Here is a 113,835-nt window from a genome sequence, read left to right as displayed (position 1 = left end):
TCGCGGGGCGCACGGGCCTCGCGGTCGGCGCTGCTCCCCCGACGACGCGAGCGCCGGCGGGATCCGCCCTGCTCCTCACGCTCGTCGGTGTCGTACCGGTCATCGCGGTCGAACCGGTCCTCGCGCTCGGAGCGCTCGGAGCGCTCGTAGCGGTCGTCTCGGTCGTCCTCGTCGCGCTCGTACCGCGCGGCACGGCGCGGCAGCTCCGGCAGGACGGGGGCGTGGAAGATCAGGCTGAGCGTGCTCGTCGCCTTCGGGACGAACGGCTCGGCTGGGGCGGCGGGTTCGCTCGCCTCGGCCGTCGGCTCGGTCTCGGTCGGACGGGAGGCACCACTCGGCTCCGCCACGTCGGCTGCGGACTCGGTCGGCTCGGCCGTGACCATCGGCAGGTCGCCGGTCAGCGTGCTCACGTCGTCCGGCTCGGCGCTCTGCGCGGAGACGGCCTCGACCGCGACGGACACGGCTTCTGCCGGCGCCCCGTCCGCCGGTGCCCCGTCAGTCAGTGCGAGGGGCTCGTCGACGGGGGTTGCCTGCACGGCGCCACCCTGGCCCTGCTGGCCGGACGACCGGGCGCGGCGTCCGCCGAACAGGCGGGTCCGACGCTTCGGGGCGTTCTCGTCGTTGGTCGTGTTGTCGTTGTTCTGCTCCACCATGGACTGGCGCACTCCTCGGCCCCACTCGCACCCTTGTCAGGCGGCGGGAATTCTTTGGTTGTGGCGGTGGCGTCGACGCCCCGCGCTCGCTGTCTTCGTGATCGGTCTGCGTCAACTTCTCGTTGCGTCCGCTGCCGTTCCGGTCCGGGCACCCGGCCCGGGTCGGCTCGGCGTCGGAGTGACGCTGTCCCGACCACGGTGCGCTCTCACCGCACCTGATCGTCCGGACACTGCCCCGTGGGGCACTGCCCGGAAAGCTCTCTTCGGTCTGCGGTTGCCCGCACGACCTCCGGCCAGTATCGCACGCCGCTCCCGGAAAGGACCGGAAGCCGCATGCGATGATGACGGCGTGAGCACGTCAGCGCCTGCCCCCCGTCGTCCGATCGCGATGGCCGTCTTCCTCTTGATCACCGGGTTCGTCGGCCTGTACGGGTCCTTCTCCCTGGTGCTCGACGAGTTCAAGAAGTACGCCGACCCCGACACGGTGCTCTCGTGCGACGTGAACCCGTTCATCAGCTGCTCGGACGTGATGGCGAGCTGGCAGGGCCACTTGTTCGGGTTCCCGAACCCACTGCTCGGCGTGATGGGCTTCGTGGCGCCGATCGCCGTCGCGGTGATGATGCTCGCGGGCTTCCGCAACGGTTCGCGGTGGTTCTGGATCGCGTTCAACGCCGGCGTGTTCCTGGCGTGGGTCTTCGTGACGTGGCTCTTCACCCAGACCGTCTGGTTCATCGGCGCGCTGTGCCCGTGGTGCATGCTCGTGTGGTCGATGACGATCCCGATGTTCTGGGTGTTCACGATCTGGAACGCCGCGCAGGGCCGCTTCGGTGCCCGCACCCAGCGAGTCGGCCGGGCACTGCTCCCGTTCTGCTGGGCGTTCCCGCTGGCGAACTACCTGTTCATCATCGTGACGATCATCATCAAGTTCCCGACCATCCTGACGGTCTTCTGATCCACTGCTGGGCGTCCCCGATGCGGCGCCCATGATGCATCGATGACGCGTCACCGAATTCCTGGGGGCTTCCGAGGCAGGACGCCCGATCGGCCTCCGGGCAGCACCTACGCTCGATCTCGATGAGCGAGAACGAGAGCAAGAAGGTCCGTCGCGACGCCGCCCGAGAGCGCGCTCGCGAAGCCCGGGTGCGGGAGCAGGCGCGACGTCGCCGCAACAAGACGCTCGGGATCAGCGGCATCATCGTCGGCAGCTTGGCGGTCGTCGCCGTGGTCGTCCTGGTGATCGCGAACTCGGTGCAACCCGCGGGGCCCGGGCCGCGGAACATGGCGAGCGACGGCATCCTGTTCACCGGCCAGAGCAGCGAGATCGTGCCCGTCGAGACCAAGGCGACACCCGACGGCGGGACCCCGACGGCGACGGAGCAGGACGACTCGGTGGCGAACATCACCGTGTACTCGGACTACATGTGCCCGTACTGCAACCAGTTCGAGACAGCGCAGATGGACCAGATCGAGCAGTGGGTGAAGGCCGGCTCCGCGACGCTCGAACTGCACCCGTTCAACCTGCTCGACCGGGTGTCGCTCGGGTCGAAGTACTCCACCCGCTCCGCCGCCGCGGCCGCCTGTGTGGCGAACTACGACCCGGACGCGTTCCTGGCGTACAACACGTCGCTCTACGAGAACCAGCCGTCCGAGAGCACCAAGGGCCTGACGAACGACGAGCTGGCGTCCCTGGCGAAGGACGCCGGCGCGACGAACAGCAAGGTCACCTCGTGCATCACCGGGCAGCACTTCGCCGGGTGGGTCGCCGACGCCACGAACCGAGTGATGAACGACCCGATCCCGAACTCGTCACTCGACAAGGTGACGAGCACCCCGACGATCATCGTGAACGGCAAGCAGTTCACCGGCTCCCTGACCGACACCGACGCCTTCGCGTCGTTCGTCGAGCAGAACGGCGGCGCCGCGTAGGCACGAGGCAGCGCGACGACGAAGGCCCCCGCTTCCGGATGGAAGCGGGGGCCTTCGCTCGTGCGGGTGGTGTTACTTCGCCGCGGCGTCGATCGCGGTGATGACCGTGCTGAGGTCGTCGAGGCGCTTGCCGTTCACGACCACGGTCGGCGTGCCGAAGCCCTGCGTTCCCTGCAGTGCCTCGTCCGCGGTGACGAGCTTGGTGGACTTCGTCACCCAGCCCTTGAACTGCTCGGTCGACAGGCACTCGGAGACGTTCGACCCGGTCGCGCCGCCCGCCTGCACGAGCTTCGCGATCTCGGCGTTCGTCAGGCCCGAGGTGCCCTCGGTGGGCTGGTTGTCGAAGAACTGCGTCTGGACGTCCAGGAACTTGTCCGGCGCGTAGTTCGCGACGCACATCGCGGCGTTCGCGGCCCGGCTGGCGTAGCGCGAGCTCTGGTAGCTGCGGTCGAGGATCGACACCGGCTGGATGGCCAGCGTCGCGTCGCCCGACTTCACCTTGTCCAGGATCTGGTCGGCGTAGGCGGCCTCGAACTGCTTGCAGACCGGGCAGGCCCAGTCGACGTACTCGGTGACCGCGACCGCACCGTCGGTGTTCGACGTCGGGACTGCCGACGGGGTGCCCTTCGCGGTGACGGCCTTCGTGGTCACCGGGGTGACCTCGCCGCCCTCGCCGGTGAACTGGATCGCGCCGGTGGCCATGTTCTTCGGCCCGGCAGCGGACACGGCGGGCGCGTTGTTCACGTTCACCACGACGAGCGTGATGATCGCGGCGATCGCGATGATGCCCAGGCCGATACCGCCCTGCAGGAACCACTTGTTGCGGCGCTTGCGACGCTTCTCGGCATCGGCGCGCTGGCGCGAGACCTCACGCGCGTGCTGGCGACGCTCGTTCTTGGTGGGTCGGTCGTTGTTCGTCACGAGTCGTTCCCCCGGCGTCTCAGGCGAACCAGAGCGCGAGCTCGCGCGCGGACGACTCGGTGCTGTCCGACCCGTGCACCAGGTTCTGCTGCACCTTGAGGCCCCAGTCGCGACCGAGGTCGCCACGGATGGTGCCGGGCGCGGCGCTGGTGGGGTCGGTGGTGCCGGCGAGCGACCGGAAGCCAGCGATCACGCCGTTGCCGGCGACGCGCACGGCGACGACCGGACCGGACTGCATGAACTCGACGAGCGGCTCGAAGAACGGCTTGCCCTGGTGCTCCTCGTAGTGCGCGTCCAACAGGTCGCGCGGCGCGGTGAGCATCTTCAGGTCGACGATCTCGTAGCCCTTCGACTCGATGCGGCGGAGGATCTCACCGGTGAGCTGGCGGGCGACGCCGTCGGGCTTGACGAGGACGAGGGTCTCTTCGAGGTCGGACACGCAGTACTCCTAGTGTGTTCGCGGGATCGGAGGGGTGGTCAGTCCTCGCCCGTGGCGGCCCGGCGCGCAGCGTTCTGGCGGTCGAGCTGACCGCCCTTGACGAAGCAGAAGACCCACAGCACCAGGAACACCACGGCGACCGCGAACATGAACGGTTCGATGAACCCGGTGGCGAGGATGGCCGCCTGCAGCAGCCACCCGAACCCTACACCGGCGGGGTTGCCGGTCAGGCGTGAGGCCAGCGCCAGCACGACCATCGCACCGATGCCACCGCCGAACGCCAGGGCCGGCGGCAGGGTCCCCTTGCCGAACACGACGAGCATCGGGAAGAAGAACATGATCGCCTCGAGCACGAGCGCGATCGACAGCAGGCTCTCCTGCGCCCCGCGGTCGCGTCGCGGCTTCCGGGTGCGCGGTGCGCGCCCCGGCCGGGAGGCCCGGGGTGCGTTCGTCACTTCGTCTCGCCTTCCCGGTGGACCAGGTCCATGACCGCACCCACCATCACGATGGAGCCCGCGACGAGCACGAGGGCGTCCTCGGCGTCCGCCTCGTCCGCCAGGTCGCGTGCCTGCTGCAGCGCGGCGGCGAGCGACGGTTCGACGACGACACGGTCCGCGCCGACCTCGTCCACGACGACCTTCGCGAAGGCGTCCGCGTCGAGGGCACGCTCCCCCGGGGGCTGCGTGACGACGAAGGTCTCGACGGTGCCCTTCAGCGCGCGGACGAACCCGCGGGCGTCCTTGTCGCCGAGGATCCCGACGACGCCGACGACGTGCTCGGACGGGAACGCCACGGGCAGGGCCTCGGCCAGGGCCTTGGCACCGTGCGGGTTGTGCGCCGCGTCGACCACGACGGTCGGGTCGGTGGCGATCGGCTGGAGGCGACCGGGGCTGGTGGCACCGGCGAGGCCCTCGGACAGGACGTCCTCGTCGAGCGCCTGGGTGCCCCGACCGAGGAACGACTCGACCGCGGCGATCGCCACGGCCGCGTTGTGCGCCTGGTGCCTACCGAACAGCGGCAGGAACAGGTCGTCGTAGCGGCCGGCGATCCCCTGCACGGTGATGAGCTGACCGCCCACCGCCGGCGTCACGTCCACGACGCTGAAACCGGTGCCCTCGACCGCGAGGGTCGACTCGGTGAGCTCGGCGGCACGCTCGAGTTCGACGAGTGCCTCGGGGACCTGCTCGCTCGACACCACGGCGGACGACGGCTTGATGATCCCGGACTTGGTCCGCGCGATCTCCGCCACGGTGCTGCCGAGCTGCTTCGCGTGGTCGATGGCGATCGGCGTGAACACCGCGACCTGGCTCTGCACGACGTTGGTGGAGTCCCACTCGCCGCCCATGCCGACCTCGATCACGGCGACGTCGACCGGCGCCTCGGCGAAGCACGCCAGGGCCAGGACGGTCAGTGCCTCGAAGAAGGTGAGCGGGAGCTCGCCCTTGGCGGTGAGCTCCTGGTCGGTCAGTTCGAGGACCGGGGCGATGTCGTCCCAGTTCTCGACGAGCCGGCTCGGCTCGATCGGCTGCCCGTCGATGACGATGCGTTCCCGGATCGACACCAGGTGCGGGCTCGTCATCAGGCCGGTGCGCAGACCGTGGGCACGGACGATGCTCTCGGTCGTGCGCGCGGTGGACGTCTTGCCGTTCGTGCCGGTGATGTGGATCACCGGGTACGCCAGGTGCGGGTCGCCGAGCAGCTCGACGGCGCGACGGGTCGCGGTCAGGCGGTGCTCGGGCGACTGCTCACCGATCCGGGCGTACAGGGCGGCCTCGACGCGCTTGACCTCGTCGTCGTCACCGCCGTACGGCACGGCCTCGACCGGAGCGTCTCCGGACGGCCCCACCGGGATCCGGATGCCGTCCTCGTCGTGCTGGTCGTGCTGGTCGTGCTCGTCGTACTGGTCGTCGTCGCTCATGCGCGTGACACCTCCACGGTCACCTTCGCGCCGTCACCGACATCGGTGGTGGCGCCTGCCCCGAGGGGCACGATCTCGACGCTCGTCGCCAGGGTCTCCCCCGCGATGAGCTGCTGGTGGGTGCGCACCGACGCGTCGGCGGCCTCGTCGACCCCGAGGGTCAGGACGATGCGGTCGCTGACGTCCAGGTCGGCGTCGCGCCGGGCCTGCTGGACGGCACGGACGACGTCGCGGGCGAGCCCCTCGGCCTCGAGCTCGGGCGTGGTCACGGTGTCGAGCACCACGAAGCCGCCCTCGTCGAGGAACGCCACGGCGACCGACGGGTCGGCGACGGTGAGGTCGAGCGTGTACTCGCCCTCGACCAGGTCGACACCGCCGACGGTCACGCCGGACTCGGTCGCGGTCCAGTCGCCCTTCTTCGCGGCCGGGATCACCTGCTGCACGGCCTTGCCGATGCGCGGGCCGGCGACGCGGGCGTTGACGGTCAGCTTCCGCTCGATGCCGTACTGCGCCAGGGATTCCTCGGCCTGCGCCTCGAGCACGACCCGCTTGACGTTCAGCTCGTCGCGCAGGATGTCGGCGAACGGTTCGACCGCCGCCGGGTCCGGCACCACGAGGGTGAGCGTGGCGAGCGGCAGCCGGACGCGCTTGCCGGTCGCCTTGCGGAGCGCGAGGCCCTTCGAGGCGACGTCGCGCACGCGGTCCATCGCCGCGACGAGGGCGTCGTCGGCGGGGAACTCGGCCGCGTCGGGGAAGTCCGTCAGGTGCACGCTCCGACCACCGGTCAGGCCCTTCCAGATCTCCTCGGTGACGAGCGGGGCGAGCGGGGCCGCGACGCGGGTCAGGGTCTCGAGCACCGTGTACAGGGTGTCGAAGGCCGCACGGGCGTCGTCCCCTGCCGCACCGTCGGCCCCGGTCCAGAACTTGTCGCGCGACCGGCGGACGTACCAGTTCGTCAGCACGTCGGCGAAGTCACGGACGGCCTGGGCCGCGAGCGGGGTGTCGAGCGCGTCGAGGTGCTGCTGCACGTCGGACACGAGCACCCGGGTCTTCGCGAGCAGGTACCGGTCGAGGACGTCGGTGCTGTCCGTTCGACGGGTGGCCTGGTACCCCGACTCCCCCGATGCGTTCGCGTACAGGGTGAAGAAGTAGTACGTCGACCACAGCGGGAGCATGAACTCGCGGACGCCCTGGCGGATGCCCTCCTCGGTGACGACGAGGTTGCCACCGCGGATCACCGACGAGGACATCAGGAACCAGCGCATGGCGTCGGCACCGTCGCGGTCGAACACCTCGGAGACGTCCGGGTAGTTCCGCAGCGACTTCGACATCTTCTGACCGTCCGAGCCGAGGACGATGCCGTGGCTGATGACGTTCTTGAAGGCCGGTCGGTCGAACAGCGCGGTGGACAGCACGTGCATGACGTAGAACCAGCCGCGGGTCTGCCCGATGTACTCGACGATGAAGTCGGCCGGGTTGTGCGACTCGAACCACTCCCGGTTCTCGAACGGGTAGTGCACCTGGGCGTACGGCATCGACCCGGAGTCGAACCAGACGTCGAACACGTCGGTGATCCGGCGCATCGTCGAGTTCCCCGTGGGGTCGTCGGGGTTCGGGCGGGTCAGGTCGTCGATGAACGGGCGGTGCAGGTCGACCTCGCCGTCGGCGTTCAGCGGCAGGCGGCCGAAGTCGCGCTCGATGTCCTCGAGCGAGCCGTACACGTCGGTGCGCGGGTACTCGGGGTCGTCGGACTGCCACACCGGGATCGGCGTGCCGAAGTAGCGGTTGCGCGACACCGACCAGTCGATGGCGTTGCCGACCCACTTGCCGAACTGGCCGTCCTTGACGTTCTCCGGCACCCAGTTGATGTCCTGGTTGAGCTCGCCCATGCGGTCGCGGAAGTCGGTGACCCGCACGAACCACGACGACACGGCCTTGTAGATGAGGGGCTTCCGGCACCGCCAGCAGTGCGGGTAGCTGTGCTCGTAGGACGCCTGGCGGAGCAGACGACCGGCGTCGCGGACGGACTTGGTCAGCGGCTTGTTCGCGTCGGACCAGAGCATGCCGGCGACCTCGCCGAACTGCGAGGTGAAGACACCGCCCTCGTCGAGGGAGAGCACCACGGGGATGCCGGCGGCAGCACAGACCACCTGGTCGTCGGCACCGTAGGCCGGGGCCTGGTGCACGATGCCGGTGCCCTCGCCGGTCTCGACGTAGTCGGCGACCAGGATGCGCCAGGCGTGCTCCATGCCCTCGGCTTCGGCGAGGAAGTCGAACAGGCGCTCGTACTCGACGCCGTCGAGCTCCGCACCCGTCAGGGTGCGGACGACCGCGGCAGCGGCGTCCTCGGCCGTCTCGTAGCCGAGGTCCTTCGCGTAGGCGGCCACGGTGTCCGAGGCCAACAGGTACGAGACGGAACCGGCGTCGGCGCCGTCAGCCGCGCCTCCCGGCCCCGCAGGGAGCACCACGTACGAGACCGCAGGCCCGACGGCCAACGCGGCGTTCGTGGGCAGGGTCCAGGGGGTCGTCGTCCAGGCGAGCGCACGCACGCCGGCCAGCCCGAGCGACTCGGCGCGCGCACCCTGCAGCGGGAACGACACCGTGACGGACTGGTCCTGGCGCATCTTGTAGACGTCGTCGTCCATGCGCAGCTCGTGGTTCGACAGCGGCGTCTGGTCGTTCCAGCAGTACGGCAGGACCCGGAAGCCCTCGTACGCCAGGCCCTTGTCCCAGAGCTGTTTCCACGCCCACAGCACGCTCTCCATGAACGTCGTGTCGAGCGTCTTGTAGTCGTCCTCGAAGTCGACCCAGCGCGCCTGGCGGGTGACGTACTGCTGCCACTCGTCGGTGTACTGCAGCACGGACTTCTTGGCGGCGGCGTTGAACACGTCGACGCCCATCTCGTCGATCTCGTGCTTCTCGGTGATGCCGAGCTGGCGCATCGCCTCGAGCTCGGCGGGCAGCCCGTGGGTGTCCCAGCCGAAGCGTCGGTGCACCTGCTTGCCGCGCATCGTCTGGTACCGCGGGAAGACGTCCTTCGCGTACCCGGTCAGCAGGTGACCGTAGTGCGGCAGGCCGTTCGCGAACGGCGGGCCGTCGTAGAAGGTCCACTCGTCGCAGCCCTGGCGCTGGTCGATGGACGCCTGGAACGTGTCGTCGCCCTTCCAGAAGGCGAGGATCCCCCGCTCGACGGCGGGGAAGGACGGCGAGGGGACGACGCCATCGGCATCGGCGTTCAACGGGTACGGCACCGGGGCTCCTTGTGGGTTCGCTCGATCTCCACGAGGACGGAGCACGCTCCGCGGTACCACCTCGCTTGCCATGCCGTGCTGTCCGCACGTCACGACCGCTCGTGTTCGGGTTCGGTGCGGCCCGGTCCGCCCGGTTCTACTGACGAGCCGCTCGCGCGGACCGCGTTCTTCCGGGAGCTCCCCGGTGATGGCCGGATCGACGCTCGTGTGACACGAGTTTAGCGGACGGGAGCATGCTGGAGGGATGCCCGACGACTCTGCCTCCGGCGAACGCCCGGAGTCCTCCCTCACCGTCATCATCGCCTTCGGCGCGAACCTGCTCGTCGCGATCGCGAAGACCATCGCGTCGCTCATCTCGGGTTCGGCCTCGATGGTGGCCGAGGCAGCGCACTCGTGGGCGGACACCGGCAACGAGATCTTCCTGCTGGTCGCCGAACGACGGGGCGCGCGGAAGCGCGACACCGCACACCCGCTCGGGTACGGACGCGAGACCTACATCTGGTCGATGTTCGCCGCGTTCGGGCTGTTCACCGCCGGTGCCATCGTGTCGATCTACCACGGCATCTCCGAGCTCGGCGAGACGGGTCCGGCCGAGGACGTCCTGCTCAACTACATCGTGCTCGCGCTGTCGTTCTGCCTCGAGGGCACGAGCTTCCTGCAGGCCTACCGCCAGGCGCACGGGGCGGCGACGAAGCGCAAGGTGCCGGTGCTGCGCCACGTGCTGCAGTCCTCGAACCCGACGCTGCGGGCCGTGTTCGCCGAGGACGCCGCTGCGCTCATCGGCCTCGTCGTCGCGTTCCTCGGGGTGTTCCTGCACCAGGTCACCGGCCTGGCGATCTTCGACGCGATCGGGTCCATCGCGATCGGCCTGCTGCTCGGGGTCGTGGCGATCATCCTCATCGACCGCAACCGCCGCTTCCTGCTCGGCGAGAGCACGTCGCCCGAGCTCGAGAACGCCGTGCTCGTCGAGCTGCTCGGCCGCTCGCAGATCGAACGTGTCACCTACCTGCACCTGGAGTTCGTCGGACCGTCGCGGGTGTACCTCGTCGCCGCCGTCGACCTGACGGGCAACGAGAACGAGGAGCACGTCGCGGTCCGGTTGCGCGACGTCGAGAAGTCGCTCGAGGACAGCCCGTACATCGAGGAAGCCGTGCTGACGCTGAGCTACCCGGGCGACGCCTCGCTGCGGCCGACGAGCGACGAGGTGCCCGAGGTGGTGCGCGACGGGACGGCCTCGGACGTGGCCGCCGGCGGCGCCGGGACGCTGCGCACCGACTGACGCGCGGGCGAGCGTCGTCGGCGTCAGCGGGCGTCGAGGCCGGCGACCACCGGGGTCAGCGCCGCCGCGACGTACTCGACGAGCGGTCGTCGGGCCACCCCGTCGGCGACCCACACCCCGAACGCCGCAGCAGCCGCCCCGAGCACCGCGCCCGAGACCGTCTGCGGCCAGAGCGACCCCGGCTGCTCCCCCGTGCGCCCGGCCACGAAGGCGGCGACGGCCCCGTGCTGCGCCATCACCCGGACGGCGACCCCGGCGACGAGCTCGGAGCCGATGCCCATCACCTCGGCCTGCGCGACCGCCCACGGCACCCGCTCGGGGTCGTGGGCCTGGGCCGCGGCGAGCAGGGCCTGCTCCACCGCACGCACCGCACTGGGTTCGATCGAGGCCGCCAGGTACCCGGGCAGCCCCGCGACCGCGGCGTCGAGCTCGAGCCACATCACGTCCGACTTCGCCGTGAAGTAGTTGAAGAACGTCGCGCGACTGACCCCCGCACGCACGGCGATCTGGTCGACCGTGGTGCGTGCGTACCCCTGCTCGAGGAACAGCTCGGCAGCGGCGTCCGCGAGGACCTCGGCGCTCGAGCGTCGGGGCCGGCCACCGCGGCGGATCGGTTCGTCCATGGGCCCCAGTAAACCGCTAGACTCGTCCAGCCATGATCTTGGACTCAGTACAGAAAACCGTCGCCGCCGTCGCGAGCGCCACCGCCGTCGTCCTCGTCCTCGCGGGGTGCAGCGGCGCCGGGACGAGCACCACGAGCAGCAAGCCGGTGAGCGGCGGGACCCTGACGTACGCCTCCGGCGATGCCGAGCCCACCTGCCTCGACCCGCACGTCGGCGGCAACTACCCGCAGGCGCTCCTGGCGACGCAGTACATCGAGGAGCTCGTCGGGCTCGAGGACGGCGAGCCGACGCCCGAGCTCGCGACGAAGTGGACCACGAGCGACGACGGCAAGACCCTCACCTTCACGCTGCGCGACGACGTCACCTTCACCGACGGCACCCCGTTCGACGCCGCCGCCGTCGTGGCGAACATCGAGCACGTGCAGGACCCGGCCACCGCGTCGAGCACCGGGTACCTCGCGCTGCAGTCCATCACGAAGGCGACGGCCACCGACGACCACACCGTGACGCTCTCGCTGAGCCGTCCGGACAGCGCGCTGCTCGAGTCCTTCTCGCAGCCGTGGGTCGGCATGGAGTCCCCGAAGGCACTCGAGCGCAAGCAGGCGACGAACTGCGAGGCGCCCGTCGGCACCGGCCCGTTCGAGGTCACCGGGTGGAAGCACGGCGACCGCGTCACCCTGACGAAGAACAGCGACCACTGGGGGAAGACGAAGCCACGCCTGTCCGGCATCACGTGGCGGTTCCTGCCCGACTCGACGTCGCGCTACGCGGCGCTGCAGTCCGGCCAGGTCGACGTCATCGACAACGCGCAGCCCGACCAGCTCAAGGCAGCGTCGGCGAAGGGCGCCATCCGCGACCTCGACGCCCCGCGCCCCGGTGCCTCGAACCGCCTCGAGCTGAACTCCGGCCACGGCGTGTTCCGTGACGAGGCCGTGCGGCAGGCGTTCATCGCGGGTGCCGAGATCGACCCCGGCCTGCAGTCGCTGTTCCTCGGCACCGCGAAGCGCTCGTACTCCGTGCTCTCGAGTGCCGAACCGCTGGCGTACTCGGAGAAGAGCCGGTTCGACTACTCGCCGACGAAGGCGAAGCAGCTGCTCGACGACGCCGGCTGGAAGGTCGGGTCGGACGGCATCCGCGTCAAGGACGGCCAGCAGCTGACCGTGACGTTCCCGGTGTCGACGAACCAGTCGGTGCCGGCCGAGCGCAGCCTGTTCCAGCAGATCCAGGCATCCGAGAAGGCCGTCGGGTTCAAGGTCGTGCTCGACGAGCTCGACCTCTCCAGCTGGTACGCGGCCCTCGCGGCGAACGAGTACGACGTGGTCAGCGCCCCGTACACGAAGGTCGGCCCCGACGTCCTGCGGATCCTGTACGACAGCGCGAGCATCGAGCCGGCACCGTCCGGGTACTTCGCGAACCTCGCGCAGCTCGACGACCCCGCGCTCGACACCCTGCTCGAGCAGGCGGCCCGCACCTCGGACGCCGACGAGCGCGCCGACCTGTACGAGCAGGCGCAGAAGACGATCCTGGCGAGCGACACCGTGCTGCCCCTCTACGACCAGCAGAACCACTTCCTGGTGCGCTCGGCCGTGCACGGCATCCAGACGACCTCGGTGTCCACGCCCTGGTTCGGCACGGCCTGGATCGACCGCTGACGCGGATGCCCTGGGTGTGGTGGGCCGTCCGACGGCTCGCGGGCGGGGTCGGCGTGCTCTGGGCCGTCGCGACGATCGTGTTCGTCGCGATCCGGCTCATCCCCGGCGACCCCGCACTCGCGATCCTCGGTGGTCCGGGCTCGCAGGCCTCCGCCGAGGCCGTCGCCCAGGTCCGGCACGAGTACGGCCTCGACCAGCCGGTGCTCGTGCAGTACGCGGTGTTCCTCGGACGCCTCGCCACCCTGCAGCTCGGTGACTCGTACGCCTTCCGCACCCCGGTCGCGACGTTGCTCGGCCAGCAGCTGCCCGTCACGCTCACCCTGGCGGTGGCCGGGCTCGTCGTCGCCTGGGTCCTGGCGATCGTCGCGGCCTGGTGGTCGACGCAGCGCGGTCGGTTCGCGGCCGGGCTGACGAGCGCGCTGAGTGTCACCGCGAGCGTGATGCCGCACTTCTGGCTCGGCAGCGTGCTCATCGTGGTGTTCGCGGGCGCCCTCGGTTGGGTGCCCGCGGTCAGCGACGGCACCGTGCGCGGCTGGGTGCTCCCGGTGCTGACGGTGGCCGTCCCGGTCGCCGGGTACCTGGCCGAGACCGTCCGCGACGGGGTCGTCGATGCGCAACGGTCCGCCTTCGCCCTCGCCGCCCGGGGCCGTGGTGAGACCCGCCTCGGGCTGTTCGCCCGGCACCTGCTCCGCCACGCGGCGCTGCCCGGGATCGCCCTGTCCGCCTGGGCGTTCGGGTCCCTCGTGTCCGGCGCCGTCGTCGTCGAGTCCGTGTTCGCGCTGCCCGGCATCGGTCGCGCCCTGGTGACCGCGGTGACGCAGCGGGACATGCCACTCGTCGCCGGCATCGCGCTGGTGTCCGCCGCCGCCTACGTCGTGGTGCTCGCGGTCGCGGACCTCGTCGAGCGTGTCGTCGACCCGCGCACCGGAGGCCGGCGCACCGGCGCCCCGCGCGCCGGAGGCCCGCGCGCCGGCGCCCCGCGCCCGCGCACCCCGCGAGCCGCGCGACGCCGTGGACCCGGCCCCGAGGCGGCGGCGCGGTGAGCGGCATCGCCGAGCCGAGCCTCCTGGCCGGTGAACCGGTCGACGGACGACCGGCAGCAGCACGTCGCCGGCGACGGGGCCTCGGCGTCCCCGGAGCCGTCGCGGGTGCCGTGGTCCTGCTCGCCGTCGTGGCGGCCGCCTGGCCGGCGCTGCTCGGCGGCGCGGACCCGCTCGCCGTGCACCCGTCCGGGGCGCTGCTCGCGCCGAGCGGCGCGCACCCCTTCGGCACCGACGAATCCGGACGCGACGTCCTGGCCCGGGTCGTCGCCGGCACGCGGGCCTCGCTCGTCGTCGGTGTCGCCGCGACCCTGATCGGCGGCGGGACCGGCGTCGTGCTCGGGGTCGTCGCCGGACTGGGCGCCGGCGCCGGGCGCATCGGCCGACTGCTCGACGCCGTGATCGGACGCGTCACCGAGGTCGCGTTCGCCCTGCCGCTGCTGCTCGTCGCCCTGGTGGTCATCGCCGTCACCGGCCCGGGCCCGGTGCCCGCCGTTCTCGCCGTCGGCTTCGCCACCGCCCCCGGCTACGCCCGCATCGTCCGTGGCCTGGTCCGCGCGGCCCGGTCGTCGCAGGTCGTCGAGACCGCCGTGCTGCTCGGCCGCTCCCCCGTCCGCATCGTGGTCCGGCACGTCCTGCCCACCGCACTCTGGCCCGTCGTCGCGGTCGCGACACTCGGCGTCGGCCAGGCGATCGTCTGGGCCTCGGCGCTGAGCTACCTCGGTGTCGGGACACCGCCCCCGGCTCCGGAGTGGGGCGCGATGCTCGCCGACGGCCGGACCTACCTGCAGACCGCACCGTGGATGAGCACCTTCCCGGGGCTCGCCATCGTGGTGCTCGCGACCGCCGTCACCGTGCTCGGTCGCGCGATCCGCCGAACAGGAGTCGTCCGATGACCACCGTCCTCGAGGTCCAGGCGCTGCACGTCGCCATCGCGGGCACGCCGATCGTGCACGACGTCGCCCTGCGGGTCGACGCCGGCGAGTGCGTCGCCCTGGTCGGCGCGTCCGGCTCCGGCAAGACCGTCACCGCCCGCGCCGCACTCGGCCTGTCCGCGCCCGGCTCCGCCGTCCGCGCCGACGCCTTCACCGTCGCCGGACTCGACGTCCGCGCGTTCTCCGATCGTCGGTGGCGCCAGGTGCGCGGGTCTCGGGTCGGCTACGTCGGCCAGGAGGCCCTGGGCGCGTTGGACCCGCTGCGTCCCGTCGGACGCGAGGTCGCCGACAGCCTCCGCCTGCACACCGAGATGGGTGCGGCCGAGCGCGTGGACGCCGTGCGCGATGCCCTGCGCGCGGTGGGCCTCGACCCGGACATCGCGACCGACGGCCGACTCGCCGGCACGCTGTCGGGCGGGATGCGGCAGCGAGCCCTCATCGCCGCGGCCACCATCGGGTCGCCGGCGCTCGTGGTCGCCGACGAGCCCACGACCGCACTGGACGCCGGGGTCGCGGTCACCGTGATGGAGCAGCTGCGGGCGGCACAGCAGCGCGGGGCGGGGCTGCTCGTCATCACGCACGACCTCGGGCTCGTCGCCGGGTGGGCCGACCGGGTGGCCGTCATGCACGAGGGCCGGATCGTCGAGCAGGGTCCGGTCGCCTCGGTGTTGCAGGATCCGCAGCACGCCGCGACGCAGGCCCTGGTGCGCGCGGCCACTGGCGCTCGGTGCGAGGTTGATCACTCCGTGCGAGCTTCCGACGACGCACGGAGTGATCAACCTCGCACGGGGCACGGCGGGAGGGCTGGCGGAAGGGCTGGCGTCCTCGTCGCCGCGGGGCTCGCGCGCGACTACGAGGGCGTCCGCGCCGTCGACGACGTGTCGTTCGGGCTCGACCGCGGGCGGGTGCTCGGGGTGATCGGCGCCTCGGGGTCGGGTAAGACCACCCTGGCGCGGATGCTCCTCGGGTTCGAGACGCCCGACGCCGGCACGGTCTCGCTCGACGGAGCCCCCTGGGTACCGCTCCCCGAACACGACCGACGACCCCGACGCCACCGGGTCGCGGCCGTCGTGCAGGACCCCGGCGCCACGTTCGACGAGCGGTGGTCGGTCGAGCGGGTCCTCGCCGACGCGTTCTCGCGGGGCGACGACCGCCGCGCCCGTGGTTCCCTCGCCGCCCGGGTGGACACAGCCCTGCGCCAGGTGGACCTCGACCCGGCGCTCCGGCCGCGGTCGCCGCTGACCCTGTCCGGTGGGCAACGGCAGCGACTCGCGATCGCCCGGGCGCTGGCCACCGACCCCGAGGTGATCATCCTCGACGAGCCGGTCACCGCCCTCGACGCCACCGTGCAGGACGCCGTTCTGACCCTGCTCGAGCGGCTCCGCGACGACACCGGCGTGGCGATGGTGTTCGTCTCGCACGACCTGCGGGCCGTGCGCCGGATGGCCGACGACGTGCTCGTCGTGCACCGGGGCGCGGTCGTCGAGCACGGCCCCGCCGCGACGGTGTTCGCGCGCCCGGCGCACCCCGTGACCGCGCACCTGCTGCAGGCCGCGGAGCGGCTGGCGGCGGGCCCCGCAGCCGACTTCACGGGCTGAGCGACAGTTCGCGCGGTGCCGCGTCCGCGAACTGTCGCTGCGCGCGTGACGTCCCCCACGGCCCTGAACGTGACCGGAGGCCCGGTGCGCGTCCGTGGCGGACGTGCACCGGGCCTCCAGGGCGGGTTGCCGCGGGGCGGCCCCGGGGTCAGGAGTCGGCGGACTCCTTCTTCGCAGCGTCACCCGAGATGATCGGGATCTCACTCGTCGCGAACTCCTTCGCCCAGTCGGACTGCGCGAACTCCGAGTTCGGGTCGTTGTAGTCGTCGATCACGCCGGCGACCTCGTCCTCGGAACCGACCGTCGGGCCGGAGCCCATGAGCGGGGTGGCGGCGGTCTCCTTGGTGAAGTACACCGCGACGAGCCCGATGACGGCGGCCAGCATCAGGTAGAAGGCCGGGATGTCCTCTGCCCAGCCGTAGCCGGCGTCCTTCGCGGCGTTGATGAGCGCCGAGGTCGCGAGCGGGGTCGTGCCACCGAACAGCGACACCGAGACGTTGAAGGCGATCGCGAGCGCGCCGTAGCGGATGATCGTCGGGAACAGCGCGGGCAGCGTCGACGGCATCGTCGAGGTGAACGTGACGAGCACGACACCGAGGATGAGCAGGCCGGAGAACACCCCGACGCCCGTGCCGGTCTGGACGAGCTTGAGGGCCGGCCAGGACAGCAGGATGAAGCCGATGCAGCCGGCGGCGAGCACCGGGCGACGACCGAACTTGTCGGACAGCCGGCCACCGAACGTGATGACGACCATCATGAGCAGCATCACGACGACTATCAGGATGAGGCCGAACGTGGCGTTCTGGCCGAGGTTCTGCTCGAGGTAGGTCGGCATGTACGACAGCAGCATGTAGTCGGTCACGTTGAAGACCAGGACCAGGCCGATGCAGATGATGAGCGCGCGCCAGTTCTCGGCGAAGAGCTTGAGGAACGGGGTCTTCTGCCCCTCGCGCTCGGCGGCCTGCTCCTGCTGCTTCTGGAAGGCCGGGGTCTCCTCGAGCTTGAGACGCAGGTACAGCCCGATCAGGCCGAGCGGGCCCGCGATGATGAACGGGATGCGCCAGCCCCAGCTGAGCAGGGCGTCCTCGGACAGGCCGAACTGCAGGCCGGTGACGATCGACGCGCCGAGCACGTAGCCGGCCAGGGTGCCGAACTCGAGCCACGAGCCCATGAACCCACGGCGCTTGTCGGGCGAGTACTCGGCGATGAAGGTCGCGGCGCCGCCGTACTCACCGCCGGTCGAGAAGCCCTGCACGAAGCGGGCCACGAGCAGCAGGACCGGGGCCCAGAAGCCGATCGAGTCGTACGACGGGATCAGGCCGATCATCAGCGTGCCGGCGGCCATCAGGATCATCGTCAGCGCGAGGACCTTCTGCCGGCCGATCCGGTCGCCGATCGGACCGAAGACGGCGCCACCGATCGGTCGGACGATGAACGCCGCGGCGAAGAAGCCGAAGGTCGCGACGATGTTCGCGGCCGGGTCGCCCTGCGGCAGGAAGACCTGCGAGATCGTGACGGTCAGGTACGCGAAGATGCCGAAGTCGAACCACTCCATCGCGTTGCCGAGAGCGGCGGCCGCCACGGCGCGCTTGAGCAGCGACTCCTCGACGACGGTGACGTCGTCCTTCGTCAGCTTGCGCCGAGCGCGCTTCGCAGCGCCCTTCGAGCGCAGCGGTCGGTCGCCGTGCGGCAGCGGCCGATCGCCGTGCGGGTGGGGTGCGTCGTTCGGTGCCAAGTCGTTCCTCCGGTGTGCGGTGCGTCCTTCGGGCGTCCGGCGGACGGCAACGGTGCAGTTCCTGCGAACCCGCGCTCGCCGGACAAACTCCGACAGACTACCAGGTCTCCGGCGTGTCCGACAGGTCGGTGTGGTAATCGCCGCTCCGACGCGTCACCGATCGGAGCGGAGGAACACCGGGGCTGCCCGGACCCGCACCGACGCCGCACCGCGGACCACGGTCAGCCGGCTCGTCGCCCCGGTCGCCGAGACCAGCGAGGAGCCGCCCGGCATGCCGACCGACGTCGTGCGGACTCCCGACGTCGACCAGACGACGCGGACCACGTCCCCGCCCGAGCCGTACCTGACGATCCAGACCCCGCCCGTGCCGGCCCGTTCGACCGCCACGAACCGGCGATCACCGACGGTGCGCACGAGGACCGCGTAGGCCGCGGCAGCCCGCCGCGCCGTGTACCCACCACTGGCTGAGCCGTACAGGCCGTACCCGGTCGGTGTCGACGCCGCGTCGTTCAGGGTGAACGGCACGACGAGCGTGGCACCGAGGTGCGCGGCGAGCGCTCCCCAGCGCACCAGCCAGGCGGACTGCACTGCGGGGGTGACGGTACCCGCCTGCCCCGGCGGACCGGCCTGCCAGCCGCCTTCGGTCCACCAGACCGGGACGGAGCGGTGTTGCGCCGTGAGGGCCGTCCGGAGCTCCCGCATCGCGGGCCCCAGAGTCGTCTCCGGCGGTCGTGTCCCGGTGTACGCGTGGACCGACACCGCGTCGACCGTCGCCGGACCACCTGCGGCGAGCCACTGCCGGAGCCACGGGTGCAGGCCGTCCGCCCCGAGCAGGCTCATGGCGGGACCCGCCACCACGGAGCCCGGCGCCGCGGCGTGGACGGCCGCGGACGCCGCCCGGGTCAGTGCGACGTAGCGTGCAGCACTGCGGGCCTCCGGCGCGACGGTGTTCGGCCACTCGTTCCAGATCTCGTACCCCGCCACGTCCGGGCCGAACGTCGCGGCGACGAACCCCGCGTACCGCGCGAACGCGGCGATGCCGGCGGCTGTGGTCGGACCACCACCGCCGTCGTGGTGGGGATTGCCGTAGTCGAGGACGATGAGCGGTCGGATCCCCGCCGCGCGGAGACGGTCGACGGACTTCCGGTACGACGCGGGCATGACGAGTTCGTCCCGGGCCTTCTCGACGCCCGTCCACCACAGGTCGACCCGAGCGGTCCCCACGCCGAGCCCCGCCGCGAGGGCCACCTTCGCGCCGTCCGCCGTGGTGTCGATGCCGGAACCGATCCCGAACCGAGCCGAACCGGTCGCGGCCGCAGCCGCGGCCGCGGCCGCAGCCGGCACCGGCGGGGACATCGGCAGGAGCAGCGCGGCCACACCGACGAAGGCGGTCGCGACTTTCTCGAAGGTATTCACGGATTGCACCCTACGAGCATTTCCGATCAATGCAAACAATTGCATTCGTGCGGCATTTGCGTATTTCCGCCGAAAGAATTCCCCATCCAGCATTCCCGCGGTCGACTCCGGGTCTCCGGCACCGGGTAACCTTGGGACACCACGCACCAGGCGTGGACACTCAGGCACCTCATCACGGACTCGGTGCCGCACACACGCACGGAAGGCGCAGCCATGACCAAGCCCATGCCCGAGAAGCCCAGCGTCGACGGACTCGAGCAGGTCTGGGGGCCGGTCTGGGAGCAGGACGGCACCTACCGCTTCGACCGTGACGCCGCCGGCCACCGCGACGCCGTCTACTCGATCGACACCCCGCCGCCGACCGCCTCCGGGTCGCTGCACATCGGGCACGTCTTCTCGTACACGCACACCGACCTCAAGGCGCGGTTCGAGCGCATGCGGGGCAAGCACGTCTTCTACCCGATGGGCTGGGACGACAACGGCCTGCCGACCGAGCGCCGCGTGCAGAACTACTACGGCGTCCGCTGCGACCCGACCCTCCCCTACGACCCCGACTTCACGCCGCCGTTCGAGGGCGGCGACGGCAAGTCGTCGAAGGCCGCCGACCAGCTGCCGATCTCGCGCCGCAACTTCATCGCGCTGTGCGACCAGCTGACCGTGCAGGACGAGCAGCAGTTCGAGGAGCTCTTCCGCACCCTCGGCCTGTCGGTGGACTGGACGCAGTCGTACCGCACCATCGACGACACCTCGCGGGCGAGCGCGCAGCGCGCCTTCCTCCGCAACCTCGCGCGCGGCGAGGCCTACCAGGCCGACGCCCCGACCCTGTGGGACGTCACGTTCCGCACCGCGGTCGCGCAGGCCGAGCTCGAGGACAAGGAGATGCCCGGCGCGTACCACGGCATCGCGTTCCACCGTGCGGACGGCGGCGACGACGTCGTGATCCAGACGACCCGTCCCGAGCTGCTGCCGGCGTGCGTCGCCCTCGTCGCGCACCCCGACGACGAGCGGTTCCAGGACCTGTTCGGCACCACGGTCCGCTCGCCCCAGTTCGACGTCGAGGTCCCGGTGCTCGCGCACCACCTGGCGCAGAAGGACAAGGGCGCCGGCATCGCGATGGTCTGCACCTTCGGCGACACCACCGACGTGGTCTGGTGGCGCGAGCTGCAGCTGCCGAACCGCGCGATCCTCGGCTTCGACGGCCGTGTCCGTTCCGACGAGCCCGCGTGGATCGAGTCGGCGACCGGCAAGGCGCTCTACGCCGAGATGGCCGGCAAGACCGTGTTCTCGGCGAAGAAGGTCGTCGTGGACGCCCTGACCGAGTCCGGCGAGCTCGTCGGCGACGTCAAGACGATCAACCACCCGGTGAAGTTCTTCGAGAAGGGCGACAAGCCCCTCGAGATCGTCTCGACCCGCCAGTGGTACATCGTCAACGGTGCCCGCGACGAAGCCCTGAAGACGACGCTCCGCGCCCGCGGCGAGGAGATCGCGTTCCACCCGGACTTCATGCGCGTCCGCTACGACAACTGGGTCGGTGGCCTGTCCGGCGACTGGCTCATCTCGCGCCAGCGGTTCTTCGGCGTGCCGATCCCGGTCTGGTACCCGCTCGACGCCGATGGCAACCCGGTGTTCGACCAGCCGATCGTCCCGACCGAGGCGCAGCTGCCCGTCGACCCGTCGTCCGACCCGGCACCCGGCTACTCCGAGGACCAGCGCGGCGTCGCTGGCGGGTTCCAGGGCGAACTCGACGTCATGGACACCTGGGCCACCTCGTCGCTCACCCCGCAGCTCGCGGGCAAGTGGGAGACCGACCCGGCGCTGTACGACCTGGTGTACCCGTACGACGTCCGCCCGCAGGCACAGGACATCATCCGCACGTGGCTCTTCACGACGGTGCTCCGCAGCCAGCTCGAAGCGGACACCGTGCCGTGGAAGCACGCGAGCATCTCCGGCTTCATCGTCGACCCCGACCGCAAGAAGATGTCGAAGTCGAAGGGCAACGTCGTCACGCCCCTGTCGATCCTCGAGCAGCACGGCGCCGACGCGGTCCGCTACTGGGCGGCCTCGTCCAAGCTCGGCACCGATGCGGCGTTCGACCCGCAGAACCCGAAGCAGATCAAGGTCGGACGTCGTCTGGCGATCAAGGTCCTGAACGCCGCCAAGTTCGTCTACGGCTTCCCGCTGCCCGAGGGTGCCACGAGCGTGACCGAGGCGCTCGACGTCGACATGCTCGCCGAGCTCGGTGCGGTCGTCGAGCAGGCCACCGCCGCGTTCGACGGCTTCGACCACGCCCGCGCGCTCGAGATCACGGAGCGGTTCTTCTGGACCTTCTGCGACGACTACCTCGAGCTCGTGAAGGAACGTGCCTACGGCACGGCGGCCGACGCGACGCACGAGACCCAGGCGAGCGCGGTCCTGGCGCTGCGCGGCGCGATCGACGTGCTGCTCCGACTGCTGGCACCGTTCCTCCCGTACGCGACGGAAGAGGTGTGGGCCTGGACCCACGAGACCAGCGTGCACCGGGCCTCATGGCCGACCGCTGCCGACCTGCCCACCGACGCGGCCCCAACCGGGCTGCTCGCGGCCGTCGGACAGGCGCTCATCGGGATCCGCGGCGCGAAGACGTCGGCGAAGGCGTCCCAGAAGACGCCCGTCACGCGTGCCGTCGTCGCGGCGCCGACCGAGACGCGGGCGCTCATCGAGCGCGCGGCGGTCGACCTGGCGGCCGTCGGCCGCATCGAGAACCTGTCGTTCGTCGACGGCGACGAACTCGCCGTCACCGAGATCGAGCTGGCGGAACAGCAGGCGTAACGTCGGTCGTCCGGCCGGGTCGCCTCGGCGATCCGGCCGGTCCACCACCGGACAGGAGGCACGGATGCAGTTGGGCACACGATGGAGCGTGGGTGGGGAGCCGCCTGCGCGACTGCCCGAGGCGATGGTCGTCGCCGTGCGCGGGGTCGAGGACGAACTGGCGGCCGAGTCGGTCGACACGGGGACCTGGGGCTGGACCCTGACGTTCCTCGAGGGCAAGCCGATCGTCGAGCTCGACGACGGCACCTCGATCCACCTCGACGATGCCGGGCACGCCCAGGTCACGAACCCCGACGACGCCGCGGAAGAGGACTAGCGCGGGGCGAGGTTGCTTGGTGAGCAGAAATGGTCGGGTCCCCGGTGGGAACCCGACCATTTCTGCTCACGATGCGAGCGGCTACTCGGCGAGCCAGGTGAGCAGGACCTCGTTCACCTCGGCGGTGTGCGTGGTGAGCAGGCCGTGCGGGGCACCCTCGATCTCGACGTACTTCGCGGCCGGCAGGGCCTTGGTGAAGCGGCGACCGGTGGCGTCGATCGGCAGGATGTTGTCCGCCGTGCCGTGCACGATGAGCGCCGGGACGGTGACCTTCGGGATGTCCTGACGGAAGTCGGTCGGCCAGGTCAGCGGTGCTGCGGCGGACGCGATCGCGCCCGAGCCGGCGGCGATGTTCCAGGCGTTGCGGACGGCCTCTTCCGAGATGCGCGAGCCGAGGTTCTCCGACAGGTTGAAGAAGTCCTGGTAGAAGTTCGTGAAGTACGCGTACCGGTCCTTCTTGACGTCGGCGGCGATGCCCTCGAAGAACGACATCGGGCCGGCGCCGTCGGGGTTGTCGTCGGTGATGGCCAGGAAGGGCTCGAGCGAGGCGAGGAACGCGACCTTGGCGATCCGGTCCTGTCCGTGGCGGCCGATGTAGCGGGCGATCTCACCGGTGCCCATCGAGAAGCCGACCAGGATCACCTCGCGCAGGTCGAGGGTCTCGAGGACGGTGTGCAGGTCGTCGGCGAAGGTGTCGTAGTCGTAGCCGGTGCTCGGCTGCGAGGACTGCCCGAAGCCGCGGCGGTCGTACGTGATCACGCGGTAGCCGGCCTCGAGCAGGGCCGGGGTCTGGCCCTCCCACGAGTTGCCGTCGAGGGGGAAGCCGTGGATCAGCACGATCGGCTGACCGGTTCCCTTGTCCTCGTAGTGGAGTTCGATGTCGACGCTGTTCTCGGTTCCGACGGTGATGGCACCCATGATCGTTTCCTTCCCTGAGCCTCACGGAGAACGTTCGTTCTCTGTCGATGTGCCTTACACTAGAGAACGATCGTTCCCGGCGCAACTCGGGAACGGTGAACACGCAGCGAACGGGGTACGTCATGGCAACCAGCACCATCAGCACGGTCGACGCCGACGTCCGCGCACACATCGTGGACGTCGCCGACCAGCTGTTCTACGCGCGCGGCATCCAGTCCGTCGGCATGGACGAGATCCGCACGGGCGCAGGCGTCTCGCTGAAGAAGCTCTACGCGGCGTTCCCCGGCAAGGAGCAGCTCATCGCGGCCGTCCTGTCCGGGCGGCACGACCTGTGGGAGCGCGGCGTGCACGGCGCGGTCGAGGCGGCCACGACCCCGCGCGACAAGCTGCTCGCCGTGTACGACTTCCTCGAGTCGTGGTTCGGCGACGACACGTTCCGCGGCTGCGGGTTCATCAACGCCTTCGGGGAGCTCGGTGCGACCTCGCCCGCGGTCGCCGAGATCGCCCGCGACCACAAGGACTCGTTCCAACGGTTCGTGCAGGAGCTCACCGCCGAGGTCGTCACCGATCCGGACCGTGCCGAGGAACTCGCCGCACAGCTCGCCCTGCTCGCCGAGGGCGCGCAGACCACTGCTGCCATCGCCGGCACCACGGAACCTGCAGCGCACGCCCGCCGTGCTGCGTCGACGCTGATCGACGCCGCGACGGGGCCGTCCCGCTGACCTGGCCGTTTCGGGCGTACCTGGTCGTTCCGGGCGTACCTGGTCGGTTCTTCCGACCAGGTACGCCCGATTCCGCTTTCCAGTCCGGTCGCGATGGGAAGGAACGCACCCACAGGGCGGACTGGGCCCACGCCGCCGGTTCCGGTGCGACGCGCCAGCGGCGCGACGGCCGTGCCGGTGGGGGGAGGCGCGGGGCCAGGCCGCCACGGGCCTCCCGTCCGCCCCGTCGCGGCGCGACGTCCGTAGGGTGGTTGCCATGGCAACCCCGTTCGACGTCCCGAGCACCCTCCCCTACGCCCTGCCGCCCTTCGGCGACGTGCGACTCGAGCACTACCGACCGGCCTTCGAGGCCGGCATGGCCGAGCAGCGCGCCGAGGTCGAGGCCATCGCCACCGATCCGCATGCGCCGACGGTCGAGAACACCCTCATCGCCCTCGAGCGTTCCGGGCAGCTGCTGACCCGGGTCAGCCACGTGTTCTTCACGCTGTCGTCGGCGGACTCGACGCCGGAGCTGCACGACCTCGAGGCCGAGGTCTCGCCGTTGCTCGCCGCCCACCGCGACGCGATCACGCTGGACTCCCGGCTCTACGCGAGCGTGCAGTCCGTGCTCGACGGCGCCGTAGCCGCCGGGCTCGAGGGCGAAGCGCTCCGCCTGGTCGAGCGCACCCACGCCGAGATGACCCTGGCGGGCGCCGGGCTCGACGACGCCGGCAAGGAGCGCCTGACCGCCATCAACCAGGAGCTGTCGACGCTCACGACCACCTTCGAGCGCAACCTGCTCGAGGACACCAACGACTCCGCCGTGCACGTGACCGACGAAGCCGAGCTCGAGGGACTCGACGACGGTGCGAAGTCCGCCGCTGCCGGGTCCGCAGCGGACCGCGGCCTCGAGGGCTGGCTCATCACCCTGCCGCTCTACACCGGCCACCCGTGGCTGCCGTCGCTCGCGAACCGCGACCTGCGCGAGCGCATCATGCGCGCCTCCCTCGCCCGCGGCCGCCGCGGCAACCAGTACGACAACCGCGAGGTCCTGCTGCGCATCGTGCGGCTCCGTGCCGAGCGCGCCGAACTGCTCGGGTTCCCGAACCACGCCGCGGTCGTCACTGCCGACGAGACGGCGAAGACCCCCGAGGCCGTCGACGGGCTACTGTCGTCGCTCGTCGGCGCTGCGGCGCGGAACGCCGACGACGAGCGGGCCGTCCGGTCCCGCACGGTCGGGTTCGACATCGAGTCGTGGGACTGGGCGTACGCCACCGAGATCCTGCGCGGGGAGCAGTTCGCCGCGGACAGCTCGGCGCTCCGACCGTACTTCGAGGCCGACCGCGTCCTGCACGACGGTGTCTTCCACGCCGCGGGTGCCCTCTACGGCCTCACGTTCACCGAGCGCCCGGACCTGCACGGCTACAACGACGAGGTCCGTGTCTTCGAGGTCACCGGCGACGACGACGAACCGGTCGGGCTCTACCTGCTCGACCTGTACACGCGCGACGGCAAGCGCGGCGGCGCGTGGATGAACCCCGTGGTCGAGCAGTCCGAGCTGCTCGGGACGCTGCCCGTCGTGGTGAACAACCTCAACGTCGCGAAGCCGGCCCCCGGGTCGCCGACGCTGCTCATCCAGGACGAGGTCGAGACGCTCTTCCACGAGTTCGGCCACGCGCTGCACGGCCTCATCGCCCGCACCACGTACCCCCGGTTCTCCGGCACGAACGTCGAGCGCGACTTCGTCGAGTTCCCGAGCCAGGTGAACGAGATGTGGGTGTCGTGGCCGTCGGTCCTGGCGAACTACGCGAAGCACCACGAGACCGGCGCAACGCTGCCGCCCGAGCTCGTCCTGGGCCTGAGCGAGTCCGAGGGCTTCAACGAGGGCTTCGGCACGACCGAATACCTGGCCGCGGCGCTCCTCGACCAGGCGTGGCACCGGCTCTCCGCAGCAGAGGCCGCCGCGGTGACGTCCGTCGAGGACTTCGAGCGATCGGCGTTGGAGGCCGCCGGCATCGCGGTCGAGGCCGTGCCCCCGCGGTACTCGTCGACGTACTTCGCGCACACGTTCTCGGGCGGGTACGACGCCGGGTACTACGGCTACATCTGGTCCGAGGTGCTCGACGCCGACACGGTCGAGTGGTTCCGCGACAACGGCGGGCTCTCCCGGGAGGCCGGCCGTCGGTTCGCATCACGGCTGCTGGGTGTCGGCGGCGCGAAGGACCCGCTCGAGGCGTACCGCGACTTCCGCGGGCGCGACGCCGAGGTCGGGCCGCTGCTGCGTCGCCGCGGGCTCGAGTAGGGCGCTGCGGGACCGGGCGCTTCCGGGCGTACCGCGTCGAATCGGGCGTACCTGGTCGGAACTTCCGACCAGGTACGCCCGATCTCACTTTCCATCGCAGCCGTCATGGGAAGAACCAGACGTCGACCCGCGGGCCGTGCCGACCGCCCCACCACGACGAAGCCCCGCACCGATCCGGTGCGGGGCTTCGTGGCGAGCGGAACGCTACGCCGACTTCTCGACGCGCTTCGCCCGCGGCCGGGGCACGATGGTCGGCGCCGCGTTCTCGAGCACGGACTCGCGGGTGATCACCACGCGGGCGACGTCGTCGTCGGACGGGACGTCGAACATCACTGGGCCGAGGACCTCTTCGAGGATGGCGCGGAGGCCACGGGCACCGGTCTGGCGCAGCACGGCCAGGTCGGCGATCGCCTCGAGCGCACCCTGGTCGAACTCGAGCTCGACGCCGTCGATCTGGAACATCCGCTGGTACTGCTTGATCAGCGCGTTCTTCGGCTCGGTCAGGATCTGCATGAGGGCTGCCTGGTCGAGCTGCGACACCGTGGTGACGACGGGCAGACGACCGATGAACTCGGGGATCAGGCCGAACTTGTGCAGGTCTTCCGGCAGGACCTCGGAGTAGAGGTCCTGGTGGTCGGTCGCACTGTGCAGCGGCGCCCCGAAGCCGATCCCCCGCTTGCCGACGCGCGAGGACACGATGTCCTCGAGCCCGGCGAACGCACCGGCCACGATGAACAGGACGTTCGTCGTGTCGATCTGGATGAACTCCTGGTGCGGGTGCTTGCGACCACCCTGCGGCGGGACCGACGCGACGGTGCCCTCGAGGATCTTGAGCAGTGCCTGCTGCACGCCTTCGCCCGAGACGTCACGCGTGATCGACGGGTTCTCGGCCTTGCGGGCGATCTTGTCGACCTCGTCGATGTAGATGATGCCAGTCTCGGCACGCTTGACGTCGTAGTCGGCGGCCTGGATCAGCTTGAGCAGGATGTTCTCGACGTCTTCACCGACGTAGCCGGCCTCGGTCAGGGCGGTGGCGTCGGCGACGGCGAACGGCACGTTGAGGCGCTTCGCCAGGGTCTGCGCCAGGTAGGTCTTGCCGCAGCCGGTCGGGCCGATGAGCAGGATGTTCGACTTCGCGATCTCGATGTCGTCGCGGTCTTCGGCAGCGGTGATCTGCCCCTGCGCACGGATGCGCTTGTAGTGGTTGTAGACGGCCACGGCGAGGGCGCGCTTCGCCGGGTCCTGCCCGATGACGTACTCCTGCAGGAAGTCGAAGATCTCGCGCGGCTTCGGCAGTTCGAAGTCACCGCTCGAGGTGTCCTCGCCGGCTTCTGCCAGACGCTCCTCGATGATCTCGTTGCACAGCTCGACGCACTCGTCGCAGATGTAGACACCCGGACCGGCGATCAACTGCTGGACCTGCTTCTGGCTCTTGCCGCAGAAGGAGCACTTGAGGAGGTCCCCGCTCTCTCCGATGCGTGCCATTGCCGTGCCTCCCTGGTTGGACGTGCCGGCCCGCGCACTCGCACCGGCCGCTGGTGCACCGCTGCTGGTGGGCACCTCGTCGTGGACACGAGCCTAACCGCAACCGGTGACACCGACCGTGCGGCGCCGCGGGATTTCGCGCGCGCGTTCGCCCAGGGCGTTCGGGCCTGCTACCGTGATCCAGTCTTCTCTACAAGTTGTAGAAACACCGTCCCGACCATCGAAGGATCCCCATGCAGAAGCGTCTCGCCGCCGGCGGCGCCGTCACCCTCGGCGCCGTGGCCGTCATCGTCCTCGGCACGGCCGGCGCAGCCAGCGCGCACGTGTCCGCGACGGCCACCTCGACCGCCGCGAACTCGTACACCACGGCGACCTTCTCGGTCCCGCACGGCTGCGACGGCTCCCCCACCACGAAGATCGAGTTCCAGGTGCCGGAGTCCGTCATCGAGGTCACCCCCACCGTGAACCCGAACTGGAAGATCACGAAGGCGACCGAGCCGTACACGAGCCCCTCCGCCGCGGCCGACGGTGAGCACGCCGAGGACGCCGCCGAACGTGTCACGAGCATCACCTACACCGCGAAGACCCCGCTCCCCGCCGACGAGCGCGACACCTTCGCCCTCTCCTTCTCGCTGCCGGACGGCAAGGCCGGTGACCTCGTCGAGTTCCCCGCGATCCAGACCTGCGAGAAGGGCTCGGTCGAGTGGAACCAGGAGCAGCAGGCCGGCGAGGCCGAGCCCGAGCACCCGGCCCCCTCGATCACGCTGACCGCGGCCGAGGCCACGGACGACGACGGTGACCCGGTCGCCACCACCCCGACCGCCGAGGCCGCATCCGGCTCGACGACCCCCGCGGACCCCGACCTGGTCGGCCGCTTCCTCGGCCTGGGCGGTCTGGTGCTCGGCGCCGTCGCCCTGGTCGTCGCCGTCGCCGGCACGCGTCGTCGGAGCTCCGCCAAGTGACGCAGCGCGGCTCGCGTCGGGCTCGGCTGCGGTCCTCTGCCTGGAGGCTCGTGGCCGGGTCCGCCGCGGCCGTCGCGATCGCGGGCGGTGCGGTCCTCGGGCTCGCGGGTCCCGCCAGCGCGCACAACTACCTGATCGCGTCCACCCCGGAGGTCGACGGCACGCTCACGAGCCTGCCGAAGGCGTTCGAGATCACCACGAACGACAAGCTGCTCGACATCGGCGACTCCGGTTCGGGCTTCGCCTTCCGGGTCGTGGGTCCGGACGGGAAGTACTACGAGGACGGCTGCGTCGACATCGACGGCCCCTCGATGACCACGCCCGCCGCACTCGGCGACTCGGGGAAGTACACCGTCGAGTGGCAGATCGTCTCCGCCGACGGCCACACCGTCTCCGACGAGTACGCCTTCACGTGGAAGGCCCCGTCCGGCTTCTCCGCGGCCTCGGGGTCCACCACGCCGCCGACCTGCGCCACCGCGGGAGACGACTCCACCGAGGCCGCCACCACCGGCACCGCCTCGGGTGACACCGACTCGGCCGCGACCGACGCGCTCTGGATCGGCGCCGGAGGCGTCGTCCTCGTCGCCGCGGTCGTCGCGGTCCTGCTACTCCTGCGGCGCCGCCCCGCGCCCGAGACGGACGACACCGAAGACTGACACCGCCGCACGACGAAGGCCCCACACCGATCGGTGCGGGGCCTTCGTCGTTCCTGCTGGTGCTACTTGACGAGCGCCGGCAGGTTCTTGCGGCTGGTGAGGACCTGGTCGATCAGGCCGTACTCCACGGCTTCCTGCGCGGACATGATCTTGTCGCGCTCGATGTCGTGGTTGATCTCCGCCGGCGTCTTGTTGGAGTGCTTCGACAACGTCTCCTCGAGCCAGGTGCGCATGCGGAGGATCTCCGCCGCCTGGATCTCGATGTCCGACGCCTGGCCGCCACCCTGCTGGACAGCGGGCTGGTGGATGAGCACGCGGGCGTTCGGCAGGGCCAGACGCTTGCCCGGCGTGCCACCGGCGAGGAGCACCGACGCGGCCGAGGCAGCCTGACCGAGGCAGACCGTCTGGATCTGCGGACGGATGTACTGCATCGTGTCGTAGATCGCCGTCATCGCGGTGAACGAGCCACCGGGCGAGTTGATGTACATGACGATGTCGCGGTCGGGGTCCATCGACTCGAGCACGAGCAGCTGGGCCATGACGTCGTCAGCTGACGCGTCGTCGACCTGGACACCGAGGAACACGATGCGGTCCTCGAAGAGCTTCGCGTACGGGTCCTGGCGCTTGTAGCCGTAGGCCGTGCGCTCCTCGAAGCTCGGCAGGATGTACCGATCGGAGGGAGCCGGGACGTTCTGCGCGCCACCGAGCATTGGGAGATGCATTCTCGTTTCCTTTTCTTCGGTGGGAGTCAGGACTGGGCGTCGGGGTCGGCAGCCGCGGTCGGCGTCGCGCCGTCACCGACGGTGCCACCACCGCCGACGACCTCGGCCGACGAGGCACGCAGGTGGTCGACGAAGCCGTACTCGAGGGCTTCCTGCGCGCTGAACCAGTTGTCGCGGTCGTTGTCCTTGAGGACCTGCTCGATCGACTTGCCGGTCTGCTCGGCCGTGAGCTCCGCCATGCGCTGCTTCATGTCGAGGATGACCTTGGCCTGCGTCTGGATGTCGGCAGCGGTGCCGCCGAACCCGCCGGACGGCTGGTGCAGCAGGACGCGGGCGTTCGGCGTGATGTAGCGCTTGCCCGGCGTGCCGGAGGACAGCAGGAACTGTCCCATCGACGCGGCCAGGCCGATGCCCACGGTGACGATGTCGTTCGGGACGAACTGCATCGTGTCGTAGATCGCCATGCCGGCGGTGATCGAGCCACCGGGCGAGTTGATGTAGAGGTAGATGTCCTTCTCAGGGTCCTCGGCGGCGAGCAGCAGCAGCTTGGCTGCGATCTCGTTCGAGTTGTCGTCGCGGACCTCGGAGCCGAGCCACACGATCCGGTCTCTCAGAAGGCGGTCAAAAACACTGGGGTTCAGTGTTGCTTCGGCCATGGAAAAGCTCCCGTTCAGTTGTCGCTTGTTGTCGAACTTATCGGTTGCAACGCACCACTTCGCGTGTGTTCGCCGACAGCAATGCGGTGGTGCGGAAAACACGAGACGGGAGGCACGGTGCCAGCTGGCACCGTGCCTCCCGTCTGTATCGCTGGTGGCGTCGAGTTCGTTACTCGGCGTCCTCAGCAGGGGCCTGCGCGACGCCCGCCGTGAAGGCGGACAGGTCGACTGCGTCGCCGTTGGTGTCCTTGACGGTCACCTTCGACAGGACGGTCGCGACCGCCTTCGAGCGGGCGACCTCGCCGACCATGCCCGGGATCTGGCCGTTCTGGTCGATGACCTTGATGAACTCGGCCGGCTCCATGCCGTACTGCGCAGCAGCCTGGATGAGGTACTGGGTCAGTTCCTCCTGGGAGACCTGGATCTCCTCCTTCTCGGCGATGGAGTCGAGGAGGATCTGCGAGCGGAAGGCCTTCTCGCTGGACTCGGAGACCTCCTTGCGGTGCTCGTCGTCCTCGAGGCGGTTCTCCTGCTCGAGGTGACGGTGCACCTCGTCCTCGATGAGCTGCTCCGAGATCGGGATGTTGACGTCCTCGATGAGCTTCTCGACGAGCTTGTCGCGAGCCGCGGCACCCTGACCGAAGGTCTTGGACTTCGCGATCTGCTCCTTCAGGTCCGCCTTGAGCTCGTCGATCGTGTCGAACTGGCTGGCGATCTGGGCGAACTCGTCGTCGGCCTCGGGGAGCTCGCGCTCCTTGACGGCGGTGACGGTGACGGCGATCTGGGCGGTCTCGCCCTCGCGGTCGCCACCGACGAGCTTCGACTCGAAGTTCGTCGACTCGCCGGCGGTCAGGGACTCGAGCGCCTCGTCGATGCCCTCGAGCAGGTCGCCGGAGCCGATCTCGTAGGAGACGCCGGTGGCCGAGTCGACCTCGTCGTCGCCGATGCTGGCGGTCAGGTCGATCTGCGCGAAGTCGCCGGTCTTCGCCGGACGGTCGACGGTCACGAGCGTGCCGAAGCGGGTGCGCAGGTTCTGCAGCTCCTCTTCGATCTCGTCGTCCGACACCTCGACGGCGTCGACGGTGAGCTCGTACGCGGAGTAGTCCGGCAGGTCGAACTCGGGACGGACGTCGACCTCGAAGGTGAGGACGAGGTCGCCCGCGAAGTCGGCGAGGTTCGGCAGCTCGGCGACGTCGGCCTCGGCACGGCCGAGGATGCGCAGCTCCTGCTCTTCGACCGCCTGGCGGTAGAAGTTGTCGATGGCGTCACCGACGGCGTGGTTCAGGACCTCGCCACGGCCGACGCGCTGGTCGACGATCGCCGGCGGGACCTTGCCCTTACGGAAGCCGGGGATGTTGATCTGCTCGGCGATGTGCTTGTACGCGTGGTCGATGCTCGGCTTGAGATCTTCCGGCGTCACGTTCACGGTGAGCTTGACGCGGGTGTCGCTCACCTTGTCGACGGTGCTGGTGGCCACGGGATGTTCTCCTGTTGGTTGACGTTCGTGTGGTCGATGGTTCTCGAGGACCTGGTCGGGGCGACAGGAGTTGAACCTGCGACCTCCCGCTCCCAAAGCGGGCGCTCTACCAAGCTGAGCTACGCCCCGTTTGACTGGGCCAGGGTGTCCGCGCGCGCCGAAGGGCGCATGCGACGCCGATGAGTCTAGCGGTCCCCCGGTGCGCGGTTCCCGGGAGGGACGTCACTCGTCCGCTGCGGCGCGTCGCAGGCCGTTGCGCCACCGCACGCCGACCACCACCTGGACCCCGAGCGCCGCGACAGCGAGCACGATGCCGACGACGATCCGCCACAGGTGCAGCAGGGCGTGCGCGGGCTGCGACTGCGGATCGCCGAACAGCTCCGGGCGCATCGAGAACACGATCGCGGCGAGGACCACCAGCGCGTACGAGACCACCCGCGACCGCTTGATCCGCCGCGCATCGGCGTCGGTCGGCGGGAGCATCACACGGGGTGGCATGTCGGTACTCGTTCGTCCGCTACGATGGTCGGGCTGCGACACGTGCGCAGCGCGGGGATGTAGCTCAATGGTAGAGCCCCAGTCTTCCAAACTGGCCACGCGGGTTCGATTCCCGTCATCCCCTCTCTCGTTCCTCCCTCTGTCTACGGTCGCCGCACGGTGCAGTGTTCTCCGGCCCGTGCACGGTTGCTTGCTCAGTGCGAGGTTGTTCCGGCGCACCGAGCGATCAACGTCGCACGGGGCGAACACGCGCGCACCGTGCGTCGTCAGGGACTGCCGAGTTCGAGCGTGATCTGCGGGGCGTCGCCGAGTTCCACCCGGGCACGCTTGCGCTCCGCCGCACGCAACGGCACGAGGTACCCGCCGTCCTTCGGGAACAACGAGGTGGTCCAGGTCACGGCGCCGATCGTCACCCGGGCAGGGATCACACCCCAGCCGTAGGTGAGCATCGGCGCGAGGTCGGCGATGACCTCGGCGGCGTCCGGCGGCACGACGGCGAAGAAGAACGGTGACGGGCCGCGCCACTCGATCACCTCACCGCGGAACTCGAGCTCCATGTCGCGATCGTACGGCCGCGTCGTCGAGCGCGCCGGACCGGGTTCCGATCTCGGTCCGTGACGGTTCCGGTTCACGATCACCGGGATCTGCGAACCGGAACCGTCAAGCGCGAGGAGGAACTGGTGCCTCCTCGGAGCCAGCGGGACGTGGACGACGGACGCGCCCCGTGTTTCCAGGCCGGAACCGGGGAGCACGGGGCGCGAGCTGCCGTCAGCGCGAACGCGTCAGCGGTACGTCGCGGCCTGACCGTAGAGCTTCTGCGTCAGGGCGGAGACGTAGGCGGACTTGTCACCTCCCGGCAGGTTGTACGTCATGAAGACGCCGTACCCGTCCGCCTTCGAGCGCTGCGCGAGCGACACCGCCGTCGACTGCGAGGTGTTCTGGATGTCGACCGCGGCAGCGGACAACCGGTCCTTGCCGAGCCCCGGGATCGACGGCGCCGAGTACGTGCCGTAGTAGGGGTTCCAGGCGTAGTCGAGCTTCGAGCCGACGGTGCTGCTCGACGACGACAGCGAGGACGAGGCCGGGCCGATGTCGTAGAACGAGATGAGCTTGCCGGGCATCTGGGCACGCAGCGCGGTGATGAGCCAGCCGATGGACTGCTGGTTCGGCTGCGGGGTGCCGTTCGCGCCGTAGTCGGAGTACTCGTCGTCGAGGTCGACGCCGTCGAGTCCGTACTTCGACACGGTGGCGGCGATCTGGGACGCGAAGTCCGACGCGGCCGCCTGGGTCGGGAAGTTGGCGATGCCCGCACCCTGGTGGTTGCCGAGGACCGACAGCGACACCTTGATGCCCTTCGCCTGCAGCGGCTTGATCTGCGTGGCGGCGTTGTCGAGGGTCGCCTGCACCTTGTCGTTGTTGACCAGGACCGCCTTGGAGCCGTTCCAGTTGATGTTCGCCGCGAAGATGATCGCGACGTCGAAGGCGTTCGCCCCACCGGACAGCGTGTAGCGGCCGACGTTGGCGAGCTGGTCGTTGTTGACCTCGACGTACGCGATGCTCGTCGGCCCGGACTTCGTAGCGGCGGCAGTGCCGGCGGCGGCTGCAGCGGTCGGTGCTGCCGTCGCGGCGGACGGCACGAGCGGTGCCGCCACCATCGCGGCGATGGCCGCCACGATCCCGAACTTCATGGACTTCTTCATGACACTCCCCTTCGAGTGGTGAACCGGCCGGCGGTCGCCGACCGGGGTCTCAGACGCGCGGGTACCGGAAGGTCCGCACCTCGTACGCGTCGACGGCGAACGACGACGCATCCGCGTCGGTCAACGGCTCTTCGAGCAGGGTGACCTCGACAGCCGGTCCGAACGGCCCGTCGACCGCGATTCCCCCGGTCCCCCGGCGCCCCACCGGCTCGTACACCCGAACGACCAGGTCGCCGGAGCGGTCGTCGGCGAGCTTGACGCTCGACAGCACGACCCCGCCGGACACCCGCACGAGCGGCGCGAACCCGTGCGCCCCGATGACGGTCCGCGCGCCGGCGTTCATCCGGATGCCTGCCGCCGTGGCCCCGAGCTGGTCGGTCCCGATGACGATGCCGTACCGGTGCGTCTGCACGCCCTGGTCGGTCTCGGGGTCTGGGAACCGCGGTGCCCGCAGCAGGGACAGCCGCACGGTGGTGGTGACGTGCCCGTCAACGGCGTCGCGGGTGGTGTCGAACCCGTGGATCGAGTCGTTCACGAGCGCGACGCCGAAGCCCGGCTCGGACACGAGCACGTAGCGGTGCATCGAGGTCTCGAACTTCGCGGCCTCCCACGAGGTGTTCGTGTGCGTCACCCGCTTCTGCGCCCCGAACTGCGTCTCGGCGACGGTGTGCTCAGCGCGGACGTCGAGCGGGAACGCGACCTTGAGGAACTTCTCGGTCTCGTGCCAGTCGGTCGTCTGGTCGAACTCGAGCGTGCGGGAGTCCGGTGCGAGGACGATCTCCTGCCGCACGGTCGAGTCGCCGAAGGACCGCGACACGACGACCCGGGCGACACCGGCGTCGTCGACCGAGGCCTCGAGCGACGAGACGTCCACCAGGTCCTCGACCCGGTTCCGGTAGTACCGGTCGACGTCCCACGCGTCCCACATGTTCGGGAAGTCCTGGTGCAGCTGCAGCAGGTTCGCGGCCTGCCCGGCGGCGATCGCCTCGCGCCCGCTGGCCAGGTCGACGGCGCTCGTGACGAGTCCCTGGTCGGTGACGGTCACGCGCACCAGCTCGTTCGCCAACACGTACCCGCCGTCCTGCCCCGTCAGCGTGACAGCGGCCGGTTCCGCCACGTCGGTCGCCAGGACGGCGCCCTGCGCGGGTGCGCCGGCCTGGAGGAACGGGGCCGGGTTCACGACGACGGCCGCGTCTCCGGCACCGGCGAGCGCCGAGAGCGCGTGGTCGATGATCGCGGTCAGCGCCGCGGCCGTCTCCGCGTACTTCACCTCGGCCTCGCGGTGCACCCAGGCGATCGAGGTGCCCGGCAGGATGTCGTGGAACTGCTGGAGCAGCACCTGCTGCCACAGGGCGTCGAGCTCGTCGTACGGGTAGGCGAAGTCGCTGTGTGCGGCGGCGGTCGCGGCCCAGAGCTCGGCCTCGATGAGGAGCTGTTCGCACCGGCGGTTGCCCTGCTTGGTGCCGTGCTGGCTGGTCAGGGTGGCGCGGTGCAGTTCGAGGTACAGCTCCCCCACCCACACCGGCGGGTCCGGCAGTTCGGCCTTCGCGCGGTCGAAGAACGTGTCCGGGTGCTCCCACCGGACCTTCGCGCTGCCCTCGAGGTCGGCGAGACGTGAAGCCGTGCCGGTCATCTCGCGGGTGGTACCACCACCGCCGTCGCCCCAGCCGACCGGGGCGATCGACCCGGTGGCGAGCCGGTTCTCACGGAACTGGCGGGAGGCCTTGGCGACCTCGCTGCCGGACAGGCGCGAGTTGTAGGTGTCCATCGACGGGAAGTGCGAGAACACCCGTGAGCCGTCGATGCCCTCCCACAGGAACGTGTGGTGCGGGAACTTGTTGACCTGGTTCCACGAGATCTTCTGCGTGAAGAACCACTCGAACCCCGCGCGGCGCATGAGCTGCGGCAGTGCCGGCGAGTACCCGAAGCTGTCCGGCAGCCAGACGCCCTTGGGCCGGATGCCGAACTCGCGCTCGAAGAACCGCTGCCCCTGCGAGAACTGGCGGACGATGCTCTCACCGGTCGGCATCACGGTGTCGGACTCGACCCACATGCCGCCGATCGGCAGGAACCGACCGGCCTCGACGGCGGCCTGCACCCGGGCGTAGACCTCGGGGCGGTGTTCCTTGATCCAGGCGTACTGCTGCGCGCTCGACATGCCGTACAGGAAGTCGTCGGTCTGGTCGATGAGCTCGGTCATCGTCGAGGTGGTGCGGGCGACCTTGCGGATCGTCTCGCGGACCGGCCAGAGCCACGCGGAGTCGATGTGGGCGTGCCCGACGGCCGAGATCGTGTGCGCGGAGGCCTCGGCGGGAGCGGCGAGCACCTCGGCGAGCGCCGCACGGGCGTCCCCGGCGGTCTCCGGGATGTGCTGCAGGTCGAGCGCGTCGAGGGCGTCGTCGAGGGCCTGCAGGATCCGCATCCGTCGTGGCCCCTCGGGCAGCTCGGCCTGCAGTTCGAGCAGGACGTCGATGTCGAGCGCGAGTTCGTGCACCTCGGACTCGAACACGGCGAGGTCCATCCGGCGCGAGGTGTAGAGCCGCTTCGACGACGAGGTCTGGACGTCGCCCTCGTGCGTGACGAGGAAGGGGTGGTAGTCGAGCAGGACCGGGTTCGACGCCGCCTCGACGAAGAGCTCGATCGTCTCGCCGCCCTCGGCCCGTTCCGTCAGCAGCACCCACTGGTTGCGCGGGTTGATCGACTTCACCGGCGTGCCGTCGGCCAGGTACACGAGGCCCTCGCACTGGAACCCCGGCATGTTCTTGTCGAAGCCGAGGTCGACGACGGCTTCCACCCGGCGTCCGGCCCACTCGCTCGGCACCGTCCCGGTCAGCCGGAACCAGGTCGTCCCCCAGGCCGCACCCCAGGGTGTGCCGACCTCGTACGGCGTGAACTCGAGCGCGAGTCCCTGCGCCGGCGGGATCGGCTCCCCCGGCAGCTCGTGCCAGGCGGTCTCGAGCGGCGTCGCGGTGGCGTGCACCGCCGGCGTGATGCGCTCGTCGAGGACCCGGCGGACCCGTCCGGTGGTGAGGGGGATGTCGTCGTGCATGGGGCCTTCCAGGGTCGGGCGCGGGTCAGTGCGTGGTCGAGGGTCAGCGCGTGGTCGCGGGGTGCGCGACGCGGATGGAGGTGGAGTCGAGCTCGGCGGGCACGTCGACGCACCGGTCGATGCCACGGGCGGCGAGCATCCCGGTGTCGCCGAGCCGGGACCGCAGGACGACCTGCGGGCCGCGACCGTCCGGTTCGGCCGACGCGACCGCGAGCCAGGCGGCGGCGAACCGTCCGCCGGGGGCGCAGTCGGCACGCATCCCGTGTCGGTCCGAGCCGTCGGGCAGCACGTCGTCGAGCACGAGCGCCGTGGCCGGCGGCGCAGCAGCGGTGTCGGTGGCGCCGGACCGTGCGACGGCCGCGAAGGCCTCTCCCGCGGGCTTGATCCGGCCGTCGTTGGTGAAGAGCCCGAGGTCGTACTCGAGCTCCGGGAAGTCGGCGAGCGACCTGGCGACGTCGTGCGAGCACCACCACGTGACACCGAGCACCTGCTGCGCCCCGAGCACGTGCCGGATGGTCTGCTCGGTGAACGAGGCGGCGTCCTCCGGGGCGACGACGTTGGTGGGCGCCCCGACTTCCTGCAGCCAGTTCGGCCGTGCGGGGTCGCGGTTCCACGCGGCGGCGAGCTGGAGCAGGTACTCCCCATGCCGCACCGATCCCGGTCCGAGTGCGCCGTGCAGGGCCGCCGAGCCGTTGAACACCCACGAGTGCGTGACGGTGGCGTCACCGTGGTCCGCCGCGTGCTCCGGTCCGAACGGCTGCGCGTCGTCGTACCAGGCCGCGTCGTACTGCGCGACGGTGACCAGCGGCCGTGGACGCGACCCACTGCCGGACGGAGCCGACGCGGACGAGTCGACCCGGGCCTCCAGGCCGGACGAACCTGCCGAACCTGCCGAACCGGACGGACCGGACGCGAGCCCGGACCGTGCCGCCGCGACCATCGCCGCCGCCCACGCGTGCCCCTGCTCCGCCGTGATGTCGTGCGGGGCGGGGTGCGGCGCGTGCGCGAACTGGTTCACCTCGTTGCCGATGGTGATGCCGAGCAGGTTCGGCTTGTCCGCGACCGCTGCGGCGAGCGCCCGGACGTACGCCGCGGTCGACGCGACGACGTCCGGGTCGGTGAACATGTTCCGACGGTGCCAGCTGTCCAGCCACGACGGCACGAAGTCGAAGCTCGACAGGTGCCCCTGCAGGGCGTCGACGTTGACGTCGAGTCCGAACGAGCCGGCGATGTCCACGACCGTCGCGACGTCCTGCAGTGCCGACGCCCGGATGAGGGTGCGGTTCGGATGCACCACCGGCCAGAGCGGGAAGATCCGCACGTGGTCGGCGCCGAGCGAGGCGATCGCCTCGAGGTCCCTGGCGGTGTCCGACGGTGAGAAGTCGAGCCACGAGTGGAACCAGCCGACCGAGGGCGTGTAGTTGACCCCGAAGCGCATCAGCCCTTCACACCGCCCTCTTCGACGCCCTTGAAGAAGAAGCGCTGCAGGACGGCGAAGATCACGGCGATCGGGATGAACGCGATCATGGTGCCGGCGGCGATCATGCGCTGGTCGGTCGCGAACGTGCCCTGCAGGTACTGCAACCCGACGGTCAGGGTGAGGTTCTCCGGCGACTGCAGCACGATGAGTGGCCACAGGAAGTCGTCCCACGCCCCGATGAACGAGAAGATCGCGATGACGGCGATCGTCCCCTGCACGGCGGGCAACGAGATGTACCGCAGCCGCTGCATCGCGTTCGCACCGTCCATCACCGCGGCCTGGTCGATCTCCTCGGGGATCTGCCGGAACGCGTTGAACATGAGCAGCACGTTGAGTGCGGCGATCATGCCGGGTAGGGCGACGCCGACCAGGTTGTCGGCGAGGCCGAGGTCCTTGACGGTGACGAACTGCGAGATGATCGTCGCCTCGCCGGGCAGGACGAGGGTGGCGAGGAACAGTCCGAGCACGAGCTTGCGGTGCCGCCACTGCAGCCGCGCGAGGGCGAAGCCGGCGAGCGTCGCGAAGACGATGTTGCCGAACACGTCGATCGCGGCGACGAGCAGCGAGTTGCCGATGTAGCGCCAGACCGGGATCGCGGCGGCCACCTTGAGGTAGTTCTCGATGGTCGGCTCGGTCGGGATGAACGACGGGTTCGCGGTGTAGATGTCCTCGCCGGCGCCCTTGAGCGAGGTGGACAGCTGCCACAGGAACGGGCCGATCGTGATGAAGAGCACCACGATGAGCAGGACGTAGCGCACGACCTTCTCGCGGGTGGACATGACACCCCAGACCGCGCGGCGGCGCTTGCGTCCGTCTCGTCCGTTCGGCCGGGAGGCCCGTCCCGCGTCCGTCGCGCCCGTCACGTCCGGCGTCGGGCTGGCTGCACCGCGCGCCCCGCCCAGGGCGGGTTCGGTGGTCGTCGTGTTCGTCACTTGTCCGCCTTGCTGTTCATCCGCGCGAGGGCGAGCATCGGGATCAGCGTCACGACGAAGAGCAGGAGGCTCAGGGCGGACGCGTAGCCGAGGTTGCCGGTGAAGCCGCGGGCGTACTGCTGGATGAGCATGACGAGCGAGTTGTCCTGCCCGCCGGGTCCACCGGTGCCGTTGGTGAGGATGTAGAGCTCGCTGAACACCCGGAGCGCGGAGACGCACACCAGGATCCCGACGAGCGTCATGGTGCCGCGGACCCCCGGCATGGTGACCGACCAGAACCGGCGCACCGACCCGGCGCCGTCGAGGGCGGCCGCTTCGTGCAGGTCCTTGCCGACGTTCCCGAGAGCCGCGAGGAAGATGATCATGTAGTAGCCGAGGCCCTTCCAGACCGTCAGGCTGATCGCGCTGAGGAGCAGCAGCCACCGGTCGGTCAGGAACGGGACGCTGCCCTGCACGACGCCGAGCGCCTGCGCCATCTCGTTGATGACGCCGCGGTCGTCGAGGATCCAGGTCCAGATGAGCCCGACGACCACGGCCGACGCGATGACCGGCGTGTAGAACGCCGTGCGGAAGAACGCGATCCCCGGCAGCTTCTGCTGGACGAGCACCGCGATGAGCAGCGGCAGCACGGTCAGCAGGGGCAGGCAGATCGCCATGTAGATGACGCTGTTGAGCAGCGCCTCCCACACCTGCGGATCGGCGAGCAGGGTCTCGAAGTTCTTGAGCCCGACCCACTGGCTCACGCCCCCCAGCGGGCTGGCGTTCGTGAACGACAGCCGGACGGTGTTGATCGACGGCCAGAGGCTGAACGCGACGAGCCAGACGAGGGCCGGCAGGACGAGCAGCCAGGGCGTGAACCAGCGGTTGGCGCGCATCAGCCGTTGGCCAGCAGGCTGTTCATCTTGGTCTGGGCCGTCTGCAGCGCCTTCTCCGGCGCGACCTGGCCCTTCATGGCGAGGGCGATCTGCTGGTCGAGGAAGTCCGTCATCGCGGAGTTCGCCTCGACCGGGTTGAGGACCTTCGCGGTCTTCAGGGCCTCGTTCGCCAGGACACGGGCCTCGCCGTTGACGGTGCCGTCGTCCTTCGAGAAGTACGGGTCGGACTGCGACGACGTGGTCGACGGGAAGATGTTGACCTTGTGCGCGAACGCCTCTTGGTTCTCCGCGTTCGTCATGAACTTCGCGAACGCCTCGGCGGTGGCGAGGTGCTTCGACTTGGCGGACACCGACAGGCCCTGCACGTAGAGCGGCGGGGTGTCGAGGGCCGGGCTGACGGTGACCTTGCCCTTGAGCGACGGGTTGTTCTTCTCGAAGTCGGCGAGCGAGGTGGCGCCGCCCGTGGTCCAGGCGACCTTCTGCTGCGTGAACAGGGTGGAGTTGCCGAGGTAGTCGCTGTTCAGCACGTTCGAGGGCATGTAGCCGTCCTGGTATGCGTCCTTGTAGCGCTCGATCAGGTCGGCGGCCTTCGACGAGTCGGCGAAGGTGAACTTCGTGCCGTCCGCGTTGAGGACCTTCACGCCGGCCAGGGTGAAGTCGCCGAGACCGGGCTTCCGGCTCATCAGGTAGTCGGTCGGGCAGTTCTCGTGCATGGTCTTCGCCTGCGTGAACAGCTCGTCGGTGGTCTTCGGCGGGTTCTTCGCGTCGAGGCCGCACTTCGCGAACATCGTCGCGTTCCAGTAGTCGACGTCGGTGTTGAGGTACCAGGGGTAGCCGAACGTTCCGTCGACGCCCTTGTACTTGTAGGAATCGAGCGCGCCGGCGACGTACGTGCTCGCGAGCTTCGTGTCGTCCTTCGCGACGTCCTGCAGGAACCCACGCTTCGCGAGCGGCAGGGCGATGTCCGGCGGCAGGTTGATGACGTCGGGCAGCGAGTTCGACGACGCCTGGCTGAGCACCTTGTCGGCGTAGCCGTCGCCTGGCTGGTCCTGCAGCTTGACCTTCGCGTCGGGGTGGGCCTTCTCGAAGTCGGCGATCACCCCGTTCAGGTAGCCCGTGTACGTCGGCGTGAGCGCCCACGTCTGCAGCGTGATCGACCCGCTGATCTCCCCGCTGCCGGTGTCGGCCGCGTTGCCGCCGCTCGAGCAGCCCGTCAGGACGAGTGCCGTGGCGGCAGCTCCTGCGAGCAGCGCTGCGGCGCGGCTCCTCGTCGCACGTGTGGTGGTCCTCATGGCGTCTGACTCCCTCGTCATCCTGCGTGGTCATCGTGCTGAACCGGTTCAGTTCCTGTCCCTGAACCCGCTTGTGGCAGTGACTATGAACGACTAAAACGCTATAGTCAAGCCCGTGGCCACGAACCGTCGAACGACGATCTCCGACATCGCCGCGCGTGCCGGCGTGTCCGTCAGCGCGGTCTCGTTCGCCCTCAACGACCGCCCCGGCGTGTCCGACGAGACCCGCGAACGCGTCCGCGCGATCGCCCGCGAACTCGACTGGCAACCGCACACCGCGGCACGCGCCCTGGGCGGCGCAAAGGCCGGCTCGATCGGCTTCGTGCTGAACCGGCCGGCCCGCACACTCGGCACCGAGTCGTTCTTCGGCGACCTGATCTCCGGCATCCAGCTCGGGCTCGCCGGCACCCACGTCGGGATGAACCTGCTCGTGGCGCGCGACGCGGCCGAGGAACTCGAGACCTACCGGGCGTGGTGGCGTGGGCACCGGGTCGACGGCGTCGTCCTCATCGACCCGCGGCGCGACGACGACCGGCTCACCCTGCTCGCCGAACTCGGCATGCCCGCGGTCGTCGTCGGCTCCCATCCCTCACCCGAGGGCTCCGCACCGAGCGTGTGGATCGACGACGGCGACGCGACCGACACGGTCCTGCGGTACCTGCACGCGCTCGGGCACCGGCGGATTGCGCACGTCGCCGGGCGCCCCGAGTTCGAGCACACCGCCATGCGGATCGGCCGGGTCCGGGCCTTCGCGGCGGCCGAGGGGCTCACGGACGCCGTGTCGATCCCGACCGACTACTCGGCCGAGGCCGGCGCGAGTGCGACCCGGACCCTGCTGTCCCGCAGCAGCCGACCGACGGCGATCGTGTACGACAACGACGTCCTGGCGGTCGCCGGGCTCGGGGTCGCGAGCGAGATGGGCGTCGCGGTGCCGACCGACGTCTCGATCGTGTCCTTCGACGACTCGGCGATGATCCAGCTCGTCCGGCCGTCCATCACCTCGCTGACCCGCGACACCGTGGAGCTCGGACAGCGCGCGGCGACGCTCCTGCGCGCGCAGATCGACGCCGATGCCCCGTTGCCGTCACGCCCCGGGCCACCACTGACCCTCAGCGTCCGGGAGTCGACGGCACGCGCGGGGTCCTGACCCGCCGTCGACACCATCCGACACGCCCAGCAGGTGTCCGGCCGAGGTCCACGGCGCGCGGCGGACTTGACTCCCGTTCGAACACACGTTCGAATACCGTCGTGGGACGGCGTCGCGAGAACCGGTGGCAGCCCCCGGAACACCCGGAGGTCGAACGTCCGCGCGCCTACTCGCTGTCCGAGGACGCCCGCGGGCCCGACGTCTGCCACGCCGTCACGCCCGTGCCGGTCTGGGCGTGGATCCAGTTCCCGACCTTCCACGTCCGGGTGAAGGCCTTCGCGAAGAGCTGGACCCGTGATGCCGTCATGGTCGAGTGGGCGCAGTTCGGACAGCAGGCGGACGCCTGGGTGTGGCGGTCGGCCGTGAAGCACCGCACCCTGCGTGCCGACCAGGCGGAACGCGCGATGCGGAGTCCGCAGAACGCAGCGCGTTGACTTCTACTCGCACCCCGAGGATGGTTTGTCGAACACCGGTTCGGCAAGTAACTCACTGATCGAGGCATTCGTTCGAGTGCCGCTCCGGGACGAGGAGGCACCATGAAGAACACAGCGGTGCCGTCCTGGGTCGCCCACGTGCTCACCCCGCCCGAGGTCATCAGCGCCTACGTCGAGGCCCGGGTCAACGATCCGGCCCTGCTGTCGGGTGAGCGCACGGAACCCACGTACGCCGACTTCCTCGGCGACGAGTAGACGGTCGTTCAGCGGCGTCGGCGGCGCGCGGACAGCGTGACGCCGACGCTGGCAGCGGTGACGCACACCAGCGCCACCGTCTCCAGCAGGGACAGCCCCTCGCTGAGCACCACGAGGCCGGCCAGCGCGGCGATCGCCGGGCCGAGACTCTGCAGCACGCCGAACACCCGCGTCGGCATCCGCCGCAACGCCAGCATCTCGAGGGCGTAGGGCAGCACGCTCGACAGCACGGCGACGGCGCCGAAGACGAGCAGGAGCACGGGTTCGCGGACCACGCCGTCGATCGCGGACGGGAGCCCGAACGGCAGCGACACGAGCATCGCGACCACCATCGACACCACCAGGCCGTCGACACCCGGGATCGCGGCGCCGACGTGCCGGTTCATCACGATGTAGCCCGCCCAGCACGCCGCCGCGAGCACGGCCCAGACCACGCCGCCGACCTCGGTCACGGCGCTCGGGCCGACCCCGAGCAGCACGACGCCGGCGAGCGCCAGGGCGGCCCAGAGCGCGTCCCGCCACCGCCGGGTGTGCACGAGGGACAGGGCGAGCGGGCCGAGGAACTCGATCGTCACCGCGACGCCGATCGGGATGCTCGCGAACGACAGGTAGATGAAGACGTTCATCCCGCCGAGCGCCAGCCCGAGGCCGACCGCGCCGAGCCACTGCGCGCGGGTCCAGTGCCCGATGCGAGGACGGACGACCAGCGCGAGCACCACCGCGCCGATGACGAGCCGGAGCGTCGCGGCCCCGACCGCGCCGACGTCGTCGAAGTGGGTCTTCGCGATCGCGGCCCCGAGCTGGACGGACACCATCGCGGTGAGGGCGAGCAGCGGAGCCGGGATCCGGTCGGTGCCGCGGGCCTGGTTCATCCGCGGGACCGGCTCATCCGAGGTAGGCGAGCACGGCGAGGACGCGGCGGTGGTCCTCGCCGGTGTCCTCGAGCGCGAGCTTGCCGAAGATGCTCGACACGTGCTTCTCGACGGCGCCGGTGCCGATGACGAGGGCGCGGGCGATGGCCGCGTTCGTGCGACCCTCGGCCATCAGGCCGAGCACGTCGCGTTCGCGCGGGGTGAGCGCGGCGAGCGGGTCGCGCCGCCGGCTCATCAGCTGCGTGACGACCTCGGGGTCGAGCACGGTGCCACCGGCCGCGATCCGACGAACGGCGTCGTCGATCTCCTCGAGCCGGGTGACGCGGTCCTTGAGCAGGTAGCCGATGCCCGTCGCACCGGCGGCGAGGACGTCTTCGGCGTAGGTGGCCTCGACGTACTGCGAGAGGAGCAGGACCCCGGTGCGCGGGGCGATCCGACGGGTCTCGACGGCTGCGCGGACGCCTTCGTCGGTGAAGGTCGGCGGCATCCGGACGTCCATGACGACGACGTCGGGAGCGCCGTCCGGCAGCGTCGCGAGGAACGCACGGGCGTCGGCGTACTGGCCGATGACGTCGATGCCGGCTTCGTCGAGCACGCGGGCCAGGCCCTCGCGCAGCAGGACGGCGTCGTCGACGACGACGGCCCGGATGCGTGCTGCATCCGGGCCGTCTGTCATGCCGACCAGCCTAGTGGGAGCGCGGGCGCTCCCGTGGGGTCACGACCGCGGGTTCGCCGTCGTGGGGACGCCGTTCAGGGCACCGAGCGGGATCCGAGCCGTGGCCTCGGTCGGGCCGCCCTCGGGGCTCGCGACGACCAGGTCGCCGTCGAGTGCGCGCATCCGGCCGATCAGGCCCTCGATGCCGTGGCCCTGCTGGGGTCGTGCTCCGCCGCGGCCGTCGTCGGTCACGCTGACGGTCAGGTACCAGAGCCCGGAGGCGTCGACCACGAGGCCGAGGTACACCCCGGCGGTCGTGGCACCGGCGTGCTTCATGGTGTTCGTCAGGAGCTCGCTCACCGTGAAGTACACGTTGCGCTGGATCTCCCTTGCGAGCTCGAGGCCCTCGGGCAGGCGGACGTCGAGGCCGACCGGGATCGGGGTGCGGGCGACGAGCGCTTCGAGGGCCGCCACGAGCCCGCGGTCGAGCAGGATCGGCGGGGCGAACCCGCGGGACAGCGCACGCAGTTCGTCGAGGGCGTCCTGCGCGTGCTCGGAGGCCTCGCCGATCAGCTGCTTCGCCTTCTGCGGGTCCTTCTCGAACGCGCGTTCCGCTGCCGACAGGTCCATCCGGAGCCGCACCAGGCGCTGCTGGGGGCCGTCGTGCAGGTCGCGCTCGATCTGGCGCAGGGCCTGACCCTCGGCGGTCACGGCACCGGCACGGGAGGCCTGGAGTCCGGCGACGCGCTGCTCGAGCTGCTCGGCACGGAACCCGCCGAGCAGACCGAAGTCCACCCAGTAGTGCGCGATGACCGAGCCACGGGCCCAGAGCGGGAACAGCACGACCGAGGCGGCCATCGACAGCAGTCCGAGGAACCCGAACCCGACGACGGAGGTCATGTCCCACCCGAAGTACTGCGCGCTCAGGCCGTTCGCGAACGCGACCACCGCGAGTCCGACGGGCCAGAGGAACCCGGCGAGCAGCAGGACGCCGGCGCCCACGGTGAAGAGCGCGACGAGCGGGTAGACGACCGCTGCGTGCAGCAGGTAGAGCCAGTAGTGCGGGTTGGCGACCGCGGAACCGGTGCGCGTCCACCAGTTCTGCTGCCAGCGGGGCGTCCAGTCCACCGGGCGGATCGGACGCCGGTCAGCCCATCCGATGCGGAGCTTCTCGAACTGTCCGAGCCACCGCGCCACGAACAGCGCGATGAAGAACATCAGCAGCACGAACGGGTTGAACAGGTCGCGGAAGCCGCCGCCGAAGATCGCCGCGGGGAACGCGAAGTAGAGCGTGCAGAGCAGCACCCCGGTCAGGGCCATGTAGCCGAAGTCGCGCGGCAGGCGCTTCCACGACTCGCGGTAGAACGCGCCGGCGGTCATGCCGGAGCCCGCGCTGCCGCCCCGGCCGCCACCCGGTGCCGATCCGTTCGGCGGGGTCGCTCCCCACGACGCCGGCGGCGTCTGCTGGTCGTGCTGTCGCGGGTACTGCGGCATCGGCTTGGTGGCTCCAGGTGGGACGGAGTCGCCCAGCGGGACGGTCTGGGCCTGGTCGGGCGAGGGCATGACGTCGTCCAGCGGGACGGTTCGCGCCTGGTCGAGGCGGTCGGTGTCGGTCATGACTCCAGCCTCGCGATCACGGGGCCGTTCCCCCATCCTGCCCCCTCCCCACCCCGGGTGGGGTTATCCCCCCCTCTCCACAGATCTCCCGAGGCCGATCGTCGCGGGACGGCCCGCAGGACATGCTCGTGGTGATGGGCGACGCACTCCGAGCACTGATCGACGCCGTCGGCCTCGAGGTCGGCCCCGGCGAGGAGATCCGATCCGACGACGACCGCTGGACGCTCGATCTCGATCCGGACGGTACGCACGCCTGGGTCGCGACCCGGCACCGGCCGGTCTGGCTCCACCGCGACGACACACTCGTGTTCGTCGAGGCTGGTGGAGCCGCACTGGTCGAGCAGCACCCGACGACGTCGATCGGCTCCGACCCCGAGCGGCACGGTCCGCCTCGAACTGCTCCTTCGTACGACTTCCCGCACGAGGCCCTGTTCGCCGACACCGGCGTCGTCGTCGGATCGGCGACGCTGGGGCCACTCGCTGCCGAGGTCCTCGCGCTCCCGTCGATCGCCACCACCCAGCCCGCGGGCTTCCCGTCGGCGGACGTCGTGCTGGCGCTGCGTCACGTCGGTCACCTCGACGGCGGCCGGTGGCACGGCGTGCAGCAGGATGCGCTCGCGCGACTCGTGGTCACGACCGTGCTCCACGACAACCCACCGCCCTCGCTGCGCGACAACAGCCTGGCGAGGGTCCTCGACCGGCTCTTCGACCCGGCGGGCGGGCACTCGACTGCGGACCTGCTCGACGGCGTCGGCATGTCTCCGCGCACCCTCGAGCGTCGGTGCACCGAGACCACGGGCTGCACGCCGGCCCAGCTCGGGCGGTGGTTCCGGAGCCTCGCTGTCCGGAGTGCACTCACCCGGGGTGACCGTCCCGCCGAGGTCGCTGCCCGCTTCGGCTTCAGCACCACCGCCTCCATGCGACGCGCGCTGCAGCGGGTCCGCGCACCGGAGACCGACCTCCCTCGGAGGTTCTGACGGTTCTGGTTCACGAATCCCGCGGTTCGCGAACCAGGACCGTCAGCCGCCCGGACAGAACATGCTTTCCCCGCCGCGCGGGCTGCGCGTAGTGTGCGGGTATGCAGAACATCACGGGGGTTCGGGTGGTCTCGGCCGCGGCGGTCGTCGCAGCGGTCGTGTTCGGGGCGCGCGGACTGGTCGGGACGATCTGGCTCGCGCCGTGGGACCTGCCGAACGGACTGCTCCTCGTCGCCACAGCGCTCGCCGGGCTGGCAGGCGTGGTCGTGCTCGTCGCGGCGGTGCGGGCGAAGGACCGACGGGCGCTCGCGTTCGCGGTGTCGGTCCTGGCGTTCGCGCTCCTGTGGCCCGCGCCGGGCTGGGCCACCGCGGTGCTCGTCGTCGTCGCGCAGGGTGCGCTCGTGGCGTTCGGCGTGCTGACCGTCCGGAACGAGGACGGCGTGCAGCGGGCCTTCGGCTGGGTCGTCACCGTGGCGGCGTCGCTGTGGTTCGTCACCGCGCTGCTGTCGAACGCGGTGCTCCTCACGGCGCTGCCGCAGGAGGCACTCGGCATCGCCTTCTCCGTCCCGGGGCTGCTGCAGACCGTGGTGTACCTGGCGGCGACGGTGCTCGTCGCCGTCCCGCTCCTGCGTCCGGTGGGTCGGGGCGTGAACGCGCTCTGGGCCTCGGCCGAGGTGCGCTGACTCCGCAACGACGCTGAGGTCGCAGGGCCGGCGAGCGCCCCTCAGCCGGCCCGTGCCGCCAGGCGCTCGGATCGGCGCACTGCCTGTTCGTCCGGGTCCGGCACCGGCGCGGCCTGGATGAGTCGACGCGTGTAGGGGTCCTGCGGCGACCGGAGGATGGCGTCGCGACTCCCCTGCTCGGCGACCTTCCCGCCGTGCAGCACGACGACCCGGTCGCACAGCGTGTCGACCACGGCCAGGTCGTGGGTGACGAACAGGCACGCGAAGCCGAGGCGTTCCTGCAGCTCACGGAAGACGTCGAGCACCCGGGCCTGCACCGAGACGTCGAGGGCGCTCGTCGGCTCGTCGGCGATGAGCAGTGCGGGTTCGAGCGCGACGGCGCGGGCGATCGCGACGCGCTGCCGTTGTCCGCCGGAGAGCTCGTGCGGGAAGCGCTCGCGGTACCCGCCGTCCAGACCGACGTCGGCGAGCAGCCGGTCCACCCGTTCGTCGATCTGGGCCGACGGCAGGCGCAGGATCTGCCGGAGCGGCTCGGCGACGGTCTGTCCGACCGTGTAGCGCGGGTTGAGCGACCGGAGCGGGTTCTGGAAGACCACGCCGACGTGTCGCCGAATCTCCCGGCGAGCTGCTCGCCGGGAGACTGCCACGTCGGTGCCCTCGACGACGACCGAACCGGACGTGATCGGTGCCAGCCCCACGGCGGCGCGGCCGATGGTGGTCTTGCCGCTGCCGGACTCGCCCACGAGTCCGACGATCTCACCGCGACCGACCGTGAACGACACGTCGTCGACCGCGCGGAACCGCCCGCGCAGTGCACCGCCGTACTCGACCACGAGGTGCCGGACGTCGAGGACGATCGATGGAGCCTCCGTGACGGGGTCGACCCGCGCCTCCCGGCCGACCTCGGTGCCCATGCGTGGGACCGCAGCGAGCAGATCGCGGGTGTAGTCGGCGGACGGTGCGGCGAAGACCGCGGCGACGGTGCCCGTCTCGACGACGCGACCGCGGCGCATGACGACCACGCGGTCGGCGATGTCGGCGACGACGCCCATGTCGTGGGTGATGAGGAGGATCGCGGTGCCGGTGCGTTCGCGCAGCGCACGCAGGACGTCGAGCACCTCGGCCTGCACCGTGACGTCGAGTGCGGTCGTCGGCTCGTCGGCGATGAGCAGGTCGGGGTCGGCGGCGAGCGCCATCGCGATCATCACCCGCTGCGCCTGACCGCCGGAGAGCTCGTGCGGGTACTGGCCCAGCCGGCGTTCGGGTTCCGGCACCTCGACGGCACGCAGGAGTTCGAGCGAGCGCGCACGGACGGCGGCGCGGTCGTGCGAGGCGTCGGCGCGGCGGACGGCCTCGGCCAGCTGGAACCCGACCGTGAACACGGGGTTGAGCGCGGCCGACGGGTCCTGGAAGATCATCGACACGCTGCGGCCGCGGACCCCGCGCAGGGTGCGTTCGTCGGTGCCGAGCACCTCGAGGTCGCCGAGCCGGATGCTGCCAGAGGAGCGCGCGCCGTCCGGCGCGATCCCCATCGCCGTCATCGCGGTCATGCTCTTGCCGGATCCGGACTCCCCGACGACGGCGACGACCTCGCCGCGGCCGACGGCGAACGAGGCGTCGTCGACCGCGCGGACCTCGGCGCCGTCGACGTCGAAGGTCACGGACAGGTGGTCGACGGTCAGGACGTCGGTCATGGGGTCTCCGAGCGGTCGGTGCGGTCGCGGGCGGCCTTGAACGCCTCCCAGTCCTCGAGCATCTTGTGGTGGTGGCCCTGCAACCACTGCATGTAGTCGCGGCCGTTGAGCAGGCGCTCGCGGACCTCGGCGTCGACGTCGCCCGCCCCGGTGCGGCCGGCGTGCTCGACCACCGCCAGGCCGTGTCCGATGATGTCGCGCTGCCGGTCGAGGTACTTCCGTTCCCCGGCGAGCCAGGAGCCCCAGACGTCGGCCTCGGCGCGGAAGTAGTGGCTGCGCTCGCCGGCGACGATCTGCCGCTTCACGAACCCGGAGTCGACGAGCCGGCGCGTCGCCATCGAGACCGAACCCGAGCTGGCGCCGAGCGCGCGTTGGAGATCGGCGGACGACGAGTGCGGCGCGCGGGTCATCATGAGGTAGCCGAGCACGCGGGCGTCGGTGAGCGCCATGCCCGCACCGTCGTTGAGCATGAGGGCGAACTCCTCGACGAACGCCTGACGCTCGGGTTCGAGCACGACGTCGTCGTGCCCGACACCGACGCCCCGACCGTCGACGTCGCTCACGGTGCCAGCCCTGCCGCGACCTCGGGCGACTCGGTCGGGATCGTCCACGGTTCCTCGGTCATGCCACCGCCGGCGCGGATCGACCGGACGGCGCCGTCGGCGTCGCGCGTGAAGGTGATGTCCTCGTCGACCGAGCCGAAGCGGTTGCCGTGCGTCATCCGGAGCGTGTCCGCGTCGACGACCTCGAGCCGGGTCGGGGTGTCGAGCGGTTCGGGTCCGGACGGGTCGACCTCGACGAGCCGGTCGCCGATGCGGGCGATGTCGCTGACGCCCCACGGGTTGGCGAAGCGTCCGGTGTACGCATCGGTGTCGACGTCGTCGGGCACGGGCGTGCCCGGCGCGGATGTGTCCGCCGCGGCGTCGAGCATCTGCACGACGGCGGTGGCGATGAGGGTGGCGGGCCCGGCGGCGGCGCTCGTCATGACGGACACGACGAGTCCGGATGCCGGGTCGAACAGCGACTGCGTGATGTGCCCGGGGAACCCGCCCGAGTGGCCGCGGACGTCGCGGCCTCCGATGCGGTCGACGATGAACCCGGCGCCGTAGCCGCGGGCGGCCGGGTCGTCGGTGGCGCTCCAGGCCTTGCGCTGCGCGAGTCGCTTCGAGTGGTCGTCGAGCAGGCTGCCGGCCCCGATGACGTGCTGCGAGAAGTACTTGACCAGGTCGGAGGCGGTGCCGTGGAACCCGGTGGCGGCGGCCATGGCGTGGGTGTCCACGTGGTCGATGCGCTGCCGCTGCCGCGCGGTGTGGAACCCGGTGTACCCGACCACGAAGTCGTCGGCGCGCGTGGGGTCCCAGTCGGGGCCGGTGTTCCGCAGGCCCAGGGGTTCGGTGATCGACTCGCGGACGAAGTCGTTGTAGGACTGCCCGGAGACCGCGGCGATGACGAGCCCGAGCAGCGAGTAGCCGAGGTTCGAGTAGTTGAACGACGATCCGGTGGGGACCTTCTGCCCGCGGTCGAGCACGAGTGCCAGCAGCTCCTGCTCGTCGGGGAACGGGCGCAGGAGCGACCAGTAGTCGCCGTCGTGGCCGTCGCGGATGACCCCGGCGCCCATCTCCATGAGCTCACGGATCGTGGCGTCGGCGAGCGGGGAGCCGCCGTCGACCAGCGCCGGGATGTACGTGCCGACGGTGTCGTCGAGCCGGAGCGACCCGCGCTCGGCGAGCTGGAGCAGTGCCGTCGCGGTGAAGGTCTTCGAGTGCGAGGCGATGCGGAACAGGTCGGTGGTGGTCAGGCGGCGCCCGGCCTCGACGTCGGCGTAGCCCCAGGCCTCGTCGAACAGCACCTCGCCGCCGAACCCGATGGCGACCTGCACGCCCGGCACCCGCAGCTGCCAGACCTTGTACGACACCCACTCGTGGATGTAGGGCAGGGTCTTCCGGTACGCGGAGAGGGTGTCGGTCACGGTGGTCCTTTCGAAGGGCGGTGGTTCGAGTCTGGCGCGTCGGTCGCGACGGTGCCCACCGCGACGCGGCGTGCACCGTGCAGGTCAGCGCCGACGCGGGTCGAGCGCGGCGCGCAGCGTGTCGCCGAGCGCGATGACGGAGAGCACCGTGACGGCGAGGAACGCCGCGGGTGCGATGAGCATGTGCGGGGCGCGGAGGAACTGCGACGTCGCGGCGGAGAGCTGCAGCCCCCACGAGATCGCCGGGCTCTCGAGCCCGATGCCGAGGTAGGTCAGCGACGACTCGGACACGATGACGCCGCCGACGGTGATGGTCGCGAGCACGAGCAGCGGCGAGATCGACGACGGCAGCACGTACCGGGTGGTGATCCGCCAGGTCGACAGCCCCATCGTGCGGGCGGCGAGCACGAACTCGGCGTTCCGCACGCTGCGGACGCTCGACCGCACGAGCCGGGCCATCGTCGGCCACCCGAACAGCGCGAGCACGAGCGACACCGTCAGCACGGACCGCTCCCCCACGCTGTTGAGCACCACGACGGCGCCGAGCAGGAACGGGAAGCCGAGGAACACGTCGGTCAGGCGGGCGAGCACGGCATCGACCCAGCCGCCGACCATGCCGGCGATCGTTCCGACGACGACGGCGACCATGCCGGCGAGCACGGTGGTGAGCACCGCGACGGCGATCGAGGACCGCGTGCCGTACACGACGTTGGCGTACACGTCGCAGCCCTGCAGGTCGAAGCCGAACGGGTGCCCGCTGGTCGGCGAGGCGCCGCTCTGCCCGAGGTCGCACACCCGGGGGTCGCCGTGGCCGAACAGTCCGGCGAACAGCTGCGGGAACGACGCGATGAGCAGCACGACGACCAGGACCGACGCGGGCACCCAGAAGCCCGGGGTGCGGGCCGCGGCCAGCAGGGGTCGTCGTCGGCCGCCGAGGACGGGCTCGACGGTGGCGCTGAGCGCTGAGGTGGTCATGCGGCTGCTCCGGTCCGGACGCGGGGGTCGAGGGCGGCGTGCAGCAGGTCGACGAGCACACTCGTGACGAGGAACACCAGGATGAGCGCGGTCGAGATGCCGACGACGACGGCGCCCTCGTGCGACCGGATGCCCTGGAACAGCAGGTTCCCGACGCCGGGCAGGTTGAAGATGCCCTCGATGATCACGGTGCCGCCCATCAGGTACCCGAGGTCGGTCGCCAGGTAGGTGGCGGTGGGGATGAGCGAGTTCCGCATCACGTGCACGCCGACGATCCGACCGGGTGCGAGCCCCTTGGCCCGTGCGGTCCGGACGTAGTCGGCGTCGAGGGTCTCGATCATCGAGGTGCGGGTGAGCCGGGACACCGCGGCGAGCCCGAACAGCGCGATGACGAACGCCGGCAGGATGTACGCCGTCGGCCAGCCTGCGGTGACGCCGGCGACCGGGAACCAGTGCAGCCGCACGGAGAACACCAGCTGCAGGGCGACGCCGAGGACGAACACGGGGATCGCACCGACGACGATGGTGCCGACCAGCACCGTCTTGTCGAGGGCGGTCCCGCGCTTCAGGGCGGAGAGCACCCCGAGCCCGATGCCCAGGACGATCTCGAGGGCCCACGCGGTGAGCGCCAGGGTGATCGTGACGGGCCACCGCGAGGCCATCTGCTCGCCGACGGACTGCCCGTTGAAGTCGGTGCCGAAGTCGCCGCGGAACAGCCCGCCGAGGTACTGCACGTACTGCAGCCAGAGCGGCTGGTCCAGGTGGTACTCAGCCCGGAGCGTGCGGACGACCGCGTCGCTGAGCGGCCGGTCGCCGCCGAGCGCCCGGATCGGGTCACCGGGCAGCGCGAACGTCATCGCGTAGATGAGGAACGTCACCCCGAGGAACACGATGGCCAGGCCGCCGAGCCGGCGACCGACGGCGAGCGTCGGACGCATCACGCGCCTCCCGACACGGCCGCCGACACCGGACGGGAGGCACGGGTCGGGTCCGCCACGTGCGCCGCGCAGGCGAGGATCGCCCCGTACTGCACCCCCACCAGTTTCCGCACCGGGATCGGGTCCGCCTCGGTGGCGGCGTCCGCCTGCCAGTGCGCGTAGCGCTCCGCCAGGCGGTCGCGCAGGCGCCGGAGCGGCGCGGACGCCGTACCGGCGGTGGTCTCCGCCTCGAACGCGCGCAGCAGCATGCCGCCGTAGCGCAGCCGGAAGCAGCGGACCAGGTCCTCGCAGCCGAAGCGCTCCGCGACGGTGGCCCGCCGGTCGGCCGGCTCGCGGTCGGCCCGGCGGCGGTCGGTGTCCGCCGTGCCGACGAGCATCGGCACGAAGGCCCGCGACGCCTCGAGGAACGGCGACTCGATCGACAGCATCGGCGACGCCTCGTCGAGCAGCTGCTGGAGTTCCTCGCCCGAGGCACCGAGCTCGGCGGAGCAGCGCCGCAGCAGGTCGGCGTACGACTCGTCGGTCGGGGTCTGGTCGTCGGCGTCCGGGTGGCTCCAGTACGGCAGTTCGGCCACCATGCACAGTGCTCCGTGCCGCATCGCCCACGCCGCGCTCGACGCACCGTGGATGTGCTCGCCCGGGTCGACCCCGAGTCCTTCGAGGTAGTCGTACGCGGTCTCGATCCCGTCCATCGCGAACACCGCGGGGGCGAGTTCGCGCAGGAACGGTGACTCGGGCTCCCCGGTGTCGAGCGGCAGCCCGAGCGCGGCGGGGACCGCGTGCAGGGTGTCGACGACGTCGGGCAGGTCCTCGGACAGGTAGTAGTAGACCCCGCCCATCTCGCCGTTGTGCAGCGACACCAGCAGGTCCGGCTCGGTGTCGTCGATGAGCCGCATGAACGCGAGCGTCTCGGGCAGCACCTGGTCGAAGTACACCGACTTGTGGCTGTTCGGGAACGTCCACTCCACTTGGCTGTCCGGTGCCGGGCGGTAGAAGTGCCGCGAGTAGAACACCCGGTCGTGCGGGTCGTGGAACCACGCCTCGTTGAGCCGCATGCCGTCCGGGTCGATCGTCGGGACGATGTGCCAGGTGACGTCGAGCGCATGGGCGTCGTCGTCGGTGAGCACCGTCTGGGCGAGGTGCAGGGCCGTCCACGAACCGATCGGTTCGTTCGGGTGCACGCCGCCGACCACGACGGCGGCGTGCGCCCCGGTGCCGATCCGGTAGGAGTGCAGTGGTTCGCCGAGCCGGCTGGTGCCGATCCGGGTGACCGTGACCTGGTCCGGGTGGGACGCTGCGAGCGCGTCGAACCGGGCGTGCAGGTCGTCGACGAGCGGGAAGCCGTCGTGGTCGGGGACCTCGGCCGCCAGGCGGAGGATGGTGCGCTGGTCCATGTGGTGGTGCCCTACTTCACGGCGATCTGCGCGACGACCGGGCTGCCGGCGACCGCGGGGAGCTTCGTGACCTTGTCGCTCGTGACGTACGAGTACTTGTCGAAGAAGGTCGGGACGACGGGGAAGTCCTCGAGCACGGCCTCCTGCGTCTTCGTGTAGTACTCGTTCGCCTCGTCCTGCGAGCCGGCGGAGTCGGCCTTCGCCAGCAGCGCGTCGACGGTGTCGGACTGGTAGTACCCGGTGCAGGGCGAGCAACCGCCCGCCAGGGTGAACAGGGCGCGGAGGGTGTTCTGCTGGCTGATGTACAGCGCACCCCAGTGACCGAAGTGCGGGCCGGCGACCTTCTTGTCCGTCAGCTCGGAGTAGTACGAGGCCCAGTCGGTGGTGGCCTTCGCGACGGTGTCGACGCCCAGGTTCTGCCGGATCTGGTTGGCGTACGCCTCGTAGAGCGAGTCGAGGCCGCTGCCGCCGGGGTAGACGAGCGTGATCGTGCCGTCGAAGCCGCCGGACTTCGCCAGGAGCTGCTTCGCCGCCGCGGGGTCGAACTCGCACGCGTCGCCGCAGATGCCCTCTTCGGTGCCGGACATCGACGGGGGCGTGAGTGCGGTGGCGGGTTCGTACAGGCCGCCGTAGATGGCGGTGTTCACCTCGTCGCGGTCGATCGACATCGAGATCGCGCGACGGACGTCGGGGTCGGAGTACCGGTCGTCCCAGAGCGGGAAGCCGAGGTAGTCGATGCCCGGGGCGTCGAAGGAGTGCAGGCGGTCACCGAAGTCGGCCTTCGCGCTCGTCATCTTGTCGGTCGGCAGGAACAGCACGTCGGCGTTGCCCGCGAGGACGTCGGTGTAGGCGGTGTTCATGTCGGAGTAGCTCCGGAACGTGACGTCCTTCGTGACCGGCTTCGTGCCCTCGTAGTCCTTCCACGCGGTGACGGTGAACTCCTTGTCCGCCTTCCACGCCGACTGCATCTCGTAGGGGCCGTTCCCGATCGGCTTCTCGTCGTACGCCTTCAGGTCCTCGTAGGCGGCCGACGGCATCGGGTAGAACGCCGTCTGGGCCTGGCTGAGCTGCAGCGGGAACTGACTGTCGGCGTGGGTGAGCGTGACCGTGAAGGTGTCCTTGCCGGTGACCTTCAGCCCCGACATCTCCTTCGTCTTCGGGGTGCCCTTCGCCTGGTTGAGGTCCGTGTACCCGACGATCGCGGCGAGCTGCCCGCTGTTCTCCCACGCGTTGGGGCCGTAGGCGACGTGGTTCCAGGCCTTCACGTAGCTCTCCGGGGTGACGGCCTCGCCGTTCTGGAACGTCCAGCCGTCCCGGAGGGTGATGGTCCACGTGGTGGCGTCGTCGCTCTCGACGCTCTTCGCGGCGACGTCGTGGAGCTCGCCCTTCGCGTCGGTCTGCGTCAGCGGCGCGAACAGGCTCTGCACCTGGTCGAACGCGACGGTCTGTCGTCCGGGCGTCAGGTGGTCGGGCTCGCCGGTGGCGTACACCAGGCTCGATCCGCCGGCGGAGTCGGCCGTGCCGCTCGCCGAACAGCCGGTCACCACGAGCGCCAGTGTGGCTGCCGTGGCCAGGGCGGCGATGGTCCTGCGTCGCATGGGGGTCTCCTCGGGTCGTCGTTGATGAGTGAAGCTAGGCCCGTTCGAGCACCCGGCACAATGCTTCTTTCAATGAACTCTGAAACTTTTACCGTTCTGAAACACTCGCGAAACGACAGGTGTCGCGCTCGACCGGGGCCGTGTGCCACGCTCGGACCATGCGGCACACACCCCACTTCCTGATGACGGACGTCGACGAGGTCAAGCGCCTCGTCGCCGGCAACCCGTGGGCCACGATCGTGTCGCACACCGACGCCGGGATCGTCGCGTCGCACTACCCGTTCCTGCTCGAGACACCCGGGCCGGACGACGACCCCGACCAGGTCGTCCTCGTCTCGCACGTCGGCCGCCCCGACGAACTCGCGCACGAACTCGGCCGCCACGAGGTCCTGGTCGTGGTGCAGGGTCCGCACGGCTACGTCTCCCCCGCCTGGTACCCGCCGGAGCAGTTCGTGCCGACCTGGAACCACGTCACCGCCCACCTGTGGGGCACGCCGGAGCTGCTGTCCGACGACGAGAACTTCCGGGTGCTCGGCGAGCTCGTCGACCACTTCGAGCGCGTCATGCCCGAGCCGGTGTCCCTCGAGATCGACGAGGAGACCGCACGCCGGATGGCGAAGGGCACCGTCGGCATCCGGATCCGCATCACCCGGTTCGACGCCCGCGCGAAGCTCTCCCAGAACAAGGCACCCGAGGTCGTCGACCGCATCATCGCCGGTCTGCGCGGCGACGGCCCCTACGCGTCGCCGGCGCTCGCCGACGAGATGGAGCGAGCGCACGCTGCGCGCGCTGACGACCGGGAGGCTCGGTGATGGAGATCCTGGTCCGCACGGTCCGCAGGGTGGGCACCTCCGGGGCCCCTGCCGACGTCCGCATCGCCGCCGGCCTGGTCACCGAGATCGCGCCGGCCGGCACGCTCGACCCCGCCGGCCCCGACACCGAGGTCGTCGAGGCCGCCGGAGCCTGGCTCGGCCCCGGCCTCCGCGACCACCACACGCACTTCGACCAGTGGGCCCTGGTGCGCCGCCGCGTCGACGTCTCCGGCTGCGACTCCGCGGAGTCGACCGCCGACCTCCTCGCCGCGGTCGCGCGGACCGGGGTGCCGGACCGCGTGCTGATCGGACACGGCTACCGCGACGGGTTGTGGCCGACCCCCGCACGACGCGAGCTGCTCGACCAGGCCGCACCGGGCCTCCCGACCGTCGTCATCAGCGGTGACCTGCACGCGGTCTGGTGCAACGCCCTCGCGCTCGCGCACTTCTCCGCACTCGTCGGCCGGCCGCTCGAGGCGGGTGACGACGGGATCCTGCGCGAGCAGGACGCCTTCGACGTGACCGGTGCGCTCTCGCAGGTGCCGGACGACCTGCTCGACGGGTACGTCGCCGACGCCGCGGAGGCCGCTGGCGCCCGCGGCGTGACGGGCATCGTCGACCTCGAGATGCGCTTCGGCCTCGACCGCTGGGCGCGCCGGATCCACGCCGGCACCGAGGCGCTCCGGGTGTCGGCCGGCGTCTACCCGGCCGAACTCGACGCCGTGATCGACCGCGGGCTCCGCACCGGCGACGTCGTCGACCGGACCCGGGGCCTCCTCACGATGGGGCCGTTCAAGGTCGTCACCGACGGCTCGCTCGGCACCCGGACCGCAGCCATGACCGACGGCTCCGGCGTGCTGGCGTGGGAGTTCGACGACCTCGTCGCGATCACCCGCCGAGCCGTCGACGCCGGACTCGTCCCCGCGATCCACGCCATCGGCGACCGGGCGAACACCCTCGCGCTCGACGTCTTCGAAGCCGTCGGCGCCCGCGGCACCATCGAGCACGCGCAACTGCTCGTCGACACCGACGTCGACCGGTTCGCCAGGCTCGGGGTGGCCGCCTCGGTGCAGCCCGAGCACGCCATGGACGACCGCGACATCGCCGACCGGCACTGGGCGGGCCGCACCGACCGTGCCTTCGCGTTCGCGTCGCTCGCCCGAGCCGGTGCCCGGCTGCTGCTCGGGTCGGACGCCCCGGTGGCGCCGCTCGACCCGTGGATCTCGATGGCCGCGGCCGTGGGACGCGACCGGGACGGCCGCGACCCGTGGCACCCCGCCGAACGACTCTCGGCGCTCGCCGCGTGGCAGGGGTCCACGGACGGTCGGGTCAGCGTCGCGGTCGGCGACGTCGCGGACCTGGTGCTCGTCGAGTCGGACCCGCTGGCGGCGTCGTCGTCCTCGTTGCGGTCGATGCGGGTGCTCGCGACCGCGATCGCCGGACGGTTCACGTACCGGGAGGTGTGAGCGGGCGGGTGTACCCGTGCCCCGTGGCGTCGTCGCCGCAGCCTTGTGAAGCCCAGGTACGATCTAAAACAGCGTCGGATCGAGGAGGAGAGATGGTAACCGCACCGCACCTCGCAGTCCTCTCGCGGATGTTCTCGCCCTCCGTCTTTCGGAGTCTCGGCACGACAGGACGCTCTCCGCTCCTCGCAAGGCTGCTGGCTGACGCTGACGCTGAGTTCAGCGCCCCATCTTCGCCTCTGACAGTGGAGGATGCGCTCCGGAGGGCGTTCAATGTCCTCATGTCAACCGGTAACCGAGATGACTACGTTTACCGAAGCGCCGTGATTCAAAAACTCTTCATCGCGCGACACTCCTTCCGCACAGCTACACCCATGCTCGAGGCTCGCACCGGCTCTTCCCGAGCCGACGTTGTGATCCTCAACGGAACGTCTACCGCGTACGAGATCAAGTCCGAACGCGACTCAATGGCCCGCATCCACAATCAGCTTCTCGACTACCGCCAGGTTTGGGCGACAGTGAACGTGGTCACCAGCGGTCGGCAGGCGCGCGAAGTTCGGAGAATCGTTCCCGGTGATGTCGGAGTCATCGTCCTGACCGACCGATTCACCCTGCACGTGGAGAAGGAGGCGACTACATCGCCAGAACGAACGTCGCCTCTGCTCTTGCTCGACGTCCTCCGGGTCCACGAGGCCCACGCCGTGTTGGAACGGATGGGGGTCGAAGAGCCGAGCCTTCCTAATACGCTCGTGAGAGCCTATCTGCGGTCAGAGTTCTCGAGACTTGACCCATCAGCCGCACACGACACAGCAGTGAAGGTACTCAAGACATCGCGATCGCTTGCTAAATCCGAGGCCGCGGTCCAGCGGCTTCCGCTATACCTGCGAGCGGGCGGCATCAGTCAGCACTTCAACAATGCCTCATATGCTAGATTGCAGGGAGCGCTCGCGACGCCGTTGCCGCAAGCCCTCACCTGGAGCTGACGAGTGGTCTACTACCCCTACTTCCGTGGCAAACAGTTCGAGCTGATCGCCCTCAGAGAGTCGGCTGAAATCATCGCTCGGAACAGCTTCGTTCCCATTATCGAGCCTGTGCGTGAATCGCTCGCCAGCCTCGGACGGACGCTCGAAGCACTTGCCCAGCACAGCGCCAAGGCAATCATTGTCACCAACCCGCGATACGGCGACCTCAGGGGCAACGCGCAATCAATTCTCGACATGTTGGACGAAACCTATCCACAGGACGAGAACATAACTGCGGGAGTACTCCTGACGAGCGACACCACCGTCGCCTCTGCAATCCAGGAACTGAACGCCGACTCGCGACGCAATCCGTCTCTCATACATGCTGGATTCTCAATGCCAGGAGAGCTTACCGCCGGCTTCCAGGAATTGACGGTACCAGCGAACGTGTTCATCGAGAGCGAAGCGAACACGCTTTACAGGCGCCACTTTACCGGAAGCACACGCGTCCTTATTCGAGACGGATTCAGACGAGTAAAGAACTCTGCATACCCCGAAATCGAGAACTTCTCGGATCTCCACGCTACCTATCCCGACCTCGGCATGGACGGCTACGGCGATTTCCTGACCGTCGGTGACTTCTATGCCGAAGGCGGGGGCCCCGCCTATGCCGTCGCGATTCACCTGACGTTCATCGACCCCGTGCTCGACGACACAATGCGCATCTACCACTTCATCTCGGATTCGAACGACACCCCGACCGACCCGGCTGGTAAGTTCGCGCAAGCGCTGCAGAAGCTCATTGATCGTTTAGATTCAGGCAACTCGGGTCTCCTTCGGACATCGGCAATCGAGGAGTTCCGAGAACTCCACGACCGCCAGCACTTCCCGGGCCTAGGGCACGTCAAGAAATTGTCGATGAAACACCACTTGGAGACGTTGGCAGACTACCACCAGTCAGCGCATGTCTGACCGGTACTGCTGCCCAGAGTGTTTTGGCGACAGAGGCCTGCGGGACAACGTGTTCCCGCGTCTCAGCATCAGCATCGGCACTTGCGACTTCTGTGGCTCGAAAAACGTCTGCCTTGTTGAACCGATTGCACTCAGGGAGTCGTTCGAACTGCTCCTTTCACCCTACCGAGTCGACCCGAACGGGACTCCACTCGTCCGGCAGCTCGTCGAAGACTGGCGCCTGTTCTCCCACCAGACAATGGACGACGCGCACGCAAAGGAGCTCCTCGCCGAAATCTTTGACGACGGCGACTTAGTCCGGAAGAACTATGCACCAGTAGAGCAAGTCCCTTCCGCCAGCCTCGGACAGTGGGAGAAACTCCGAGCGGAGATGATGCACCACAATCGTTGGTTCCCGGCCGAGCCTGTCGATCTACCCCGCCTTCGCGGGCTACTCGACCAGATCATCACCGCCTCCTTGTCGATCGGATCCGACTGGTATCGCGCACGGCTTATGACCAATGCCGCACCTTTTGCGCTCGCTGATATGGGGGCACCGCCGGCCCATCTAGCCGGGCACGGGCGCGCGAACCCGGCCGGAATTCCATACCTGTACCTAGCTTCCAACGCAAAGACTGCCATCTCCGAAATTCGCCCTCACACCGGCGAGCGTGCCACCATCGCGCGATTCCAGCTACCCGACCTGAAGCTCGTTGACGTCCGTGATCCACGCGGCCTGGTCTCGCCGTTCGATCTTGACGATTCGGAGGTGATCAAACTCCGTCACGATCTACCGCTTCTTGAGCGGTTGGGCGAGGAACTGACGCGTCCTGTGGTTCCGAGCGGTGCGCCTTACGAGTACATTCCCAGTCAGTACCTGTGTGAGTTCATGAAGAAGAGCGGTTTCGACGGGGTTGCATATAGAAGCTCCGTCGGCGAAGGCGTGAACGTTGCGATCTTCGACCCGGCGGTAGCTACTGGGATGGACACGACTGAAACGACAGTCAATGCGGTCGTAGTCGAGATCAGCGAGCCGACACCAACGGCGGCGTAAGAGCCAGCGCTACTTCTGGTCCTTCGGGCACCAGTAGAGCTTCCGGCCGGCCATGTCGGCCATCCGGATCTCGGTGCCGCACACCCGGCAGGGCTCACCCTGGCGGTGGTAGACCCAGTGGCGGTCCTTGCGCGAGCGCAGGGCCTTCTCGTGGTCGGCCTCGGACAGGTCGTCCATCGTCATCATCAGGCCGTCGCGGACGCCGTCGTGCAGCAGCTTCGACCAGTCCGCCCACAGCGCCTTCGCCTGCTTGACGGTGATCTTCTTGCCGACCTTGTACGGGTCGATGCGCTGTCGGAACAGCAGTTCGGCGCGGTAGATGTTGCCGATGCCGCTCACCACGGACTGGTCCATGAGCAGCTGGCCGATGGCGACGTTGCGCTTCCGGACGTTGTCCACGAAGGTCTTCTCGGCCTCGGGACCGTCGTCGTTCATCGGGTCGGGGCCGAGCTTGTCGAGGGCACGCTGCACCTCGGCCGGGGTCTCCACCACGCAGGCCGTCGGGCCGCGCAGGTCGGCGACGGTGTCCTCGGTCAGGATGCGGACGCGCACCTGGCCGACGGGGTCCGGCGGGAAGGACTCGATCGGGTCCTCGACCTTCTCCTGCTCGGCCATCCGGTACCGCGCCAGGCGGGGAGCACCGATGGAGGTGAGCGATTCCTCGCCGTCGTCGTCGGCGGACAGCGCCGTGGCGGTCGACAGGTCGCCGGCGAAGTCCCACGCGCCGTAGAGCCCGAGGTGGACGCGCAGGAACAGATCACCCTCGAACTCGAGGAACATCTGCTTCGCCACCGCACGGGCGGCGATCATGCGCTTGCCGTCGATCTGGGCGGCCCCGGCGGCGAACCGCCCCTGCGGACTGGACACCTCGCAGCGCTTGCCGACGAAGTGCCGGGTGAACTGGTTGGCGATTCGGTGGACGGAGTGACCCTCGGGCATGGGACCTGTCTACTCGGCCGAGCCGTCGATCTGCTTGCCGGCGATGTGCCCCGTCTGCTCGTACTCGGCCAGCTGCGCGATGCGGCGCGCGTGACGCTCCTCACCCGAGAACGGCTCGGCGATGAACAGGTCGACGAAGCGGATCGCTTCGTCCTCGGTGTGCTGGCGGGCGCCGATGGAGATGACGTTGGCGTCGTTGTGCTGGCGTGCGAGCAGTGCGGTGGACTCGTTCCAGACGAGTGCTGCACGGACCCCTTCGACCTTGTTCGCGGCGATCTGCTCGCCGTTGCCGGAGCCGCCGAACACGACGCCGAGCGCCTGGACGCCGGCACGCTGGTCCTGCACCACGGCGTGCGCGGCGTTGATGCAGAACGAGGGGTAGTCGTCGAGCGCGTCGTACTCGGTCGGTCCGTGGTCCACGACCTCGTGCCCGGCTTCGGTCAGGTGCGTTGCGAGGGTCTGGTTGAACTCGAGGCCGGCGTGGTCCGTTCCGAGGTGGATGCGCATGGAACCGATCCTATTCCTGCGGCTACTGCCCCCGGACCACCACGACGACGTACCGCGTGGGCCCCTCGCCCGGGTTCCGGTAGACCACGTCGGCGGGGTCACCGAGCTCGATCCGGTCCCCCGCGGCGAGCCGCGTCGGCTCGCCGCCGACGACGAGCTCGAGCACGCCGTCGACCACCCAGATGCAGTGCCGCAGGAACGCGTAGGCGGACGCCGGGTAGGCCACTTCGCGGCCGGCCGGGAGGCGCACCTCGGTGACGTCCGCGGGGAACGCCGCACTCGAGACCGGGCGGCGGCGGTACCCGGTGTCGGGATCGGTCCAGGACTCCGCGGTCGCGCCGCGTTGGATGCCACGTGCGTCGTCGGGGTCGGTCGCCCTGGGCACCTCGTGCTCGAGGGCCTCGTCGAGGAGCTGCGAGATCGTCAGGCCGAAGGCGCCGGAGAGCCGGCCGAGGATCGTCGCGGTGGGGCTCGACACCCCGCGCTCGACGCGGTTGATCATCGCGCGGGAGACACCGGACTCCTCGGCGAGCTCGGTGAGGCTCCACTTGCGTTCGGTACGCAGGCGTTGGAGACGCTCGCCGAGGGCCCGTTCCGCGAGACCCGGCTCGTCGTCTACGATGTGAGACATGACGACAGCATATGCGACGAACGGGACGGATCCGGTCGTGGTGCGCGATTGCGGACCCCGTGACCTCGACGTCGTGCACGCCCTGCACGTCGACGCCGTGCTGCACTCCACCGCCATCTGGCAGGAGGAGCCGCACCCCCGCGCGTACTTCGACGGCTGGCTGGCCGAACGGCAGGGCGACGGGTACCCGGTGCTCGTCGCCGAGGTCGACGGCACCGTGGCCGGGTACGCCACGTACTCGCAGTGGCGGCCGCACCACGGGTACCGGCTGACCGTCGAGCACAGTGTCTACGTGGTCGAGTCGTTCCGCGGTCGGGGCATCGCCTCGACCCTGATGCGGTCGCTCGTCGAGCGGGCGGCCGCCGAGGGCCGGCACGTCATGATGGCCGGGATCTGCAGCACGAACACCGGGTCGATCGCCCTGCACGAGAAGCTCGGGTTCGCCACGATCGCGGTGGTGCCCGAGGTCGGACGCAAGTTCGACCGGTGGCTGGACCTGACGCTCATGCGCCTGCCCCTCGCTTGACGCGAGCCGAGGGGCGGGGGCGAGCCGCGCCTCCCGTCCGCTTGCCGACCGACGGAACCTGGTTCCGGACACGGAACCAGGCGATTCCGCGGTGCTGTGCCCGGAACCTGGTTCCGGAGCGTCAGGCGGTGGTGTCGAAGATCGGGCCGACGGTACGCGAGCGCTTGAGCTCGAAGAAGCCGGGGTACTTCGCCACGGCGACGACGCCGTCCCACAGGTCGAGCGCTTCCTGGCCCTTGGGTGCCGGGGAGATGACCGGGCCGAAGAACGCGGTGCCGGCGACGGCGATGACGGGCGTGCCGACGTCCTGTCCGACGCGGTCGATGCCGTCCTGGTGGCTGACGCGCACGGCGGCGTCGACCTCGTCCGTCCAGGCGTACTCGAGCAGGTCGGCATCGAGGCCGAGTTCCGCGAGCACGGCGGGGACCACCTGGTCGGGGTCCTGCTCCTGGCGGTGGTGGATGTGCTCACCGAGGACGTCGTAGAGCGGCTTCACGATGTCCTGGCCGAGCCGGAGCCGCGCCGCCGTGACGATGCGCGGGTAGAGCTGCCCCTTGTGGACCCGCTCGCGGTACTCGTCGGGGATGTCCTGGTCCTCGTTCAGGACGAACAGGCTCATCACCTTCCACGTGACGTCGAGGTCGCGGTGCTCGGCGACCTCGCCCACCCAGCGGCTCGTCATCCAGGCCCAGGGGCAGTTCGGGTCGAACCAGAACTCCACGGTGGTGCGTTCGGTCGTGTGTTCCGTCGTGTGTTCCGTCGTCTTGTCCACAGTCGTCTCGCTCACGCTCCGAGCGTACGCGGCGTCGCTAGGCTGGGGATGACCGTCCCGCCGGTGCACGACGCCGTGCCGGGACTCCCCCTCGCGGACCACGATCGTCCGCGTCCTCAGCGAAGATGGAGCGTTGCGTGCCCGGAGAGAACCTCACCAGAACCGAAGCCCAGGAACGTGCCGGCATCGTCAGCGTGCAGACGTACGACGTCGAGCTCGACCTGACCCGCGGCGCCGAGACGTTCGGCAGCACCACCCGCGTGCGCTTCACCGCGACCGCCGGTGCGTCCACGTTCATCGACGCGATCACGAAGACCGTGCACTCCGTCACCCTGAACGACACCGCGCTCGACGTCGCCGCGGTGAACGACGGCGTCCGCATCCAGCTCGACGACCTGCAGGAGCAGAACGAGCTCGTGGTCGTCAGTGACGCGCTGTACACGAACACCGGCGAGGGCCTGCACCGCTTCGTCGACCCCGTGGACGACGAGGTGTACCTGTACTCCCAGTTCGAGGTCCCCGACTCGCGCCGCATGTTCGCGGTGTTCGAGCAGCCCGACCTCAAGGCACAGTTCTCCTTCACCGTGACGGCGCCGTCACGGTGGCAGGTCGTGTCGAACTCCCCGACGCCCGAGCCCCACGTCGACGGTGAGAACGCGACCTGGGCCTTCCCGCCCACCGCGACCATCTCGAGCTACATCACCGCGCTCATCGCCGGCCCGTACGAGGTCGTCCGCGACGAACTGACGAGCAGCGACGGCCGGACCGTCCCGCTCGGCGTCTTCGCGCGCAAGTCGCTGGCCGAGTACCTCGACCCCGAGTACGTGTTCGAGACCACGAAGAAGGGCTTCGCCTACTACGAGGAGAAGTTCGACGTCCCGTACCCGTTCGAGAAGTACGACCAGCTCTTCGTGCCGGAGTTCAACGCCGGTGCGATGGAGAACGCGGGCGCGGTCACGTTCACCGAGACCTACGTCTTCCGCTCGAAGGTGACCGACGCCATCAAGGAGCGCCGGGTCGTCACGATCCTGCACGAGCTCGCGCACATGTGGTTCGGCGACCTCGTCACCATGAAGTGGTGGAACGACCTGTGGCTGAACGAGTCGTTCGCCGAGTGGGCCTCCACGATCGCCACCGCCGAGGCCACCGAGTGGACCGAGGCCTGGACCACGTTCCAGGCGATGGAGAAGTCCTGGGCCTACCGCCAGGACCAGCTCCCCTCGACCCACCCGATCGTCGCGACGATCAACGACCTCGAGGACGTCCAGGTCAACTTCGACGGCATCACGTACGCCAAGGGCGGCTCCGTCCTGAAGCAGCTCGTGGCGTGGGTCGGCATCGACGCGTTCTTCGCCGGCGTCTCGGCCTACTTCAAGAAGCACCACCACTCGAACACCGAGCTGCGTGACCTGCTCGTCGAGCTCGAGGCCACCAGCGGCCGTGACCTGTCCGAGTGGTCGAAGCTCTGGCTCGAGACCGCGGGCGTCAACACGCTCCGCCCGGAGATCGAGGTCGACGCGTCCGGCGCGATCACCGCGTTCGCCGTCCTGCAGGAAGCGCCGGCCGACTACCCGACGCTCCGCCCGCACCGCCTGGCCATCGGCGTCTACTCCTTCGGGACGGACGACTCCGCGCCGTTCGGTGCCGACACCGCGTCGTCCGGCGGCAAGCTCGAGCGCGTGCACCGCGTCGAGATCGACGTCGACGGCGCACGCACCGAGGTCCCCGAGCTCGTCGGCGTGCAGCGCGGCGACCTCGTGCTCCTCAACGACGACGACCTGGCCTACGCCAAGATCCGTCTCGACGAGCAGTCCCGCACGACGGCGATCGAGCACCTCGCGGCCATCGCGAACCCGCTCGCGCGCTCCATCGTGTGGGGTGCGATGTGGGATGCCACGCGCGACGCCGAATCGCCCGCCAGCGACTACGTCCGGCTCGCGCTCGGCAACATCGCGACCGAATCCGAGTCGACGACCATCCGCACGACCCTGTCGCAGCTCCTCCTGACGACGCGCAACTACGTGGCGCCGTCGAAGGTCGACGCCACGGTCCGCACGGTGGGCGAGACGCTCTGGCAGCTCGCGGCCTCGGCCGAGGCCGGGTCGGACGCCCAGTTCCAGTTCGTGAAGTTCTTCGCGCAGATCGCGTCGACACCCGAGCACGTCGCCACCCTGCAGGGGCTGCGCGACGGTTCGGTCACACTGAACGGGCTCGAGATCGACACCGACCTGCGCTGGGAGCTGCTCGAGGGCCTCGTGCTCGCCGGTGCCGCCTCCGATGCCGAGGTCGACGCGGAACTCGCGGCCGACAAGACCGCGTCGGGTGAGCAGGCCGCGGCCCGCGCCCGTGCGACGATCCCGACCGCCGAGGGCAAGCTGGCCGCCTTCGCGTCGCTCGTCGACTCCTCCGAGCTGCCGAACGCGATCGTGCGCCAGACCACGGTCGGGTTCCAGCACGTGAACAGCCCCGTCGTGCTCGAAGGCCTCGTACCGAAGTACTTCGAGGTGCTCACCCGCATCTGGGCCGAGCGCAGCTACCACATGGCCGACACCATCGTCTCGGGCCTCTACCCGGCGCCGCTCGCGTCGGCCGAGCTCCGCGACGCCGCCCACGCGTGGCTCGAGGCGCACCCGGAGACCCCGGCGCTGCGGCGCATCGTGTCCGAGAGCGTCGCGGGCACGGAGCGTGCGCTCCGGGTGCAGGCTGCCGACGCCTGAGCTCGAGTGACTGATCGGCGGGGTCTTGGCGTTCCTCATGGAACGCCGAGGCCCCGCCCTCTAGCATCGACCGGATCATGAGCCTCGCTGCAACCACCGATGAGACCACGAAGGCCGTCTCCAACGCCTTCACCGACTTCGTCACCACCTGGCACGACGCGATCGTCATCGTGATCACGATCCTCGTCGCGATCATCCTCCGGCTGATCCTGCGCCGAGTGATTCGTCAGGTCGTCGACCGCGTCGTCTCCGGCGTCAAGAAGCGACAGGGAGCGACCGACACGCAGGCGCTCATCGCGTCGCCGGTGCAGACCGCACGCGTCGTGCAGCGCACCCGCACACTCGGGAGCGTCCTGCAGAACCTGGCCACGGTCATCGTCGTGGTGATCGCCCTGGTCGTGATCATCCCGCTCCTGGTGCCGAACGCCGCCGTCGGCATCGTCGGTGGCGCGTCGCTCGTCGCCGCGGGCCTCGCCGTCGGCGCACAGTCGATCGTGAAGGACCTGCTGTCCGGCATCTTCATGATCCTCGAGGACCAGGCTGGCGTCGGCGACGTCGTCGACACCGGGCAGGCCACGGGCGTCGTCGAGAACGTCGGGCTCCGAGTCATGCAGGTGCGCGACGTCAACGGGATCCTGTGGTTCGTGCCGAACGGGCAGATCCTGCGCGTCGGCAACCTGTCCCAGGGCTGGTCGCGCGTCCTCGTCGACATCACCGTCCCCTACGACACCGACATCGACGCCGTGCAGGACGCCCTGCTCGCGGCCGCCGTCACCATGTCGCAGGAGCCCCGCTGGCGCCAGCGCATCGTCGAGAAGCCTGAGATCTGGGGGCTGCAGTCGGTCTCCCCCGACGGCATGGTGTTCCGCCTCGTCGTGAAGACCCGCGCCTCCGAACTCGACGTCGTCGGCCGCGAACTCCGCGCCCGCCTGAAGCACGCCGTCGACGAGATCGGAGTCACCCTGCCGGCGATGGCGATGATCATGCCCGAGGGCTGGGAGAACGCGACCTCGATCAACGGGCTGCGGTCGGTGCAGACGCGTCCCACCCCGGCGCCGACCAAGCCGCGCCGCTCCAAGCGCAACGTGCTCGGGCAACCCATCCGGACCGACGACCACCACGACGGCGGGAAGGACCCCCAGTGACCGATCCCACACCCCCGAGCAGCGGCCCCGGCGGGGGTGGGCTCGGCATGCCCGGCATGCCCGGCGTGCCGGGTGTTCCGGCGCAGCCGATCACGCTGCGGGTCGGCGAGCACGGGGCCTCGGCCACCGGCTCGCTCTTCGACCGCATCGGTGGCGCCCCGACCTTCGACCGGCTCGTGCGCCGCTTCTACGAGGGCGTGCAGCAGGACGACGTCATCTGGCCGATGTACCCGGCCGACGACCTCGAGGGCGCGATCTGGCGCCTGTCGGCTTTCCTGCAGCAGTACTGGGGCGGGCCGGGCACCTACAGTGAGGAACGCGGACACCCCCGGCTCCGGATGCGGCACAACCCGTTCCGCATCACGTCCGAGGCCCGCGAGCGCTGGCTGCACCACATGCGCGAGGCCGTCGAGTCCCTGCAGCTCGCACCCCTCGACGAGGCCGAGCTCTGGGCGTACCTCGACCGTGCCGCGCACGCCATGACGAACACCTTCGACTGACGCCCGCTCTTCAGCCGCCCAGGTTCCGACTGCCGTTCAGGTTCCGAAATCTGCACATCTCGGCGCCGCCTCGTCCCGTTCGTGGAACCTCGGCGAACGGTGCGCGGCCTGTTGTGGAACCTCGACGGCGCTGACGCCGTCGTCGATGGCCGTTCGTCGTCCTCAGCGCGCGTACGAGCCGGCGGCGAGGTCCTGGACCAAGGACGGGTGCGTCGGGTTCCAGCCGAAGGCGGAGCGGGCGTGGGCTCCGGACGCCTCCTGGTGCAGGAGCAGCGCGTCGGCGAAGGCCCCACCGAGTCGCTCGCGCGAAGCATCGACGCTCTCGGCCACGACCCGTGCGCCGTGCGCCCCCACTTCGGCGAGTTCGCGCACCGTCGGGTTGTCCCCGGTCGCGGCGACGATGTACCCGTCCTGCTCGGCACGCTCCAGCGCGAGGACGTAGAGCTCGCCGAGGTCGTCGACGTGCACCGTGGTCCAGCGCTGCGAGCCGTCACCGACCAGCGTGACCGGCTGGGTGCCGTCGCTGACGAACATCGCCGGGATGCCGGCACCTCGCCCGTACACGATGCCCGGCGCGACGATCGTGGTCCGCACATCACTCGCCCGCACGGCAGCCTCGTTCGCCGTGCGCCACGACGTCAACTCGGGCGGATCGATCGGCGACTGCTCGGAGATGTCCGTCGAGTTGCCGAAGGTGAAGATGCCACCGGTGTGCACGAACGGCTTCGGTGTGCCGGCGGACGCGCGAAGGACCGTCGCGGTGAAGTCCGGGTCGACGTCGGGCGCGGACGCCGTGTGGACGACGCCGTCGGTCTCGTGCACCAGTCGTTCGACGACCTCGGTGTCGGTGACGTCCCCGACGAGGGCGTGCCCACCGGCGTCACGCACGTGCTGCGCCTTCTCGTCGGAGCGGACGATGGCGGTCACCTCGTGCCCGTGGGCGACGAGGGCCCGGAGGACAGAGGAACCGATGTACCCGGACGCACCGGTGAGCAAGACGTGCATGCGGCCAGCCAACCACCTGGCCAGGACGTGACGTTCGCTACAGGTTCAGGGTCCAGGCGCGGCGTTTGACGAGCACGTGCCCGCGCGACGTCGTCAGACGGCTCCACGGACCGGTCTCGAACAGGCGGACCGGGTCGTGCCCGAGGAAGCCGAGGCTCTCCCCCGCGAAACCTGCACCAGCGGGCAGGTGCTCGATGCCCGGCACCGGACGGCCCCAGACCTCGGATCGGACCTTGCGGATGATCGCCTCGCCCGCGTTGGTCGGGACGGCGTCGGCGACCTCGGCGATGCCGTCACGGGTGGCGCGGCGCAGCAGCTCCGGCGAGACGTCGGGAAGCGGCACCCATCCGCCACGGGGCGGGGAGATAGCCGCCCACGTCACGGTGTGGACCTCGTGCGGGAGCTCGACCTCGATCGGGGTGGCCCGCGTCGGGTCGGCGCCGTCGGCGTGCTCGGCGTCCTGTGCCTCGGCGAGGAGCCGGAGCCGCTCGAGCAGGGACTGCAGCGGCACCACGGCGTCGATCGTCGCGGGCTCGGTGAGCGAGAACGTGCGGAGACCGAGCACCGTCGGCAGCTCGTCGAGGAGTCCGAGGGGGTACAGGATCGCCGTGTAGACCGCGAGGACACCGGAGTCGGCGATGAACCGGACCGAACCGTCCTCGATCCGAGCGGCACGTCCGAGGTACGTGCGGAGGTCCCCGAGGGAGGCGGCGTCGGGAAGCGTGAACGAGGTGCCCATGTCGAACCGATCCTACCGGCGCACCCTGTGTTCGTAGACTGCACCACGTGAACGGCGAACCCGACTTCCTGCGGACCCTCCGACTCGAGGACACCGGTGCGAGCACGGGTGAGACGATCCTCACCGGCGCGAACCACTGGTCTCCCGGCGGACGGGTGTTCGGCGGCCAGGTGCTCGCCCAGTGCATCGTCGCTGCGCAGGCCACCATCGAGGGGCGTGACATCCACTCGATGCACGGGTACTTCCTGCGCCCCGGCGACATCGACGTGCCGATCACCTTCGGCGTCGAACGCATCCACGACGGCCGGTCCTTCGCGACGCGGCGCGTGCAGGCCTACCAGCGCGGTGTGCCGATCTTCTCGATGATCGCGTCGTTCCAGGTGCCGGACACCGGGGTCGAGCACCAGGACCCGTACCCGGTGGACACGCCGTCACCGGAGTCGTTGCCGTCCGCCGCGTCGATCCTGTCCACCATCGACCACCCGGTCGCCAAGGCCTGGGCCGAGCGCTCGATCGACCTGCGGCACGTCGAGGGACCGGTTTTCGTCGACGTGCAGGGCGAGCACGTGCCGCACCAGGCGGTCTGGTTCCGTGTGCAGGGCGACCTGCCGGACGACCCGGCGCTGCACCGTGCGGTCCTCGGGTACGCCAGCGACCTGTCGATCCTCGAACCGATCATGCGGCGGCACGGCGTCGCCTGGGGCACGCCCGGCGTGAAGAGCGCCAGCCTCGACCACGCGATGTGGTGGCACCGCGACGGTCGGGCCGACGAGTGGATCCTGTACACGCAGGAGTCCCCCAGCGCGCAGGGCGGCCGGGGACTCGCGTTCGGCCGGATGTTCTCCCGCGACGGACGCCTGCTGGCGACCGTGGCGCAGGAGGGCATGATGCGGGTCCCTACGGGCGGCTGAACTCCACCGGGGCCTCGAGGTACTGCTCGCACGCCGCACGCTCGGCCGCGGTCAGCCGCCGAGGTCGGTTCGTGGCGGCGTCCACCATGACGAGCGCGGTCGTCGCCCGGGTGTAGAGCTCGGCCGGCTGCTGCCCGACCGGCGACCAGACCTCGTACGACACGTCGACGCTCGCCCCACCGAGCCGCCCGATCCACATCTGAATGTCGAGCGGCTGGCGCAGGTACGGGATCGACGCGAGGTACTCGAGGCGCTGTCCGGCGATCACCGTCATCGTGCCGGAGCCCGGCCGACCGTCGATGATCGGCTCGGGCAGGCTGCCGTCCGCCGACAGCTCACCCTCGTCCGGACCCCAGAACCCCACGATGCGCGCCTCTTCGAGCAGGCGCAGCATCGCGGCGTTGTTGACGTGGCCGTAGGCGTCGATGTCGCTCCACCGCATGCGGATGGGAGCGTGCAGTCTCGCCACGCGGGTCAGTCGCGGGTGAGCTTGCGGTACGTCGCGCGCCCGGGCTTCGCGGCATCGGCACCGAGGCGCTCGATCTTGTTCTCCTCGTACGCCTCGAAGTTGCCCTCGAACCAGTACCAGTTCGGCGTGCCGTCCTCGTTGAGGCCTTCCCACGCCAGGATGTGGGTCGCGATGCGGTCGAGGAACCACCGGTCGTGGGTGATGACCACGGCGCAACCGGGGTACTCGAGCAGGGCGTTCTCGAGGCTGCCGAGGGTCTCGACGTCCAGGTCGTTCGTCGGCTCGTCGAGCAGCAGCAAGTTGCCGCCCTGCTTGAGCGTCAGCGCGAGGTTCAGGCGGTTGCGCTCGCCACCGGACAGGATGCCGGCACGCTTCTGCTGGTCCGGGCCCTTGAACCCGAACTGCGAGACGTAGGCGCGGGACGGGATCTCGGTCTTGCCGACCTGGATGTAGTCGAGCCCGTCGGACACGACCTCCCACAGGTTCTTGTTCGGGTCGATGCCGCCACGGCTCTGGTCGACGTACGAGATGTCGACGGTGTCGCCGATCTTCAGCGTGCCGCCGTCGAGGGGTTCGAGCCCGACGATCGTCTTGAACAGCGTCGTCTTGCCGACACCGTTCGGGCCGATGACGCCGACGATGCCGTTGCGGGGCAGCGTGAACGACAGGTCACCGATGATGACGCGCTCACCGAACTGCTTGTGCAGCTTCTCGGCGTCGATGACCTGCGAGCCCAGACGCGGGCCGACGGGGATCACGATCTCCTCGAAGTCGAGCTTGCGGGTGCGCTCGGCCTCGGTGACCATCTCTTCGTACCGGGCGAGACGGGCCTTCGACTTCGCCTGACGACCCTTGGTGTTGCTGCGGACCCAGTCGAGCTCGGAGGACAGGCGCTTCGCGAGCTTCGCGTCCTTCTTGCCCTGCACCTCGAGGCGCGCACGCTTCTTCTCGAGGTACGTCGAGTAGTTGCCCTCGTACGGGTAGAGGCGACCACGGTCGACCTCGGCGATCCACTGGGCGACGTGGTCCAGGAAGTACCGGTCGTGGGTCACGGCGAGGACGGCGCCGTGGTACTGCTGCAGGTGCTGCTCGAGCCACTGCACGCTCTCGGCGTCCAGGTGGTTGGTGGGCTCGTCGAGCAGGAGCAGGTCGGGCTTCTGGAGCAGGAGCTTGCAGAGTGCGACACGACGCTTCTCACCGCCGGACAGGTGCGTGACGAGCTCGTCCCCCGGGGGGCACTGGAGCGCGGCCATGGCCTGTTCGAGCTGCGAGTCGAGGTCCCACGCGTCGGCGGCGTCGATCTCTTCCTGCAGCGTGCCCATCTCGGCGAGGAGCGCGTCGAAGTCGGCGTCGGGCTCGGCCATCAGTGCGGAGATCTCGTTGAAGCGGGCGAGCTTCGCGTGGATCTCGCCGACGCCTTCCTGGACGTTCTCGAGGACGGTCTTCGTCTCGTCGAGCTCCGGCTCCTGCATGAGGATGCCGACGGTGAAGCCCGGCGTGAGCTTCGCCTCACCGTTCGACGGCTGGTCGAGACCGGCCATGATCTTCAGGATCGTCGACTTGCCCGCACCGTTCGGTCCCACGACGCCGATCTTGGCGCCGGGGAGGAACGACATCGTGACGTCGTCGAGGATCAGCTTGTCGCCGACCGCCTTGCGGGCGCGGACCATCTGGTAGATGTACTCAGCCATATCGGCCCCAAGTGTAGTGACCCCGTCGGTGCGTCGCGCGCCCGGAACGGGATCGCCGCTTCGCGCACCCGGCGGGACGGGGGTCTGTCGGGATCCCTGGCGACGACGTAGCTTGTCCTCGCCAACCACCTCGGGGACCGTCGCTCACCACGACGCGGACCGATCCAGGATCACGGACGGGATGACAACCATGACCAGGCACGCCACACGACTGCGCCGACTCGCGCTCCCCTTCGTCGGAGCGATCGCGCTCACCGTCACCCTCGTCGCACCGGCCGCGCCGGCATCGGCTGCCGGTGCCGTCCCGAAAGGCGACCCGTACCTGCTCTACACGGCGAGCATCAGCGCCAACGGGTCCGGCACGGGCTACTCGTCGTACATCAACGTCCACGACGCCCACAACAACGCCTACTCCTTCGGCATCCAGTCGGACAAGGGGTCCCCCGAGAGCAAGGGCAAGCCGCGCTACATCTGGGAGCGCGTGCAGAACGGCAAGTTCACCTACGGCTACCTCGGTCCGGCGACGAACAAGCTCACGCCGATCGGGATGCGCTGGTACAAGAACGACGTCGCGACGATGATCGTGAACCACAAGACGATCGGCACCCTCAAGCTCAACCTGGACGGCCGGCTGTTCTTCAACGCCGAGGCGAACGCCCGACTGAACGGCGACGTCGTGCACTCGACCGTGCAGAACACGCGCATCACCGTCGGCGACCGGAAGGGCCAGACCGGCCTGAACGGCACGTGGAACACGAGCTTCTCGTTCCGCGGGCTGAAGGCGACGCAGACGAACAAGCCGAGGATCCAGGGCGCGACCTTCAAGATCGACGGCCGGGTCGCCGGACTGCCGCGCGGTGGGAACTGGGACACCGAGCAGGTGTCCGGCATCGCGATGATCGCGCAGAAGTGGTGACCGTCCGGCGCGTCTGACCCGGTTCACGCGGCGGCCCGGTTCACGCCGCAGCCCGGTTCACGCCGCGACCCGGTCGAGGGGCGCGTCGTGGTCCGGCGCGTCGGGGTCGAACGCGGCGCCGTCCTGTTCGAGCATGCGCTCTGACGGCCCGACCGGGTCCGCGTCGTCGAGCCGGTGGTCGCTCCCGGCCTCGTCCTCGTCCTCGTCTTCGTGGTCGGGCACGCCCCCGTGGTCGGACTCGTGCTCGTGCGCCTGACCGTCGAGCGCAGGAGCGGCGCCCAGCCCGCCGCCGTGCACCTCGCCGGTCCGGGGATCGACGCCCCGCACCCCGCCGTGCCCCGACGCCGTGTCGTTCACCTGCCGCGGCACCCGGACCCAGTTGCTGATGCCCCACGCCAGGTCGTGCCCGATGCCGTCGGCGTCGATCTCAACCGAGGTACCACCCCGGCCGTCGCGCTCCCAGGTGCGGATCCGGACGCGGCCGGAGACGACGATGCGGTCGCCCTTCTTCAGGGACTTGAACACGTTCGACGCGAGGGAGCGGAACGCGGTGACGGTGTACCAGTTGGTCGCACCGTTGACCCAGGCCGCGCTGGCCCGGTCCCATCGACGTGACGGTGAGGCGAGCCGCAGGCTCGTGATGGCGATGCCGGTCTCGGTGACGAGGTGACGGGGTTCCGTGGCGACGATTCCGCAGACGGTGATGATGTCGTTCATGCGTCGATCGTCATCGAGCCCGGGGCTGCGGGAGCAGCCCCGGGCTCGATCTGTGGCGTGTGGACCCGATCAGGCGACCTGTGGAGGACGAGTCCCCCGGGCCTCCTGTCCGGCCCTGGACCGCTAGTGCGCTCGGAACTCGGGCCGCGCCGCGAGCGGGCCGAGCGCAGCGTGGACCGCGCCCTTCGCCGACTCGAGCGACGGGTAGAGCCCGCCGGCGCGCCCTCGTCCGTAGAGCTCGACCTGGAAGCCGTCCGCGGCACGGTGGATGCTGCCCACCGCACCCGCCGGACCGATCGCGACCCAGGTCCCGGTGTTGTTCGTCATCGTTCGACCACCTCCTCGTGGCCCCGACGCCCGAGGATCAGGACGCCAGGATGTACTGACTGTAGGCCTTGCGGACCTTGTTCACCTTCGGCAGCGCCACTGCGAGGCAGTAGCCCTGACCGGGGTTCTTCGCGAAGAAGTCCTGGTGGTACTCCTCCGCCGCGTAGAACGTCGTGAGCGGCTCGATCGTGGTGACGATCCCGCCGTCCCAGATGTCGGATGCGCGCTGGATCGCCTGCTCGAAGAGCGCGCGCTGCGCGTCGTCCGCCGGGAACATCGCCGAGCGGTACTGCGTGCCGACGTCAGCGCCCTGCCGGTTCAGCTGCCGCGGGTCGTGCAGCGTGAAGAAGACGTCGAGGATGACCTCGGCCGGGATCACCGTCTCGTCGAAGGTGACCGCGACGGCCTCGGCGTGACCGGTCGAGCCCGTGCACACCAACTCGTACGACGGGTTCTCCACCCGACCGCCGATGTAGCCGGACTCCACGTCCTGCACACCCTGGAGCGTGCGGTACACGGCATCGAGACACCAGAAACACCCACCTGCGAGCACGAATGTGGTCATGGCCACAACCTACCTCCCCGACATCCGTGCGGGGTTGGACAGGGGACACCCCCTCCACAGCACGCACCGCTCGTCCCGCCGTCCACGATGCGTCGACAGAGCCCCGGCGTGTCGGTGGTGGCCCGTAGCGTCGAGACCACACCGACCAGGAGGCCACGATGCAGACCACGACCGAACCCGCACTGCGGATCCGCACCGTCCCGCTCTCCCGGTCGCGCGGCGACTACCGCATCCTCGACGTCCGCGATGACCTGAGCCGCGTGACCCGCGCCAACGGCGAGATCGTCGGCTACGTCGACCGCATCGACGTCGCCGGTGACACCGCCTACCGCGCCCGTCGCTACGTCGCCACCGAGCGTCGGTTCGTCGAGCTGCCGAACGTGTGGTCCGCCGACGACGCCGTGGACTGCCTCCGTTGGTCATGATGTTCCAGATTGGAATCATCTCGGGTCGGATGCGCGGAACGCCGTTCGTCCTCCCCGGGGCCTGACCGTTTCGTGAGTATGGTGCGCGCATGGACTGGTGGAACGACCTGACCGACTGGACTTCGTCCGACGACGGGTGGCGGGTGATCTCGGGTGCCGTGATCCCCTTCGTCGCCATCGTCGTCGCCGGCGTGATCGCGGCGCTCATCGGACGGGGTGCGACCAAACGGGTCGTCGCCCTGCAGGAGCGCGAGTCGAAGAACGCCGCCGTCGCGGCGATCATCTCCGCGGCGCGCAAGGCCGCTGCTTGGGGTTCGCTCGGGCACGACGAACGCGGCTACGCGGACCACCTGGCAGAGGATGCCGACATCCGGCTCCGGCTGCTCCCCGTGCAGGGTGCGCCCCTCGCCGCCAACTGGGCACAGCACGAGATCGCCGACATCAAGAAGAACTCGTCGACCTTCAGCTTCCAGGCCGACCAGTCGCTCGCGGAGTTCCGCGACCGCCTGCTCGAGTGGCAGGCCCGTCCGGGCCGCGCACGCAAGCTCTTCAAGGCCGACCTCGAGCGCTGGAAGTTCGAGTCCCCCGACCCGGATGCCGACCTGATCAAGCGCCAGCAGGACTGGAACGCCGACCAGAACAGCACCGCCCGCCCGCAGACCCCGGCAGCGCCCGCTCAGGCCGCTCCCGTCGAGCGCCCGACGCCGACGACGACGTCCCTGCGTCCGGCACAGCGTCCAGGAGGCACGCCCGCCTCCGCGCCGTCGGCCCCGGCCAACGCCGGGTCGGCCCCCGCCGGTGGCGCCCCCGCTGCCGCAGCCGGGTCGGCGTCCGCTCCCGCTGCAGGACCCGGGTTCTCGGTGAACCGCGGTGGGTCGGACGCCAACGCCACCCGCTCCTACGGTGAGAACACCACCCGCGTCTACGGTGACGACGCCGCACCGCCCGTGCGCCCGGCACTCGGAACCCCCGCGTCACCCGCACGCTCGACCCCGAGCCGCGGCACCGACGACACCGAGGTGGTGGACGACGACGCCGTCACCAAGGCCTTCGGCGACACCGACCGGGTGACCTCCGAGCGGGTGACCCCGGCCCGCGGCACCGACCGTCCCGCGTCGTCCACCGTCGCGACGCCGGCGCCCACCTCGGCCGACGCCCACGTCAACCGGACGCCCGCCAACGACGTCCCGACGACCCCGGGCGCACCGACGACCCCGGGCGCACCGACGACCCCGGCGTCCGCTCCTGCTCCGAGGGTCGAGACCCCGGGCACGACGAACACGACGTCGATCCCGACCCGCATCACCCAGGCGCCGGCAGAGCCCACGGACGCGGACGAGACGTCCGAGGCGACGCACACGCAGCCGATCAGCGCCTCCGAACTCCGCCGCCGCGCCGCGGACGACGACGAGTAGCGGGCGCGGACACGCAGCACGCAGCACGCAGCACGCAGCGTCCGACACTCCCACGAACGAGCAACGGGCCGCCATCCGATCGGATGGCGGCCCGTTCGCGTCGTGCCCCCGGCAGGAATCGAACCCGCGGCACGGTGGGTAGAAACCACCTGCTCTATCCACTGAGCTACGGAGGCGAGCGACGTCGATTCTAACCGGGACCCGCCGCTCGAGCGGTTCCGGAACGGTTCGGCCGTCGTCTGCCCACAGTTCGCCTCCGGGACACCCGCGCTTCGTACCGTCCGGGAGATGCACTCCTCTGCCACCGTCCTCGCCGTCGTCCCCGCACGCGCCGGCTCGAAGGGCATCCCGGGCAAGAACCTCCGGACGGTCGGAGGTCGGTCGCTCGTCCGTCGGGCCGTGGAGTCGGCACGCAGCGCAGCACTGATCGACGCCGTGGTCGTCACGACCGACGGTGACGCCATCGCCGCCGAGGCCCGCGCCGCCGGCGCCGACGTGGTCCGACGGCCGGCCGACCTCGCGGGCGACCAGGCATCGTCGGAGTCCGCGCTGCTCCACGTGCTCGACGAACTCGAGGCCGCCGGCGATGCGCTGCCCGAGGTCCTGGTGTTCCTGCAGGCGACCTCGCCGTTCATCGACCCGGACGACCTCGACACGGCGATCCGGCGCGTCTCAGAGGGGCACGCCGACGTCGTGTTCGCCGCAGCGCCGTCGCACGCGTTCCTGTGGCGCATCGCCGACGACGGTTCCGCCGTCGCCGTGAACCACGACGCGGCCACCCGTCCGCGTCGCCAGGACCGCGCGGCCGAGTACCGCGAGACCGGCGCCTCGTACGTCATGCGGACCGACGGCTTCCGGCAGCACCGGCACCGCTTCCACGGCCGCGTCGAACTCATCGCCGTCGACCCCGCCGCCGCGATCGACATCGATGACGAGACCGACCTGATCGCGGCCGACGCCACGGCCGAAGCCACGGCCGCAACCGAAGCGCACGCCACGGCCGACGCCCGCGCAGCCGCCGTTCCGATCCACGCCCCGGACCACGACCCATCCCCGACGCGGGCAGCCCCCGCACTGAACGGAGCACCATGACCGTCACCATCGGCACGTCCACGATCGGCGCGGGCCACCCCGCGTACCTCATCGGCGAGATCGGCCTCAACCACAACGGTGACGTCGACATCGCCAAGCAGCTCATCGACGTCGCCGCCGACGCCGGGCTGCAGGCCGTGAAGTTCCAGAAGCGGACTCCGGCGATCTCCACCCCCGAGCACATGAAGAACACGCCCCGCAGCACCCCGTGGGGCGAGATGACCTACCTGGAGTACCGCTACCGCGTCGAGTTCGACCGCGACCAGTACATCGAGATCGGCGACCACGCGACGCTGCGCGGCCTGGACTGGTTCGCCTCGCCCTGGGACGAGCCGTCGGTGGACTTCCTCGAGGACCTCAACGTCGTCGCGTACAAGATCGCCTCAGCGACGGTGACCGACCTCGGGATGCTCGCGGCCGTCGCCGCCACCGGCAAGCCCGTCATCCTGTCGACGGGTATGTCGACGCTCGAGCAGATCGACGCCGCCGTCGACGCCCTCGGAACCGACCGCCTCGTGCTCATGCACGCCACGTCGACGTACCCGCTCCCCGCCGAGGAGGCGAACCTGCGCATGATCGACACCCTCGCGCACCGCTACTCGGGCGTGCCCGTCGGGTACTCCGGCCACGAGCCGGGCCTGCAGATCTCGATCGCCGCCGTCGCCCTCGGCGCCACCGCGGTCGAACGGCACATCACGCTCGACCGCACGATGTGGGGCTCGGACCACGCGGCCTCGCTCGAGCCGCACGGCCTGAAGACCCTGGCGCGGGACATCCGGATCATCGAGACCGCGCTCGGTGACGGGGTGAAGCGGATCTTCCCCGGGGAGCGGGCGCCGCTCGCGAAGCTGCGCCGCGTCGGCGCGTGAGCGGCCCGGTCGACGAGACCGGCGCCCTGGACGTGCCGGCTGACGGGGGTGCGTCGACCGTCGGACGGGAGGCGCGCCTCCCGTCCGGCCCGTCACCCCGCGGCCGACGTGTGGTCGCCCTGGTCGACACCGACTCGTTCGCCAAGTGGGGCGCCCACCTGCTCGCGGCGGCGCCGGCCGGCTGGGACCTCGACCTGCGGACCGTCGCGACGCCGCGTTCGGCCAGCGCGAAGCAGCTGCGCTCGGCGTTCCGCGGGCTCGACGCACGACTCGCGCACCTGCGGACGGATCCGCCGACGCCGAAGAACGTCGATGCCGTCGTCGAGGAGCTCCGCGTCGATCCGCCCGACGCCATCCTCGTGTCCCTGATCGGCCCGGTCGCCGAACTCGTCATCGACGAGGTGCACCGTCGGATCCCGGACCGGCCGGTGCTGGTGTCCGGCCTGCCGGGCATCTCGTTCCCGGCGAAGTGGAAGGGCATCTTCTTCCGTGCGCGTGCCGACCTGTTCGTGCTGCACAGCCACCGCGAGGTGCGGGCGTACGAGGAGATGGCCATCGAGGGCGGTGTCGAGCCGCACTTCGCGCTCGCCACGCTGCCCTTCGCCCGGAGCGCGAGCGCCAGCACGGGCGCGACTGCCAGCGCCAGCACGGGCGCGCCCGATGCGCCCGGCGCACACGTCCGCGACGCCGTCCTCTTCGCTGCCCAGCCGAGCGTCCCGCTGGAGCGCGTCGACCGGGCCCTCGTCGTGGAGTGGCTCGTCGCGACCGCACGGCAGCACCCGGAGTGGCGCGTCGTGATCAAGACCCGCGCGGCCGCCGGCGAACACCAGACGCACCGCGAGGAACACCCCTACCCCGACCTCGTGCCGGCCGACGCACCGGCGAACCTGGTGGTCGAGAGCGGGCCGATGGCCGAACACCTCGACCGTGCGGTGGCCCTCGTGACGATCAGCTCGACGGCGGTGCTCGAAGCGGCCGCACGTGGTGTGCCCGCGCTGACGCTGACGGACTTCGGCATCGGCCGCCACCTCATCAACGAGGTGTTCGTGTCGAGCGGCCTCGAGGGCGACTCGGTCGACCTGGTGGACGGCCGGTTCGGGACGGTCCGACCGAGCTGGATGCAGGACAACTACTTCCACCCGGCCTCGGACGACGACTGGCAGCGCCGGCTCACCGAGCTCATGGTGCAGCGGGACGCCGGGACGCTCGTCGACCGGGAACCCGCACGCCGCAGCCGGGGCGGGGTGCTGCGCCGGGCCTGGGAGCGGAAGAACGCCCTGGGCGGAGCGGATCGCTCGGCGCTGGGCTGGCTCGCGCTCGTGATCGGGGCGCCGATCCGGACGACGAAGCGGCTGGCGCGGAAGGCCAGGGCGCTGGTCGACCCGCCGGAGCCGGTCGTGGTGTCGGCGCCGACGTCGCAGCGGGCAGCGGGCGGCGCGCGCGCGGCGGCCACCGGCAGCGCGGCGAACTCCGGGTCAGAGGGCCTTGGCGATCGCCAGCAGGAGCTGGTCGCGGGTGGGGACCCCGGGTGAACGGAAGACCTCGGCACCGTCCTCCCGCCGCACGATGATCGTGGGCGTGGAACGGATGCCGAGGTCCTCTGCGTCGTCGGGGTACGACGCCACGTCGCGTTCGGTCACGGCGAGCCCGGGGACGAGCGCCGACGCCTCGGCTGACACCCGGCGGGCGGCGGCGCACGGCGCACAGAAGGCGGACGTCCAGAGGTGGAGCTGCATGTGACCGTGCAACGCGGCGGCGCGGGGTTCTACTCCCGGTCGAACTCGCCGCTGCGGTCGCCGCGGTCGGCGAGGTCGTCCACCGGGTCGGACTCCCCCGGCTCGTAGGTGTACTCGACCGAGGTCTGGTCGAGGACCTGACGGGACTTGGTGGCGCGGTAGGTGAAGGCCGTCTGCAGGCCCTCGACGTCGGCGAACACCGTGACCTCGTCGTCCAGCGCGTCGCTCGTCGCGGTGCGGGTGTCGGTCGTGCCGTCGAAGGGTCCGCCGTGGAAGATCGCGGTGTACTCGTCGCCTTCGTGGATGGTGATGTCGCTCATGCATCCCTTCTACCAGGCGGTGCCTGTTGCGGCCTGGTGCGGTCTGTTGCGCAATGCATAGCATCACTATATAGTTCAGCTATGGAAGCAACGCGCGCGCAGACGATCGAGACGCTCCTCGTCTCCGTCAACCGCCTGATCCGCAGCGCCGCGCAGTCGACGGGCAACACCACGTCGGCGGCCGTCTGGCGCACGCTCGGCATCCTCGAGTCCGACGAGCCGCTCCGGCTCGGTGAGCTCGCGGCAGCCTCGCGCGTGGCGCAGCCCACGATGACCCGGCTCGTCACGGGCATGCTCGCCGACGGCCTGGTCACGCGGAGCGTCGACCCCGACGACTCTCGCGGCCAGCTGATCGAGATCACCGACGCGGGCCGCGCCCGGCTCACCGCCTGGCGCGCCACGCTCACCGACACGGTCGGCCCGTTGTTCGCCGACCTCACCGACGACGACTGGGACGTGCTGCACCACGCGTCCGTCCTGATCGCCCAGCGCACGACCACCAGAACGGAGACCACCGCGTGAACGCCCACGCACCTGCCGGCCAGTCCGGCTCCATCCTCAAGCAGTCCTCAGCGGTCTGGGCGATCGCCTTCGCCTGCGTCGTCGCCTTCATGGGCATCGGCCTCGTCGATCCGATCCTCCCCGCGATCGCTGGATCGCTCAAGGCGACTCCGGCGCAGACCGAGCTGCTCTTCACGAGCTACCTGGCCGTCACCGGCGTCGCGATGTTCTTCACGAGCTGGGTCTCGAGCCGCATCGGCGCGAAGCGCACCCTGCTCATCGGTCTGGCGCTCATCGTCGTGTTCTCGGTCCTCGCCGCGACGTCGAACAGCGTGTGGAGCATCATCGACTTCCGTGCCGGCTGGGGCCTCGGCAACGCACTCTTCATCTCCACCGCCCTGGCGACCATCGTCGGTGCAGCGTCGGGCGGGACCGCCTCGGCGATCATCCTGTACGAGGCCGCGCTCGGGCTCGGCATCGCCGTCGGCCCGCTCGTCGGCGGCCTGCTCGGGTCGGTGAGCTGGCGCGGCCCGTTCTTCGGTGTCACCACGCTGATGGCCGTCGCGTTCATCGCGATCGTGGCGCTCCTCAAGACCGGCAGCCTCGAGAAGCCCACGCCCACGAAGCTCTCGGCGCCGTTCCGCGCCCTCGGCCGTCCCGCGCTCGCCGCACTCGCCGCGACCGCGCTGTTCTACAACATCGGCTTCTTCGTCCTGCTCGCCTACACGCCGTTCCCGCTCGGCTTCGGTGCGCTCGGCATCGGCTTCACGTTCTTCGGCTGGGGCCTCGGTCTCGCGATCACCTCCGTCTGGGTCGCCCCGATGCTCACCGCCCGTCTCCGCAGGACGACGGTGCTGAAGATCGCGCTGCCCCTGCTGGCACTCGACCTCTTCGCCGCGGCCGTCGTCGTGGACTCGCAGGTCGGCCTCATCATCTGCGTCATCATCGGCGGACTCGTGCTCGGTGTGCTGAACACGGTGCTCACGGAGTGCGTCATGGAGGCCACGGACCTACCCCGCTCGGTCGCCTCGAGCGCGTACTCGGCCGTCCGCTTCATCGGCGGTGCCATCGCCCCGCCCGTCGCGACCCTGCTCGCCGACGCGTACGCCCCCTCGGCCGCGTACGTCTTCGCCGGAGCGTCGGTCGCCGGCGCGTTCGTCGTGATCGTCTGCACCACGAGGGTCCTTCGCCGCGTGGACGACGGCGCCGAGCCGGAGCGCGTCGAGGCCGAGGCGATCGGCGCCGGCGAGATGTCCTAGCTCCCCCGCGAGCTTCCCTTCCACACCCCACCCCCTCTTGCGCAAGCGGGCGAAACACCCGGGTGTCTCCAGACGCGACCCGGGCATTTCGCCCGCTCGCGCGATGCGCACTGGGCGCACGCACGTCCGCCCTCCGTCGTCCGCCCAGCTGGCCGCGAGCGGGCGGAATGTCTGGGTCCCCTGCAACGTGGCCCGGGTATTCCGCCCGCTCGCGCTCTGCGCACTGGTCGCGACCAGCCTGGAGGCGCGGCGCCAGTCCGTCGGACCGCCACCGGGCCTCCAGGCTGGTCGCGACCACGGCCCCCTCCGCCTCCGCGAGCGGGCGAAACACCCGGGTGCCTCCCGACCCAGCCCGGGCATTTCGCCCGCTCGCGATGGCGCGGAGCGGCCGGAGCGCAGCCCCCTCCCCAGCGTCTCGCTGAGCGTCTCGCCGAGCGGGCGAAATACCCCGCCACCCCGCCGCGCAACCCCGGCATTTCGCCCGCTCGCGGTGCGCGCACTGGACGCGACCAGCCGGGAGGCCCGACACGCGCCCGGCGGACCGGCACCGGGCCTCCAGACCGTCACCACCACTGCCCCACGCACCTCCGGCACCGCCGCGCCCGCGAGCGGGCGAAACACCAGGGTGCCTCTCGACGCGGCCCGGGCATTTCGCCCGCTCGCGGGTTCGGGGACGCGACCGCGCACCAGCGCGCACCAGCCGCGTACGCAGCCGCGGACGCGGCCGCGGACGCGGCCGCGCACCGGCCGCGCACCACCTGCGCACGGGGCGTGCGCGGGCCGGGAATAGGATCGTGCACATGGCAACCGCGAATGACCGCCTCGTCTGGATCGACTGCGAGATGACCGGCCTCGACCTCGAGGTCGACGAACTCGTCGAGGTGGCCGTGGTCATCACCGACTTCGACCTCGAGCCCGTGCACCCCGGATTCGACATCGTCATCAAGCCGGACCAGTCCGCGCTCGACAACATGAACGAGTTCGTGACGAACATGCACGTCACGTCGGGGCTCATCGAGGAGATCCCGGACGGCGTCAGCCTGGCGGATGCCGAGTACCAGGTGCTCGAGTACATCCTCGAGCACGTCCCCGCCGAGGGCACCGCTCCCCTGGCCGGCAACACCATCGGCACCGACCGCGCGTTCCTGTCCAAGTACATGCCCCGCGTCGACGGCCACCTGCACTACCGCAGCGTCGACGTGTCGAGCATCAAGGAGCTCTGCCGCCGCTGGTTCCCGCGCGTGTACTTCAACTCGCCGGAGAAGCACGGCGGGCACCGGGCCCTCGCGGACATCCTCGAGTCGATCCGCGAGCTCGAGTACTACCGTCGCGCGGGCTTCGTCGCCGAGCCGGGGCCGACCACGGACGAGGTGCGTGCCGTCCAGGCCGAGGTCGTCGAGAAGTGGGAACCGCGCCTGGCGCAGCCCGCAGCCGAGTGACGACACGGGTGGTCGGCACCGCCCGCAGCATGTACTACTATTGAGTGGTCGCGCCGGTCCGCCGGTGTGTGCATGGTGGATATAGCTCAGTTGGTAGAGCGCCTGGTTGTGGTCTAGGAGGTCGCGGGTTCGAGACCCGTTATTCACCCCAGTCGAGGGGGAGCCCCTGTTGCGTGTGACGCAACCGGGGCTCTCCCTCTGTGTTTGTCTGGGCGCCTCCGGCGCCGTGCGGCTTCGCCGCGAGTGGTCAGGGCGGTGTGGGACGATCCCTGCGTGATGGAGATGTCCGCCGACGACTTCGAGCAGCTCGTGACCGACGAACTCGACCTGCTCCCCGACGAGATGGTCGACGGGCTCGACAACGTGGTGTTCGTGGTCGAGGACGAACCGGAGAACGGCGAAGAGCTCTTCGGCGTGTACGACGGCATCGCGGCGACCGAGCGCGGGCAGTACGGCTTCGGCGAACTCCCCGACCGCATCGTGGTGTTCCGCAAGCAGCACCTGGCCGAGTGCGACACCGTCGAGGAGCTCAAGGACGAGGTGCACACCACGCTCGTGCACGAGATCGGGCACTTCTACGGCATCGACGACGAGCGGCTGCACGAGCTCGGCTGGGCGTAGGCGCCCACCCGGCGCACCCGGCGCACCCGGCGCCCGGCGCCCGGCACCCGGCGCCCGAATTTCGGGCTCAGCGACACTCCTCGGGCGCACGAGCGCGAGAACTGTCGCTCACCGCGAGAGGTCGCGCCGCGCCCGCGCCGCGCCCGCAGCCGCAGCAGCCCCCGCCCCCTCAGAACCGCGTCGGCCCCACCTCGTGGTACTTCTCCCACGCGTCCACCGGCCCCCGCCCGTGCAGCGCGTACTCCCCCACGAGCCGCTCCTTGTAGACGGCCGGGTTGTGCGACGCAACGACGCGGGCGTTCCGCCAGTGCCGGTCCAGCGCGCGCGTCCGGTCGGCCGCGGACGCCCCGCCGACCTCGAACAGCTCGGAGCACGACCGCAGTACCCGCGGCCCGATCTCGACCTGCGCCTGGTACACGGCGTTCTCGGCGGCGTCCAGCAGTACGCGGTCGACCCCGACCCCGGGCTCGTTCGTCGCGACGACCTGGTCGAGCAGCCCCGCGGCCGCGACGACGAGCGACCGGGCAGTGAACGCCCCGGCGGACAACCGACCGAGGACAGCCAGGACCTGCGGGTCCTCCCCCGGAGTCGCCGCGTTCGCGTGGATGTACGTCCGGGTCCGCGGCCGCACGAAGGCGACCGCATCGTCGGACACCGCCTGTCCGATCCCGGCCAGCACGGCCAGCAGGTACAGCTGGAAGAAGGCCTGGATGTGCGAGAGCGGCGCGTCCTTGTACGCCGACACCACGGCGGGGTCGACGGGCACCCCCTCGAACACGGTGGTGCCCGATGCGGTCAGCCGCTGGCCGAACCCGTCCCAGTCGTCGACGCTCGTCACACCCGGCGCGTCGACCGGCACGGCGAACGTCACGCGGTCGCCCGAGTGGTCCGCGGCCAGGTAGATCCAGTCGGCGTAGAGCGTGCCGGTCGAGTAGAACTTCCGCCCGTCGAGACGGAGGGAATCGCCAACAGGCGTCACCGTCGTCGAGATGTCGGCCAGGGTCGTGCCGGTCCGCTCCGAGGTCGCGTTCCCCACGATCGCCCCGTCGACGATCCGCTGGAGCCACTCGTCCCGTCCGGCCGACGATGGCCGGAGCAGCACGAGTTCGGTGTACCCGAAGTGCCCTCGCCACAGGTGCGCGATGTTCGAGTCCGCGGCCGCCAGGTCCGCCACCAGCTGCACGAGTTCGACCAGGGTCACGCCGAACCCGCCGCGGTCCTCGGGCACGCGCAGCCGCCCGAACCCGGCGTCGGCGAGTGCGCGGACCTCGGCGTGCGGCAACGGCCGGTCGCCGGGGGTGCCGGAGGCGAGTTCACGCTCGACCGCGCCCTCGCGGATGGTCGCGAACACGGGTGCGAAGCGTTCGCGCAGGGTCGCCAGACGATCGGCCGGGAGGCCCGTCACCCGTCCGTCGGTCGTCGTCGCGTCCGTCATGCGGTCACCTCCACGGCACGTGCCGCGTCCGCAGGCGCCGTCACGGTCGCGCTCGCGCCGCCCGTGAACGCGCCGCGCCACTGCCGGGCGGGGTGCGAGTCCGGCAGCTGCGGGTGCCCGAAGAGCTTCTCACGCAGGGTGCCTTCGCGGTACTCGGACTGCATCAGCCCACGCTCCTGCAGGGTGGGCGCGATGTGGTCGACGAACTCCTCGTACGAGCCGGGCAGCGTCCAGTTGATGACGTTCACCCCGTCGACGCCGACGCGCTGCCAGTCCGCGAGTTCGTCGGCGATCTGGTCGGGCGTGCCGACGACCCGCGCACGGAGCTTGGCGGACAGGCGGGCGAGGTCGGCGATCGTGGGTTCGCGGTCGCCGGCGGCCTCGCGGAGCCACTGCAGGTGCGACTGCCCGGCGTGGGTGCGGACCTCGGACAGCGGGGTGTCCGGGTCGAGGGCCTCGCCGGTGTCCGGGTCGAAGCCGAGGTTCGAGTGCACGAGGAAACCGTCGGCGGCCAGGTACTCGTCGATCTCCGCTTCCTTCGCCTTCGCCTCGGCCTCGGTGGACCCGGTGACGAAGGTGAGCCCGAGGAAGAACGCGATGTCCTCACGCCGACGCCCGGCTGCCTGGGCGAGGTCGCGGGTCTCGCGGATGAGCTGCTCGGTGGCGTCGCGGTTCGAGGTCAGGATGAACTGGGCCTCGGCGTTCCGTGCCGCGAAGGCCCGACCGGCGGGCGAGGAGCCGGCCTGGAACAGCACCGGCGTCCGCTGCGGGCTCGGAGCGCTCAGGTGCGGCCCCTGCACGTCGTAGCGCTTCCCGTGGTGGTCGATGCGGTGCACCTTGTCGGGGTCGGCGTAGCCACGCACCGGGTCCTTCAGGACGGCGCCGTCCTCCCACGAGCCCTCCCAGAGCTTCGCGCAGACCTCGAGGTACTCCTCGGCCCAGACGTAGCGCTCGTCGTGCTCCTCGAGCCGGTCGGCGCCGAAGTTCCGGGCGGCGCTGTCGAGGGCGCTCGTGACGACGTTCCAGCCGATCCGGCCCCGGGTGATGTGGTCGAGGGTGGAGACCTTGCGGGCGAAGTCGAACGGGTGCGACTGGATGACGCTCGACGTGAACGCCAGGCCCAGGTGCTCGGTCGACACGGCGAGCGCGGAGAGCAGCACCGAGGGGTCGTTCGAGGGGATCTGCAGCCCCTCGCGCAGGTTGGTCGAGTAGTCGCCGCGTCCCGGTCCGTAGGTCCCGACGACGTCGGCGAAGAACATCGCGTCGAACTTGCCGCGCTCGAGGGTCCTCGCCAGGTCGGTCCAGAGCGTGACGTCGTCGAAGTCGGCCTGACGGGCGTCCGGGTGTCGCCAGAGGCCGTGCTGGATGTGCGACGTCGTGTTCATGACGAAGGCCGCGAAGCGCAGCGGGCGGTTCGGTGCATCGCTCATGCACCCCATCGTGGTCGGCGGGCACCGCCCGACGACAGCGACGTGACCTTCCGTTACGCGCGGTGTTCCCCCCGGCCCTGGAGGCGACCATGCTCCTGAGGCATGCCGACCCCGAGCACCGTCACCGCGCCTCCCGGCCGTCCCGCCGCACCGTCGACCACCGCGACGCGCCGTCGCGTCGCCCTCGCCTCGTTCGTCGGCACGACGGTCGAGTACTACGACTTCTACCTGTACGCGACGGCGTCCGCCCTGGTGTTCGCGCCCACCTTCTTCCCGTCGGTGACGCCGGCGGTCGGGGTGATCGCGTCGTTCGCGACCTACGGGGTCGGCTTCGTCGCGCGGCCGCTCGGCGGGGTGATCGCCGGGCACCTGGGCGACCGCATCGGACGCAAGAAGCTGCTCGTCGCGTCCCTGGTGCTGATGGGCATCGCGTCGACCCTGATCGGGGTCGTGCCGTCGGCGGCGACCATCGGGGTCGGTGCCGTCGTCGCGCTGGTGTTCCTGCGGCTGCTGCAGGGTGTCGCCGCCGGCGCGGAGTGGGGCGGGTCCGCGCTGCTGTCCGTCGAGCACGCACCCGAACGGCACCGCGGGCTGTTCGGGGCGTTCACGCAGATGGGGTCGGCGGGCGGGATGCTGCTCGCGACCGGCGTGTTCACCCTGGTGCGGTCCCTGCTCTGCAACGAGGCGTTCCTGGCCTGGGGGTGGCGGCTGCCGTTCCTGTTCTCCGCGGTGATCGTGGCCGTCGGCCTGGTGATCCGGCTCGGCGTGCAGGACGCTCCGGTGTTCCAGGAGCTGCGGGCCTCCGGCGGGGTCGAGCGGTTCCCGGTCTGGCAGGCGATCCGACACCACCCGCGCGCGATCCTGGTGACCGCCGGACTGCGCCTCGTGCAACCCGCGCTCTACTCGATCCTGACGACGTACTCGCTGACCTACCTCGCAGCCGCACGGGGGCCGTCGGGCTCGGACGCCGGGCTGCAGGCGGTGCTCGTCATCTCGGCGGTGTCGCTCGTGTCGACGCCGTTCTGGGGGTGGCTGTCCGACCGGGTGGGACGCCGCGTGCTCACGATCTGGTCGGCCGTCGGCATCGCCGTGCTCATCTGGCCGTTCTTCGCGTTCCTCGACGCCGGGCCGCTCGTGCTGCTGCCGCTCGTGGCCCTGATCGGGATGTGCGTCTTCCACGACAGCATCTACGGGCCGCAGGCAGCCTGGTTCGCGGAGCAGTTCCCGACCGGGCGGCGGTACTCGGGGATGTCGCTCGGGTACCAGATCGGGTCGATCTTCTCGGTGGGGCTGACGCCGCTGCTCGCCGCGGTGTTCGTGGAGCTCGGTGGGGGCTCGCCGTGGATCCTGTGCGGGTACCTCGGGGTGTACGCGGTGCTGACCATCGTGGCGGCGGTGTTCGCGGTGGACCCGGTCGCGCGGGTGCGGGGCCGCGCTGCTGCGCGGGGCGGCGTGCGGGGCGGTGCTGCTGCGCGGGGCGGCGCGCGGGGCCGAGTCTCGCGGTGAGCGACAGTTCTCGCGCTCGGGCGTCCGTGAACTGTCGCTCAGCCCGAGGCTCGGCGCGGCCAGCCCGAGACTCGGCGCGGCCAGCTGGCCGCGCCGAGCGGTCCGCTACGTCCGCAGCACCACGTCGGCCAGGGACGCCGGGTCCTCGGCGGCGATGAAGTCCTGCTCCTGCGCCGCCCACCGGTCCCACTCGCGCGCGAAGGTGTCGCCGTCGCGGCCGATCGCCCGGTCCCAGCGGACTGCGTCGTCGGCCTCGAGCCACACTGCCAACGAGGCCAGCGGCGCCGACGCCCGGGACACCGCCCCGCAGCCCTCGATCACGATCGGCAGGTCGGGGTCGACCGCGGTCCACTCCGCCGGGCCGTCGGCCACCCAGTCCCACCGGCGGTACCCGCTGGGAGGCCCGAGCACGTCGCGGACCACGGCGTCGGCCGCCGCGCGGAGTCCGTCCCATCCCGGGTAGACGTCGTCGAGGTGCACGACCTGCGCTCCCAGCAGCTGCGCGAGCTGGTCGCCGAGAGTCGTCTTGCCGGTGCCGGAGCGGCCGTCGACCAGGACCACGAGGCGCCCGCCCGACGCTGCCGCGGCGCCGGCAGCAGCTGCGGCGACACCTGCGGCGAGGCCCCCGCCGTCCGACGGGTCCGCCGGGTCCGCCTGGTCCGCCGGGCGCACCGGGTCCACCGGGTCCGCCGGGTGCGCCGGCTCAGGCACGCCACGTCCCCGCTGCCACGGCGACCGCGATCGACGCGACACCGATCCCGACGAGCACCGCCACCATCGCCCACTCCGGCCACGCGAACCGGGCGACCCGCGCCCACGTGCGTCGCCCGGGAGCCCCGAACCCGCGCGACTCCATCGCCACCGCCAACGTCGTCGCCCGTCGCAGCGCCAGGACCAGCAGCGCGAACGCCATCGACGCCCCGCGCCGCAGCCGTCCGGTGTCGGCAAGACCCCGCGCACGCCGCGCCATCGCGAGCTGCCGCCAGTCGTCCACCAGCAGCGTCATCATCCGGATGGCCGCGAGGGCCCCGAGCACGAACCGCGCCGGTAACCGCAGCACCTGCGCGAGCCCGTCGGCCAGGTCGGTGGGGTCGACGCGGATGAACAACGCGACCGCGGGCAGCCCCACCGCGAGCACGCGGAGCGCCGTCGCCAGGGCGAGCGTCAGCGACCCGTCGGTGACGTGGGCGAAGCCGAAGTCGAACCACTCCCGTCCGGAGGGTCGCCCGTACAGCGCGATGCTCACCGCCGTGAGCGGCACGGCCACCAGGATCGGTGACACCCGCAGCAGCAGGGTCCGCACCGGCAGCCGCAGGAGGGGCAGCAGGGCGAGCTCGACCGCGAGGGCGACGGCTGCGGACACGACGTCCAGGCTCAGCACGAGGCACACGCCGAGCGCGAGGACGCCGACGAGCGAGGCCACCGGTTGGACGGCGGCTCGGTCGGCTCGGTCGGTTCGGCCTGGAGGCGCGGCTCGGCCCGCCGCCGTCGGCACCGTCTCCGGGGTGGTCGCCGTCGCACCCCCCTGGTCGCGTTCCACGCGCCCTTGGTCGCCTTCCACGCGCCGGGCGCCGTCCGCCGCGAGCACGACCTCGTCGGCGACGAGCGCCCGGATCAGGTCGCGGTCGTGCGTGACGGCGACGATGGTGGTGCCGGCGTCGGCGAGTGCTCCGAGGTGCCGGACGACGGCGTCCCACGTGGACCGGTCCTGCCCGGAGGTCGGTTCGTCGAGCACGACGACCGGCGGCCGCGCGGCGACCACCGCGGCGATGGCGAGCCGTCGCTGCTCGCCGCCGGACAGTGTGAACGGGTTGGCTTCGGCGAGGTGAGCGAGGCCGAACTCGCCGAGGAGCACGTCCGCCCGGCCAGCGGCGTCCGGAGCACCGATCGCGCGGGGGCCGGCCTCGACCTCCTCGCGGACGGAGCCGGTGACGAACTGGTGCTCGGGGTCCTGGAAGACGGTGCCGATGCGAGCGGCGAGTTCGCGGCTCGACCACGTGTGCGGCGCCGCGTCGAGGCCTGCGGCGAGGTCCGTCGTGGCCGCGAGCTCCCCCGCGACCGGAGGCAGGAGCCCCGCGAGCGTGAGGCCGAGCGTCGACTTGCCGATCCCGTTCGGCCCCGTGATCGCCATGACCTGTCCGGGTCGGAGTTCGAGGTCGATCCCGCTGCCCACCCGCTGTCGCTTGCCCCGGGCGGTCCCGAGGTCCCGCGCCTCGAGCAGCGCGCCCGCTCCCGCGCCCGCCCCCTCGCCGAGCGGGCGAAATGCCGCGGTCCCTTCGGCGGCGGACCCGGGTATTTCGCCCGTTCGCGCAGCCGGACGGAACTCGTCGCCCGCCACCTCTCCGGCCGATTCGCCGAGCGGGCGAAATGCCGCGGTCCCTTCGGCGGCGGACCCGGGTATTTCGCCCGTTCGCGCAGCCGCAGCCGCAGCCGCAGCCGCAGCAGGCCGCCCGCGGGCCGCGCCACGCTCCGGCTCGGCGCCGGGCACCCACACCCCGGCCGCGGTGAGCGCGGCGCCGTGGCGCGCGAGCACCTCGGCAGGCGCGCCGTCCGCGACGACCCCGCCGCCGGGCTCGAGCAGCACGAGGCGGTCGACCAGGTCGAGCCAGGTGCCGATCCGGTGCTCCACCACGAGCAGGGTCGCCCCCGTCTCGTCGAGCAGTGCGCGGACGGCGTCGTGCACCTGGGCCACGCCGGCCGGGTCGAGGTTCGCGCAGGGTTCATCGAGCACGAGGGCTCCCGGACGCATCGCGAGCACCCCGGCGAGCGCCAGTCGTTGCCGCTGGCCGCCGGAGAGCATCGCGGTCGAACGGTCGAGGGGCAGGTCGAGCCCGACGACCGCGAGCGCCGACCGCACCCGTGTCCAGGTCTCGGCGCGCGGGACGCCGAGGTTCTCGCACCCGAAGGCCACGTCGTCGCCGATCCGTGACATCACGGTGTGCGCCTCGGGGTCCTGCATGACGAGGCCGACACGCCCGCGGACCGCGCGGGGGTCGGCGCCGTCGATCAGGACCGAGCCCTGCACGGAAGCAGCGGTGTCGTCGGTGGGGTCGGGTTCGTCGGGCAGCACGGCGGCCACTGCCCGGAGCAGCGTCGACTTGCCGGAGCCGGACGGCCCGACGATCGCGACCCGCTCCCCCGGCTCGACGGTCAGGTCGACGCCGCGGACGGCCCACTCGGCACGCTCGGGGTAGCGCCACCCCCAGTCGCGGAACGCGATGCGCGCGGCGCGCACGCCGACGACGTCCGGGGACGTCGACGACGGAGCGGACACCGTCACACCAGTTCGCGCGGCCGACGCCGGCTGTGCTCCCGGCCGGCAGCGAACGACGACAGCACGCCGGTGCGTGCGAGCGCCCGGACGACCAGCCACGAGCCGGCACCCGCGATGACGGCACCCGACACGATCGCGCACACGACGTAGACGACCTTGAACGCGGCGTCGAGACCCGGGTACCACAGCACGGTGTCGTTGATGCCGAGCGCGAGGCCGGCTGCGGCGCCCGCCAGGACGATGACCGGCAGCCGGTACACGCGGTACAGGAAGAGTGCGAGGACGATCTCGGCGCCGAGACCCTGGACGAGTCCGGCCTCGAGCGTCAGCCACCCCCACTGCGTGCCGAACAGTGCCTCGACGGACGCGGCGACCATCTCGCCGTAGAGCGCGGCGCCGGGCTTGCGGACGACGATCGCGACGAGCGGGCCGGCGAGCAACCAGACTCCGCCGAACAGGGCCTTCGTGCCCGGGAGGACGAGGTCCATGACGGCGCTGATGGGTTCGTAGCCGAACTCCCACAGCCGGAAGACGACGCCGAGCGCCACCGCGAGCACGCTCGCGACGACGATGTCGACGACCCGCCAGCGCAGCGATCGCCGCGGGGCGGTGTGGACGGTTGATGACGTGCCAGAAGACATGGTGCTGGACTCCTCCCTGCGCCGGCATGATCCGGATCAGGTTCGACGGTCGGAGCGCCACTCGCTCCCTCTCAGCCCGGCGGTCCCGGACTCCCGTGTGTGTCCCAGCAGTCTAGACGTGGTCGCGACCACGTGACGGGTCGCGACCCACACCGGACGGGAGGCCCGTGGCGGGTCCGCCACGGGCCTCCCGTCCGGTGTGTCGCTACTTCTTCAGGACGCGCACCAGTTTGCGGAGCACGGTGCCGGTCACCCAGACGAGCGGGATGCTCACGGCGACGAGCGAGATGAGGTTCGGCTCGAACTCGAGGTCCTTGCCGGGGCGACGGATGTACGCGCCGACCGGGATCGACGCGCCGCCGCCACCGCCGCCGCCGTTCTCGTCGTCCCCGCCGCCCCCGAAGCCGAACCAGCCGAGGGACACCGGGATGAGGGTCTGGTCGCCGACCTCGACGGGGTCTCCGTAGTTCGTGGAGACGCCGATCGGGCGTACCTTGTCTGCGATCTGCGTGACGATGTTGGCCATGCGCGCGACGCTACTCGTCCGTTCCTCCACAGGGCGGGCCACGCGCGCACGGGTACACAGCTGGTGCTTGTCTGCGGACGCGGACGGGTGTCACCGATATGTTGGCGCGACCATCACCTGGAGGACCGTTTGCACACCTGGCCCGGCAACCCGTACCCGCTCGGGGCGACCTACGACGGAAGCGGCACGAACTTCGCGCTCTTCAGTGAGGTCGCCGAGCGCGTCGAACTCTGTCTGTTCGACACCGACGGCAACGAAGAGTGCATCCCCCTCGTCGAGGTCGACGCCTACGTCTGGCACGCCTACCTGCCGAACGTCGGCCCCGGCCAGGAGTACGGCTTCCGTGTCCACGGCCCGTACGACCCCGACAACGGTGCACGCTGCAACCCGTCGAAGCTCCTGCTCGACCCCTACGCCAAGGCGACGAGCGGCGAGATCGACTGGGACCAGTCGCTCTTCGCCTACACGTTCGGCGACCCGGACTCGACGAACGACGACGACTCCGCGGCGCACATGATGAAGGGCGTCGTGATCAACCCGTTCTTCGACTGGCAGGGCGACCGCGCACCGCGCACGCCCTACGGCGAGACGGTCATCTACGAAGCGCACGTCAAGGGCCTCACCGAGACCCACCCCGACGTGCCCGAGGAGCAGCGCGGCACCTACGCCGGCGTCTCGCACCCCGCGGTCATCGAGCACCTGAAGCGACTCGGCATCACGACGCTCGAGCTCATGCCGGTGCACCAGTTCGTGAACGACTCGACCCTGCAGGACAAGGGGCTGTCGAACTACTGGGGCTACAACACCATCGGCTTCTTCGCACCGCACTCCTCGTACTCGTCCTCTGGCGACCAGGGGCAGCAGGTGCAGGAGTTCAAGACGATGGTGCGGGAACTCCACCGCGCCGGCATCGAGGTCGTGCTCGACGTCGTCTACAACCACACCGCCGAGGGCAACCACCTCGGGCCGACGTTGTCGTTCCGCGGCATCGACAACGCGGCGTACTACCGCCTGGTCGACGACGACAAGAAGTTCTACATGGACTACACGGGCACCGGGAACTCGCTCAACGTCGGGCACCCGCACTCGCTGCAGCTCATCCTCGACTCGCTGCGCTACTGGGTGACCGAGATGCACGTCGACGGCTTCCGCTTCGACCTCGCCTCGGCACTCGCCCGCGAGTTCTACGAGGTCGACCGACTGTCCGCGTTCTTCGAGCTCGTGCAGCAGGACCCGATCGTGTCGCAGGTCAAGCTCATCGCCGAGCCGTGGGACGTCGGCCCTGGCGGTTACCAGGTCGGCAACTTCCCGCCCCAGTGGTCCGAGTGGAACGGCAAGTACCGCGACACCGTGCGCGACTTCTGGCGCGGCGAGTCGTCGACCCTCGGTGAGTTCGCGTCGCGCATCTCCGGCTCGGCCGACCTGTACGAGCACGACGGCCGGACGCCCAAGGCGAGCATCAACTTCATCACCGCGCACGACGGCTTCACGCTGTACGACCTCGTCGCCTACAACGAGAAGCACAACGACGCCAACGGCGAGGACAACAACGACGGCGAGAGCCACAACCGGTCCTGGAACTCCGGCGCCGAGGGTCCGACGGACGACGAGTCCGTGAACGCCCTGCGGCTCCAGCGCCGCCGGAACTTCCTGGCGACCCTGCTCCTCAGCCAGGGCGTGCCGATGATCGCCCACGGTGACGAGCTCGGCCGTTCGCAGTCCGGCAACAACAACGTCTACGCACAGGACTCCGAGCTCAGCTGGATCGACTGGGACACCGCGGACGATGACCTCGTCCAGTTCACGGCCGACGTCGTCAAGCTGCGCCACGACCACCCGACGTTCCGTCGCACCCGGTACTTCAACGGGCGCCCGGTGCGCCGTGGTCAGGACGAGCCGCTGCCCGACGTGGTCTGGCTCACGCCCGAGGGCGACGCGATGTCGCCGGAGGACTGGGACTCCGGTTTCGGCAAGAGCGTCGGCATGTACCTGAACGGTGACGGCATCCGCGGGCGTGACTCCCGCGGCGAGCGCGTCACCGACGTGGCGTTCATCACGTACTTCAACGCCCACGACGACGTCGTGACGTTCACGTTGCCGCCCGAGGAGTACGCACCCGGCTGGACGGTCCGCATCGACACCGCCGAGCCCGGTGCCCGTGACGAGATCGTCGAGGCGGGCACCCCGCTCGACGTGCCCGCCCGGTCGATGATCGTCCTGCGTGCCGAGCCGAACCACGAGGTCTCGGTCACCCCGGTCGAGGTCCAGCACCACGACGGCGCCCCCGAGCCCCGGTCCCCGCAGGACGCCGTCACCCCGGCCAACCCGGCCGGTTCCACCGCACCGAGCGGCACCGCGCGATGACGAACGGCACGACGGGGGCCGGGCGTCGCGTTCCCGTCTCGACGTACCGGCTGCAGGTGTCGGCGGACTTCGACCTGGCCACCGCACGCGACCTCGTCGACTACGTGCACGACCTCGGGGCCGACTGGCTGTACCTGTCGCCCGTCCTGCAGTCGGAGCCGGGCTCGAACCACGGCTACGACGTCGTCGACCACACGCACGTCGACACCGACCGCGGCGGTGACGAGGCCCTCCGGGTCCTCGCCGAGGCCGCGCACGCGGTCGGGCTCGGCGTGCTGGTCGACGTCGTCCCGAACCACGTCGGGGTCGCCACCCCGGCGGTCAACCCGTGGTGGTGGTCCCTGCTCGAACTCGGCCAGGGCTCCCCCGTCGCCTGGGCGTTCGACGTCGACTGGGACGCCGGCGACGGCAAGGTCCGGGTGCCGGTCCTCGACGACCGGCTGCTCGACGCGGTCACACTCGACACGTCCGACGCCGAGCACCCGGTGCTCCGGGTCGGCGACACCGCGTACCCGACCGCGCCGGGCACCGCCCACCCAGGCGACTCGGTCGAGGCCGTGCACGCGCTGCAGCACTACGCGTTCGTGCACTGGAAGCGTGCGGACCACGAGCTGAACTACCGCCGGTTCTTCGCGGTGAACACGCTCGCGGCCATCCGGGTCGAGGAACCCGAGGTGTTCGCGGCGTCGCACGGCGTCATCGGCGGCTGGTTCCGCGACGGCCTCGTCGACGGACTGCGCATCGACCACCCGGACGGACTGTATGACCCCGCCGGCTACCTGCAGGACCTCGCCGAGCTGACCGGCGGTGCGTACACCCTCGTCGAGAAGATCCTCGAACCCGGCGAGGAACTCCCGAGCTCCTGGCCGGTCGACGGCACGACCGGGTACGACGCGCTCGGCGTCCTGGACCGTGTGCTCGTCGACCCCGCGGGCGAACCCTCGCTGACCGCGGCATCGGGCGCGGAGCCCGCCGACTGGCAGCAGCTGACGCACGACACCCGCCGCGGCATCGCCGACGGGATCCTCGGCAGCGAGGTCGAGCGACTCGCCCGACTGCTCGCGCCGGTCACCGCCGGGGCGGACGCGATCACGCACGAACGGCTCGTCGACGCCCTCGCCGAGGTCGTGGCGTCGTTCGACGTGTACCGCACCTACCTGCCCGAGGGCGCGCACCACCTCATCGCGGCGCTCGAACGCGCGGCAGAGGCCCGTCCCGACCTCGACGACGTCATCGACCGGATCGCCCCGGCGCTCGTCGACCCGGACAACGCCGCCGCGATCCGCCTGCAGCAGACGAGCGGCATGGTGATGGCCAAGGGCGTCGAGGACACGGCGTTCTACCGCACGTCCCGCTTGACGTCCCTGAGCGAGGTCGGTGGTGACCCGAGCGTGTTCGCGGTGTCCGTGGCCGACTTCCACCAGGCGCAGCGCGACCGGCTCGGCAGCTGGCCGCACACCATGACGACGCTCACCACCCACGACACGAAGCGCAGCGAGGACACCCGCGCACGCATCGCGGTCCTGGCCGAGCTCGGCAGCGAGTGGGCCGACACGCTCGACCGGTTGCAGTCCCTCGTCCCGCTCGAGGACCGTGTGTTCGCGGACCTGCTCTGGCAGGCGATCGTCGGTGCCCGTCCCGCGAGTCGTGAGCGGCTGCACGCCTACGCCGAGAAGGCATCACGCGAAGCCGGCGACAGCACCACCTGGACGGAGCCGGACTCGGCGTTCGAGGAGCGCATGCACGCCCTCGTCGACGCGGCGTTCGACGAGCCCGCCGTGGTGGCCGTGCTCGATGCCCTCGACGAACGGATCGACGCGGCGGGGTGGTCGAACGGTCTCGCGCAGAAGCTCGTGCAGCTCACGGCTCCCGGCGTCCCCGACGTCTACCAGGGCACCGAGTTCTGGGACCGTTCCCTCGTCGACCCCGACAACCGCCGAGCCGTGGACTACGCCGAGCGGCGCCACGTCCTCGCCGAGATCGACGGTCCGGACGACGACGGCCCCGAGGACCTCCCGGCGATCGGGATCGACGGCGCCGCGAAGCTCCTCGTGACCGCCCGTGCACTCCGTCTCCGCCGCGACCACCCGGAGCTCTTCACGCGGTACCTCGCGCTCGAGGCGACGGGCAGCGCGGCGGACCACGTCGTCGCGTTCGACCGCGGCGGTGCCGTGACGATCGCCACGCGCCTGCCGATCGGCCTCGAACGGGTCGGTGGCTGGGGTGACACCCTCGTGCACGCCGTCCCCGTCGACCGGGTCGACCTGCTCACCGGCAGAACCTTCGCGGCCAGCCGGGGCATCGCCCTCGCGGACCTGCTCACCACCTACCCGGTTGCGCTGCTCGTGCCGGCCGCCACGGTCGGGGAACCCGGCCACGCCGACACGGTGACCGACGCGTCCGACGCGGGACGGGCCTCCCGGTCGACCGCCCGGACCACCCCGGCGACCGAGTCCGACGCGCAAGCGGAGATCGACATCCTGGAGGGTCACGCATGACCGCACCCGACCGTTACGCCGTCTGGGCGCCCGAGCCGGACCGCGTCCGGCTGGTCGTCGACGACGTCGAGTACCCGCTGACCCGGGGCGACGACGACTGGTGGTCGACCGACGCGATCATGCCGGTCGTCGGTGCCCGCTACGGGTTCCGCCTCGGCGACGACGACGCGGTCCGACCCGACCCCCGCAGTCGCTTCCAGCCGGACGGGGTGCACGGCACGTCCGCCGTCGTCGACCCCGCGCGCTTCGCGTGGACCGACGAGTCGTGGACCGGGCGTCCAGCCCGCGGTGCCGTCATCTACGAGATGCACGTCGGCACCTACACGCCGGAGGGGACCCTCGACGCGGCGGCGCAGAAGCTCGACCACCTGGTCGAACTCGGCGTCGAGTTCGTCGAACTGCTGCCCGTGAACGGTGTGAACGGTGAGTGGAACTGGGGCTACGACGGGGTCGCCTGGTACGCGGTGCACGCCCCGTACGGCGGCCCCGACGCCTACGACCGCTTCGTCGACACGGCGCACTCACTCGGCCTGGGGGTCATCCAGGACGTCGTCTACAACCACCTCGGGCCGAGCGGCAACTACCTGCCGCTGTTCGGGCCGTACCTGGTGCAGGGGCTCGCGAACACGTGGGGCGACTCGGTGAACGTCGAGCACCCCGAGGTGCGTCGGTACGTGCTCGACAACGTGCGCATGTGGTTCCGCGACCACCACGTCGACGGGCTCCGGCTCGACGCCGTGCACGCGATCCGCGACACCACGCGGCCGCACGTCCTGGCCGAGATGGCCGACGAGACGGACGCCTACGGTTCCTTCGTCGGTCGTCCGCTGTCCCTGATCGCCGAGTCGGACCTCAACGACCCGGTGATGTTCCGCCCGCGGGAAGCCGCCGGGTACGGGCTCGCCGGACAGTGGTCCGACGACTTCCACCACGCCGTGCACGTGGCGCTGACGGGCGAGACGAACGGTTACTACGCCGACTTCGCACCGCTGTCGGCGCTCGCGAAGGTGCTCGACCACGGGTTCTTCCACGACGGCACGTGGTCGTCGTTCCGTGGCCGGCGCCACGGGCAACCGATCGACCGTGGGACTTCCCCGGCGACGGCCCTGGTCGTCACGAACCAGAACCACGACCAGATCGGCAACCGCGCGGCGGGCGACCGTCTGGCGGCGACGCTCGACGACGAAGGCCTCGTCATCGCCGCGGCACTGACGCTGCTGGGCCCGTTCACGCCCATGCTGTTCATGGGTGAGGAGTTCGCCGCGACGACACCGTGGCAGTTCTTCACGTCGCACCCGGAGCCCGAGCTCGGCAAGGCGACGGCCGAGGGCCGCATCCGCGAGTTCGCGGAGCACGGCTGGGACGAGGCGGCCGTGCCGGACCCGCAGGACCCGACGACGTTCACGAACTCGAAGCTCGACTGGGCCGACGTCAGTTCCGAGCGGGGTGCGGCGATCCTGCGTGCCTACCGGGTGCTCGTCGCCCTGCGCCGGACCGACCAGGCCTTCGTCGACCACCGGTACGAGGCGAACGCCGTGCGGTTCAGCGAGGACCGCCGGTGGCTGGTGCTCACGCGTGGGCTGCTCGGACCGGACGTGGCACCCGTGCACGTCGTGGTGAACTTCCTCGACGACGCAGCCGAGGTGCCGGTCCCCGGTGCCACCGGCGAAGAGCTCTACCGGTTCGGAGCGGCCGAGGTCGCGACGGACTGCGTGCGGTTCCGCGGGCGGGGCGTGGTGGTGCTGCGCTAGTCGCTGCGCTGTCGTCCGGGCGGGCCGGGCTTGCCCACGGGCGGGCCCGGGCTTGCCCACGGGCGGGCCGGGCTTGCCCACGGGCGGGCCGGGCTTGCCCACGGGCGGCCGATCCGCGAAAGCGACAGTGTCCCGCGAACAGTTCGCGGGACACTGTCGCTTTCGCGGTACCGACGCCGAGGGCCGGGGGCCGAGCGCCGACGCCGACGCCGACCCAGCGGGTCAGGCCGCGTGGTCGGCCACGGCGTGCGCGTTCGTGCGCACGGACGGCAGCTTCCGGTGGTCCTTGACCAGGGAACGGGTCTCGCGGATGCGGCGGTCGATGCCCCACTTCGTCACGAGGGCCAGGCTCTCGCGCACGATGTTGCCGCTCATCTTCGAGACGCCGAACTCCCGCTCGGTGAACGTGATCGGGGTCTCGACGACGCGCAACCCGGCCTCGAGAGCACGCCAGCACAGGTCGACCTGGAAGCAGTACCCCTTCGAGGCGACGCCGGCCAGGTCGATCCGCTCGAACGCCCGCGAGGTGAAGACCCGGAACCCGCCGGTGGCGTCGCGGACGGCGATGCCGAGGGCCAGGCGCGTGTAGAGGTTGCCGCCTCGGGACAGGAGTTCGCGGTACCAGGGCCAGTTCTCGACCTTGCCGCCCTTGATCCAGCGGGACCCGAGCACGAGGTCGTTCGTGTCCGCGAGCTCGAGCATCCACGGCAGGTACTCGGGGTGGTGCGAGCCGTCGGCGTCCATCTCGACGAGCTTGCCGTAGCCGTGCTCGAGGCCCCAGGCGAACCCGGACAGGTACGCGCCGCCGAGACCGTCCTTCACCGTGCGGTGCATGACGTGCACGCGGTCGGTCTCACGGGCGATGGCATCGGCGATGTCACCGGTGCCGTCCGGCGAGTTGTCGTCGACGACCAGCACGTGGACGTTGTCGTCGGTGGCGGCGAGCGTGCGCTCGACGATGGGACGGACGTTCTCCGCCTCGTCGTAGGTCGGGATGATGACCAGGGTCTCGCTCATGGTGCTCCTCGTGCTCCACATCGAATGTATCGGTCGGTGTTTGGGTCAGTCCGACGAGAGGTCTGCGAACACGATCAGATTGTCCGTGTAGTGCCCGGTGGCGGTGTCGAACACGCCGTCGCAGGTGATCAGTCGGAGCTGGGGGGTCGGGGTGGTGCCGTAGACGTCGCTCGTCGGGAACGCCGACTTGGCGGCGCGTTCCGAGCGGTCGACGGTGAAGGTGCGGGTGCTGCCGTCGGACATCGCGACGTGGATCTCGTCGCCGGCGACCAGTTCGTCGAGCCGGAAGAACACGGCGGCGCTCGTCGGGCTGTCGACGTGGCCGGCGATGACTGCCGGGCCGACCTCACCCGGGACGATGCCGTCACTGAACCACCCGGCGCTGTCCCAGTCGACGGGCGGGTCGAGTTCGCCGGCCGTGCCGCGGTGCAGGTCCTCGAGGTTCGACTGCACGCCGATCGCGGGGATCGAGACGCTGACCGGGGTCGCCGCGGATCGGGCAGCGGGTACGGCCGGGTCCTGGAACCCCTCGATGCCCGACCCTGCAGAAGCAGAAGCAGAAGCCGACGCCGAACTCGACGGCGCCGAACCGGCCCGCCCGTCCGACCCGTCACTGCCGACGGTCGACGCGAGCGCCACACCGGTGACGCCGCCGCCCACGACGACCGCGGCCAGCACGGCCCCGATCAGCACGCCACGACGTCGGAACACCGAACCACGCCCGGCGGACCGTCGGCCGGTCACGATGCCCCTCCGGCCGTCGTCGCGCAGCCGCCGAGCACGTCCGAGGTGAGCATGGTCGAACCGAGGGCTGCCCAGGCGTCCCCGTAGTAGGTCGGCGTGGTGGCAGCCGTCCGGTCGGCCCGCTCCAGGTCATCGGCGGCCGCACCGGAGGAACCGGCCGCGTACTCGGCGGCGGCCCGGGCGGTGTACGCCAGGGCGTTCGTGTCCCCGGTCACGGCGGTGCCGCCCAGGTCGAGCTGCGCCGCGAGCTGCGTCGTCCGACGCAGGGTCGGGGCGAGCGACCCGGCCAGGGCGCGGTCGTCGGCGGAGCAGGCCTCGGCGTAGCGGACGGGCGTCCGCATCGCGTCGTAGCCGTACAGCACGCGCTGGTCTCCCCCGGTGGCGGGCATCGGGTCGACGGTGCCGTCGGCGTGCACCTGCGACCAGTCGCTCGGCAGCTGCGACTCGTCGAGCACCGCCGCGGTCGCCGCGCGAGAGCCACGGTTCAGCGCGGTCCAGCGGTCGTCGCCCGTGGCCTTCGCCAGCACCGCGAAGGCGGCCGGCGACGCGTACGAGGCGTTGTACCGGTACGGCTCGGAGTCCGCCCACGGCCCGGGCAGCAGGATCGTGCCGAGCTCCGTGGTCGCGGTCTCGTGTTCCAGGATCGCCGAGGCGATGCGCTTGCCGGCTGCCGTGTAGCGGTCCTCGCCCCACGCGTCGCCGGCGAGCACCAGGGCCCGCGCGGCGTCAAGGTCGGCGTCGCTCGCCGGCTGCTCGTCGGCGACACCGTCGTCGGGCGTCCAACGCCAGGCGAGCAGGTCGTCGTCGGTCAGCATGTGCGTCTTCGTCCACTTCCAGATGTCGTCGAACCGGTCGCGGTCACCGTTCGCGAAGGCGATGAGCAGCCCGTAGGCCTGTCCCTCGCTGACGGTGTCGTCGCCCTGGTCGGTGCGGACGACACGGCCGTCATGCACGTACCGGTCGAGGAACTCCGTGCGGAGCTCCTTCGGGGAGCGTGCCGCGTCGGGCGCGCTGGTCGAGGTCGGGGTGGCGACCGAGCCGCTCGAGGCCTCGGTGTCTTGCCCCCACGGGCGAACCGCGATGAGCGCGACGCCGACGGCGACGACCACCGCCGCTGCGGCGGTGACGGGTATCCAGGTCCTGCGGGTCATGCTGGCCTGCCTTTCCGTGGATGGTGACGATGGATCTGGACGGGAGGCCCGGATCACGTGAGCGTGTCGGCGCACGTGATCCGTGCCTCCCGGCCAGGGCGTCAGCGGTACAGCGAGCGGAGCGCTGCGATGGCCGTGTGGACGGCCTCCGTCATCGGTCGGTCGGCGGCTGCGCCGCCGCCACCCGTCTGCACGCCGCCGGTCGGCGTCGCGGCGGTGGCTGCGGCGTCCGTGACCGGCACGACCGTCAGGTCGCCCTTGCTGTCGTCGAGGACGAACAGGGTGGAGACCGTGTTGCCCGCGAGGTCGACGCTGGCGGTGCCCTGCTGGCCGCTGCCGGAGACGTCGAGCGTCCACTTGCCGGAGTCGACGGTGGCGTACTTGGTGGCGGTGCCGAACTTCGCGCCCTCGGCGATGGCTGTGCCCTCGGAGGTGCTCACGTCGACCTGCTTCGCCGTGGTGGCGGCCTGGACCAGCCGGAGCTTCGCCTTGCCGTCGCCGGGCTGCTGCAGGTCGTCGGTGAACGCCGTCGTCTTGAGGTCGGTGTTCTTGCCGTACGCGACGACCGTGCTCGCGTCGCCCTTGTCGACCTTGACGTCGGTGGAGATCACGGGCGTGGAGTCCGGGGCGTCCGAGGCCCGCATCGACAGCACGTAGGTGCCGACCGGGAGCTCCTGGTACTTGCTGACCTGGCCGTACGTGACGTCGTCCAGCTCGAAGATCGTCTTGCCGCCGGACAGGCTGGACAGTTCGACGTCGACGCCCTTCGTGTCGGGCGAGAGGTGGCCGACGCGGAGCCAGCCCTCGTCGGCGGTGGCGGCGGAGGCGGTCTGGGGTGCTGCGAGTCCGACGGTCGCGGCGACGAGGGTCGCTGCGAGTGCGCCGACGACGACGGTGCGACGTCGCTGGGTGTGTGCGGTCATGGTCGTGCTCCTTCGGGTCGTGGTGCTGGTCGAGTTGTGTGAGGTGGTGCTGCGGGCCGTGCTGGGGCCGTGGGTGCGAGCCGCCCCGCGAGCGGGCGAAATGCCGGGGTCCGCGCCCGGAGCACCCGGGTGTTTCGCCCGCTCGGCGATCCGGGCGGCGGACGGGGCGGCGGGTCGGCGGGTCACGAGGCGCTCGTCGCAGTCGTGGTCGGATCCGCCGGGGTGTACGTGACGGTGAGGCGTTCGCCCTCACGCTCGACCGACGCCGGCCGGAACGAATCGGGCATCGCCTCGAAGGTGGCGGCCACGCGCTCCGCCGAGGCAGCGTCGCTCGTGTGCAGGACGGCGGTGCGGAACGGCTGCCCGGTCTCGCCCGTGAGCGGGGTGAACCGGTCGACGCGGACGTCCTGGTCGGCGAGCACCTGGCCGAGCGCGATCATCGCTCGCGAGTCGACCTGACCCGCACGGAACTGCGACTTCGTGCCGTCGTCGGCCCGGAGCGCCGGGTTCGACGCCAGCTCGGTGCCCATGGTCTTCCGCAGGTCGCTGGCCCGGGTGATCGCGGTCTGTGCGGCCGTCGACCCCTCGGCGTGGATGCGTCGGACCTCGACCTGCTGGTCACCGGACCCGAAGGTCGCGACGGCCGTCGAGTTCTCGATCGCCTGGCGGATGTCGGACGACGAGTTGCCGCCGGTCCGCATGGAGTCCGTCGTGATGACGTAGTCCGAGTCCTTCCACCCGTTGGGCGACTGGCGCTCCACGGCTCCGTCGGTGTCGAGCTTGTAGTACCAGACCACGTTGTTCCGGGCGAAGCCGTCCTCGACGAGGTCGACCCACATGGCGTCGTCCACCAGCAGTCGGGAGGACTTCGAGACGTTGTCCCCGACCCACTGCTCGGCCTGCTGCATCGGGAGGTCGAGGTTGCCCAGGACGAAACCGCGCAGCTGTGTTCCCCAGAGCGGCACCGCCACGACGAGCGCGACCGCGGTGGTGACGGCCCAGGTGATGCCGAGACCACGATGGGTCCCGGCGCCGAGGCGGGTCCGGGTGCGGACCCGACCGGCGATCGCCAGGACGGCACGCTCGGCCGTGTAGGCGACCAGCAGGGCGGCGAAGGGGATGAGCATGATGACGTACGGCACCGGCAGGTACCCGTTCGGGCGGAACATCATCGCGAGCAGGAAGACGAGCATCGCGGCGATCGGACGGACCCGTCGCATGAAGAGCCCGACGACCGCGGCGGCCGAGCCGAGCACGATGAACACCGGGTCGAGCGCCCACCACTGCGACGCGGCGGCGTTGGCCAGGCTGCCCGGGTCGAACAGCGAACCCGATGCCGAGCGCGAGCCGAGCTGGTAGGTGATGCCCTCGAACAGGCTGACCCGACCGCTGCTCGGCAGCAGCTCGCCCTTGACCGCGGCGAGCAGCAGATACCCGCCGCCGATGATGACGAGGACGGCGCCGGCGACGCTCAGCGTGTACCGGCGGGTGCTCTTGTCGGCGCGACGGATCGCCATCCAGATGAGGAACGGCAGGGCGAGCAGGTACGTCTCCTTGGAGAGCACCGCGATGCCGAGGCACGCAGCGGCACCGGCGAACCCTGCGAGCTGCTGGCGACGGCTCAGCACGAGGACGAACGCGGCGAGCAACCACGGCGTCGCGACGTTGTCGATGTAGACCGTGCGGTGGTACTGCAGGGCGAGCGGCGACAGCGCGAAGACGAGTCCGGCTGCGGCAGCGGTGATCCGGCCGGCACCGAGGCGGCGGGCCAGGACGAACAGCAGGATGCTCGAGACGGCGGAGAAGAAGACCATCGCCTCGCGGCCGGCCTCGACGGCGAACGGGTAGCGCGCGAACGCCCCGGTCAGACCGGTGTAGCCGGCGATCTGGATCCAGCCGAGTGGCGGGTGGTCGTACCAGTACGTGTAGTGCGTGATCTCGCCGAGGTGCATGATCGCCCAGGCCTGCGCCGTGTACGTGCCCTCGTCGTCGATCCGCTGCGGGGTGCCGGACATGTTCCAGGCCTGCACGATGACGGTGACGGCGACGACGGGCAGCAGCCACGTCAGGCTCGCGGCGTGCCGGCGGAACCAGGCGCCGATGCCGGTGTGGTTCCCCGCGACGGCACCGCGGATCGGGATGCCGGTGGTGTTGGTGATGCTGGCGGTCATCGGGTCCCTCCTGTGGTCGTGCCGGCGAGCTCACGCTCGGAAGACGAAGACGAAGACGAAGACGAAGAAGACGAAGACGTCGCGCCCGCGGACCCGGTCAACTCCGACGCGAAGCCGACGACCTCGGCGGGCTGCTCGGCGTTCCGGTGCTGGCCCGTGTGCTCCGTCTTCTCCCAGCCGTTCTGCCCCTTGGCGTGGCGGACGACGGCTCGGACGGCTGCTGCGGCGAGGAAGATCTGGTACGGCACGAGACCGAGCACGAGCTTCACGTAGTCGCGGAACCGGACCTTCTCCTTGTAGATGCGACCGAACTCGTTGAGGCCGACGACCTCGACGGCCAGCAGCATGAGCGTCGGTGCCACCGGGATGAACGACACCAGGGCGATCGCCGTCGGCACCTTGACGAACAGGATCATCAGGACGCTGAGCGGGATGAGCAGACCGGTGGCCGCCTGGATGAACGGCATGGTCAGCATGTACCGGGCGAAGAAGCGCTGACGGAACGACGGCAGCTTCTTCCACTCCCCCTTGCCGAGCACCTGGAGGAAGCCCTGGTTCCAGCGCGTCCGCTGCTTGAGCAGCGAGGCGAAGGTCGGCGGGGTCTCCTCGCGGGTGACGGCCTCGGGGCTGTAGGCGACGACGACCTTCGCGCCGTCGGCGGACAGCCGGACGCCGAGCTCGCAGTCCTCGGCGAGGCAGTGCGCGTCCCAGCCGTTCGACCAGTCGAGGCGTTCCTTCGTCACGAAGACGGTGTTGCCGCCGAGCGGGATGAACTTCGAGCCGGCGTGGAAGTGCAGGCGCGAGCGGAACCAGAAGTAGTACTCCAGGACGTTCCGGAGCGACCACCAGCTGGACTTGAAGTTCATCAGCTGCACGCCGCCTTGCACGACGTCGGCACCGGTCTCCTGGAACCGCGAGTCCACCAGGGTGAGCAGGTGCGGGTAGACCTCGTCCTCGGCGTCGAACACGCCGACGACGTCACCGGTCGCGTACTGCAGCGCCAGGTTCATCGCCTTCGGCTTGTTCTTCGGCAGGGTGTCGTCGACGACCACTCGGATCAGCTCGGGGTGGCGGGCTGCGGCGGCGCGCACGACGGCGTCCGTCTCCGGGTCGTCCTCGCCGACGATCGCGATGATCTCGAAGTCGGGGTGGTCCTGCTTCGCGAGCATGTCGAGCGTCTGGCCCATGACCTCCTGCTCGTGTCGTCCGGGCACCAGCAGGGTGAAGCGGTGCGCGGCCGGGCGCGGGGTCTGGCTGAAGCTCGTCGACTTCAGCGCGTCCCGCGAGCGCCAGGCGTGCAGCATCCACCAGAGCGTCGTCAGCGCGACGATCGTGAGCAGCACGGAGATCGCGATGAGGGCGGAGTAGCCGATCCACTCACCGAGCGACCACGCGGCCTGCTGGACGGCACCGGAGCCTCCGGTCGGGACGTCGGTGGTCCCTCGGTTCGGGACGCTCGACGGAGCGGTCCCCTCGTTCGGCTGGAGCAGCGGCCCTGCGGCCGTCAGCAGCGTGGCGGAGATGGTCATGCGGCGAGCCCCTTCGTGCGACGAGCATCGGTGGAACGGAAGACGAGGGCCTTGTACGCGGCGAACCGGAAGGCGGTTCCGAGCACGAGGCCGACGCCGTTGCCGGCGACGTTGTCGGCGAAGGTCGAGGTGAACCCGAGGACGTAGTGCGAGACGAACAGGCAGGCCGCGGCGATGCCGAGCCCGATCAGGTTCGTGGCAGCGAAGAGCAGCCCCTCGCGCACGGTCTCGCGGCGGCCGGTCTGGCGCTCGGCGCGGAACGTGATGAAGCGGTTGCCGATCCACGCCACGGCGGTCGCCACGACGGCCGACACGATCTTCGCGGCGATGGGACCGTCGGGCATGACGGTGGCCCGCAGCAGATTGTAGATGCCCAGATCGATGACGAAGCAGACGGCACCGATCGTGCCGAACGACGCGAGTTGCCTCGCGGTGGCGAGCAGGCGCGAGACCGTGCCGGGTCGCACGGTCGGCACCGTACCGGTGTCGGGTGACACCAGAACGGGGGTATCAGTTCGGGTCATGCCCCCGATTCGGGGGTAAGTGGCTCGTGGTTTGGGTGGGGTACGGGCTTACCCAGGTTTCTGCCAGCTCCACGACACGTGCCGTTCATCCGGGGTACGGACGGCCGGTCTGTGCAGACCGGACCGGTCTGTGCAGGCGGCCAGCAGAGCGGACGGGAGGCCCGTGGCGGCGTCGCCACGGGCCTCCCGTCCGCTGGTGGGTCGCGTCTCAGGCGGGACGCTGCGCCGGGGACACGGTCTTGGCCGCGTCGCGCTCCGGGAGGTCACCCAGCGCCTCGTCGATGGCGGCGAGCGCGTCGGCGTCGAGCGTGACGCCCGCTGCCTTGACGTTGTCCGTGACCTGCTCCGGACGCGAGGCACCGACGATTGCGCTGGCGACGTTGTCGTTCTGCAGCGTCCACGCGATCGCGAGCTGCGCGAGCGTGAGGCCGGCCTGGTCGGCGACGGGCTGCAGGCGCTGCACGGCCTCGAGGACCTCGTCGCGCATGAACCGCTTGATCATGTCCGCGCCGCCCTTCTCGTCTGTGGCACGCGAGCCCTCGGGCAGCGGCTGACCCGGCTTGTACTTGCCCGTCAGCACGCCCTGCGCGATGGGCGACCAGACGATCTGCGACAGGCCGAGCTGCTTCGAGGCAGGGACGACCTCGCCCTCGATGACCCGCCACAGCATCGAGTACTGCGGCTGGTTCGAGATGAGCTGGAAGCCGAGCTCCTTCGCGAGCGCGGCGCCGGCGCGGATCTGCTCGGCGTTCCACTCGCTGACGCCGATGTAGAGCGCCTTGCCCTGGCGGACGACGTCCGCGAAGGCCTGCATGGTCTCTTCGAGCGGGGTCTCGTGGTCGTAGCGGTGCGCCTGGTAGAGGTCGACGTAGTCGGTCTGCAGCCGGGTCAGCGAGCCGTTGATCGACTCGAGGATGTGCTTGCGGCTGAGTCCGACGTCGTTGTGCTGCTTGGGGCCGGTGGGCCAGTAGACCTTCGTGAAGACCTCGAGCCCAGCACGCCGCTCGCCCTTGAGTGCTTCGCCGAGGACGGTTTCGGCGGCGGTGTTGGCGTACGTGTCCGCGGTGTCGAACGTGGTGATGCCGGCGTCGAGCGCTGCCCGCACGCACTGGGAGGCGACGTCGTTCTCGACCTGCGAGCCGTGCGTCAGCCAGTTGCCGTAGGTGATCTCGGAGATCTTGAGTCCGGAGTTGCCCAGGTACCTGAATTCCATGGTCCCGACGCTACTGGAGCCCGCCGACACGTGAGGGGCCCCGCGAGTGCCTGCCGCCCGCCGCGGGGTGGGGCGGTGGGCGCGTAGCGGGGTGCGGTGCGGTCGGCCGCCGCGAGCGCGGATCTCGCGAGGGTGGATCCCGTCCCGCGAGCGGGCGAAATGCCAGCGTGCCCGACGGCGACACCCGGCCAATACGCCCGCTCGCGTCGTCGCTGAGGTCGCGACCGCGGGAGCCTCGCCGCGATGGGCGGGCTGACGCCGTCGCCGCGGTCCCGACCGCTGCGCTGACCGGCCGGGCGGGCAGCGCTGCGGTCCGCGCCGTCGGGCGCCCCCGCGAGCGGGCGAAATGCCGCGGTCGCCACGCAGCCGGACCCCGGTGTTTCGCCCGCTCGACCGCGGCGCGATTCCTCCACAGGGGCGCCAGGATCGCGGGCCGTCCACACTGGAGGCACGACTCGCCACCGTCGCGCCCGCTCGGCTCCACGATGTGGAGATGACCGCCAGACGCCGACTCCCGTTGGCGCTGCGGGACGCCTCGTTCCGCGTCCGAGACGCACTGCATCGAGGGGTGTCCCGCGGCCGCCTCGAGGCACGTGACCTCGTCCGCCCGTTCCACGGCACCCGATCCGCGGTTCCGCCGCAAACCGTTGACGAACGCGCCCGCGCGCTGGCTCCCCGGCTGCGCCCCGACCAGGTGTTCAGCCACGTCACGGCCGCCGCGATCCTCGGCATCCCGCTCCCCCGCCGGCTCGAGGGCTCGCCGCGGCTCCACGTCACGACGATCGGGGTCGATCAGGCGCTTCGCGTCCGCGGCGCCGTCGGACACCGCGCCCACCTCGGCAGGGTCCGTGCGACCACCAGCCGAGGTGTGCGTCTGACGACGCCAGCGGACACGTTCGTCGCGCTGAGCACGATGTTGACGCTCGACGAACTGATCATCGCGGGTGACGCCCTCGTCGGGTGGCTCGGATGGGCGACCCTCGACGAGCTGATCCTGGCAGTCGGCCGGCGGCGCGGGCTCCGGGGCGTCGTGAAGCTGCGCCACGCTCTCGCCGAGATCAGGCCGGGTTCTCGTTCCCCGGGTGAGACCAGGGCACGGCTGACCCTCGTCCGCCAGGGACTCCCGGAACCCGCCCTGAACCACGACGTGATCGTGGACGGCAGGTGGATCGCGTGCGTGGACCTCGCCTACCCCGCAGCACGGGTGGCGATCGAGTACGAGAGCGATCTCCACCGCACCGACCCGGCCACCTTCCGGAAGGACCTCACCCGCGGCGAGCACTTGAAGGACGTGGACTGGTGGTTGGTCCGAGCCGCGGCGGACGACGTCGGCCGAGGTGTCGATCGATTCGTACAGCGTGTGAGACGCCTCCTGCAGGCTGGGCTCAGCGCACCGCACGACCATCGCTTCGCGACGCTTCGGTGAACAATGGTTGACGCTTCAACCAAAAGGGTGCACACTGGCGTAGTATCAGGTTGATGCAGGCGCATGGATCGCGTCGCACCACAGACTCTCGTTCGGAAGAAGGACCACCATGACGCTCACCGCCACGACCATCCCCGGCTACCAGACCGGCACCTGGAAGATCGACCCCACCCACTCCGAGGTCACCTTCTCGGTCCGCCACCTCGCCATCAGCAAGGTCAAGGGCAAGTTCGAGACGTTCGACGCCACCGTCGTCACCGCCGAGAACCCCCTCGAGTCGACCGTCGAGGCGA

The 113,835-nt window shown here is 70.5% G+C and carries 103 protein-coding genes, 4 tRNA genes and 1 riboswitch (2 of these 108 cut by a window edge); of the genes, 46 read left to right on the top strand and 61 right to left on the bottom strand.

All coding sequences use genetic code 11. The features are described 5' to 3' along the window. Positions 1-653, bottom strand: partial view of an Rne/Rng family ribonuclease gene (locus tag EDF31_RS05540; RefSeq protein WP_131845449.1) — the start only. The gene continues 2,215 nt to the left of window position 1, outside the view; 653 of the gene's 2,868 nt are visible here — the first part of the coding sequence; the start codon lies at positions 651-653; the stop codon falls past the left edge of the window. Positions 654-1,002: 349 nt separating this feature from the next. Between EDF31_RS05540 and EDF31_RS05535 the strand changes: the two genes are divergently transcribed. Further along, positions 1,003-1,605: a vitamin K epoxide reductase family protein gene (locus EDF31_RS05535; RefSeq protein ID WP_243649877.1), complete on the top strand. Its 603-nt coding sequence runs from the start codon at positions 1,003-1,005 to the stop codon at positions 1,603-1,605. 122 nt (positions 1,606-1,727) lie between these two features. Continuing rightward, positions 1,728-2,579, top strand: coding sequence for a thioredoxin domain-containing protein (locus EDF31_RS05530; RefSeq protein ID WP_131845448.1), 852 nt, complete (start codon positions 1,728-1,730; stop codon positions 2,577-2,579). A gap of 72 nt (positions 2,580-2,651) precedes the next feature. On the opposite strand, the gene EDF31_RS05525 is transcribed toward EDF31_RS05530, so the two are convergent. Genes EDF31_RS05525 through ileS form a run of 5 tightly spaced genes read right to left on the bottom strand, consistent with a single transcriptional unit; the run spans position 2,652 to position 9,108 of the window. After that, positions 2,652-3,500: a thioredoxin domain-containing protein gene (locus EDF31_RS05525; RefSeq protein ID WP_123938845.1), complete on the bottom strand. Its 849-nt coding sequence runs from the start codon at positions 3,498-3,500 to the stop codon at positions 2,652-2,654. A 19-nt stretch (positions 3,501-3,519) separates the two neighbouring features. Beyond that, positions 3,520-3,939, bottom strand: a complete 420-nt coding sequence (ndk, locus tag EDF31_RS05520; protein ID WP_111084529.1) for a nucleoside-diphosphate kinase — start codon at positions 3,937-3,939, stop codon at positions 3,520-3,522. Positions 3,940-3,977: 38 nt separating this feature from the next. Further along, positions 3,978-4,394, bottom strand: a complete 417-nt coding sequence (locus EDF31_RS05515; RefSeq protein ID WP_131845447.1) for a DUF4233 domain-containing protein — start codon at positions 4,392-4,394, stop codon at positions 3,978-3,980. Beyond that, a complete protein-coding gene (locus tag EDF31_RS05510) occupies positions 4,391-5,857 on the bottom strand; it encodes a folylpolyglutamate synthase/dihydrofolate synthase family protein (RefSeq protein WP_185003204.1) in 1,467 nt (488 codons plus the stop codon). The genes EDF31_RS05515 and EDF31_RS05510 overlap by 4 nt, the downstream gene beginning before the upstream one ends. Continuing rightward, entirely contained in the window at positions 5,854-9,108 is a 3,255-nt protein-coding gene (ileS, locus tag EDF31_RS05505) for an isoleucine--tRNA ligase (RefSeq protein WP_131845446.1), read from the bottom strand. The genes EDF31_RS05510 and ileS overlap by 4 nt, the downstream gene beginning before the upstream one ends. Before the next feature lie 244 nt (positions 9,109-9,352). On the opposite strand from ileS, the gene EDF31_RS05500 reads away from it, so the two are divergent. After that, complete coding sequence (locus EDF31_RS05500; RefSeq protein WP_131845445.1) at positions 9,353-10,387, top strand: cation diffusion facilitator family transporter; 1,035 nt, start codon at positions 9,353-9,355, stop codon at positions 10,385-10,387. Positions 10,388-10,410: 23 nt separating this feature from the next. On the opposite strand, the gene EDF31_RS05495 is transcribed toward EDF31_RS05500, so the two are convergent. Continuing rightward, entirely contained in the window at positions 10,411-11,010 is a 600-nt protein-coding gene (locus EDF31_RS05495; protein WP_131845444.1) for a TetR/AcrR family transcriptional regulator, read from the bottom strand. A 32-nt stretch (positions 11,011-11,042) separates the two neighbouring features. Between EDF31_RS05495 and EDF31_RS05490 the strand changes: the two genes are divergently transcribed. Genes EDF31_RS05490 through EDF31_RS05475 form a run of 4 tightly spaced genes read left to right on the top strand, consistent with a single transcriptional unit; the run spans position 11,043 to position 16,235 of the window. Beyond that, positions 11,043-12,662: an ABC transporter substrate-binding protein gene (locus EDF31_RS05490; protein WP_131845443.1), complete on the top strand. Its 1,620-nt coding sequence runs from the start codon at positions 11,043-11,045 to the stop codon at positions 12,660-12,662. Positions 12,663-12,667: 5 nt separating this feature from the next. After that, positions 12,668-13,705: an ABC transporter permease gene (locus EDF31_RS05485; RefSeq protein ID WP_243649876.1), complete on the top strand. Its 1,038-nt coding sequence runs from the start codon at positions 12,668-12,670 to the stop codon at positions 13,703-13,705. Beyond that, the gene (locus tag EDF31_RS05480) at positions 13,702-14,598 is read left to right on the top strand and encodes an ABC transporter permease (protein WP_243649875.1); all 897 of its coding nucleotides are present in this window, start codon (positions 13,702-13,704) and stop codon (positions 14,596-14,598) included. Before EDF31_RS05485 ends, EDF31_RS05480 begins: the two co-directional genes overlap by 4 nt. Further along, on the top strand, positions 14,595-16,235 hold the full coding sequence (locus EDF31_RS05475) for an ABC transporter ATP-binding protein (RefSeq protein WP_131845442.1): 1,641 nt from the start codon (positions 14,595-14,597) through the stop codon (positions 16,233-16,235). The genes EDF31_RS05480 and EDF31_RS05475 overlap by 4 nt, the downstream gene beginning before the upstream one ends. Before the next feature lie 148 nt (positions 16,236-16,383). Here the strand turns inward: EDF31_RS05475 and proP are convergent, their stop codons facing one another. Both proP and EDF31_RS05465 read right to left on the bottom strand, forming a co-directional pair. Next, positions 16,384-17,970 carry a glycine betaine/L-proline transporter ProP gene (gene proP, locus EDF31_RS05470; protein WP_243648893.1) on the bottom strand — a complete coding sequence of 529 codons (1,587 nt, stop codon included), beginning with the start codon at positions 17,968-17,970 and terminating at the stop codon, positions 16,384-16,386. Between the two features lie 153 nt (positions 17,971-18,123). Continuing rightward, positions 18,124-19,386, bottom strand: a complete 1,263-nt coding sequence (locus EDF31_RS05465) for a glycosyl hydrolase (protein WP_131845441.1) — start codon at positions 19,384-19,386, stop codon at positions 18,124-18,126. A gap of 213 nt (positions 19,387-19,599) precedes the next feature. On the opposite strand from EDF31_RS05465, the gene valS reads away from it, so the two are divergent. Next, positions 19,600-22,194: a valine--tRNA ligase gene (valS, locus tag EDF31_RS05460; RefSeq protein ID WP_165901333.1), complete on the top strand. Its 2,595-nt coding sequence runs from the start codon at positions 19,600-19,602 to the stop codon at positions 22,192-22,194. Between the two features lie 64 nt (positions 22,195-22,258). Further along, positions 22,259-22,510 (top strand): hypothetical protein, encoded by a 252-nt coding sequence (locus EDF31_RS05455; protein ID WP_123293970.1) that lies wholly within the window; start codon positions 22,259-22,261, stop codon positions 22,508-22,510. An 81-nt stretch (positions 22,511-22,591) separates the two neighbouring features. Here EDF31_RS05455 and EDF31_RS05450 read toward each other — a convergent pair whose 3' ends face one another. Next, positions 22,592-23,428: an alpha/beta hydrolase gene (locus EDF31_RS05450; protein WP_131845440.1), complete on the bottom strand. Its 837-nt coding sequence runs from the start codon at positions 23,426-23,428 to the stop codon at positions 22,592-22,594. Between the two features lie 122 nt (positions 23,429-23,550). On the opposite strand from EDF31_RS05450, the gene EDF31_RS05445 reads away from it, so the two are divergent. Together EDF31_RS05445 and EDF31_RS05440 are read left to right on the top strand one after the other, a co-directional pair. After that, complete coding sequence (locus tag EDF31_RS05445) at positions 23,551-24,150, top strand: TetR family transcriptional regulator (RefSeq protein WP_131845439.1); 600 nt, start codon at positions 23,551-23,553, stop codon at positions 24,148-24,150. A gap of 256 nt (positions 24,151-24,406) precedes the next feature. Further along, on the top strand, positions 24,407-26,431 hold the full coding sequence (locus tag EDF31_RS05440) for a M3 family metallopeptidase (protein WP_131845438.1): 2,025 nt from the start codon (positions 24,407-24,409) through the stop codon (positions 26,429-26,431). Positions 26,432-26,635: 204 nt separating this feature from the next. On the opposite strand, the gene clpX is transcribed toward EDF31_RS05440, so the two are convergent. Continuing rightward, positions 26,636-27,916, bottom strand: a complete 1,281-nt coding sequence (clpX, locus tag EDF31_RS05435; RefSeq protein WP_111084519.1) for an ATP-dependent Clp protease ATP-binding subunit ClpX — start codon at positions 27,914-27,916, stop codon at positions 26,636-26,638. 233 nt (positions 27,917-28,149) lie between these two features. On the opposite strand from clpX, the gene EDF31_RS05430 reads away from it, so the two are divergent. Together EDF31_RS05430 and EDF31_RS05425 are read left to right on the top strand one after the other, a co-directional pair. Further along, positions 28,150-28,878: a YcnI family protein gene (locus EDF31_RS05430; RefSeq protein WP_131845437.1), complete on the top strand. Its 729-nt coding sequence runs from the start codon at positions 28,150-28,152 to the stop codon at positions 28,876-28,878. Positions 28,879-28,928: 50 nt separating this feature from the next. Further along, complete coding sequence (locus EDF31_RS05425) at positions 28,929-29,534, top strand: copper resistance CopC family protein (protein WP_131845436.1); 606 nt, start codon at positions 28,929-28,931, stop codon at positions 29,532-29,534. Between the two features lie 62 nt (positions 29,535-29,596). Here EDF31_RS05425 and EDF31_RS05420 read toward each other — a convergent pair whose 3' ends face one another. The 5 genes from EDF31_RS05420 to EDF31_RS05400 all read right to left on the bottom strand — a co-directional run bounded on the left by EDF31_RS05420 (position 29,597) and on the right by EDF31_RS05400 (position 32,887). Next, the gene (locus EDF31_RS05420) at positions 29,597-30,256 is read right to left on the bottom strand and encodes an ATP-dependent Clp protease proteolytic subunit (RefSeq protein WP_111075987.1); all 660 of its coding nucleotides are present in this window, start codon (positions 30,254-30,256) and stop codon (positions 29,597-29,599) included. 26 nt (positions 30,257-30,282) lie between these two features. Continuing rightward, positions 30,283-30,912, bottom strand: coding sequence for an ATP-dependent Clp protease proteolytic subunit (locus tag EDF31_RS05415; RefSeq protein ID WP_111084515.1), 630 nt, complete (start codon positions 30,910-30,912; stop codon positions 30,283-30,285). 169 nt (positions 30,913-31,081) lie between these two features. Next, positions 31,082-32,389, bottom strand: coding sequence for a trigger factor (tig, locus tag EDF31_RS05410; RefSeq protein WP_159572754.1), 1,308 nt, complete (start codon positions 32,387-32,389; stop codon positions 31,082-31,084). A gap of 52 nt (positions 32,390-32,441) precedes the next feature. Further along, positions 32,442-32,518: transfer RNA gene (locus EDF31_RS05405), tRNA-Pro, on the bottom strand. Positions 32,519-32,611: 93 nt separating this feature from the next. Further along, entirely contained in the window at positions 32,612-32,887 is a 276-nt protein-coding gene (locus EDF31_RS05400; protein ID WP_131845435.1) for a hypothetical protein, read from the bottom strand. A gap of 53 nt (positions 32,888-32,940) precedes the next feature. Here EDF31_RS05400 and EDF31_RS05395 point away from each other — a divergent pair. Continuing rightward, a tRNA-Gly gene (locus tag EDF31_RS05395) sits at positions 32,941-33,011 on the top strand. Positions 33,012-33,153: 142 nt separating this feature from the next. Here the strand turns inward: EDF31_RS05395 and EDF31_RS05390 are convergent. From EDF31_RS05390 to EDF31_RS05360, 7 genes are all read right to left on the bottom strand, one after another. Next, positions 33,154-33,444 carry a DUF1905 domain-containing protein gene (locus EDF31_RS05390; protein ID WP_123673347.1) on the bottom strand — a complete coding sequence of 97 codons (291 nt, stop codon included), beginning with the start codon at positions 33,442-33,444 and terminating at the stop codon, positions 33,154-33,156. A 225-nt stretch (positions 33,445-33,669) separates the two neighbouring features. Beyond that, positions 33,670-34,587 carry an endo-beta-N-acetylglucosaminidase H gene (locus EDF31_RS05385; RefSeq protein WP_131845434.1) on the bottom strand — a complete coding sequence of 306 codons (918 nt, stop codon included), beginning with the start codon at positions 34,585-34,587 and terminating at the stop codon, positions 33,670-33,672. A 49-nt stretch (positions 34,588-34,636) separates the two neighbouring features. Then, a complete protein-coding gene (locus EDF31_RS05380) occupies positions 34,637-37,636 on the bottom strand; it encodes a glycoside hydrolase family 38 C-terminal domain-containing protein (protein WP_131845433.1) in 3,000 nt (999 codons plus the stop codon). 43 nt (positions 37,637-37,679) lie between these two features. After that, positions 37,680-39,074, bottom strand: coding sequence for a cellulase family glycosylhydrolase (locus EDF31_RS05375; protein WP_131845432.1), 1,395 nt, complete (start codon positions 39,072-39,074; stop codon positions 37,680-37,682). Further along, positions 39,074-40,048, bottom strand: coding sequence for a carbohydrate ABC transporter permease (locus EDF31_RS05370; RefSeq protein ID WP_207896044.1), 975 nt, complete (start codon positions 40,046-40,048; stop codon positions 39,074-39,076). Before EDF31_RS05370 ends, EDF31_RS05375 begins: the two co-directional genes overlap by 1 nt. Next, a complete protein-coding gene (locus tag EDF31_RS05365; protein ID WP_111084508.1) occupies positions 40,045-40,923 on the bottom strand; it encodes a sugar ABC transporter permease in 879 nt (292 codons plus the stop codon). The genes EDF31_RS05370 and EDF31_RS05365 overlap by 4 nt, the downstream gene beginning before the upstream one ends. Continuing rightward, positions 40,923-42,215, bottom strand: coding sequence for a sugar ABC transporter substrate-binding protein (locus EDF31_RS05360; RefSeq protein WP_123293981.1), 1,293 nt, complete (start codon positions 42,213-42,215; stop codon positions 40,923-40,925). Before EDF31_RS05360 ends, EDF31_RS05365 begins: the two co-directional genes overlap by 1 nt. A gap of 115 nt (positions 42,216-42,330) precedes the next feature. Between EDF31_RS05360 and EDF31_RS05355 the strand changes: the two genes are divergently transcribed. The 3 genes from EDF31_RS05355 (at position 42,331) to EDF31_RS19870 (ending at position 44,051) form a co-directional block, all read left to right on the top strand. Continuing rightward, positions 42,331-43,362, top strand: a complete 1,032-nt coding sequence (locus EDF31_RS05355; protein WP_131845431.1) for a LacI family DNA-binding transcriptional regulator — start codon at positions 42,331-42,333, stop codon at positions 43,360-43,362. 101 nt (positions 43,363-43,463) lie between these two features. Beyond that, entirely contained in the window at positions 43,464-43,796 is a 333-nt protein-coding gene (locus EDF31_RS05350; protein WP_123293983.1) for a hypothetical protein, read from the top strand. 102 nt (positions 43,797-43,898) lie between these two features. Further along, positions 43,899-44,051, top strand: a complete 153-nt coding sequence (locus tag EDF31_RS19870; protein ID WP_165901332.1) for a hypothetical protein — start codon at positions 43,899-43,901, stop codon at positions 44,049-44,051. Between the two features lie 8 nt (positions 44,052-44,059). On the opposite strand, the gene EDF31_RS05345 is transcribed toward EDF31_RS19870, so the two are convergent. The 3 genes from EDF31_RS05345 to EDF31_RS05335 are packed head-to-tail and all read right to left on the bottom strand — an operon-like array spanning position 44,060 to position 47,195. After that, entirely contained in the window at positions 44,060-44,923 is an 864-nt protein-coding gene (locus tag EDF31_RS05345; RefSeq protein WP_131845430.1) for an EamA family transporter, read from the bottom strand. A gap of 13 nt (positions 44,924-44,936) precedes the next feature. After that, entirely contained in the window at positions 44,937-45,599 is a 663-nt protein-coding gene (locus tag EDF31_RS05340) for a response regulator transcription factor (protein WP_111084503.1), read from the bottom strand. A 39-nt stretch (positions 45,600-45,638) separates the two neighbouring features. Beyond that, the gene (locus EDF31_RS05335) at positions 45,639-47,195 is read right to left on the bottom strand and encodes a sensor histidine kinase (protein ID WP_131845429.1); all 1,557 of its coding nucleotides are present in this window, start codon (positions 47,193-47,195) and stop codon (positions 45,639-45,641) included. Positions 47,196-47,329: 134 nt separating this feature from the next. On the opposite strand from EDF31_RS05335, the gene EDF31_RS05330 reads away from it, so the two are divergent. Further along, positions 47,330-48,172 carry a helix-turn-helix domain-containing protein gene (locus EDF31_RS05330; RefSeq protein WP_165901331.1) on the top strand — a complete coding sequence of 281 codons (843 nt, stop codon included), beginning with the start codon at positions 47,330-47,332 and terminating at the stop codon, positions 48,170-48,172. Between the two features lie 101 nt (positions 48,173-48,273). Then, positions 48,274-48,855: a hypothetical protein gene (locus EDF31_RS05325; protein WP_131845427.1), complete on the top strand. Its 582-nt coding sequence runs from the start codon at positions 48,274-48,276 to the stop codon at positions 48,853-48,855. Between the two features lie 41 nt (positions 48,856-48,896). Here EDF31_RS05325 and EDF31_RS05320 read toward each other — a convergent pair whose 3' ends face one another. From EDF31_RS05320 to EDF31_RS05290, 7 genes are all read right to left on the bottom strand, one after another. After that, positions 48,897-50,549 (bottom strand): ABC transporter ATP-binding protein, encoded by a 1,653-nt coding sequence (locus tag EDF31_RS05320; protein ID WP_131845426.1) that lies wholly within the window; start codon positions 50,547-50,549, stop codon positions 48,897-48,899. Further along, positions 50,546-51,112 carry a MarR family transcriptional regulator gene (locus EDF31_RS05315; protein WP_131845425.1) on the bottom strand — a complete coding sequence of 189 codons (567 nt, stop codon included), beginning with the start codon at positions 51,110-51,112 and terminating at the stop codon, positions 50,546-50,548. Before EDF31_RS05315 ends, EDF31_RS05320 begins: the two co-directional genes overlap by 4 nt. Next, on the bottom strand, positions 51,109-52,518 hold the full coding sequence (locus EDF31_RS05310; protein ID WP_243649874.1) for a serine hydrolase: 1,410 nt from the start codon (positions 52,516-52,518) through the stop codon (positions 51,109-51,111). The genes EDF31_RS05315 and EDF31_RS05310 overlap by 4 nt, the downstream gene beginning before the upstream one ends. An 84-nt stretch (positions 52,519-52,602) precedes the next feature. After that, entirely contained in the window at positions 52,603-53,493 is an 891-nt protein-coding gene (locus EDF31_RS05305; RefSeq protein WP_131845424.1) for an ABC transporter permease, read from the bottom strand. After that, positions 53,490-54,431 carry an ABC transporter permease gene (locus tag EDF31_RS05300; protein WP_123341105.1) on the bottom strand — a complete coding sequence of 314 codons (942 nt, stop codon included), beginning with the start codon at positions 54,429-54,431 and terminating at the stop codon, positions 53,490-53,492. The genes EDF31_RS05305 and EDF31_RS05300 overlap by 4 nt, the downstream gene beginning before the upstream one ends. Then, entirely contained in the window at positions 54,431-55,825 is a 1,395-nt protein-coding gene (locus EDF31_RS05295; RefSeq protein WP_131845423.1) for a M14 family zinc carboxypeptidase, read from the bottom strand. The genes EDF31_RS05300 and EDF31_RS05295 overlap by 1 nt, the downstream gene beginning before the upstream one ends. Before the next feature lie 11 nt (positions 55,826-55,836). After that, positions 55,837-57,423: an ABC transporter substrate-binding protein gene (locus tag EDF31_RS05290; RefSeq protein ID WP_243649873.1), complete on the bottom strand. Its 1,587-nt coding sequence runs from the start codon at positions 57,421-57,423 to the stop codon at positions 55,837-55,839. A gap of 158 nt (positions 57,424-57,581) precedes the next feature. Here EDF31_RS05290 and EDF31_RS05285 point away from each other — a divergent pair, with 158 nt between their 5' ends. The 5 genes from EDF31_RS05285 (at position 57,582) to EDF31_RS05265 (ending at position 62,665) form a co-directional block, all read left to right on the top strand. Beyond that, on the top strand, positions 57,582-58,235 hold the full coding sequence (locus tag EDF31_RS05285; protein WP_131845422.1) for an FMN-binding negative transcriptional regulator: 654 nt from the start codon (positions 57,582-57,584) through the stop codon (positions 58,233-58,235). Then, positions 58,235-59,701 carry an amidohydrolase family protein gene (locus EDF31_RS05280; RefSeq protein ID WP_131845421.1) on the top strand — a complete coding sequence of 489 codons (1,467 nt, stop codon included), beginning with the start codon at positions 58,235-58,237 and terminating at the stop codon, positions 59,699-59,701. The genes EDF31_RS05285 and EDF31_RS05280 overlap by 1 nt, the downstream gene beginning before the upstream one ends. 92 nt (positions 59,702-59,793) lie before the next feature. Next, positions 59,794-60,681, top strand: a complete 888-nt coding sequence (locus EDF31_RS05275) for a sce7726 family protein (protein ID WP_131845420.1) — start codon at positions 59,794-59,796, stop codon at positions 60,679-60,681. Positions 60,682-60,684: 3 nt separating this feature from the next. Beyond that, on the top strand, positions 60,685-61,632 hold the full coding sequence (locus EDF31_RS05270) for a sce7725 family protein (protein ID WP_131845419.1): 948 nt from the start codon (positions 60,685-60,687) through the stop codon (positions 61,630-61,632). Further along, positions 61,625-62,665: an RES family NAD+ phosphorylase gene (locus tag EDF31_RS05265; protein ID WP_131845418.1), complete on the top strand. Its 1,041-nt coding sequence runs from the start codon at positions 61,625-61,627 to the stop codon at positions 62,663-62,665. Before EDF31_RS05270 ends, EDF31_RS05265 begins: the two co-directional genes overlap by 8 nt. Before the next feature lie 9 nt (positions 62,666-62,674). On the opposite strand, the gene EDF31_RS05260 is transcribed toward EDF31_RS05265, so the two are convergent. Genes EDF31_RS05260 through EDF31_RS05250 form a run of 3 tightly spaced genes read right to left on the bottom strand, consistent with a single transcriptional unit; the run spans position 62,675 to position 64,742 of the window. Further along, positions 62,675-63,604 carry a DNA-formamidopyrimidine glycosylase family protein gene (locus EDF31_RS05260; RefSeq protein WP_131845417.1) on the bottom strand — a complete coding sequence of 310 codons (930 nt, stop codon included), beginning with the start codon at positions 63,602-63,604 and terminating at the stop codon, positions 62,675-62,677. Between the two features lie 9 nt (positions 63,605-63,613). Continuing rightward, on the bottom strand, positions 63,614-64,111 hold the full coding sequence (locus EDF31_RS05255) for a ribose-5-phosphate isomerase (protein ID WP_123293994.1): 498 nt from the start codon (positions 64,109-64,111) through the stop codon (positions 63,614-63,616). A gap of 22 nt (positions 64,112-64,133) precedes the next feature. Continuing rightward, positions 64,134-64,742 (bottom strand): XRE family transcriptional regulator, encoded by a 609-nt coding sequence (locus EDF31_RS05250; protein WP_123673322.1) that lies wholly within the window; start codon positions 64,740-64,742, stop codon positions 64,134-64,136. On the opposite strand from EDF31_RS05250, the gene EDF31_RS05245 reads away from it, so the two are divergent. After that, entirely contained in the window at positions 64,741-65,268 is a 528-nt protein-coding gene (locus tag EDF31_RS05245; protein ID WP_131845416.1) for a GNAT family N-acetyltransferase, read from the top strand. The two genes, EDF31_RS05250 and EDF31_RS05245, sit on opposite strands and share 2 nt — an antisense overlap. Before the next feature lie 121 nt (positions 65,269-65,389). Here the strand turns inward: EDF31_RS05245 and EDF31_RS05240 are convergent, their stop codons facing one another. Continuing rightward, entirely contained in the window at positions 65,390-66,055 is a 666-nt protein-coding gene (locus EDF31_RS05240; protein ID WP_347812685.1) for a DsbA family protein, read from the bottom strand. A 122-nt stretch (positions 66,056-66,177) separates the two neighbouring features. Between EDF31_RS05240 and pepN the strand changes: the two genes are divergently transcribed. The 3 genes from pepN (at position 66,178) to EDF31_RS05225 (ending at position 70,402) form a co-directional block, all read left to right on the top strand. Continuing rightward, on the top strand, positions 66,178-68,757 hold the full coding sequence (gene pepN / locus EDF31_RS05235; RefSeq protein WP_131845415.1) for an aminopeptidase N: 2,580 nt from the start codon (positions 66,178-66,180) through the stop codon (positions 68,755-68,757). 77 nt (positions 68,758-68,834) lie between these two features. After that, positions 68,835-69,902, top strand: a complete 1,068-nt coding sequence (locus EDF31_RS05230; protein WP_131845414.1) for a mechanosensitive ion channel domain-containing protein — start codon at positions 68,835-68,837, stop codon at positions 69,900-69,902. Further along, on the top strand, positions 69,899-70,402 hold the full coding sequence (locus tag EDF31_RS05225) for a globin (RefSeq protein WP_279387355.1): 504 nt from the start codon (positions 69,899-69,901) through the stop codon (positions 70,400-70,402). The genes EDF31_RS05230 and EDF31_RS05225 overlap by 4 nt, the downstream gene beginning before the upstream one ends. Before the next feature lie 162 nt (positions 70,403-70,564). Here the strand turns inward: EDF31_RS05225 and EDF31_RS05220 are convergent, their stop codons facing one another. Both EDF31_RS05220 and EDF31_RS05215 read right to left on the bottom strand, forming a co-directional pair. Beyond that, complete coding sequence (locus tag EDF31_RS05220) at positions 70,565-71,407, bottom strand: NAD-dependent epimerase/dehydratase family protein (RefSeq protein ID WP_131845413.1); 843 nt, start codon at positions 71,405-71,407, stop codon at positions 70,565-70,567. A 37-nt stretch (positions 71,408-71,444) separates the two neighbouring features. Further along, entirely contained in the window at positions 71,445-72,146 is a 702-nt protein-coding gene (locus tag EDF31_RS05215) for a hypothetical protein (protein WP_111086787.1), read from the bottom strand. Between the two features lie 47 nt (positions 72,147-72,193). On the opposite strand from EDF31_RS05215, the gene EDF31_RS05210 reads away from it, so the two are divergent. Further along, entirely contained in the window at positions 72,194-73,057 is an 864-nt protein-coding gene (locus tag EDF31_RS05210) for an acyl-CoA thioesterase II (protein WP_123294002.1), read from the top strand. Here EDF31_RS05210 and EDF31_RS05205 read toward each other — a convergent pair. Continuing rightward, on the bottom strand, positions 73,044-73,499 hold the full coding sequence (locus EDF31_RS05205; protein WP_131845412.1) for a thioesterase family protein: 456 nt from the start codon (positions 73,497-73,499) through the stop codon (positions 73,044-73,046). The genes EDF31_RS05210 and EDF31_RS05205 overlap by 14 nt on opposite strands. Positions 73,500-73,531: 32 nt before the next feature. Next, positions 73,532-75,217, bottom strand: coding sequence for an energy-dependent translational throttle protein EttA (gene ettA / locus EDF31_RS05200; RefSeq protein ID WP_111086790.1), 1,686 nt, complete (start codon positions 75,215-75,217; stop codon positions 73,532-73,534). Positions 75,218-75,407: 190 nt separating this feature from the next. Between ettA and EDF31_RS05195 the strand changes: the two genes are divergently transcribed. Beyond that, positions 75,408-76,133, top strand: coding sequence for a hypothetical protein (locus EDF31_RS05195; protein ID WP_131845411.1), 726 nt, complete (start codon positions 75,408-75,410; stop codon positions 76,131-76,133). 57 nt (positions 76,134-76,190) lie between these two features. On the opposite strand, the gene EDF31_RS05190 is transcribed toward EDF31_RS05195, so the two are convergent. From EDF31_RS05190 to msrA, 3 genes are all read right to left on the bottom strand, one after another. Next, positions 76,191-76,850 (bottom strand): single-stranded DNA-binding protein, encoded by a 660-nt coding sequence (locus tag EDF31_RS05190; protein WP_131845410.1) that lies wholly within the window; start codon positions 76,848-76,850, stop codon positions 76,191-76,193. A gap of 123 nt (positions 76,851-76,973) precedes the next feature. After that, entirely contained in the window at positions 76,974-77,177 is a 204-nt protein-coding gene (locus tag EDF31_RS05185) for a methyltransferase (RefSeq protein ID WP_123294006.1), read from the bottom strand. A 37-nt stretch (positions 77,178-77,214) separates the two neighbouring features. Then, positions 77,215-77,742: a peptide-methionine (S)-S-oxide reductase MsrA gene (msrA, locus tag EDF31_RS05180; RefSeq protein WP_123294007.1), complete on the bottom strand. Its 528-nt coding sequence runs from the start codon at positions 77,740-77,742 to the stop codon at positions 77,215-77,217. A 158-nt stretch (positions 77,743-77,900) separates the two neighbouring features. Between msrA and EDF31_RS05175 the strand changes: the two genes are divergently transcribed. Beyond that, positions 77,901-78,167 carry a hypothetical protein gene (locus tag EDF31_RS05175; RefSeq protein ID WP_111086795.1) on the top strand — a complete coding sequence of 89 codons (267 nt, stop codon included), beginning with the start codon at positions 77,901-77,903 and terminating at the stop codon, positions 78,165-78,167. A gap of 89 nt (positions 78,168-78,256) precedes the next feature. After that, a complete protein-coding gene (locus EDF31_RS05170; protein ID WP_131845409.1) occupies positions 78,257-79,582 on the top strand; it encodes a hypothetical protein in 1,326 nt (441 codons plus the stop codon). 103 nt (positions 79,583-79,685) lie between these two features. On the opposite strand, the gene EDF31_RS05165 is transcribed toward EDF31_RS05170, so the two are convergent. Then, positions 79,686-79,758, bottom strand: a tRNA-Arg gene (locus EDF31_RS05165). Positions 79,759-79,870: 112 nt separating this feature from the next. Between EDF31_RS05165 and EDF31_RS05160 the strand changes: the two genes are divergently transcribed. The 3 genes from EDF31_RS05160 to EDF31_RS05150 are packed head-to-tail and all read left to right on the top strand — an operon-like array spanning position 79,871 to position 83,075. Further along, positions 79,871-80,674: an acylneuraminate cytidylyltransferase family protein gene (locus EDF31_RS05160; protein WP_131845408.1), complete on the top strand. Its 804-nt coding sequence runs from the start codon at positions 79,871-79,873 to the stop codon at positions 80,672-80,674. After that, positions 80,671-81,543: an N-acetylneuraminate synthase family protein gene (locus tag EDF31_RS05155; RefSeq protein ID WP_131845407.1), complete on the top strand. Its 873-nt coding sequence runs from the start codon at positions 80,671-80,673 to the stop codon at positions 81,541-81,543. The genes EDF31_RS05160 and EDF31_RS05155 overlap by 4 nt, the downstream gene beginning before the upstream one ends. Further along, positions 81,540-83,075, top strand: a complete 1,536-nt coding sequence (locus EDF31_RS05150) for a DUF6716 putative glycosyltransferase (RefSeq protein ID WP_131845406.1) — start codon at positions 81,540-81,542, stop codon at positions 83,073-83,075. Before EDF31_RS05155 ends, EDF31_RS05150 begins: the two co-directional genes overlap by 4 nt. Here EDF31_RS05150 and EDF31_RS05145 read toward each other — a convergent pair. Continuing rightward, a complete protein-coding gene (locus tag EDF31_RS05145; protein ID WP_131845405.1) occupies positions 83,019-83,279 on the bottom strand; it encodes a thioredoxin family protein in 261 nt (86 codons plus the stop codon). The genes EDF31_RS05150 and EDF31_RS05145 overlap by 57 nt on opposite strands. 29 nt (positions 83,280-83,308) lie before the next feature. Beyond that, on the bottom strand, positions 83,309-83,599 hold the full coding sequence (locus EDF31_RS05140; protein WP_131845404.1) for an oligoribonuclease: 291 nt from the start codon (positions 83,597-83,599) through the stop codon (positions 83,309-83,311). Between the two features lie 81 nt (positions 83,600-83,680). Here EDF31_RS05140 and EDF31_RS05135 point away from each other — a divergent pair, with 81 nt between their 5' ends. The 5 genes from EDF31_RS05135 (at position 83,681) to EDF31_RS05115 (ending at position 87,419) form a co-directional block, all read left to right on the top strand. Next, on the top strand, positions 83,681-84,121 hold the full coding sequence (locus EDF31_RS05135; protein ID WP_131845403.1) for a MarR family transcriptional regulator: 441 nt from the start codon (positions 83,681-83,683) through the stop codon (positions 84,119-84,121). Then, positions 84,118-85,359, top strand: coding sequence for an MFS transporter (locus EDF31_RS05130; RefSeq protein ID WP_131845402.1), 1,242 nt, complete (start codon positions 84,118-84,120; stop codon positions 85,357-85,359). The genes EDF31_RS05135 and EDF31_RS05130 overlap by 4 nt, the downstream gene beginning before the upstream one ends. A gap of 800 nt (positions 85,360-86,159) precedes the next feature. After that, positions 86,160-86,798, top strand: coding sequence for an oligoribonuclease (gene orn, locus EDF31_RS05125; RefSeq protein ID WP_131845401.1), 639 nt, complete (start codon positions 86,160-86,162; stop codon positions 86,796-86,798). Positions 86,799-86,873: 75 nt separating this feature from the next. Continuing rightward, positions 86,874-86,949: transfer RNA gene (locus tag EDF31_RS05120), tRNA-His, on the top strand. Between the two features lie 125 nt (positions 86,950-87,074). Then, entirely contained in the window at positions 87,075-87,419 is a 345-nt protein-coding gene (locus EDF31_RS05115) for a metallopeptidase family protein (RefSeq protein WP_123341128.1), read from the top strand. A 169-nt stretch (positions 87,420-87,588) separates the two neighbouring features. On the opposite strand, the gene EDF31_RS05110 is transcribed toward EDF31_RS05115, so the two are convergent. Both EDF31_RS05110 and EDF31_RS05105 read right to left on the bottom strand, forming a co-directional pair. Continuing rightward, positions 87,589-88,854 carry an acyl-CoA dehydrogenase family protein gene (locus tag EDF31_RS05110; RefSeq protein WP_131845400.1) on the bottom strand — a complete coding sequence of 422 codons (1,266 nt, stop codon included), beginning with the start codon at positions 88,852-88,854 and terminating at the stop codon, positions 87,589-87,591. Beyond that, positions 88,851-90,284, bottom strand: coding sequence for an LLM class flavin-dependent oxidoreductase (locus tag EDF31_RS05105; protein WP_131845399.1), 1,434 nt, complete (start codon positions 90,282-90,284; stop codon positions 88,851-88,853). The genes EDF31_RS05110 and EDF31_RS05105 overlap by 4 nt, the downstream gene beginning before the upstream one ends. Positions 90,285-90,386: 102 nt before the next feature. On the opposite strand from EDF31_RS05105, the gene EDF31_RS05100 reads away from it, so the two are divergent. Beyond that, entirely contained in the window at positions 90,387-91,790 is a 1,404-nt protein-coding gene (locus tag EDF31_RS05100; protein WP_131845398.1) for an MFS transporter, read from the top strand. Between the two features lie 105 nt (positions 91,791-91,895). Here the strand turns inward: EDF31_RS05100 and EDF31_RS05095 are convergent, their stop codons facing one another. From EDF31_RS05095 to EDF31_RS05075, 4 genes are all read right to left on the bottom strand, one after another. Further along, positions 91,896-92,501: an ATP-binding protein gene (locus EDF31_RS05095; protein WP_279387356.1), complete on the bottom strand. Its 606-nt coding sequence runs from the start codon at positions 92,499-92,501 to the stop codon at positions 91,896-91,898. Further along, positions 92,494-95,070: an ATP-binding cassette domain-containing protein gene (locus EDF31_RS19865; protein WP_131973729.1), complete on the bottom strand. Its 2,577-nt coding sequence runs from the start codon at positions 95,068-95,070 to the stop codon at positions 92,494-92,496. The genes EDF31_RS05095 and EDF31_RS19865 overlap by 8 nt, the downstream gene beginning before the upstream one ends. After that, a complete protein-coding gene (locus EDF31_RS05080) occupies positions 95,067-95,705 on the bottom strand; it encodes an ECF transporter S component (RefSeq protein ID WP_131845397.1) in 639 nt (212 codons plus the stop codon). The genes EDF31_RS19865 and EDF31_RS05080 overlap by 4 nt, the downstream gene beginning before the upstream one ends. After that, a riboswitch (TPP riboswitch) is annotated at positions 95,701-95,812 on the bottom strand. Its footprint overlaps the gene before it by 5 nt. 98 nt (positions 95,813-95,910) lie before the next feature. Next, positions 95,911-96,231 carry a hypothetical protein gene (locus tag EDF31_RS05075; RefSeq protein ID WP_111086838.1) on the bottom strand — a complete coding sequence of 107 codons (321 nt, stop codon included), beginning with the start codon at positions 96,229-96,231 and terminating at the stop codon, positions 95,911-95,913. A gap of 129 nt (positions 96,232-96,360) precedes the next feature. Here EDF31_RS05075 and glgX point away from each other — a divergent pair, with 129 nt between their 5' ends. The 3 genes from glgX to treZ are packed head-to-tail and all read left to right on the top strand — an operon-like array spanning position 96,361 to position 102,844. Continuing rightward, the gene (gene glgX, locus EDF31_RS05070; RefSeq protein ID WP_123294024.1) at positions 96,361-98,595 is read left to right on the top strand and encodes a glycogen debranching protein GlgX; all 2,235 of its coding nucleotides are present in this window, start codon (positions 96,361-96,363) and stop codon (positions 98,593-98,595) included. After that, a complete protein-coding gene (treY, locus tag EDF31_RS05065) occupies positions 98,592-101,093 on the top strand; it encodes a malto-oligosyltrehalose synthase (RefSeq protein WP_131845396.1) in 2,502 nt (833 codons plus the stop codon). The genes glgX and treY overlap by 4 nt, the downstream gene beginning before the upstream one ends. Then, positions 101,090-102,844: a malto-oligosyltrehalose trehalohydrolase gene (treZ, locus tag EDF31_RS05060; RefSeq protein WP_131845395.1), complete on the top strand. Its 1,755-nt coding sequence runs from the start codon at positions 101,090-101,092 to the stop codon at positions 102,842-102,844. The genes treY and treZ overlap by 4 nt, the downstream gene beginning before the upstream one ends. 222 nt (positions 102,845-103,066) lie before the next feature. Here treZ and EDF31_RS05055 read toward each other — a convergent pair whose 3' ends face one another. From EDF31_RS05055 to EDF31_RS05020, 8 genes are all read right to left on the bottom strand, one after another. Beyond that, on the bottom strand, positions 103,067-103,861 hold the full coding sequence (locus tag EDF31_RS05055) for a polyprenol monophosphomannose synthase (RefSeq protein ID WP_131845394.1): 795 nt from the start codon (positions 103,859-103,861) through the stop codon (positions 103,067-103,069). A gap of 45 nt (positions 103,862-103,906) precedes the next feature. Next, complete coding sequence (locus EDF31_RS05050; protein WP_165901328.1) at positions 103,907-104,605, bottom strand: class F sortase; 699 nt, start codon at positions 104,603-104,605, stop codon at positions 103,907-103,909. Beyond that, a complete protein-coding gene (locus tag EDF31_RS05045; RefSeq protein ID WP_131845392.1) occupies positions 104,602-105,756 on the bottom strand; it encodes a glycosyl hydrolase family 8 in 1,155 nt (384 codons plus the stop codon). Before EDF31_RS05045 ends, EDF31_RS05050 begins: the two co-directional genes overlap by 4 nt. 101 nt (positions 105,757-105,857) lie before the next feature. After that, positions 105,858-106,679 carry a DUF4397 domain-containing protein gene (locus EDF31_RS05040; protein WP_123294030.1) on the bottom strand — a complete coding sequence of 274 codons (822 nt, stop codon included), beginning with the start codon at positions 106,677-106,679 and terminating at the stop codon, positions 105,858-105,860. A gap of 182 nt (positions 106,680-106,861) precedes the next feature. Continuing rightward, complete coding sequence (locus EDF31_RS05035; protein WP_131845391.1) at positions 106,862-108,850, bottom strand: glycosyltransferase family 39 protein; 1,989 nt, start codon at positions 108,848-108,850, stop codon at positions 106,862-106,864. Then, complete coding sequence (locus tag EDF31_RS05030; protein WP_207896053.1) at positions 108,847-110,379, bottom strand: glycosyltransferase family 2 protein; 1,533 nt, start codon at positions 110,377-110,379, stop codon at positions 108,847-108,849. The genes EDF31_RS05035 and EDF31_RS05030 overlap by 4 nt, the downstream gene beginning before the upstream one ends. After that, positions 110,376-110,846: a GtrA family protein gene (locus tag EDF31_RS05025; protein WP_243649870.1), complete on the bottom strand. Its 471-nt coding sequence runs from the start codon at positions 110,844-110,846 to the stop codon at positions 110,376-110,378. Before EDF31_RS05025 ends, EDF31_RS05030 begins: the two co-directional genes overlap by 4 nt. Positions 110,847-111,111: 265 nt before the next feature. Beyond that, complete coding sequence (locus tag EDF31_RS05020) at positions 111,112-112,116, bottom strand: aldo/keto reductase family protein (protein ID WP_131845390.1); 1,005 nt, start codon at positions 112,114-112,116, stop codon at positions 111,112-111,114. A gap of 493 nt (positions 112,117-112,609) precedes the next feature. Here EDF31_RS05020 and EDF31_RS05015 point away from each other — a divergent pair, with 493 nt between their 5' ends. Next, the gene (locus tag EDF31_RS05015) at positions 112,610-113,542 is read left to right on the top strand and encodes a hypothetical protein (protein ID WP_131845389.1); all 933 of its coding nucleotides are present in this window, start codon (positions 112,610-112,612) and stop codon (positions 113,540-113,542) included. A 109-nt stretch (positions 113,543-113,651) separates the two neighbouring features. Beyond that, positions 113,652-113,835 carry the 5' portion of a YceI family protein gene (locus tag EDF31_RS05010; RefSeq protein WP_111086826.1) on the top strand. 377 nt of this gene lie beyond the right edge of the window, so the window shows 184 of its 561 coding nt (coding positions 1-184); the start codon lies at positions 113,652-113,654; its stop codon lies off the right edge, out of view.

The sequence above is a fragment of the Curtobacterium sp. PhB142 genome (assembly GCF_004341255.1).
GTDB lineage: Bacteria > Actinomycetota > Actinomycetes > Actinomycetales > Microbacteriaceae > Curtobacterium.
This window is presented reverse-complemented; position numbering and strand designations above follow the sequence as displayed.

Excerpts from the sequence above, each read along its gene's own strand:
- EDF31_RS05530 (WP_131845448.1), top strand. The coding sequence starts at position 1,728 with ATGAGCGAGAACGAGAGCAAGAAGGTCCGTCGCGACGCCGCCCGAGAG.
- EDF31_RS05510 (WP_185003204.1), bottom strand. The coding sequence starts at position 5,857 with ATGAGCGACGACGACCAGTACGACGAGCACGACCAGCACGACCAGCAC.
- EDF31_RS05500 (WP_131845445.1), top strand. The coding sequence starts at position 9,353 with ATGCCCGACGACTCTGCCTCCGGCGAACGCCCGGAGTCCTCCCTCACC.
- EDF31_RS05495 (WP_131845444.1), bottom strand. The coding sequence starts at position 11,010 with ATGGACGAACCGATCCGCCGCGGTGGCCGGCCCCGACGCTCGAGCGCC.
- EDF31_RS05490 (WP_131845443.1), top strand. The coding sequence starts at position 11,043 with ATGATCTTGGACTCAGTACAGAAAACCGTCGCCGCCGTCGCGAGCGCC.
- EDF31_RS05485 (WP_243649876.1), top strand. The coding sequence starts at position 12,668 with ATGCCCTGGGTGTGGTGGGCCGTCCGACGGCTCGCGGGCGGGGTCGGC.
- EDF31_RS05475 (WP_131845442.1), top strand. The coding sequence starts at position 14,595 with ATGACCACCGTCCTCGAGGTCCAGGCGCTGCACGTCGCCATCGCGGGC.
- valS (WP_165901333.1), top strand. The coding sequence starts at position 19,600 with ATGACCAAGCCCATGCCCGAGAAGCCCAGCGTCGACGGACTCGAGCAG.
- EDF31_RS05455 (WP_123293970.1), top strand. The coding sequence starts at position 22,259 with ATGCAGTTGGGCACACGATGGAGCGTGGGTGGGGAGCCGCCTGCGCGA.
- EDF31_RS05450 (WP_131845440.1), bottom strand. The coding sequence starts at position 23,428 with ATGGGTGCCATCACCGTCGGAACCGAGAACAGCGTCGACATCGAACTC.
- EDF31_RS05445 (WP_131845439.1), top strand. The coding sequence starts at position 23,551 with ATGGCAACCAGCACCATCAGCACGGTCGACGCCGACGTCCGCGCACAC.
- EDF31_RS05440 (WP_131845438.1), top strand. The coding sequence starts at position 24,407 with ATGGCAACCCCGTTCGACGTCCCGAGCACCCTCCCCTACGCCCTGCCG.
- clpX (WP_111084519.1), bottom strand. The coding sequence starts at position 27,916 with ATGGCACGCATCGGAGAGAGCGGGGACCTCCTCAAGTGCTCCTTCTGC.
- EDF31_RS05430 (WP_131845437.1), top strand. The coding sequence starts at position 28,150 with ATGCAGAAGCGTCTCGCCGCCGGCGGCGCCGTCACCCTCGGCGCCGTG.
- EDF31_RS05420 (WP_111075987.1), bottom strand. The coding sequence starts at position 30,256 with ATGCATCTCCCAATGCTCGGTGGCGCGCAGAACGTCCCGGCTCCCTCC.
- EDF31_RS05415 (WP_111084515.1), bottom strand. The coding sequence starts at position 30,912 with ATGGCCGAAGCAACACTGAACCCCAGTGTTTTTGACCGCCTTCTGAGA.
- EDF31_RS05400 (WP_131845435.1), bottom strand. The coding sequence starts at position 32,887 with ATGCCACCCCGTGTGATGCTCCCGCCGACCGACGCCGATGCGCGGCGG.
- EDF31_RS05390 (WP_123673347.1), bottom strand. The coding sequence starts at position 33,444 with ATGGAGCTCGAGTTCCGCGGTGAGGTGATCGAGTGGCGCGGCCCGTCA.
- EDF31_RS05385 (WP_131845434.1), bottom strand. The coding sequence starts at position 34,587 with ATGAAGAAGTCCATGAAGTTCGGGATCGTGGCGGCCATCGCCGCGATG.
- EDF31_RS05380 (WP_131845433.1), bottom strand. The coding sequence starts at position 37,636 with ATGCACGACGACATCCCCCTCACCACCGGACGGGTCCGCCGGGTCCTC.
- EDF31_RS05375 (WP_131845432.1), bottom strand. The coding sequence starts at position 39,074 with ATGCGCTTCGGGGTCAACTACACGCCCTCGGTCGGCTGGTTCCACTCG.
- EDF31_RS05365 (WP_111084508.1), bottom strand. The coding sequence starts at position 40,923 with ATGCGCGCCAACCGCTGGTTCACGCCCTGGCTGCTCGTCCTGCCGGCC.
- EDF31_RS05360 (WP_123293981.1), bottom strand. The coding sequence starts at position 42,215 with ATGAGGACCACCACACGTGCGACGAGGAGCCGCGCCGCAGCGCTGCTC.
- EDF31_RS19870 (WP_165901332.1), top strand. The coding sequence starts at position 43,899 with ATGAAGAACACAGCGGTGCCGTCCTGGGTCGCCCACGTGCTCACCCCG.
- EDF31_RS05345 (WP_131845430.1), bottom strand. The coding sequence starts at position 44,923 with ATGAACCAGGCCCGCGGCACCGACCGGATCCCGGCTCCGCTGCTCGCC.
- EDF31_RS05340 (WP_111084503.1), bottom strand. The coding sequence starts at position 45,599 with ATGACAGACGGCCCGGATGCAGCACGCATCCGGGCCGTCGTCGTCGAC.
- EDF31_RS05335 (WP_131845429.1), bottom strand. The coding sequence starts at position 47,195 with ATGACCGACACCGACCGCCTCGACCAGGCGCGAACCGTCCCGCTGGAC.
- EDF31_RS05330 (WP_165901331.1), top strand. The coding sequence starts at position 47,330 with ATGGGCGACGCACTCCGAGCACTGATCGACGCCGTCGGCCTCGAGGTC.
- EDF31_RS05325 (WP_131845427.1), top strand. The coding sequence starts at position 48,274 with ATGCAGAACATCACGGGGGTTCGGGTGGTCTCGGCCGCGGCGGTCGTC.
- EDF31_RS05320 (WP_131845426.1), bottom strand. The coding sequence starts at position 50,549 with ATGACCGACGTCCTGACCGTCGACCACCTGTCCGTGACCTTCGACGTC.
- EDF31_RS05305 (WP_131845424.1), bottom strand. The coding sequence starts at position 53,493 with ATGACCACCTCAGCGCTCAGCGCCACCGTCGAGCCCGTCCTCGGCGGC.
- EDF31_RS05300 (WP_123341105.1), bottom strand. The coding sequence starts at position 54,431 with ATGCGTCCGACGCTCGCCGTCGGTCGCCGGCTCGGCGGCCTGGCCATC.
- EDF31_RS05295 (WP_131845423.1), bottom strand. The coding sequence starts at position 55,825 with ATGGACCAGCGCACCATCCTCCGCCTGGCGGCCGAGGTCCCCGACCAC.
- EDF31_RS05290 (WP_243649873.1), bottom strand. The coding sequence starts at position 57,423 with ATGCGACGCAGGACCATCGCCGCCCTGGCCACGGCAGCCACACTGGCG.
- EDF31_RS05285 (WP_131845422.1), top strand. The coding sequence starts at position 57,582 with ATGCGGCACACACCCCACTTCCTGATGACGGACGTCGACGAGGTCAAG.
- EDF31_RS05280 (WP_131845421.1), top strand. The coding sequence starts at position 58,235 with ATGGAGATCCTGGTCCGCACGGTCCGCAGGGTGGGCACCTCCGGGGCC.
- EDF31_RS05275 (WP_131845420.1), top strand. The coding sequence starts at position 59,794 with ATGGTAACCGCACCGCACCTCGCAGTCCTCTCGCGGATGTTCTCGCCC.
- EDF31_RS05265 (WP_131845418.1), top strand. The coding sequence starts at position 61,625 with ATGTCTGACCGGTACTGCTGCCCAGAGTGTTTTGGCGACAGAGGCCTG.
- EDF31_RS05260 (WP_131845417.1), bottom strand. The coding sequence starts at position 63,604 with ATGCCCGAGGGTCACTCCGTCCACCGAATCGCCAACCAGTTCACCCGG.
- EDF31_RS05255 (WP_123293994.1), bottom strand. The coding sequence starts at position 64,111 with ATGCGCATCCACCTCGGAACGGACCACGCCGGCCTCGAGTTCAACCAG.
- EDF31_RS05245 (WP_131845416.1), top strand. The coding sequence starts at position 64,741 with ATGACGACAGCATATGCGACGAACGGGACGGATCCGGTCGTGGTGCGC.
- EDF31_RS05250 (WP_123673322.1), bottom strand. The coding sequence starts at position 64,742 with ATGTCTCACATCGTAGACGACGAGCCGGGTCTCGCGGAACGGGCCCTC.
- EDF31_RS05230 (WP_131845414.1), top strand. The coding sequence starts at position 68,835 with ATGAGCCTCGCTGCAACCACCGATGAGACCACGAAGGCCGTCTCCAAC.
- EDF31_RS05220 (WP_131845413.1), bottom strand. The coding sequence starts at position 71,407 with ATGCACGTCTTGCTCACCGGTGCGTCCGGGTACATCGGTTCCTCTGTC.
- EDF31_RS05215 (WP_111086787.1), bottom strand. The coding sequence starts at position 72,146 with ATGGGCACCTCGTTCACGCTTCCCGACGCCGCCTCCCTCGGGGACCTC.
- EDF31_RS05205 (WP_131845412.1), bottom strand. The coding sequence starts at position 73,499 with ATGCGGTGGAGCGACATCGACGCCTACGGCCACGTCAACAACGCCGCG.
- ettA (WP_111086790.1), bottom strand. The coding sequence starts at position 75,217 with ATGGCTGAGTACATCTACCAGATGGTCCGCGCCCGCAAGGCGGTCGGC.
- EDF31_RS05195 (WP_131845411.1), top strand. The coding sequence starts at position 75,408 with ATGACCAGGCACGCCACACGACTGCGCCGACTCGCGCTCCCCTTCGTC.
- EDF31_RS05190 (WP_131845410.1), bottom strand. The coding sequence starts at position 76,850 with ATGAACGACATCATCACCGTCTGCGGAATCGTCGCCACGGAACCCCGT.
- EDF31_RS05185 (WP_123294006.1), bottom strand. The coding sequence starts at position 77,177 with ATGACGAACAACACCGGGACCTGGGTCGCGATCGGTCCGGCGGGTGCG.
- msrA (WP_123294007.1), bottom strand. The coding sequence starts at position 77,742 with ATGACCACATTCGTGCTCGCAGGTGGGTGTTTCTGGTGTCTCGATGCC.
- EDF31_RS05175 (WP_111086795.1), top strand. The coding sequence starts at position 77,901 with ATGCAGACCACGACCGAACCCGCACTGCGGATCCGCACCGTCCCGCTC.
- EDF31_RS05170 (WP_131845409.1), top strand. The coding sequence starts at position 78,257 with ATGGACTGGTGGAACGACCTGACCGACTGGACTTCGTCCGACGACGGG.
- EDF31_RS05160 (WP_131845408.1), top strand. The coding sequence starts at position 79,871 with ATGCACTCCTCTGCCACCGTCCTCGCCGTCGTCCCCGCACGCGCCGGC.
- EDF31_RS05155 (WP_131845407.1), top strand. The coding sequence starts at position 80,671 with ATGACCGTCACCATCGGCACGTCCACGATCGGCGCGGGCCACCCCGCG.
- EDF31_RS05145 (WP_131845405.1), bottom strand. The coding sequence starts at position 83,279 with ATGCAGCTCCACCTCTGGACGTCCGCCTTCTGTGCGCCGTGCGCCGCC.
- EDF31_RS05140 (WP_131845404.1), bottom strand. The coding sequence starts at position 83,599 with ATGAGCGACATCACCATCCACGAAGGCGACGAGTACACCGCGATCTTC.
- EDF31_RS05135 (WP_131845403.1), top strand. The coding sequence starts at position 83,681 with ATGGAAGCAACGCGCGCGCAGACGATCGAGACGCTCCTCGTCTCCGTC.
- orn (WP_131845401.1), top strand. The coding sequence starts at position 86,160 with ATGGCAACCGCGAATGACCGCCTCGTCTGGATCGACTGCGAGATGACC.
- EDF31_RS05115 (WP_123341128.1), top strand. The coding sequence starts at position 87,075 with ATGGAGATGTCCGCCGACGACTTCGAGCAGCTCGTGACCGACGAACTC.
- EDF31_RS05110 (WP_131845400.1), bottom strand. The coding sequence starts at position 88,854 with ATGACGGACGCGACGACGACCGACGGACGGGTGACGGGCCTCCCGGCC.
- EDF31_RS05105 (WP_131845399.1), bottom strand. The coding sequence starts at position 90,284 with ATGAGCGATGCACCGAACCGCCCGCTGCGCTTCGCGGCCTTCGTCATG.
- EDF31_RS05100 (WP_131845398.1), top strand. The coding sequence starts at position 90,387 with ATGCCGACCCCGAGCACCGTCACCGCGCCTCCCGGCCGTCCCGCCGCA.
- EDF31_RS05080 (WP_131845397.1), bottom strand. The coding sequence starts at position 95,705 with ATGTCTTCTGGCACGTCATCAACCGTCCACACCGCCCCGCGGCGATCG.
- EDF31_RS05075 (WP_111086838.1), bottom strand. The coding sequence starts at position 96,231 with ATGGCCAACATCGTCACGCAGATCGCAGACAAGGTACGCCCGATCGGC.
- treY (WP_131845396.1), top strand. The coding sequence starts at position 98,592 with ATGACGAACGGCACGACGGGGGCCGGGCGTCGCGTTCCCGTCTCGACG.
- treZ (WP_131845395.1), top strand. The coding sequence starts at position 101,090 with ATGACCGCACCCGACCGTTACGCCGTCTGGGCGCCCGAGCCGGACCGC.
- EDF31_RS05055 (WP_131845394.1), bottom strand. The coding sequence starts at position 103,861 with ATGAGCGAGACCCTGGTCATCATCCCGACCTACGACGAGGCGGAGAAC.
- EDF31_RS05045 (WP_131845392.1), bottom strand. The coding sequence starts at position 105,756 with ATGACCCGCAGGACCTGGATACCCGTCACCGCCGCAGCGGCGGTGGTC.
- EDF31_RS05040 (WP_123294030.1), bottom strand. The coding sequence starts at position 106,679 with ATGACCGCACACACCCAGCGACGTCGCACCGTCGTCGTCGGCGCACTC.
- EDF31_RS05035 (WP_131845391.1), bottom strand. The coding sequence starts at position 108,850 with ATGACCGCCAGCATCACCAACACCACCGGCATCCCGATCCGCGGTGCC.
- EDF31_RS05030 (WP_207896053.1), bottom strand. The coding sequence starts at position 110,379 with ATGACCATCTCCGCCACGCTGCTGACGGCCGCAGGGCCGCTGCTCCAG.
- EDF31_RS05020 (WP_131845390.1), bottom strand. The coding sequence starts at position 112,116 with ATGGAATTCAGGTACCTGGGCAACTCCGGACTCAAGATCTCCGAGATC.
- EDF31_RS05015 (WP_131845389.1), top strand. The coding sequence starts at position 112,610 with ATGACCGCCAGACGCCGACTCCCGTTGGCGCTGCGGGACGCCTCGTTC.